Annotated in this window: 99 protein-coding genes (2 of these 99 cut by a window edge); 42 read left to right on the forward strand and 57 right to left on the reverse strand. The window is 34.3% G+C overall.

Translation table 11 applies throughout. The features are described from left to right. From BUR17_RS15595 to BUR17_RS21050, 5 genes are all read right to left on the reverse strand, one after another. A protein-coding gene (locus tag BUR17_RS15595; RefSeq protein WP_074231472.1) for a type I restriction endonuclease subunit R crosses the window boundary here: on the reverse strand, positions 1 to 659 show its start. 2,449 nt of this gene lie to the left of the window's left edge; the window shows 659 of its 3,108 coding nt (coding positions 1–659); the start codon lies at positions 657 to 659; the stop codon falls past the left edge of the window. Then, a complete protein-coding gene (locus tag BUR17_RS15600; RefSeq protein WP_074231474.1) occupies positions 646 to 1,851 on the reverse strand; it encodes an AAA family ATPase in 1,206 nt (401 codons plus the stop codon). The genes BUR17_RS15595 and BUR17_RS15600 overlap by 14 nt, the downstream gene beginning before the upstream one ends. Positions 1,852 to 1,867: 16 nt before the next feature. Then, complete coding sequence (locus BUR17_RS15605) at positions 1,868 to 3,028, reverse strand: restriction endonuclease subunit S (protein WP_074231477.1); 1,161 nt, start codon at positions 3,026 to 3,028, stop codon at positions 1,868 to 1,870. Beyond that, positions 3,025 to 4,572, reverse strand: coding sequence for a type I restriction-modification system subunit M (locus BUR17_RS15610; protein WP_074231478.1), 1,548 nt, complete (start codon positions 4,570 to 4,572; stop codon positions 3,025 to 3,027). The genes BUR17_RS15605 and BUR17_RS15610 overlap by 4 nt, the downstream gene beginning before the upstream one ends. 295 nt (positions 4,573 to 4,867) lie before the next feature. Next, positions 4,868 to 5,089: a helix-turn-helix domain-containing protein gene (locus tag BUR17_RS21050; protein WP_074231480.1), complete on the reverse strand. Its 222-nt coding sequence runs from the start codon at positions 5,087 to 5,089 to the stop codon at positions 4,868 to 4,870. 380 nt (positions 5,090 to 5,469) lie between these two features. On the opposite strand from BUR17_RS21050, the gene BUR17_RS15620 reads away from it, so the two are divergent. Beyond that, complete coding sequence (locus BUR17_RS15620; protein ID WP_074231482.1) at positions 5,470 to 6,285, forward strand: RNA polymerase sigma factor; 816 nt, start codon at positions 5,470 to 5,472, stop codon at positions 6,283 to 6,285. A 1-nt stretch (position 6,286) separates the two neighbouring features. Further along, the gene (locus tag BUR17_RS15625; protein ID WP_074231484.1) at positions 6,287 to 7,381 is read left to right on the forward strand and encodes a hypothetical protein; all 1,095 of its coding nucleotides are present in this window, start codon (positions 6,287 to 6,289) and stop codon (positions 7,379 to 7,381) included. A gap of 287 nt (positions 7,382 to 7,668) precedes the next feature. Here BUR17_RS15625 and BUR17_RS15630 read toward each other — a convergent pair whose 3' ends face one another. From BUR17_RS15630 to BUR17_RS15645, 5 genes are all read right to left on the reverse strand, one after another. After that, positions 7,669 to 8,829 (reverse strand): hypothetical protein, encoded by a 1,161-nt coding sequence (locus BUR17_RS15630; protein WP_074231486.1) that lies wholly within the window; start codon positions 8,827 to 8,829, stop codon positions 7,669 to 7,671. A 298-nt stretch (positions 8,830 to 9,127) separates the two neighbouring features. Next, positions 9,128 to 10,111: a toprim domain-containing protein gene (locus BUR17_RS15635; protein ID WP_074231488.1), complete on the reverse strand. Its 984-nt coding sequence runs from the start codon at positions 10,109 to 10,111 to the stop codon at positions 9,128 to 9,130. A gap of 218 nt (positions 10,112 to 10,329) precedes the next feature. Next, positions 10,330 to 10,710 carry a hypothetical protein gene (locus BUR17_RS21055; RefSeq protein ID WP_228418792.1) on the reverse strand — a complete coding sequence of 127 codons (381 nt, stop codon included), beginning with the start codon at positions 10,708 to 10,710 and terminating at the stop codon, positions 10,330 to 10,332. Further along, on the reverse strand, positions 10,711 to 11,490 hold the full coding sequence (locus BUR17_RS15640) for a virulence-associated E family protein (RefSeq protein ID WP_228418795.1): 780 nt from the start codon (positions 11,488 to 11,490) through the stop codon (positions 10,711 to 10,713). A gap of 102 nt (positions 11,491 to 11,592) precedes the next feature. Beyond that, positions 11,593 to 11,874 (reverse strand): excisionase family DNA-binding protein, encoded by a 282-nt coding sequence (locus BUR17_RS15645; RefSeq protein WP_063968685.1) that lies wholly within the window; start codon positions 11,872 to 11,874, stop codon positions 11,593 to 11,595. A gap of 727 nt (positions 11,875 to 12,601) precedes the next feature. Here BUR17_RS15645 and BUR17_RS15650 point away from each other — a divergent pair. The 6 genes from BUR17_RS15650 (at position 12,602) to BUR17_RS15675 (ending at position 19,690) form a co-directional block, all read left to right on the forward strand. Further along, positions 12,602 to 12,844, forward strand: coding sequence for a hypothetical protein (locus tag BUR17_RS15650; protein WP_074231490.1), 243 nt, complete (start codon positions 12,602 to 12,604; stop codon positions 12,842 to 12,844). 113 nt (positions 12,845 to 12,957) lie between these two features. Then, positions 12,958 to 14,025 carry a hypothetical protein gene (locus BUR17_RS15655; RefSeq protein ID WP_074231492.1) on the forward strand — a complete coding sequence of 356 codons (1,068 nt, stop codon included), beginning with the start codon at positions 12,958 to 12,960 and terminating at the stop codon, positions 14,023 to 14,025. Next, positions 14,025 to 14,948 (forward strand): ATP-grasp domain-containing protein, encoded by a 924-nt coding sequence (locus BUR17_RS15660; protein ID WP_074231494.1) that lies wholly within the window; start codon positions 14,025 to 14,027, stop codon positions 14,946 to 14,948. Before BUR17_RS15655 ends, BUR17_RS15660 begins: the two co-directional genes overlap by 1 nt. Before the next feature lie 160 nt (positions 14,949 to 15,108). Then, complete coding sequence (gene gwsS / locus BUR17_RS15665; protein WP_074231496.1) at positions 15,109 to 16,197, forward strand: grasp-with-spasm system SPASM domain peptide maturase; 1,089 nt, start codon at positions 15,109 to 15,111, stop codon at positions 16,195 to 16,197. A 3-nt stretch (positions 16,198 to 16,200) separates the two neighbouring features. After that, complete coding sequence (locus tag BUR17_RS15670; RefSeq protein WP_074231498.1) at positions 16,201 to 18,396, forward strand: peptidase domain-containing ABC transporter; 2,196 nt, start codon at positions 16,201 to 16,203, stop codon at positions 18,394 to 18,396. Next, the gene (locus BUR17_RS15675; protein WP_074231499.1) at positions 18,386 to 19,690 is read left to right on the forward strand and encodes an HlyD family secretion protein; all 1,305 of its coding nucleotides are present in this window, start codon (positions 18,386 to 18,388) and stop codon (positions 19,688 to 19,690) included. Before BUR17_RS15670 ends, BUR17_RS15675 begins: the two co-directional genes overlap by 11 nt. 283 nt (positions 19,691 to 19,973) lie before the next feature. Here BUR17_RS15675 and BUR17_RS15680 read toward each other — a convergent pair whose 3' ends face one another. The 3 genes from BUR17_RS15680 to BUR17_RS21065 all read right to left on the reverse strand — a co-directional run bounded on the left by BUR17_RS15680 (position 19,974) and on the right by BUR17_RS21065 (position 21,855). Continuing rightward, a complete protein-coding gene (locus BUR17_RS15680) occupies positions 19,974 to 20,306 on the reverse strand; it encodes a hypothetical protein (protein WP_143747606.1) in 333 nt (110 codons plus the stop codon). A 463-nt stretch (positions 20,307 to 20,769) separates the two neighbouring features. Beyond that, the gene (locus tag BUR17_RS21060; RefSeq protein WP_228418798.1) at positions 20,770 to 21,237 is read right to left on the reverse strand and encodes a site-specific integrase; all 468 of its coding nucleotides are present in this window, start codon (positions 21,235 to 21,237) and stop codon (positions 20,770 to 20,772) included. Positions 21,238 to 21,249: 12 nt separating this feature from the next. Then, positions 21,250 to 21,855 (reverse strand): phage integrase SAM-like domain-containing protein, encoded by a 606-nt coding sequence (locus BUR17_RS21065; protein ID WP_228418800.1) that lies wholly within the window; start codon positions 21,853 to 21,855, stop codon positions 21,250 to 21,252. A 693-nt stretch (positions 21,856 to 22,548) separates the two neighbouring features. Between BUR17_RS21065 and BUR17_RS15690 the strand changes: the two genes are divergently transcribed. From BUR17_RS15690 to BUR17_RS15730, 10 genes are all read left to right on the forward strand, one after another. Next, positions 22,549 to 23,622, forward strand: a complete 1,074-nt coding sequence (locus tag BUR17_RS15690) for an acetoacetate decarboxylase (ADC) (RefSeq protein ID WP_084550688.1) — start codon at positions 22,549 to 22,551, stop codon at positions 23,620 to 23,622. A gap of 149 nt (positions 23,623 to 23,771) precedes the next feature. Then, the gene (locus BUR17_RS15695) at positions 23,772 to 24,683 is read left to right on the forward strand and encodes a helix-turn-helix domain-containing protein (RefSeq protein WP_074231503.1); all 912 of its coding nucleotides are present in this window, start codon (positions 23,772 to 23,774) and stop codon (positions 24,681 to 24,683) included. A gap of 213 nt (positions 24,684 to 24,896) precedes the next feature. Then, positions 24,897 to 25,628, forward strand: a complete 732-nt coding sequence (locus BUR17_RS15700) for a type 1 glutamine amidotransferase domain-containing protein (RefSeq protein ID WP_074231505.1) — start codon at positions 24,897 to 24,899, stop codon at positions 25,626 to 25,628. A 190-nt stretch (positions 25,629 to 25,818) separates the two neighbouring features. Next, the gene (locus BUR17_RS21070; RefSeq protein ID WP_228418803.1) at positions 25,819 to 26,358 is read left to right on the forward strand and encodes a hypothetical protein; all 540 of its coding nucleotides are present in this window, start codon (positions 25,819 to 25,821) and stop codon (positions 26,356 to 26,358) included. 41 nt (positions 26,359 to 26,399) lie between these two features. Continuing rightward, the gene (locus BUR17_RS21075) at positions 26,400 to 26,687 is read left to right on the forward strand and encodes a hypothetical protein (protein ID WP_228418806.1); all 288 of its coding nucleotides are present in this window, start codon (positions 26,400 to 26,402) and stop codon (positions 26,685 to 26,687) included. A 26-nt stretch (positions 26,688 to 26,713) separates the two neighbouring features. Beyond that, positions 26,714 to 28,075, forward strand: a complete 1,362-nt coding sequence (locus BUR17_RS15710; RefSeq protein ID WP_074231507.1) for an aldehyde dehydrogenase family protein — start codon at positions 26,714 to 26,716, stop codon at positions 28,073 to 28,075. 90 nt (positions 28,076 to 28,165) lie between these two features. Beyond that, a complete protein-coding gene (locus BUR17_RS15715; protein ID WP_045180182.1) occupies positions 28,166 to 29,107 on the forward strand; it encodes an NAD-dependent epimerase/dehydratase family protein in 942 nt (313 codons plus the stop codon). A gap of 46 nt (positions 29,108 to 29,153) precedes the next feature. Further along, the gene (locus BUR17_RS15720; protein WP_074231509.1) at positions 29,154 to 29,882 is read left to right on the forward strand and encodes a nitroreductase family protein; all 729 of its coding nucleotides are present in this window, start codon (positions 29,154 to 29,156) and stop codon (positions 29,880 to 29,882) included. A gap of 124 nt (positions 29,883 to 30,006) precedes the next feature. Next, positions 30,007 to 30,690 (forward strand): type 1 glutamine amidotransferase domain-containing protein, encoded by a 684-nt coding sequence (locus BUR17_RS15725; RefSeq protein ID WP_074231723.1) that lies wholly within the window; start codon positions 30,007 to 30,009, stop codon positions 30,688 to 30,690. A gap of 59 nt (positions 30,691 to 30,749) precedes the next feature. After that, positions 30,750 to 31,736, forward strand: a complete 987-nt coding sequence (locus tag BUR17_RS15730; protein WP_074231511.1) for an alpha/beta hydrolase — start codon at positions 30,750 to 30,752, stop codon at positions 31,734 to 31,736. Between the two features lie 208 nt (positions 31,737 to 31,944). Here the strand turns inward: BUR17_RS15730 and BUR17_RS15735 are convergent, their stop codons facing one another. From BUR17_RS15735 to BUR17_RS15755, 6 genes are all read right to left on the reverse strand, one after another. After that, positions 31,945 to 33,072 (reverse strand): site-specific integrase, encoded by a 1,128-nt coding sequence (locus BUR17_RS15735; protein WP_074231513.1) that lies wholly within the window; start codon positions 33,070 to 33,072, stop codon positions 31,945 to 31,947. Positions 33,073 to 33,193: 121 nt separating this feature from the next. Beyond that, complete coding sequence (locus BUR17_RS21260; RefSeq protein ID WP_394333828.1) at positions 33,194 to 33,478, reverse strand: helix-turn-helix domain-containing protein; 285 nt, start codon at positions 33,476 to 33,478, stop codon at positions 33,194 to 33,196. Positions 33,479 to 33,893: 415 nt separating this feature from the next. Beyond that, positions 33,894 to 35,279 carry a tRNA uridine-5-carboxymethylaminomethyl(34) synthesis GTPase MnmE gene (gene mnmE / locus BUR17_RS15740; RefSeq protein ID WP_074231516.1) on the reverse strand — a complete coding sequence of 462 codons (1,386 nt, stop codon included), beginning with the start codon at positions 35,277 to 35,279 and terminating at the stop codon, positions 33,894 to 33,896. A gap of 85 nt (positions 35,280 to 35,364) precedes the next feature. After that, complete coding sequence (locus BUR17_RS15745) at positions 35,365 to 35,943, reverse strand: NAD(P)H-dependent oxidoreductase (protein WP_074231518.1); 579 nt, start codon at positions 35,941 to 35,943, stop codon at positions 35,365 to 35,367. Positions 35,944 to 36,020: 77 nt separating this feature from the next. Further along, positions 36,021 to 36,587, reverse strand: coding sequence for a Crp/Fnr family transcriptional regulator (locus tag BUR17_RS15750; protein ID WP_074231519.1), 567 nt, complete (start codon positions 36,585 to 36,587; stop codon positions 36,021 to 36,023). 291 nt (positions 36,588 to 36,878) lie between these two features. Further along, on the reverse strand, positions 36,879 to 38,648 hold the full coding sequence (locus BUR17_RS15755; RefSeq protein WP_074231521.1) for an aminopeptidase P family protein: 1,770 nt from the start codon (positions 38,646 to 38,648) through the stop codon (positions 36,879 to 36,881). A 295-nt stretch (positions 38,649 to 38,943) separates the two neighbouring features. On the opposite strand from BUR17_RS15755, the gene BUR17_RS15760 reads away from it, so the two are divergent. Beyond that, positions 38,944 to 39,381 (forward strand): DUF6526 family protein, encoded by a 438-nt coding sequence (locus BUR17_RS15760; protein ID WP_074231523.1) that lies wholly within the window; start codon positions 38,944 to 38,946, stop codon positions 39,379 to 39,381. A 205-nt stretch (positions 39,382 to 39,586) separates the two neighbouring features. Then, positions 39,587 to 40,690, forward strand: coding sequence for a DNA topoisomerase IB (locus BUR17_RS15770; protein WP_074231527.1), 1,104 nt, complete (start codon positions 39,587 to 39,589; stop codon positions 40,688 to 40,690). 1 nt (position 40,691) lies between these two features. Here the strand turns inward: BUR17_RS15770 and BUR17_RS15775 are convergent, their stop codons facing one another. The 13 genes from BUR17_RS15775 to BUR17_RS15835 form a co-directional block, all read right to left on the reverse strand. Continuing rightward, positions 40,692 to 41,567: a helix-turn-helix domain-containing protein gene (locus BUR17_RS15775; protein ID WP_074231529.1), complete on the reverse strand. Its 876-nt coding sequence runs from the start codon at positions 41,565 to 41,567 to the stop codon at positions 40,692 to 40,694. Between the two features lie 120 nt (positions 41,568 to 41,687). Continuing rightward, on the reverse strand, positions 41,688 to 43,934 hold the full coding sequence (locus BUR17_RS15780; protein WP_074231531.1) for a TonB-dependent receptor: 2,247 nt from the start codon (positions 43,932 to 43,934) through the stop codon (positions 41,688 to 41,690). Positions 43,935 to 43,972: 38 nt separating this feature from the next. Further along, positions 43,973 to 44,926, reverse strand: coding sequence for an urea transporter (locus tag BUR17_RS15785; RefSeq protein ID WP_084550691.1), 954 nt, complete (start codon positions 44,924 to 44,926; stop codon positions 43,973 to 43,975). Between the two features lie 121 nt (positions 44,927 to 45,047). Further along, positions 45,048 to 45,749 (reverse strand): hypothetical protein, encoded by a 702-nt coding sequence (locus BUR17_RS15790; protein WP_074231533.1) that lies wholly within the window; start codon positions 45,747 to 45,749, stop codon positions 45,048 to 45,050. 2 nt (positions 45,750 to 45,751) lie between these two features. Next, complete coding sequence (locus BUR17_RS15795; protein ID WP_074231535.1) at positions 45,752 to 46,549, reverse strand: urease accessory protein UreD; 798 nt, start codon at positions 46,547 to 46,549, stop codon at positions 45,752 to 45,754. Continuing rightward, positions 46,550 to 47,188 carry an urease accessory protein UreG gene (gene ureG / locus BUR17_RS15800; protein ID WP_074231537.1) on the reverse strand — a complete coding sequence of 213 codons (639 nt, stop codon included), beginning with the start codon at positions 47,186 to 47,188 and terminating at the stop codon, positions 46,550 to 46,552. Positions 47,189 to 47,477: 289 nt separating this feature from the next. Continuing rightward, complete coding sequence (locus tag BUR17_RS15805) at positions 47,478 to 48,167, reverse strand: urease accessory protein UreF (RefSeq protein WP_143747607.1); 690 nt, start codon at positions 48,165 to 48,167, stop codon at positions 47,478 to 47,480. A 1-nt stretch (position 48,168) separates the two neighbouring features. Then, positions 48,169 to 48,678, reverse strand: a complete 510-nt coding sequence (gene ureE, locus BUR17_RS15810) for an urease accessory protein UreE (protein ID WP_074231541.1) — start codon at positions 48,676 to 48,678, stop codon at positions 48,169 to 48,171. 2 nt (positions 48,679 to 48,680) lie between these two features. Further along, the gene (locus BUR17_RS15815) at positions 48,681 to 49,319 is read right to left on the reverse strand and encodes a hypothetical protein (RefSeq protein WP_074231543.1); all 639 of its coding nucleotides are present in this window, start codon (positions 49,317 to 49,319) and stop codon (positions 48,681 to 48,683) included. An 85-nt stretch (positions 49,320 to 49,404) separates the two neighbouring features. After that, on the reverse strand, positions 49,405 to 51,126 hold the full coding sequence (ureC, locus tag BUR17_RS15820; protein WP_074231545.1) for an urease subunit alpha: 1,722 nt from the start codon (positions 51,124 to 51,126) through the stop codon (positions 49,405 to 49,407). Continuing rightward, positions 51,107 to 51,496 (reverse strand): urease subunit beta, encoded by a 390-nt coding sequence (gene ureB, locus BUR17_RS15825; RefSeq protein WP_074231547.1) that lies wholly within the window; start codon positions 51,494 to 51,496, stop codon positions 51,107 to 51,109. Before ureB ends, ureC begins: the two co-directional genes overlap by 20 nt. A gap of 12 nt (positions 51,497 to 51,508) precedes the next feature. Further along, positions 51,509 to 51,811 (reverse strand): urease subunit gamma, encoded by a 303-nt coding sequence (gene ureA / locus BUR17_RS15830; RefSeq protein ID WP_074231550.1) that lies wholly within the window; start codon positions 51,809 to 51,811, stop codon positions 51,509 to 51,511. A gap of 149 nt (positions 51,812 to 51,960) precedes the next feature. Continuing rightward, complete coding sequence (locus BUR17_RS15835) at positions 51,961 to 52,323, reverse strand: hypothetical protein (RefSeq protein ID WP_074231552.1); 363 nt, start codon at positions 52,321 to 52,323, stop codon at positions 51,961 to 51,963. A gap of 279 nt (positions 52,324 to 52,602) precedes the next feature. Between BUR17_RS15835 and pruA the strand changes: the two genes are divergently transcribed. Beyond that, positions 52,603 to 54,228, forward strand: a complete 1,626-nt coding sequence (gene pruA / locus BUR17_RS15840; protein WP_074231555.1) for an L-glutamate gamma-semialdehyde dehydrogenase — start codon at positions 52,603 to 52,605, stop codon at positions 54,226 to 54,228. 240 nt (positions 54,229 to 54,468) lie between these two features. Here pruA and BUR17_RS15845 read toward each other — a convergent pair whose 3' ends face one another. Together BUR17_RS15845 and BUR17_RS15850 are read right to left on the reverse strand one after the other, a co-directional pair. After that, the gene (locus BUR17_RS15845; RefSeq protein WP_074231558.1) at positions 54,469 to 55,314 is read right to left on the reverse strand and encodes an ABC transporter permease; all 846 of its coding nucleotides are present in this window, start codon (positions 55,312 to 55,314) and stop codon (positions 54,469 to 54,471) included. Positions 55,315 to 55,316: 2 nt separating this feature from the next. After that, the gene (locus tag BUR17_RS15850; RefSeq protein WP_074231560.1) at positions 55,317 to 56,219 is read right to left on the reverse strand and encodes an ABC transporter ATP-binding protein; all 903 of its coding nucleotides are present in this window, start codon (positions 56,217 to 56,219) and stop codon (positions 55,317 to 55,319) included. 203 nt (positions 56,220 to 56,422) lie between these two features. Between BUR17_RS15850 and BUR17_RS15855 the strand changes: the two genes are divergently transcribed. The 4 genes from BUR17_RS15855 to BUR17_RS15870 all read left to right on the forward strand — a co-directional run bounded on the left by BUR17_RS15855 (position 56,423) and on the right by BUR17_RS15870 (position 61,534). After that, the gene (locus tag BUR17_RS15855) at positions 56,423 to 57,778 is read left to right on the forward strand and encodes an AAA family ATPase (protein ID WP_074231563.1); all 1,356 of its coding nucleotides are present in this window, start codon (positions 56,423 to 56,425) and stop codon (positions 57,776 to 57,778) included. A gap of 419 nt (positions 57,779 to 58,197) precedes the next feature. Then, positions 58,198 to 59,157, forward strand: a complete 960-nt coding sequence (locus BUR17_RS15860; RefSeq protein WP_074231565.1) for a T9SS type A sorting domain-containing protein — start codon at positions 58,198 to 58,200, stop codon at positions 59,155 to 59,157. Positions 59,158 to 59,617: 460 nt separating this feature from the next. After that, the gene (gene prfB / locus BUR17_RS15865; protein WP_074231568.1) at positions 59,618 to 60,730 is read left to right on the forward strand and encodes a peptide chain release factor 2; all 1,113 of its coding nucleotides are present in this window, start codon (positions 59,618 to 59,620) and stop codon (positions 60,728 to 60,730) included. Positions 60,731 to 60,817: 87 nt separating this feature from the next. Then, positions 60,818 to 61,534, forward strand: coding sequence for a DedA family protein (locus BUR17_RS15870; protein WP_074231570.1), 717 nt, complete (start codon positions 60,818 to 60,820; stop codon positions 61,532 to 61,534). A gap of 241 nt (positions 61,535 to 61,775) precedes the next feature. Here BUR17_RS15870 and BUR17_RS15875 read toward each other — a convergent pair whose 3' ends face one another. Then, positions 61,776 to 62,636, reverse strand: coding sequence for an alpha/beta hydrolase (locus tag BUR17_RS15875; RefSeq protein ID WP_074231572.1), 861 nt, complete (start codon positions 62,634 to 62,636; stop codon positions 61,776 to 61,778). A gap of 34 nt (positions 62,637 to 62,670) precedes the next feature. Then, positions 62,671 to 63,222, reverse strand: a complete 552-nt coding sequence (locus tag BUR17_RS15880; protein WP_143747608.1) for a hypothetical protein — start codon at positions 63,220 to 63,222, stop codon at positions 62,671 to 62,673. Between the two features lie 176 nt (positions 63,223 to 63,398). Here BUR17_RS15880 and BUR17_RS15885 point away from each other — a divergent pair, with 176 nt between their 5' ends. Then, positions 63,399 to 64,304 (forward strand): DUF808 family protein, encoded by a 906-nt coding sequence (locus BUR17_RS15885; RefSeq protein ID WP_074231576.1) that lies wholly within the window; start codon positions 63,399 to 63,401, stop codon positions 64,302 to 64,304. 56 nt (positions 64,305 to 64,360) lie between these two features. On the opposite strand, the gene BUR17_RS15890 is transcribed toward BUR17_RS15885, so the two are convergent. After that, positions 64,361 to 65,320 (reverse strand): alpha/beta fold hydrolase, encoded by a 960-nt coding sequence (locus BUR17_RS15890; RefSeq protein ID WP_074231578.1) that lies wholly within the window; start codon positions 65,318 to 65,320, stop codon positions 64,361 to 64,363. A 171-nt stretch (positions 65,321 to 65,491) separates the two neighbouring features. Here BUR17_RS15890 and BUR17_RS15895 point away from each other — a divergent pair, with 171 nt between their 5' ends. Beyond that, entirely contained in the window at positions 65,492 to 66,409 is a 918-nt protein-coding gene (locus tag BUR17_RS15895; protein WP_074231581.1) for an acyltransferase family protein, read from the forward strand. Positions 66,410 to 66,470: 61 nt separating this feature from the next. Here BUR17_RS15895 and BUR17_RS15900 read toward each other — a convergent pair whose 3' ends face one another. The 6 genes from BUR17_RS15900 to proS form a co-directional block, all read right to left on the reverse strand. After that, entirely contained in the window at positions 66,471 to 66,821 is a 351-nt protein-coding gene (locus tag BUR17_RS15900) for a prevent-host-death protein (protein ID WP_074231583.1), read from the reverse strand. 105 nt (positions 66,822 to 66,926) lie between these two features. Further along, on the reverse strand, positions 66,927 to 68,045 hold the full coding sequence (gene dnaJ, locus BUR17_RS15905; protein ID WP_074231585.1) for a molecular chaperone DnaJ: 1,119 nt from the start codon (positions 68,043 to 68,045) through the stop codon (positions 66,927 to 66,929). A 71-nt stretch (positions 68,046 to 68,116) separates the two neighbouring features. Next, complete coding sequence (locus BUR17_RS15910; RefSeq protein ID WP_074231587.1) at positions 68,117 to 68,653, reverse strand: nucleotide exchange factor GrpE; 537 nt, start codon at positions 68,651 to 68,653, stop codon at positions 68,117 to 68,119. A 455-nt stretch (positions 68,654 to 69,108) separates the two neighbouring features. After that, on the reverse strand, positions 69,109 to 70,446 hold the full coding sequence (locus BUR17_RS15920; RefSeq protein WP_074231590.1) for an Nramp family divalent metal transporter: 1,338 nt from the start codon (positions 70,444 to 70,446) through the stop codon (positions 69,109 to 69,111). A 108-nt stretch (positions 70,447 to 70,554) separates the two neighbouring features. Further along, positions 70,555 to 71,850, reverse strand: a complete 1,296-nt coding sequence (locus BUR17_RS15925) for an OmpA family protein (RefSeq protein ID WP_074231591.1) — start codon at positions 71,848 to 71,850, stop codon at positions 70,555 to 70,557. 126 nt (positions 71,851 to 71,976) lie between these two features. Further along, positions 71,977 to 73,452, reverse strand: a complete 1,476-nt coding sequence (proS, locus tag BUR17_RS15930) for a proline--tRNA ligase (protein WP_074231592.1) — start codon at positions 73,450 to 73,452, stop codon at positions 71,977 to 71,979. A 146-nt stretch (positions 73,453 to 73,598) separates the two neighbouring features. Between proS and BUR17_RS21195 the strand changes: the two genes are divergently transcribed. Together BUR17_RS21195 and BUR17_RS15940 are read left to right on the forward strand one after the other, a co-directional pair. Continuing rightward, on the forward strand, positions 73,599 to 74,672 hold the full coding sequence (locus BUR17_RS21195) for a prolyl-tRNA synthetase (RefSeq protein ID WP_074231593.1): 1,074 nt from the start codon (positions 73,599 to 73,601) through the stop codon (positions 74,670 to 74,672). 29 nt (positions 74,673 to 74,701) lie between these two features. Continuing rightward, positions 74,702 to 76,129, forward strand: a complete 1,428-nt coding sequence (locus tag BUR17_RS15940; protein ID WP_074231594.1) for an OmpP1/FadL family transporter — start codon at positions 74,702 to 74,704, stop codon at positions 76,127 to 76,129. 74 nt (positions 76,130 to 76,203) lie between these two features. Here the strand turns inward: BUR17_RS15940 and BUR17_RS15945 are convergent, their stop codons facing one another. Together BUR17_RS15945 and BUR17_RS15950 are read right to left on the reverse strand one after the other, a co-directional pair. Continuing rightward, positions 76,204 to 76,920: a ZIP family metal transporter gene (locus BUR17_RS15945; RefSeq protein WP_074231595.1), complete on the reverse strand. Its 717-nt coding sequence runs from the start codon at positions 76,918 to 76,920 to the stop codon at positions 76,204 to 76,206. A gap of 273 nt (positions 76,921 to 77,193) precedes the next feature. Further along, positions 77,194 to 77,919: a class I SAM-dependent methyltransferase gene (locus BUR17_RS15950; protein WP_074231596.1), complete on the reverse strand. Its 726-nt coding sequence runs from the start codon at positions 77,917 to 77,919 to the stop codon at positions 77,194 to 77,196. 122 nt (positions 77,920 to 78,041) lie between these two features. Between BUR17_RS15950 and BUR17_RS15955 the strand changes: the two genes are divergently transcribed. Beyond that, positions 78,042 to 79,211: a THUMP domain-containing class I SAM-dependent RNA methyltransferase gene (locus BUR17_RS15955; RefSeq protein ID WP_074231597.1), complete on the forward strand. Its 1,170-nt coding sequence runs from the start codon at positions 78,042 to 78,044 to the stop codon at positions 79,209 to 79,211. Positions 79,212 to 79,213: 2 nt separating this feature from the next. Then, positions 79,214 to 79,612, forward strand: coding sequence for a hypothetical protein (locus BUR17_RS15960; protein WP_074231598.1), 399 nt, complete (start codon positions 79,214 to 79,216; stop codon positions 79,610 to 79,612). A gap of 30 nt (positions 79,613 to 79,642) precedes the next feature. Here BUR17_RS15960 and BUR17_RS15965 read toward each other — a convergent pair whose 3' ends face one another. From BUR17_RS15965 to BUR17_RS15975, 3 genes are all read right to left on the reverse strand, one after another. Continuing rightward, the gene (locus BUR17_RS15965) at positions 79,643 to 79,990 is read right to left on the reverse strand and encodes a DUF1622 domain-containing protein (RefSeq protein ID WP_074231599.1); all 348 of its coding nucleotides are present in this window, start codon (positions 79,988 to 79,990) and stop codon (positions 79,643 to 79,645) included. 367 nt (positions 79,991 to 80,357) lie between these two features. Further along, the gene (locus tag BUR17_RS15970; RefSeq protein ID WP_074231600.1) at positions 80,358 to 81,296 is read right to left on the reverse strand and encodes a YeiH family protein; all 939 of its coding nucleotides are present in this window, start codon (positions 81,294 to 81,296) and stop codon (positions 80,358 to 80,360) included. A gap of 71 nt (positions 81,297 to 81,367) precedes the next feature. Then, positions 81,368 to 82,258 carry a LysR family transcriptional regulator gene (locus BUR17_RS15975; RefSeq protein WP_074231601.1) on the reverse strand — a complete coding sequence of 297 codons (891 nt, stop codon included), beginning with the start codon at positions 82,256 to 82,258 and terminating at the stop codon, positions 81,368 to 81,370. Between the two features lie 103 nt (positions 82,259 to 82,361). Between BUR17_RS15975 and BUR17_RS15980 the strand changes: the two genes are divergently transcribed. Then, on the forward strand, positions 82,362 to 83,366 hold the full coding sequence (locus BUR17_RS15980; RefSeq protein WP_074231602.1) for a glycosyltransferase: 1,005 nt from the start codon (positions 82,362 to 82,364) through the stop codon (positions 83,364 to 83,366). 173 nt (positions 83,367 to 83,539) lie between these two features. Here BUR17_RS15980 and BUR17_RS15985 read toward each other — a convergent pair whose 3' ends face one another. Continuing rightward, entirely contained in the window at positions 83,540 to 84,769 is a 1,230-nt protein-coding gene (locus BUR17_RS15985) for an aminotransferase class I/II-fold pyridoxal phosphate-dependent enzyme (RefSeq protein ID WP_074231603.1), read from the reverse strand. Between the two features lie 145 nt (positions 84,770 to 84,914). On the opposite strand from BUR17_RS15985, the gene BUR17_RS15990 reads away from it, so the two are divergent. After that, complete coding sequence (locus BUR17_RS15990) at positions 84,915 to 85,373, forward strand: Lrp/AsnC family transcriptional regulator (protein ID WP_074231604.1); 459 nt, start codon at positions 84,915 to 84,917, stop codon at positions 85,371 to 85,373. Between the two features lie 155 nt (positions 85,374 to 85,528). On the opposite strand, the gene BUR17_RS15995 is transcribed toward BUR17_RS15990, so the two are convergent. The 3 genes from BUR17_RS15995 to BUR17_RS16005 form a co-directional block, all read right to left on the reverse strand. Next, positions 85,529 to 86,560 (reverse strand): bestrophin family protein, encoded by a 1,032-nt coding sequence (locus BUR17_RS15995; RefSeq protein ID WP_074231605.1) that lies wholly within the window; start codon positions 86,558 to 86,560, stop codon positions 85,529 to 85,531. A 95-nt stretch (positions 86,561 to 86,655) separates the two neighbouring features. After that, entirely contained in the window at positions 86,656 to 88,728 is a 2,073-nt protein-coding gene (locus tag BUR17_RS16000; protein ID WP_074231606.1) for an alpha-ketoacid dehydrogenase subunit alpha/beta, read from the reverse strand. 76 nt (positions 88,729 to 88,804) lie between these two features. Further along, entirely contained in the window at positions 88,805 to 90,883 is a 2,079-nt protein-coding gene (locus BUR17_RS16005) for a S8 family peptidase (RefSeq protein ID WP_228418809.1), read from the reverse strand. 286 nt (positions 90,884 to 91,169) lie between these two features. Here BUR17_RS16005 and dnaE point away from each other — a divergent pair, with 286 nt between their 5' ends. The 3 genes from dnaE to BUR17_RS16020 all read left to right on the forward strand — a co-directional run bounded on the left by dnaE (position 91,170) and on the right by BUR17_RS16020 (position 102,392). Further along, positions 91,170 to 95,837, forward strand: coding sequence for a DNA polymerase III subunit alpha (gene dnaE, locus BUR17_RS16010; protein ID WP_074231608.1), 4,668 nt, complete (start codon positions 91,170 to 91,172; stop codon positions 95,835 to 95,837). Positions 95,838 to 96,147: 310 nt separating this feature from the next. Next, positions 96,148 to 99,867 carry an Ig-like domain-containing protein gene (locus BUR17_RS16015; protein WP_084550694.1) on the forward strand — a complete coding sequence of 1,240 codons (3,720 nt, stop codon included), beginning with the start codon at positions 96,148 to 96,150 and terminating at the stop codon, positions 99,865 to 99,867. 284 nt (positions 99,868 to 100,151) lie between these two features. Continuing rightward, on the forward strand, positions 100,152 to 102,392 hold the full coding sequence (locus BUR17_RS16020) for a GEVED domain-containing protein (RefSeq protein ID WP_084550697.1): 2,241 nt from the start codon (positions 100,152 to 100,154) through the stop codon (positions 102,390 to 102,392). Between the two features lie 130 nt (positions 102,393 to 102,522). Here BUR17_RS16020 and BUR17_RS20770 read toward each other — a convergent pair whose 3' ends face one another. Both BUR17_RS20770 and BUR17_RS16030 read right to left on the reverse strand, forming a co-directional pair. Continuing rightward, positions 102,523 to 102,684: a hypothetical protein gene (locus BUR17_RS20770; RefSeq protein WP_159437610.1), complete on the reverse strand. Its 162-nt coding sequence runs from the start codon at positions 102,682 to 102,684 to the stop codon at positions 102,523 to 102,525. Positions 102,685 to 102,728: 44 nt separating this feature from the next. After that, on the reverse strand, positions 102,729 to 103,556 hold the full coding sequence (locus tag BUR17_RS16030) for an ion transporter (protein ID WP_074231612.1): 828 nt from the start codon (positions 103,554 to 103,556) through the stop codon (positions 102,729 to 102,731). Between the two features lie 59 nt (positions 103,557 to 103,615). Between BUR17_RS16030 and BUR17_RS16035 the strand changes: the two genes are divergently transcribed. Continuing rightward, on the forward strand, positions 103,616 to 104,713 hold the full coding sequence (locus BUR17_RS16035) for a Nif3-like dinuclear metal center hexameric protein (protein WP_074231613.1): 1,098 nt from the start codon (positions 103,616 to 103,618) through the stop codon (positions 104,711 to 104,713). 2 nt (positions 104,714 to 104,715) lie between these two features. Continuing rightward, positions 104,716 to 105,492, forward strand: a complete 777-nt coding sequence (locus BUR17_RS16040) for a zinc ribbon domain-containing protein (protein ID WP_074231614.1) — start codon at positions 104,716 to 104,718, stop codon at positions 105,490 to 105,492. A gap of 272 nt (positions 105,493 to 105,764) precedes the next feature. Here the strand turns inward: BUR17_RS16040 and BUR17_RS16045 are convergent, their stop codons facing one another. Next, positions 105,765 to 107,543: an AMP-dependent synthetase/ligase gene (locus BUR17_RS16045; RefSeq protein ID WP_074231615.1), complete on the reverse strand. Its 1,779-nt coding sequence runs from the start codon at positions 107,541 to 107,543 to the stop codon at positions 105,765 to 105,767. Between the two features lie 239 nt (positions 107,544 to 107,782). Between BUR17_RS16045 and BUR17_RS16050 the strand changes: the two genes are divergently transcribed. Both BUR17_RS16050 and BUR17_RS16055 read left to right on the forward strand, forming a co-directional pair. Next, positions 107,783 to 108,922, forward strand: coding sequence for an acyl-CoA dehydrogenase (locus BUR17_RS16050; RefSeq protein WP_074231616.1), 1,140 nt, complete (start codon positions 107,783 to 107,785; stop codon positions 108,920 to 108,922). A 23-nt stretch (positions 108,923 to 108,945) separates the two neighbouring features. Next, the gene (locus BUR17_RS16055; protein WP_074231617.1) at positions 108,946 to 109,311 is read left to right on the forward strand and encodes a hypothetical protein; all 366 of its coding nucleotides are present in this window, start codon (positions 108,946 to 108,948) and stop codon (positions 109,309 to 109,311) included. Between the two features lie 140 nt (positions 109,312 to 109,451). Here the strand turns inward: BUR17_RS16055 and BUR17_RS16060 are convergent, their stop codons facing one another. Beyond that, entirely contained in the window at positions 109,452 to 110,366 is a 915-nt protein-coding gene (locus BUR17_RS16060; protein WP_074231618.1) for a DUF4349 domain-containing protein, read from the reverse strand. Positions 110,367 to 110,854: 488 nt separating this feature from the next. Between BUR17_RS16060 and BUR17_RS16065 the strand changes: the two genes are divergently transcribed. After that, positions 110,855 to 113,191 (forward strand): reprolysin-like metallopeptidase, encoded by a 2,337-nt coding sequence (locus BUR17_RS16065; protein ID WP_084550700.1) that lies wholly within the window; start codon positions 110,855 to 110,857, stop codon positions 113,189 to 113,191. An 86-nt stretch (positions 113,192 to 113,277) separates the two neighbouring features. Here the strand turns inward: BUR17_RS16065 and BUR17_RS16075 are convergent, their stop codons facing one another. Further along, positions 113,278 to 114,873 (reverse strand): peptide chain release factor 3, encoded by a 1,596-nt coding sequence (locus BUR17_RS16075; RefSeq protein WP_074231619.1) that lies wholly within the window; start codon positions 114,871 to 114,873, stop codon positions 113,278 to 113,280. A gap of 325 nt (positions 114,874 to 115,198) precedes the next feature. Between BUR17_RS16075 and BUR17_RS16080 the strand changes: the two genes are divergently transcribed. Next, positions 115,199 to 115,343: the 5' end (the start) of a choice-of-anchor L domain-containing protein gene (locus BUR17_RS16080; protein WP_074231620.1), read on the forward strand. The gene runs 2,204 nt beyond the window's last position; 145 of the gene's 2,349 nt are visible here — the first part of the coding sequence; the start codon lies at positions 115,199 to 115,201; its stop codon lies beyond the right edge, outside the window.

The raw sequence follows: 115,343 nt of genomic DNA on the forward strand, positions 1-115,343 counted from the left end.
TTTACGGTGTTGGCAAAATAACGGCTGTCTGTACCGTTTGAAATCACAAACACCTGCAAATATTTGAAAAGCGAACTCTCGCTGTTAAAACTCTCCTTACTGTAACGGTGAACCTGATTAAACGCTTCTCTTATGGCTAAACCTCGTTTTTTCAGTTCCACCTGAACCATCGGCAAACCATTAACCAAAACGGTTACATCATAACGGTTAGCATGGGTTCCTTTGAGTTCAAATTGAGATATGACCTGTAATTTATTTCTAGTAACATTCTTTTTATCTACCAAATAAATATTCTGGATGTGGCCATCATCAAAGACGAAATCATAAACGTGATTATGATGCAGTTTTTTTGCTTTATCAATAATACCATCGGAAGGTTTATCCAGATACTCCACTACAAAACGTGCCCATTCTGCATCTGTAAAAACCATATTATTCAACTCTTGCAGTTGTACTCGTATATTGGCTAGCATTGCCTGCATAGATGTAATATGCTTAGGGTTTTCGTAACCTTGCTTGATTAGATCCTGAACAAACTCCTTTTCTAATGCAGCCTCTGTCTGATAACCTACAGGTGCTTCATTTACTGATGAATGCTTTTGATACTCGTTTAAAACAATAAAATTGTTTGATTCTGCTATGGTGTTATATTGTGACATTTGGTGCAATTAGATTTGAAAATTTATACTCTGTTTCTAAAAAATCAATTAATTCAATAAATTTGATTTTGTCATTTTCTTGTACTTCTGCTAACTCTTCGCCTGCATGAGCTGAATGACTGGAGAGATTTAAGATGCGATTTGCAAATGGATCAGGAGAATTATCCGCGATCTTGGGAAGCAGCTCTTCCCATTTATCAAATCCTAAAAATGTCGCTGTTTTTTCTAATACATTTCTTAAAAAATTAAAATGATATTTTTCAATTTGATCATTATTCTTAGCTTTCTGAAGTTCTAAAAGTAAATGAAGATGATATGAAAATGGTGTTTTTCTATCTAACTGAATTAGATTATATCTTCCATCATTTTGTTTTTTTAATTTATATTTAATAGATTGATTCTCTTCATAAATCCATCTTTTCATAACACCACTGTTTGTTACTATTTCAGGATTTTTATTAGCTTGTTTATTATTTAATTCATTTGATATTACATTATAAAAGAGAGGATTGTGAGTCGTTATAATAAATTTCAATTTATTTGACTCACTAGTTTTAACTAGTTTTGCTATTGCAACCGCTAATTCAATTAGATTATTATCATCTAAAGAACTTACAGGATCGTCAATAAATATATATTCTAATTCATTAAATTTATCTGTTGAACGATCTTCCTCTTTATCATTTAATAATTTTGTAATCTGCTCAATTAAACTATAAAAAATACACCATATAAAATTGCTTTCTTCACCTTTAGAAATTTTTATATTCGGCTCACTATTATCACCTCCACTAAAGTAACTAAATGTAATTTCAGTGAAATCATCATTAAATATTGGTGTTATGGACGATGTTGCATAATGTTGGAAATTGATAATAATGTTACCATCTTGATTCTCGTCTTTTAAAAATGAAAGTGCTAAATCTGTGTAAGCATTTGGTCGAACTAAAAGTTTTCTATCTACATCACCAGTCAAGTCATTATCCCAATAAAACAAATCTTCGGTAAAAGCATTATAATACATAATCTTGATACCTGTATCTTCTTCTGTTTCTGGGCTTTTAGGAGCAATTAATTCTTTAACTTCTCTTGATAATCGGGTTTTACCTATGCCATTAAAGGCATAGATTAGTTGTACTTTTTTGTTTGTATCAATCAGTTTTTGTGCTATTTCAGTAAGTGTTTGGCTCATGTTAGATGGTAATAGTTTATTTTGGAAAGGTTAATAGGAGATTACGGTAATATTCATACTGTTTTTGTCTCAACTCTATTTCCTTTGGTAAGCCTTCATTTATTGATGTAGTTAGCGTATCAAATTTATCTAAAATGGATACAATTCTTTTCTGCTCATCCAATGCAGGAACTGGTATTTTTATTTTTGCCAAATCATCTGCATTAACTCTTCTAACTTTTGTACCCGTAATAAAAGGTCTTTTTTGTTTTTGAAATTGTTCAGTTTGAAAATAATAGGCAACGTATTTCGGATTTAACTGATGAGCATAAAAACAAGCATCACTGCTTACTGCTATTTTGTCCTTTCCCAACCAAACAACAGCTTTACAAACATCTTCGTCATTTTCACTTGTTGTTGCTATGACTAAATTTCCGTGTTCAGCCATACGTGCTTTCTTTGCAAATTCCTCTGAAACAAATGATTTTGTTTTATCTGCAGATGTTCCATAGTAAGTATAAATTTGACCATAGTGAATGCAACCTATACCTGTTTCAGTGAAGTCTTTTTTCTGTAAACCACTACCTCGAATAAATTTACCAACGTTTTCATCTCCCATCGGTAAATGTTGTACTTCATTTTCATCAAAACGGAACAATCGCTCTCTATAATAACTATATTGCTGTTTTCGAGCTGTAAGCTCGGCTGTAAGCTCGGCTGTAAGCTCGGTAAAGGTATCAAGAATTGCAACTATCTTTTGTTGAATTTCGAGAGATTTTTTAGGGTTTTCTGGGCAAGGGATTGGGATAAGAGTTTCTTTTGCAGAAGACCAATGCCTTTTATAGGTATATTCCTTTATATAGAAATTCACTAACGCATAATAGATATATTTTGTACTATCAATATTTGATTTAAGAATTTTTAATCCATCAGCACCTTGTATAAAAGTAAAATCAACATATTTTATGTGCTCAGAATGATCTCCAAAAATAACATATTCTCCAGCTTTAATCTTAGCAAAATTTTCATCTGTATAACCAGCAATAAAATTAATACCTTGGTCAATAACTGGAATTTTTCCAATTTGACCATAAGTATTTTTATTTAACTTTACAGGAGCAGTAATAGTTGAAACAATTTCCTCTAATGGCTTCCACTCCACCTTAACTGCATCCAATAATTTATCTAAAAATCTCATGCTTCAATTTCTTTAATTATAGAATCTATATCAACACGCAGTCTATTAATCTTTCCTATTGTTTTTTCAATTTCAGAGTTAAGTACAGCAATGTCAATCTTTTGTCTATTGTCTTTAGCTTCAATATAGGAACTTACCGAAAGGTTATAATCTTTTTCAGCAATTTTGGCATTTTCAATAGAAGTTGCAATGTGTTGTATTTCTTCCTTGCTATCAAAAATTGCCATTATTTTCTCAATATGTGCATCAGTCAACATATTGTTGTTGGTTACTTTTGTAAAATAATCTTCTCCCGTTACATCTATAAACTGTGTCTTAGTATCCGATTTATGTTTTGATAGCACAAGAATATTTACCGCAATAGAAGTCCCATAAAATAAGTTGGGAGCTAAAGAAATAACCGCTTCTACATAATTCTGATCTACCAGATATTTCCTGATCTTCTGCTCGGCACCGCCACGATAAAAAATACCGGGAAAGCAGACAATAGCTGCTCTACCTCTCGGAGATAAATAGTGCAAAGCATGGAGTACAAAGGCAAAATCGGCTTTGGATTTCGGGGCTAAAACTCCGGCAGGTGCAAAACGATCGTCATTAATCAGTGTTGGGTCATCACTTCCAACCCAAGGGATAGAATAAGGAGGATTAGAAACAATCGCATCAAACGGCTTTTCATCACCTAACTGCGGATCTCTTAACGTATCGCCCAATACAATATGAAACTTATCATAATTGACATTGTGCAGAAACATATTCATACGGGCAAGGTTATACGTCGTATGATTAATTTCCTGACCGAAAAAACCTTCCTGAATAATATGATTGTCAAAATGTTTCTTCGCCTGCAACAGTAAGGAACCTGAACCTGCAGCAGGATCATAAATCTTGTTAACTACTGATTGTCCGTGCATTGCCAATTGGGCAATTAGTTTAGAAACATGTTGTGGGGTAAAAAATTCACCACCAGATTTTCCAGCATTAGCAGCGTAGTTACCAATAAGAAATTCATAAGCATCACCAAAAAGATCAATTTGACTGTCTTCAAAGTTGCCAAAATTAAGCTGTTCAACACCTTTGATTACAGCTGCTAAACGTTTATTTTTATTTTCTACTGTATTTCCTAATCGCGAACTCGTAGTATCAAAATCTGCAAACAATCCAGAAATATCATCTTCCGAGGGAAAGCCTTTAGCAGAATTTTCAATTGAATCAAAAATAGCTTTTAAATCTGTATTAAGATTATCTTTATTGTTGGCTGTTTTTGCAATATTAACAAAAAGCTGACTTGGATAGATAAAATATCCCTTAGTCTTGATGGCATCAACTTTTATTTCATTAGGTATCTGATCATCTTGAAAAGTGGCGTAATCAAAGCTTTCATCACCGCCTTCGATATAATTGATAAAGTTTTCACTAATAAAGCGATAAAATAGAGTACCTAAAACAAACTGTTTAAAATCCCATCCATCTACTGAACCCCTAACTTCATTGGCTATTTTCCAAATTTGGTTTTGCAACGCTGCTCTTTGTACTGTGCTTGTCATGTTTATTTTTAATTCTTTAATCGATATTTCCGGTTGTTGAATATCTACATCTAAGGAAATATTCTTCTGAAATACCTGTTTGTCCTTTTAACTTTCAAATATAGCCAAATATCACTATTTAATAATTACGGCATCCCATATTCAATCACATTTCTTCACTAAATCAGAAAAAATATCATCCGAACAAACCATAACCAAAAAAGATTGATAGGAGAATGAGAGAAGCTTATGTATTGCATTTTATATAAAAAACAAAAAATACCGACGATTGTCAGTATTTCTTAATATTTTATTTTTAAAGTCCAGCTATTTCAAAGAATTTAGATAACTTTATATTCTTAGCCTCACAAATTCTCATTATAGTAATTAAACTAATTTGATAAGTGTCATCTTCTCTAATTCTCCTTACAGTCTTTTCATCAAGATTAGTCTCGGTTGCAAACTGACTATTATTATTCAGGGGAATAACCCACGTATCCCTTATAAATTCAACAATCTTTCTATTTGTAACTTTCATAGAAACAAATAAAAGTGATATTCTATAAAATAATTCGGACTCAAATCCGAATTATCAAATTTTTTTATTATATTTGTGATATAAGTTACAAGAATGTAACTTTGCGATAGTTCAAAGAAATATAGAAGCTATTGCTTAGATTCTCGCATTAGAAAACTGGTAATTTTATGTGTACGAGAAGATAAGTAAATGTGCTCACGACTTCGGCGTGGGCTCACTTATCGTACACGGGTATACCAGTGCCTCTAATGCTGTAAGTTGAGTTCCACGCTTTTTCTTTTGTTCTAAAATAAAAGAAATAAGGGTTCAAAATATAAGTAGAATTCATCTTATTGATCTAAGCAGTTCCTTCCAGCAAAATTTGCTAAAATACGCTGCTTATGAAAAGAATAGACTCTTTACCCAGAAAGCTGACCAATCTTCAGTTGTACGAACTACTGAAAAATGGCGACCCTGCTGCTCTGGAATACATTCATCTGCGCTATAAAAGACTTCTTTTCTGGGTTGGATGGCAGGTGCTGAAGGATGATTTTGTAGTGGATACTATTGTTCAGGATACCTTCCTCAAACTGTGGCTGCACCGCGACAATATTGAAACGCCTGATCATATAACCGGCTTTTTACGCTTTGTGATGAAGAGGGATTGTATAGCCTATGTGACTGCGCCCAAGAATAAATTCACCCGCCTTATGGCTTCTCTTGACAGTTTTGAGAATTATCAGGAGTATCTTGCAGGTTACGACCCTCTAAAAGATAAAGAGTACTTACATAGCCAGGAATCCGACCAAAACAAATTCGATGAAATCACAAAGGTTTTACCCGTACTGAACCCCAAAAGGAAACACCTGATAGAACTCTGCCTGGAATATGGCTTCCAGTATAAACCTATCGCAGAGGCTATGGGAAGCAGCGTTACAGGCATCAGCATGGAGGTGAGCAAAGCCATAGATGAGCTTCGGAAAATTCTTAAAGTCACCTCGTTTGAGGAGCCGGAGGAAAAAAATGAACTTAAACAAGAGCAGTCAGAACAACTCAGCAGTCAGCAGCTCGAGATCATCAAAAAAAGGTTTAAACAGAAATCCTCTTTTGCAGTTATTGCACAAGAACTGCAACTACCGGAAAAAGAAGTTCATCGGGAATTTCTGTACGCCTATCAACATCTGCAAAATCATAACACTTCCGAAATACCGCTGTGATATGGAAAAGTCTACGATAACCCTGACCCGGAAAATTCAGCTGGTGATTGATGTTCCACCTGAAGATAAAAACCAAATGTGGGAAAAGCTCTACCGGTATCAGAACCGCTGTTTCCGGGCGGCTAATCTGATTGTTTCCCATCTGTATGTACAGGAAATGATCAAGGATTTCTTTTATCTCACCGAAGAAATTCAATATAAATTAGCTGATGAAAAAAAAGAAGAAATGGGAATCTTCGACCGTTCGAAAACAAACACCACAGCACGCCTGGTCTTTGATCGTTTTAAAGGAGAAATCCCCACAGACATTCTGGGATGCCTGAACAATACGATCCAATCTACCTTTTCCAAAAACAAAGCCGACTACTGGCAGGGATCACAATCACTGAGGAACTTTAAAAAAGACATTCCCATTCCGCTTCCGGTCAAGTGCATCAGTAAAATGAAGTATGATGCGGAAAAGAAAGCGTTTAGCTTTAATATGTTTGCGATCCCGGTAAAAACCTATTTAGGGAGAGATTTCTCTGATAAGCATTTGGTCCTGGAACGCCTTTTAAGAGAAGAGATTAAGCTGTGCAACTCACAGGTCCAGCTGAAAGACGGTAAGATCTTTTGGCTGGCCGTCTTTGAATTTCAAAAAGACGACCACCGTTTAAAACCCGAAATAATTGCTGAAGCATCTCTATCATTAGAACATCCTATTGTGGTAAAAGCCAACAATGTGCGAATGAATATTGGCTCAAAAGAAGAATTCCTCTACCGCAGGCTAGCGATCCAGGCTAGTAATAAAAGGATTCGAACCGGAGTTGCTTATTCCCGTTCAGGACATGGAACCAAACGGAAACAGAAGGCACTGCACAAAACAGTGGATCTGGAAAATCGTTTTGTCAGTCATCATCTTCATCTATACAGCCGGATGCTGATTGATTTCTGCATCCGGCAGCAGGCAGGCACACTGATTCTAAAAGATCAGGAGGACAAGATCGGGATTGCAAAAGAACAGGAATTTGTGCTGCGCAACTGGAGCTATTATGAATTGCAGACCAAAATAAAATATAAAGCAGAAAAAGCCGGTATCGAATTGATCATCGGATAGCTAAAAAAATGAGGGTGCTTGTAAACCCGTAGGGTGAGGTTTTGAACACTCACTAAATACTGGAAACTGAGTAATTTTTCCGGTGTATACAACGGCGTAGGTTTCTTTTTTTTCAAAAATGAAGAAAGCATAACCAAAAAGGCAAAGTATAGCAATAGAAATCCTACACTAAAAGGTATCATCAATCAATCTAGCGAGATTGCTTGCCTGATTCCTTGCTTTCCTGACTTCTTGCTTCCTTGATTGCTATCAATCAAAAGAGATTACTCTGCAATATATTGCGGTTATTAGAGTCTTTTTCTCTTTCTTTTATTTTGAATTGGAATATCCTCAGCCTCATAAGTTGAATTGTTATTACCGAATTGCAACAGAGAGAAAAGCTGATTTGTAATCTCATTATCTTTAAAAATCTCATTGAAGACTGAAAATGGAACCGTATTTTCTTGTGAAATTTTTTGTGCTATTTTTTCCATTTCCGATATCAACTTTTGCTTATCTGTTCTATCCAGGTGTGGATTTCTAAATCTTGAAAATTTGATTTCCCTCTCAACAATATTAATAACAGAATCCAAATATTTTTTCTTTTCAGAAGCAAAAACTGTAGGGTTGGTCAATAGTGCAGAGTTTTTGTTTTTGAATAGATGTACATGCTTTTTTAAATCATCAACCTTTGTATTGAGTTCAGTGATTTGTTTTGACTTAGATTCCAACTCAGTTTTATTTTTAAGAATTATGCTTTTGTATGTTCGAAATGCTTTTTCATAATTCTCAATGGTCTTGTCAGTCTTAATTTTTTTAAAACCTAGAAAATCATTTTCCTTTACAATCAGCTCCTCCGATTTCTTCGAACCCATTTCAGACTTCATCAAATCATACCTTTCTTCCAAAACTTTGAGATCTTCTTCTTTCTGCTGAATCTTAAACTCAATCGCTTCCAATCTTCCTCTGGAACCAGAAACCCCTCTTTCCATATTCAGGCATTCTGCTGTCAGATCCTGCATTTTCGAATAGTGGAAAGATTGGTGTTTAAGTGTTTTACCAGTTTTTAAATCCTGCCAGTCAACTACCAAATGAGCGTGATAATTTGGTTTCCATTCTTTCGTGTCTTTATCAGTGTGTCCTTCGTCTTTATGAATGGCGATCTGAAAAACACGGATGTTCAATTCTTCTTCCAGTCTCTTTGCTAAGTTCTGAAGTTCCAGCATCGTTGTATTTTCTTTGATCACCACAACCGCTTCCCGAACAGGCATTGCATTCTTCTGTAATTTCCTTCCGGACTTTTCTTTGCAATACGCTTCGATCTTTTGAATCCTGTCAGCTATTTTCTGCTCCATCCAGTATTCATTCTTTGGTGTAAGGTCTTTACGGATGTAATCAAAAGTTTTCTTCCTGAAATTATGGGTTTCAGAATCGGACTTAACAACTTTGAAATTAATAGAGGTCTTCATTGCTTTTACATCTTTAAAGTTTTACATTTTTATTGTTTTATGCTTTTAAATTTTTACTGAAGATTGCTGTAGTTATATTACGCAGCATTACTTTTTACCTGTGTTTATTTAACACACCTTCGACAAAAATAGATCTGGTGTTTTTTACAAAGGTTCAAGAAGCTAACCTGATATTATTTTACTCAGGTTAAAAGCCTCGCAGAGCGTATTAGAAACTTTGTTGGAAGGCACGACCTTCAAAGTTGCGAATGCGCTCCTAACTTCTGCGGGTAGTTGGTAAAAAATACAGAACGTTTTATCACCGTTTCCTTTTAAAACCATTTGATTTTTTTATTTCCGGCTCCTGATCTCTTGTTTGTTGTTTATCCTGTTCTGGAAATTTATCAGATTGTTTTCCTTGCTTATTTGATAGATTATTTTTCATTCTGTGTCTCAAAAATTCGTTAAGATCTTTATGGTTGGAATAAATTCCTGAATGATCTTTTGCTTCCGGAAAGAATTTTATAATCTCTGATCTGCATTTAATTCCTGCATTATCATTGTCCAGAAAAAGATGGATGTCAGGATAGTTTTTCAGATGCTCTATCGATTTATTTAAAAGAGCAATGGAATTCATCACAAGGATATCTCCTGCAAAAGACTTTTGCAATTCAATAAAAGACAGTGCATCTATAAAACCTTCAAAAACAGCTACACCTCTGACATCTGTATCTTGAATATTTGATTTATTCTGACCATTGACGCTGAGATCTATTAGTGAAACATCCTTTTTTAATAATGAACCTTTGTAAAAAGCATTACGCAATTCAAAACCGCCAGATAAGTTCTCGAAACCAATGGCATAGAGTTTCTTGCTTCTCATGGTAAATCGTACTTCTTTTATATGATCATAGACTTTAGGACTTAATCCACGTCCCTGCAAATATTGTTTCAGGTTTGGATTCTGGAGATCGAGTATTTCATCGATTGTGTAATTTGCTTCTGACTTTATAATCTGTTGTTGCTGATGAAAAGAAGAAAAATTCTGCTTCTCTGCCCATATCAAAACTTCATTGACCGAGGTATTTAAATACTTCTTCATAAAGTCGGTGTTATTGCCACCGACACCTTCTGAATGGAGATACCAGGCATTAATTCTTTTATCCAATTTGAAAGAGGCTTGGGATTCGCTGGCAAAGGGGTTGAGATACCAAGCTTCTTTTTCATTTTGTTTCGTGGGAAGGTGTCCGAGAGAAAGGAGGACTTCTTCCAACGATATGCTGTTGAATTTTTTGCAGTTCATTTTTGCTATGTTTTTTATTAAATATACTTACCTAGTTACCGATCTGTTGATAATCAAATGAATGATTCTCTTTTTGCGACTACCTGGATTTACCTACTTACCCAATGTTATTATATAGTTAACTTAGGTAGGTTTGGATTTCTCTACTTACCTGATTAAAACTTTCACATTGTGTCACTTAAAGCCCTTAGGTAGGATGGTAGATTACTTCTGTTTAATTACTTTATGATCTTCAACCGGATGAGATAACCGTAGATCTGTCTTTGGGGATGTTTGACCCTTGGAAATTTGAAAGATGATAAAGCTCTCCCGATCTTTAAATGATTTAAACGGACACCGTGAGAATTCAGATCGATCATCACTTCTGTCGCGGTCATAAATTCCTCCAGATGATCGGAAGGTTCATAGAACTTGTTCACGATCTCCTGTTCCAAGGTCATTTGCGTAAATCTTTCATTGCGTTTTTCATTCTCCAGAATATCTGTTACAGATAGTTCCGGATTATAATTTTTCCTTTTATAAGCATTGAAATAAGCTTGCGCCCAGACCTTGTCAATATCGATCTCCGACGAATAATTGAAGTTGATCTTCTCGATCACTTAGAAAATGATCCACCTTACACTTCCCGAATCATCGGTTAGAAAATCTGTTTTGTTTGTTGATCCCACAAAGCTGCAGATCCGCTCCAGGTATTCTGATTTCCTTGCATAGGGCAATCTCTCGTTAATATGCGTTTTGGAGATATAGGCCTTTAAAGAATTAATATCTGCTTTAGCAAGAACTGATAATTCATCCAGATTGATGATCAGATTCTTGCACAATTTGATCCTGCTGTCTTTGTCTAAACCAATGTCTTCAGAAATATAATTCATCAGTTTTTCAGGAATAAAAAACCTTAAATAGGTTGATTTCCCGTTATTCTGGATGGCATTCGCAAGAACCAGACAATGTTTGTTTATCTTTTCTTTTTCCAAAGCACATAATACCGCTCTGGTAAACCATTTTTCGGTATGGTAGAAAAATGAAGCGTCATCATTGGTTTTCACATAAGAACAAAGCTTCCTGATATAATCTTCACCATCCCAATCTTCCAGACTTTCAAAATATTCTGAAATAGGATCATACTGTTCTATCAAATGACTTCTGACCAGGATCTCCAGTTTATTGATCGGGATATCAACTCCTGACTGGATAAGTTCGATAAATAGTGAGTTCAAATTTAGATCTGACCATTTTTTATCTGAACTCAATTTGATCTCAAACTCCAGAGATATGGTATTGAATCGAATTGAATATTTAGAATTGAGATAATTCAATGCCCGGTCAAAGATCGTTTTAGTTTCTGTACCGGTTTGATAAAGCGTTTTATTCTCTTCCATAAACATTAGGGATTGTGGAAACGGAACAAATAATTCTTATATCTGAACTCTACTTCCAAGTAAAACAAACATCTAAAACCTAACTGCTGCCACAGTCAGGTTTTATTTTTTGCGTAAAGAAAATTCTATGGCTTCCTGCTGAATTTCATCATTGGATTTATGGCTGTTTTTCAACAACCATTCATCAATTTTTGTACGTTCAAAGAATAGCACTTTCCCATTAGGTTTAGAAAAAGGAAGACTGTTGGTATGAACTAATTTATAGATATAGGATTTTTTGAATCCTGTATAATCTGAAAGTTCTTCAACATTAAGAATAGATTTGAGACCGACAATGTGCTTTTCAATTCGGTTCAGCTTGTGAAGGATAATTTCGTTTTCCATTGCTTTACTATTTTAAAATTTGTGTGGCAAAGGAAAACAAATGACAATGTCATTAAAATACTCGGATAGTCAAAACACCTTTTTACAAAGGGTTTTACAGTATAAAATTTGAATATCAGGAAGTTAATCTAATGACCTCCTCAATTTCGGATACGTTCATTTTACGAATCGAAATGTTTTGATTGACAAATTTTGACTTCTGGTAGAAGCCAGATTCAATTTTTTTAGTTCAAATTAATTTTCCAAGCATATCAGCCCTGCTACTAAGTAAAATATAAGTTTCATTTAGCATTGGCAAGAACAAATATCGAAATCAAAATTCAGTGATCAAGTTGATTTAAATGAGAAATTGAAATTCTTCATAGAAAAATAGAATTGAACTCCGAGAGTCTGACGAAGAAATAGTTGATTGACTATTGAGATAACAGAATAATAATATTTCATAGTAATTAGACCTTTGTTTCATAGTGCTTATTTCAAAAATATTAGATATAAAATATAAAAAAAAATTTTAATATTATTTTATAAGTGACATGAAACAAGTAGTTTAACGAAATAATTTTTTCACATCTAAAAAGAATTAAATGCTAGTATTTATTTTTTTCGAAAAAATTTTTGCTGTTCTCAAATAATTTATATATTTACCTCGATAATATCAAATCAATATTTAGATCAGGAGAAACCCGAAAATCCTTTAAAGAGTAGGGGCATAAATAAAATATTATACATGAAAAATTTAGAAAAATTGGAAGATTTTCAATTGCAAAATGATCAATTGAACACAATTGTTGGACAAGGTGGTCCACTTGAACCTTCTTTTGAAACTGGTTCTGTTACTACTGGAGCAGGACAAGAGCAATTAAATGACTGGCCAGCTCCGGGACAAACAACTTGCGTTAATTATACAGGCGATATATGGGATGGCAGCGATCCTCGAACAATGTTACGTTTAGGTGAAACTTATTCATAGTCTTACTATTAAAATTATCTGGGTACAAAACCGAGATAATCTCTTCAAATAAATAATTACCAAATTAAAACGATAAGAAAAACAACTTGTTTTTCTTATCGTTATTTTATATTATGAAATCTATATTTGTAACATTCTTTTTTTTAAGCGGTATACTTAGTTCTCAGTCAATAGAACTAAGGGACAAAACATTAATTAAATATTATGAATCAATTATTAATGCTGAAAATAATATAGTCGAAAATAATTTATCAAAAGCAAATGAATTTTATAATATTGCTTTTGCCACTCTTAATGAGCCTCAAACCAAAGATATTTTTAATAGTATGCAGGTCTCAATAAAGCTAAAGGACTTCAATGATGCATTTCAAAAGTATAATAGATTAAAGTGTTTAGGATATTCTTTCAATAATGATTTCAGAGAAAAAACCTTTAAAAACTATAATAATAAAGAAAAAGATTGTAGCAAAAAAATAGATATAGCATATAAGAAGACATTAGATTCATTATATGATATAGATCAAAAATATAGAAATTTATCTAATGGTGACTACAGTAAATATAAACAAGAGATAACAATAAGTGATAGTGTGACATCTCTTAAGTTGCTAGATTTATTTCAAAAAAAAGGTTTTCCAAATGAATATGATATAGGGGTTAATACGAATGGAGACATTTCTTTCCAAAAGTTTTATTTTATTATCTGGCATCAATTGGCAACAAACAGATACAGTTCACAAAAAGTAAATTTTTCAGAAGAACTTGACAAAGCTTTAAACAAAGGGAAAATTTCACCAGAAAATGCTGCTTTCCTTTTTGAACTTACTAATAACTCTAATAATTTTTCATCAGTCCATTTTGATATTTTAGAGTTCTTTACAAATAGTGGCTCTACTCCAATGAGAGAGCAAATCATCAATAAAACAGCTGTTGGAGACTGTTGTTATGTGCATGTTTGGTTTTTTCCAGAGAGAAGAAATGAAAAAGCGATCCAGATGGTACAAAAAATTAATGAAAACAGAAAAAAAATTGGATTATCCGATTTGGATACTGAACTAAAAAAGAAAGTTTTCTATTTGAAAAATAAGGAATATCTTTTCCCTCGCTTAGGTGTTATGGGAAAGGAAATTAATGACTTAAGCAAAGTTGAGTTTTTGAAAAAAAGTCTAATTAAATTATAATGATTCTTATTATCAGTGTCGAAAATGATGGTATCACTAATGATATCTGTGCATCTCTGGTACATCAAAAAAAGGAATTTGTCAGAATTAACGAAAGTCAATATATAACTGATGTTTTTTTTGATTTCACTCTTAAGCAATTTGAATTTACAATAAATAATATAGTATACAATCTTAATCAGTTTTCTTCTGTTTATTATCGCAATGGAACTATTGTATATAAAGATATTTCTCTTGAAATTGATTCGCCTATAAAACTTTTTTATGAAACAGAATTGAGTTCAATAACTGAATTTATTTTTCATTATTTACACAAAAATTGCAGACGTATTTATGGAAATATAATTAATAAAAAAGTCAACAAATTAGAGGTTTTGCACTTAGCTGGAACATTAGGTTTTAAAATTCCCCAAACATATGTATTTTCTAATCCAAAATGTTTAGAGTTTTTAACTGATGTAGAAAACAAGCTAATTACTAAATCTATTTCAGAAATGAGTCCTATCCTCTACAAGAATGAACTTTATCTGAATTATACGAGAGAAATTTCTCTTGATGAAATTCTTGGAAAAACACACGAAATTATACCATCTTTAATTCAAGATAGAATTCATGTAGAATATGAATTGAGAGTATTTTTCTTTGAAAATAAAATATGGGCAATTGCCATGTTTGATTTCGAGAATAATGTGGATGTTAGAAATGTCAGAAGTAAAAAATTTATTCCTTACGAACTTCCGTATGACATTCAAGAAAAAATATTCGCCATTGCTTCAAAATTAGAATTAAAAACTGGAACTATAGATTTACTAAAGTCCAACAATGACTTTTATTTTCTTGAAGTAAACCCTTCAGGTCAATTTCAGGATTTAAATTATTGGGGTAATTATAATATAGATCAATATATAGCAGAACAATTATGAAAGATAAATTGCATTTGAAAGGTGTAGAATACACTTTACAAGAATGGTCAAAATGTAACGTGATTTCGAAAGTAAAATTTACTAGTAGAGACGATATAAAAAGTAAAAAAATACTGATAATCAGATCACCAAAAAAATATCCTAATTTATTTTAATAATTATGTATTTGCGATTATTTGATTCTGTACGCATTACTGAGGGTGTTAATAGAGCTATAATTTTTGATACTACCTCTGGCTTTTTAAATTTTATTCCAAAAAGTTTTTCAGCTTTATTATCTGATGAAAATCAAAATTATTCTTTGTTGCTAGAAGAATTAGATAATGAATCAAAAAAAACATTACAACAATATATTGATTTCATTCTCACGAATCATTTAGGATTTATTGTTAAAAGTTTAGGGGAATTAGCATGTTTTAAAAAATCTAAAGATGTTCACTTTAGTTCATCAGAGGTTGATTATCTTATTTTTGATTTATATCCATCAGATTTGACTAGTGATATTGTACAACAGATTGATGATTTAGGAATAAAGTTTGTCCAATTAAGAGTTTTGGAACAATCAACTTACACAGAAATACTAAAACTTTTTTCAAATATAGAGTTATTTAATAATACTTCTGTAAATGAAGTTTCTATCGTATTATCATATAGTTCTGACTTAGAAGAATGTATAATTAGGGGAGATGTAGTAAAGTCAAGCATATTTTTACAATTTATCTTTCATAGTTGTACTATAAATGAAATGAAAGTGTATGGTAATATTCAAATATCAAAGATTAATAATAAAATAAAAATTCCTTTAAGTTGTGGATGTATAAACTTAAATAACTTAAATATCAATCGGTCATTTTATATTGAAGCTCTAAACCACAACTCTTGTCTCCACAAGAAAATATCAATTGATTATGAGGGTAACATCAAAAACTGTCCATCGATGGTTAAAAATTTCGGAAACATAAAACAAACTTCTTTACGCAAAGCATTATTAGACAATGATTTTAAGGAATATTGGGATGTTAACAAAGATGAAATTGAAGTTTGTAAAGATTGTGAGTTTCGATATGTATGTACCGATTGTAGAGCATATACTGAAAAAGGTGAGGATAATCCAGGAACAATAAATCTTTCTAAGCCTTTAAAATGTGGTTATGATCCTTACACAGGAGTTTGGAATGACTGGAGCATTAATCCACTTAAAGAGAAAGCCATCAAGTTTTACGGTTTACAGGAAATATTAAAATACTAAAAATTGGCTAAAAAATTTCCATTTTACATACAACCTGATGCAAAAGACTGTGGTCCCACTTGTCTCAGAATCATCAGCAAATACTACGGAAAAAGCATTTCCTTACAACAGATTCGTAATCTTTCAGAAACCACTAGAGAAGGAAGTAGCATGCTTGGCTTGAGCGATGCTGCTGAAGATTTAGGATTTCGTACTTTAGGTGTTAAAATCGATTTTAATATACTTGCTGAAGATGTGCCTTTTCCATGTATTATACACTGGAACAAAAATCATTTTGTAGTTGTTTACAAAATTGATAAAAAGAATACGGTTTACGTTTCAGATCCAAGTTACGGATTGATTACTTATTCCAGAGAAGAATTTATCAAACGATGGATCGGCGAAAATGCCAACGGAAATACTGTAGAAGGAATCGCTTTAATTCTTGAAACCACACCGGCATTTTTCCAGACTGAGTTTGATGATAAAGAAAGTAAAGCCAGTTTTTCTTTTCTCTCAAAATATCTGCTTAAATATAAATCTTTAATCATCCAATTGGCGGTCGGTTTACTAGCGGGAAGTTTACTTTCGCTCATTATGCCCTTCCTAACACAGAGTATCGTGGATGTGGGAATTCAGAATCAAGATCTGAATTTTATATATCTGGTTCTCTTAGCTCAAGTGATGCTTTTTCTTGGTAGAATGGGAATTGAGGTCATCCGAAGCTGGATTTTACTTCATCTTTCCACCAGAATTAACATTTCAATCATCTCCGATTTCTTTATAAAATTAATGAAACTTCCAATCAGTTTCTTTGATACAAGAATGACAGGAGATATCATGCAGAGAATCAACGACCATCATAGAATTGAACAGCTTCTGACTAATTCTTCTATAAATACGTTATTCTCACTTGTCAATTTAATTATTTTCAGCATCGTTTTGCTGTTTTATGATTACAGATTATTTGTTGTTTATTTGGTCGGAGCGATTTTGTATATCGGATGGATCACTTTTTTTCTCGGAAAACGAAAAGAACTTGATTATAAAAGATTTTCCCAGGTCTCACAGGAACAAAGCAAAGTGATCGAACTCATCAACGGCATGCAGGAAATTAAAATGTTTAACGCCGAAAAGCAAAAACGTTGGGACTGGGAGTTTTTACAGGTAAAACTTTTTAAGCTAAAAATAAAATCGTTGTCATTGGAGCAGTGGCAATCGGTTGGTGGGAATTTCATCAACCAGATGAAAGATATTTTGGTAAGTTTTCTTTCTGCTAAATTGGTTTTGGAAGGAAATCTTACTTTGGGGATGATGCTTTCTGTTCAGTACATTATCGGACAGTTAAACAGTCCATTATTACAATTGATTGACTTTATCAAACAAACTCAGGACGCCAAAATTTCTTTGGAGAGATTAGGCGAAATTCATGATAAAGAAGATGAAGAAAATAAGGATGAGCAGTATGCTACCGAAATTCCCGAAAAAGATATAGAAATTAGTAATATATCTTTCAGGTATATTGGTTCAGATATTCCTGTTTTTGAAAACTTAAGTTTAAATATTCCTCACCAAAAAACCACAGCAATTGTTGGAGCCAGCGGAAGTGGAAAAACAACACTTTTAAAATTGTTGATGAAATTTTATGAACCCAACGAGGGGGAAATAAAAATAGGAAATACCCAAATGAAAAATATTTCACCAAGGTTCTGGAGAGATCAGTGCGGTGTGGTGATGCAGGAAGGATATGTTTTTAATGATACGATTGCCAATAATATCGCTGTAGGTGAAGATTATGTAGATAAAACAAAATTAAGAAAAGCGGTAGAAATTGCTAATATTAAAGAATTTATTGAAGGTTTACCTTTAAGCTATAATACAAAAATAGGAAATGAAGGCGTTGGCGTAAGTGGCGGACAAAAGCAAAGACTTTTCATCGCAAGAGCGGTTTATAAATCTCCGGAATATATCTTTTTCGACGAAGCAACGAGCGCTTTAGATGCGAATAATGAAAAAGTAATCATGGAAAATCTGGAACAGTTCTTTAAAGGAAAGACGGCCATTGTAATCGCTCACAGATTGTCGACAGTAAAGCATGCCGATAAAATTATTGTTTTAGACAAAGGTAAAGTTGTGGAAGAAGGAAATCATGTAGAATTGGTAGCTTTAAAAGGAGAATATTACAGACTCGTTAAAAATCAGTTAGAACTTGGAAACTAAAAAAGACATTTTAGACAACATAGAACTGCGCTCAGAAAGCGTTCAGGATATACTTACAGAGCCGCCACATTGGATGTTCCGATGGGGAAATACAATTATATTACTTATATTATTACTCATTCTTGCGATGAGTTACATCATCAAATATCCGGAATTTGTTCCGGCTCCGATTATTGTGACTTCACAAAATCCACCAGAGAAAATTGAAGCAAGAAGCAGTTCAAAAATTGAAAAAATATTCATTAAAGATCATCAAAAAGTAAAAAAAGGCGATGTAATGATGGTTTTGCAGTCAACCGCAAATTATCAAGATGTTTTAAAATTGAAAAAATTGGTAGACTCTATTGCGTCGGATCAGCTTCTATCTTTCCCTGTGAAAGAGGCTTCTCATTTTAAATTAGGTGAACTTCAGAGTGATTACAACAGTTTTGCGAAAGCTTTTCAGGACGAGAATTTATTTACCCGTTTACAGCCTTATGCGCCAGAAAATATTGCAACGAATCTGAGTATTTCAGAATCCAGAGGCCGAATTGCTAATTTAAGGCAGCAAAAAAATCTGGAAGCAGCAAAGGCCGAGCTTTCCCGTAAAAGCTATCAAAGATCTCGGGAATTATTTAATCAAGGCGTGATTGCAGCGGTAGAACTCGAAACTGAAAAAATAAAATATCTTCAGGCTCAGCAAAACTTAGAAAATTTAAATATTTCTCTGTCTCAATTACAGGAAAGTATTTCTAATTTCAATAAAACAAAAAGCGGAACCGCAATCAACACCGAAAAAGATAAAATTACTTATTCGTCGCAAACTCTTCAATTATTTGAGCAATTGCGGAAATCTTTAAAACAATGGGAACAGAGTTATCTTATTGTTTCTTCTACCAATGGAATGGAAAGTTTTCAGCAGTTTTATGGCGAAAACCAATTTGTAAAAGCAGGTGATCCTATAGTGTCTATCTTACCGGATAATACTGAACAATTGGTGGGTAGAATGTCGGTACCAACAGCCAATTCGGGGAAAATTATTCCCGGAGAAAAGGTGTTGATTAAATTAGATAATTATCGCTTTCAGGAATATGGAATTATCGAAGGGAAAGTACAGAATATCTCATTAATTCCGGATGATAAAGGAAATTATTACGTAGATGTTGTGCTGCCAAAAGGTTTAAAAACATCATACAATAAAACCCTTAAATTCGACAAAGAGCTTAGAGGAAATGCGGAAATCGTGACGCAGGATCTTAGATTGATTGAAAGGTTTTTCTATCAGATAAGAAAATTATTAGGTTATCAAAATTAATTAAAGCTATAAATAATGTCGTTATTTTCAAATTGAAATTTTTAAAATGCACACTTATGTTAAAGGTTATGATTGCTAAATCATGCGTATCTTCCGAGAGATAGTTGTCAGTTGTTTAGGAATGAAGAATCTTATAAATGTTGATTTTTCATACCATTCTGAATGTTATTTGCAAGGACCAAAACAATGTTTGTTTTTTTTCTTTTTTTAACGTGCACAAGACCGCTCCAGTAAACCATTTTTCGGTAAGGTACAGAAATATTTAAATTTGAATATCATTGCTTTACAAAACAAAATTGGTGTAAGCACTATTCAGGCTTCCGTACGGAATTTGAGAAATTTCTTCTTTCTCATACTTTACAAAATGTGCTATTGTAAAGTTCATTAAGCCTTTTCTCTTTGCTCTCTCAAATTTGATGTCGCCACCCTCTAAAATTAAATGTAACAAAGAAAATAATTCGGTATAAGTAATTACATTTTTTCCAGATGTCCCAACCCATTTTATTTTATTCTCAATCTCTTTTCCCTTCAATAAATCTTGAAAATCATTTAATGAACTGTCATCAATATTTTTTGTATTTAATTTAATGACCTCCTCAATTTCGGACACTTTCATTTTTCGAATCGAAATATTTTGATTAACTAAATTTTTGATTTCGGGTAGAAGTGCAGATTCAAATTTTTTAGTCCAAATTAGTTTTCCAAGCATAGCGACTCCTACCAATAAATAAAACATTATTGACAGACGATAGAAGAATAATACATATTGATTGGAGATCGAAATATCTTCAGCATCATCAGTAAAATACCAAAATAAATAATGTAGATGAAAATTCTGGGTCTTTCTATCCGAGCAATCCACCAATCACGATCGAGACAAAAAAAATAATAGAGAATCCATTTTATATTTACTTTACAAAACGGATAAAGAATAAAAATATTTAATACGAATGCAATCACCTTAAATATAGAAATTCTTAAGTTGATTGGAATAAGGTATACTCCCAGCAGAGTTATAAGCGAGATAACAAATGAAACAAGAATTAATAGGGAAGGTCTACTTTCTATATTTATTTTCTTCATATCTCAATATTTAATTCGGGAATAATCTCGGCTGCTTCTTTCATTTTGCTATCAACAATTTTTGCATATATCTGTGTAGTTCTCAATTCTCTATGTCCTAGTCTTTTGGAAACTGTATAAATATCTGCACCATTTTCCAGAAGTAAGACAGCATTCGTATGTCGAGCTGAATGAAAAGTAATATGTTTCGGAACCGCAGCACGATTGCACCAGCGGACAATTTCTGTATTATAGGTCATCCCATATTTTAAACCTTTGAAAACTCTTTCTTGTGGATCTTGTCTTTCGCCCAACAATTCTCTGGCTTGTTTTGAAATATAAAGATATTCTACACCCTCTGTTTTTTCTTGTCGGAAATTGACTCTTGAAATATCGCCTTCATCACGGACTTCTTTCCAAATTAAAGTATTGATATCCGACCAACGTAATCCTGATAAACACGAAAAAAGAAAAGCTTTTTTCAAAACCGGATATTTTCATTCCGCTTTGGCTAAACGTTGTAATTCATCAAAGATCAAATATTCTCGTTGGCTTTCAGCCTGTTCAAATGATTTAATTTTGGCTGCATAATTTATTGTCAAATAGCCATTATCAAAGGCATTTCGCAGTGCAGCTTTAAACTTGTTGAAATAAGAATATTTTGAGTTTTGAGAAAGAGGTAGTTCACTTCTAGTAAGAGCATCTTTCTCAAAATATCTGTAAACTTTTTTGACGAAATTTTCATCAATTTCATCGAAAGTCATGTTTTTAGAAACAATTTTTTTGAGATGTTCTTCAGTGAGTTCAGCGAAAAAATTTAGAAATACTCTTTTGGATTTTGCAGTATTTTTTAACTCGAATCTTCCTTGAGCATATTCAGCTTTACGAATCGCTAATATATTTTCTGCAAATTGCAAAGCTTCTTTATTGTCTTTCTTTTCTTTGGCAGTTTTTGGATTGTCAATTAAGTAAGTATCTAAATTCTCAAAACTTCTAAGATGTTTTCTTTTTCCGTCATTAGTCATTTCAGACCCACGATAAAACTCAAGTGACAGGCTGATCCTCCCGTCTTTTAATTTCCTTTGAATAAGTGATATTTTCATAAATTTGGATTTGTACTACTTCTGTACTACTTTTCACCATTTTGGTGACTTGAAGTTGTACAGAAGTGGTACAAATATACAAACAAACTCCAAAAAAAGGAAAATAATTTTTTGTAAATATCTGATAATCAAATAAAAGAAGGAAAAAGGAATCAAAGAAAAGCTTAATTATTTCCCGATACAAAACTTAGAGTTCAAAACAACCTGTTGTTTATCAGTGTGTTATAATTTATGAGGGACAAATGAGTCACACGTTAATTTTAACGGTAATGAACTGTTTCAAAGATAGTTATAGTTTTGTGTTAAACCAAATTAAATTCAATTTCTGCATTGGTTGAGAAAGGCTACGGGAATTTTATTGCTACCTTTCCATTAACGAGGATACTGAATAAGAAATCCTCAAATAGGCCTTATACAGAATGTTTGTAAATTAAGACATAATAAACAAATGGTGCAATTCTAATTTTTTGCTTTTATATTACTAGGATAACCATGGCGATAGAAGGAAGTATATTTTATGTTGCAAAAATCCTGTAGTTCTTAAAACATTTGTCATAATCTGGAACTACGTAATATAGTTTTAAATTACTAATCCAATTTTATTCAACAGAGATTCTGTTACAACTTACCTTAATTCGGATACACTGTTTGTTTCCAGTCTTTAGAACTTTGTCATACTTAAAACAATATAGTATGAACACATTTAAAATGTTAGTTATAGCTGCCAGTATGGGTATGTATTCCAATGTTATGGCAGCTATCTATGTAAAAGGCACAATTTCTTTTAACTCGCAGATTGCGGACAAAAATGTTTCAATTTCTGAATGGAATAAAAATTATAGTAAAATGGACACGCTCAAATCCAACCAGACAATCATCAATTTAGGGGGACACCAGGTTCCTGTTTTAAAGGGAGGACTTTATGACAGATTCCGTTCAAACCCACCTTTGGCAGTAGTTGAAAAAGAAGCTCCTGAAATTGATCTGAGCTGGTTTAAAACTATTCAAAAACAGAAAAAGGAGGTCGGCTTTACAACATACTCTCCTAATTTCTATTATAGTAATAGTAGTATAACGGCAATATATACTGCTGATATGAAAATGCTGAAAAAGCTAATCCCAGCAGAAGTTCGTGATATTGTGAAACCTATTTCAATTACACCTGGACGTGGCCTGGTTGCAATCACAGCATATGCTTACCATTATTGTGATAATGATTCCTATAATGAGTTATCTATCTCTATTGTAACTACGAAGCCAAACTCCACCAATTGGGGCGTATTTTCCCTTATGAAGGAGCTTAAGAATAAAAATCTTTGGGGGTACGTTCTGAAGCTTCCTGTAGACACAGAACTGGCGAGAGTTCGTGGAGTAGTGGGATATAACCTGCCGAAATGGTTGATTCCAATGAAATATAGTGATCAAGGAGAGATGATGAAGTTCGACTTTTATGATGAGTCCGGGAAAATGGATTTTTCGATGGGAGGAAAAAAACTGGCTATTGGAGATGTTCAACCGGATATTGTCCGTTCAAACTTTATTAACAAGGATAGAAATGGCCAACTGACTCACGGTTATACTGATGTCAGAGCCATTAAGAAAGCAAGTAGTAAAAAGAAAGAAGATCTGCAGCTCAAACTTACCGACGGGCCTTTGTCCACATTTATCAAATCGTTGCACCTTGGTAAAATGATGCGCTACGATTATCAGCCGGAATTCCAGGCAGCCTTATATACACCAGAGTTAACAGACGAATCTAAAAAATAGTACAGAACTATTAACCGTACATGTAATTATCCAAGACAATATCGGGAGCAATGGTCAAGTTGGCGAGGGATTGAACAAATCAGAAATGAACAAACTTCAATTAAAAAAAATCAGTAAATTAGTTATGTATAAAATCAGAAAATCAAAATATGAAAACTCCAGAAAAGGTTTCGTCAATTAATGCCCTGCATCAGTTTCTAGGATTGAAAAAACCGTCGAATCCACTGATTAGTGTGTTCAATTTTGATGATGTCAATCTGGAACCGGAAACGATTCTAAGTGCAATTACTACAGATTTTTATGTTATTGCATTGAAAAAGGAATGTGCGGGAGGTAAGTGCAGATATGGACAACAGTATTATGACTTTGATGAAGGGATCATGTATTTTATTGCCCCTCATCAGGTACTCCAATTTGAAGATGTGCTTCTGAATGGTGTAAAGGGCTTTGTTTTGGTAGTGCATCCTGATTTCTTTCAGGGATATCCTTTAGCATCGCAGGTTAAAGATTATGGTTATTTTTCCTATGCGACCAATGAGGCGTTGCACCTTTCAGAAAAAGAAGAAACCTCTGTTATGGATATCATTCATAACGTTGGAAATGAAATTGAAGGCAATATGGATAATTTTACACAGGATCTGCTGGTTTCCAATATTGAGCTTTTGCTTAAATACTGTGACCGTTTCTATAACCGTCAGTTTTTAACGAGAAAAAAGGCGAATAATGATTTACTTACAAAGTTGGAAAACTTACTGGATGGTTATTTCAAGAATGATAATTTAGTAGTCAATGGAATACCTTCTGTTCACTTAATAGCAAGTGAATTGAATCTAAGTGCCAACTATTTAAGCGATATGCTCAGAGTTCAGACAGGAAAGACAACCCAGCAGCATATTCAGAACCGATTGATAGAGAAAGCCAAAGAATTATTGTCAACAACGGAATTGTCTGTATCAGAAATCGCTTATCATTTAGGGTTTGAGCATCCACAATCATTTCACCGTCTGTTTAAAAACCGTACTACTTTTTCACCTCTGGAATTCAGAGCCTCATTTAATTAATGAAAAAGGTACTCTAATTTAACGAATGCATTAATATTAATAAATATTGAAAAGATGGGTTGTAATTATTACAACCCATCTTTTTTTATTTTTTATTGGGTTTGGTGTTTGAAATAAATCAATAAAACAGAGATTCTGTTACAACTTACCTTATTTAGGTTACAATAACTCATCGGATGTTTTGGACCTTTGTTGTATAAAAATACTTATACAATGAATCTTATTAAAATATTAATTATTGTTACCAATATCAATATGTATGCAAGTGGGAATTATCCTACTGGCCTATGGTTAAGTGAAGTGACCCATATCTATCAGGCAGCAAAAGAAAAAGGCTATGATGTTACCATTGCAAGTCCCAATGGTGGTGATGTTCCTATAGATCCAGAGAGCCTGAAATTTTTTACCCTGGATAAGATATCTAAAAAATATTGGGATGACAATTCCTTCCGTGAATTGTTGAAAAATAGCAGAAGCCTTAAGGAGGTGGAAAATGACAATTTTGATGTGGTTTATCTGGCAGGCGGACATGGAACAATGTATGATTTCCCCGATGATAAAATGCTCCAAAAAATTATTGGTGATCAATATGAAAGTGGAAAAATGGTGGCCGCCATTTGTCATGGAGTCGGTGGTTTGCTTAACGTAAAATTGTCCAATGGAAATTATCTGATCAAAGATAAAAAACTAACTGGTTATAACTGGTTTGAAGAAGGTCTTGCCGGCCGAAAAAAAGAAGTGCCTTTCAATCTTGAAGAGACTTTGAAGAACCAGGGTTCGGATTACAGAAAAGCACTTATCCCGATGACCTCAAAGGTTGTTGTCGATGGAAATTTAATTACTGGACAGAACCCTTTCAGTTCTAAAAAAATGGCAAAAGTCGTAGTACGCGAACTGGATAAACAAATAGCACAGTCTAAAATCATAGATAATAATCAACATTAAAAAACGATTTAAAATGAAAAAATTAAAAATTCTGGCAATTGCAGTAATTATCGCTATAATCCTACTCTTTGCCCCTGGCTTTTTCCTAAGTAAAGCTGTCGTTAATACAGCTTCAAATAAGGAAAGTGTACAACCAAAAACCAATAATCCTACTGATAAGGATACACTCATTGAACTGGCGGGACAGAAGATGCCCGTACTGAAAGGCGGTTTGTTTGACAGATTTCATTCAAATTCGCCTATGGATATCGTTGCAAAGGAAAGACCTGATATTGATCTGAGCTGGTTCAAGACCATTCAAAAACAGAAAAAAGAAGTAGGCTTTACAACCTATTCGCCTAACTTTTATTACAGTAACAGCAGCATTACAGCTATTTACACGGCGGATATGTCAAAAATAAAGGAATTGATTCCGGAAAAGGTTAAAGGTCTGGTAAAACCAATTTCCTATACGCCCGGCAAGGGACTGATAGCTATTACATCTTACGCTTACCATTACTGCGATAACGATTTTTATAACGAATTGTCCATCTCTATTGTAACCACACAACCGGGTAGAAGCAATTGGGGACTGATTTCGCTGATGGGTGAGCTGAATGATAAGAACCTGTGGGGATACGTGTTGAAACTTCCGGTAGATACGGAGTTGGCAAGAGTGAGAGGTGTTTACGGTTACAATTTGCCCAAATGGCTGATTCCTATCAATTACACGAACGAGGGTAATAGTTGACGTTTAATTACTACGATGAAAAAGGGAATTTTGACTTTTCAATGGCAGGGAAAAAACTGGATGTTTCCGCATCAACACCGGAAATTACCCGTTCCAATTTCATCAATCTGAATAAACAAGGTCAGCTAACACATGGTTATACTGATGTTCGCGCCATAAAGAAAGCGAGCAGCAAAAGTGCTGAAGATATTCAATTAAATCTTTCTGATGGTCCTTTGTCAACTTTTATCAGATCATTAGGTTTAAATAAACTGGTTAAGTACGATTACCAGCCGGAGTTTCAGGCAGCATTATATACGCCTGAACTGGTACAGGAAGAGAAAAAATAATTCAATCAACCTTAAAATTTAAAACAATGGATTTTGACAAAATATTTCAATTACAAAAAGCATTTTTCAATACACATCATACAAAAGATATAACCTTTCGTAAGGAAACATTGAAAAAACTGAAAACCATTCTGAAAAAAAATGAAAATCGTATGTACGATGCGATTTATAAAGATTTTCGAAAAGGAAGATTCGATACATTTTTAACGGAACTGAATCTTATTTATAATGAAATCGATTTTTTTCTTAAAAATCTGGATAAGCTCAGTAAACCTAAAAAAGTAAAAACACCATTGAATTTGCAGCCCGGGAACAGTCATATTTATTACGATGCATTGGGCGTAACGTTGGTCATCGGTGCATGGAATTATCCTTTGCAGCTCACCTTGTTGCCCATGGTTACCGCTATCGCGGCGGGAAATACCTGCGTACTGAAACCCAGCGAGCTACCGGAAAATACAATGAATCTGCTAGAGGAGTTAATTAATCATAATTTTCCATCCAATTATCTGTATGTGGTGGCAGGTGGGATTCCTGAAACAACCGAACTTCTGAAACTCCGCTGGGATAAAATTTTCTTTACCGGAAGCCCGAAAGTGGGAAAAATAGTATATGAGGCCGCTGCAAAAAATCTTATTCCGGTTGTCCTTGAATTAGGCGGTAAATCTCCAGCTATCGTTACTAAAACGGCAGATTTGGAAGTCGCTGCAAAGCGTTTGGTTTGGGGCAAGTTTATAAATGGTGGACAGACCTGCATTGCTCCCGATTATCTTCTGGTAGAAGAATCGGTGAAGCCGAAATTATTGCAGCTGATAAAAGAAAAGCTGGAGGAATTCAATTATTCAGATGGTGCGGAGCATTTCACCAGCATCATCAATAAAAGGAATTTCGAACGTGTTTCTTCGCTTATCAATAAAGACAAAATTTTCTATGGTGGCAAAACCAATGAAGAAACTCTATATATCGAACCTACGGTTTTGGATAATGTCACTTGGGACGATGCCGTAATGCAGGAGGAGATTTTTGGGCCTGTTTTTCCGGTCATTGGCTATACCGACTATGATGAGATTTTGCAGAAGATCATTGAAGGAGAAAAACCTTTAGCAGCCTATCTGTTTACAAAAAATGAAGAAGAAAAAACAAGACTTCTCCATCTGGTTTCTTTCGGCGGTGGTGTCATCAACGATACCTTGATGCACATTACCAACCATTATCTCCCTTTTGGCGGCATTGGTAATTCCGGAATCGGAAGTTATCACGGCGAATACGGTTTCCTTGCATTTTCTCACCAAAAATCAGTTATAGACAAAGCTACCTGGGGCGAGCCGGATTTGAAATATCCGCCCTATACCGATAAAAAAATGCACTGGATAAAAAAAGTGATGTAACAGAGATTATGTTACAATCTCCATGGATTGGGATACTTTTTTGTGGCTGATATGGCCGAATTTTGTACTATAAATTTAAAAGAGAAAAAAATGCAAACAATATTAGGTGCCAATGGACAGATTGGTGAGGAACTGGCAAAAGAGTTAAAAAGAAATTTTACCTCTGAAATCAGGATCGTGAGTCGTGAAGCTACCAAAGTGAATGATACCGACGAGGTTTTTTCAGCTGATCTATCCATAAAAGAGAAGGCCATTGAAGCTGTAAAGGGGAGTGAAATTGCGTATTTTACACTTGGATTGCCAATCAGTTCAGATCTATGGGAGCAACAGTTTCCATTGATTCTCAGAAATGTGATTGATGCCTGTAAAATCAATGGAACTAAACTGGTATTCTTTGATAATACTTATATGTATCCACAGGATGATAGGAACCTTACTGAAAATACTCCTTTTAGTCCGCTTGGAAGAAAAGCAAAGGTAAGAAGAAAGATGGCAGATATGGTGTTGAAAGAAATTGAGTCAGGAGCACTTGAAGCGGTGATTTGTAGAGCACCTGAGTTTTATGGTCCAGGTAAAACTCAGAGTATTACCAACACCTTAGTATTTAATAACATAAAAGAAGGGAAAACCTTAAAAGTTCCTCTAAGTGACAGTAAAAAACGAAGCCTGATCTGGACACCGGATGCAAGCCGTGCCACAGCGCTAATTGGAAATACCCCTGATGCTTACGGTCAGACATGGCACCTGCCGGTTGACAAAAGTCATCCGACATATAAAGAGTTTATAGAAATAGCATCCGGGATTTATGGCAAGAAGCTTAAACATAACGTAGTTCCAAAGTTTCTTTTCAAGATAGGTTCGTGGTTCAATCCTAAGGTTAAAGAACTATTGGAATTGCTTCCGAGATATTCGTATGATAATCTTTTTGATGATACAAAATTCAAAAAACGTTTTCCTGAATTTCAGGTCACTACCTATAGAGAAGGAATAGCACAAATTAAGAAGGAGCAGTTTAGAGACAAGAAACTTTAATTTCTTGTCAGGATATTTTGATCATATTGTAAAAACTATAATTGATATGAATTTATCAGAAGTAATGGACTTTAGGCGATCTGTACGTGTCTATGATCGGGAAAAAGCTCTAGAGGATGAAAAAATCAGAGCATGCCTTCAATTGGCAGCTTTAGCTCCAAGTAGTTCCAATATGCAGCTTTGGGAGTTTCATCACATCACAGATACTGATTTGTTATCTAAGGTTTCCAGAGCTTGTCTGGATCAGACTGCCACTTCAACAGCAGCGCAGATCGTGGTTTTTGTCACAAGGCGTGATCTGTTTCGCAAAAGGGCAAAATTTGTACTGAATTTTGAAAAAGGAAACATCAGACGCAATAGTCCTGTTGAGCGGCAGGAAAAACGGATCAAGGACAGAGAATTATATTATGGGAAGATAATGCCCTTATTATATGGACGTTTCTTTGGCTTATTGGGAAGTTTTAGAAAATTATTGACAGGAACTATAGGGGTGTTCAGAACCATTACAAGAGAGGTGTCTGAGAATGATATGCGAGTGGTGGTTCATAAATCCTGTGCTCTGGCAGCTCAGACTTTTATGATCGCCATGGCAAATGAAGGATATGATACCTGTCCATTGGAAGGTTTTGATAGCAAGGTATTAAAAAAAGTATTGGGCCTACCTAGCGGAGCAGAAGTTAATATGGTCGTCTCCTGTGGAATAAGAAAAGGGAATGAAGGAATTTGGGGTGAACGCTGTAGGGTTCCGTTTAACGAAATATATATAAAGAGATAACTAAGGAATGCGGTTCTACATCCATCATTTTTTCTAGCAGAGATTCGGTTACAATCTTCCATGATTTGGTTACTGATGTCCATTCGTTTATTACTAACTTTAGATGACAAAAAAAGATATAAAAATGAAAAAAATCCTTCTGGTTGTAACCAATACCGGACATTATAAAAGTGGTTTAGAAACCGGTCTATGGTTGAGTGAGCTTACCCATATCTACCACACAGCAAAAGAAAAAGGATGGGTGGTCACCATAGCAAGTCCTAAAGGAGGACATGTTCCCATTGACCCCGAGAGCTTAAAACCTCTTGTATTGGACAAGATTTCAAGATCATATTACGAAAACACTGCTTTTATGAACGACCTCAATCAATCAAAGAATTTGCTGGAAGTTCAAAATGAAGATTTTGATTGTGTATATCTCGCAGGTGGTCATGCGACAATGTATGATTTCCCCGATGATATTATTATACAAAATATAATCAGAAAGCAGTACGAAAGTGGAAAAATGGTTGCTGCTATTTGCCACGGAGTGGGAGGATTGATTAATGTAAAGCTTTCAGACGGAACTTATCTGATTACGGGAAAATCAATGACTGGATTTGATTGGTTCGAGGAGACCATCGCCAGAAGAAAAAGGGAGGTTCCTTTTAATCTTGAAGCTTCAATTGTTGAGCGTGGTGCAGATCTGAAAAAAGCATGTATTCCCATGACGTCCAATGTTATAGTGGATGGGAACCTGATTACGGGACAAAACCCCTTCAGTTCAAAAGAAATGGCAAAAGTTGTTGCTAAAGAACTGGATAAATAATGTACTTTCAGGCTTGTATAAGCCAAATAAATTTATAATTAATCATTAAAATTTTAATTATGGCATCAAACATTAAAGCGGAAAACGATCCGCAAATCCTTTCGGGGATCAGAGAATTTCTAAATGCATTGAATAACAGTGGGGGGAGTCCCTTGGAAACCTTGACACCCCAGCAGGCAAGACAGGTGTTAGTGGATGCCCAAAAATCTGTAGAGGTTGATTACTCAGGGATCATTGAGACAGAAAGAGAAATTACACAGGATGGTATTACGGTAAATATTCATATTGTTAAACCTGCAAACGCAGCTTCTGAAAACCTTCCGGTATTTATGTTTACGCATGGTGGAGGTTGGATATTGGGTGATTATCCTACTCATAGAAGGCTGGTTAGAGATTTGGTTGTGAATAGCGGAGCTGCTGCTGTTTTTACTGACTATACACCATCTCCGGAAGCACAATATCCAGTAGCCATCAATCAGATTTATGCTGCTACCAAATGGGTATCCGAAAATGGTGCTGAAATCGGAGTTGACGGTAAAAATATGGCTGCTGCCGGAAATAGTGTAGGTGGGAATATGACGGCGGTACTTTGTCATATGGCTAAGGATAAAGGTGGCCCAGAGATAAAATTTCAATTATTATTGTGGCCTGTAGCGGATGCTGATTTTACTCGTGAATCTTGGCAAAAATATGGTGAAGGAAGATTCCTGACTGCTCCATTGATGAAATGGATGTGGGATAATTATTTACCCGATCTCGAAAAAAGAAAAGAGTATTATGCAACACCTTTCAACGCTTCTTTAGAGCAGTTAAAAGGACTACCACCAGCATTAGTACAATTGGCGGAGAATGACATCCTTTTTGACGAAGGATTAGCATATGCCAGAAAATTAGATGAAGCAGGTGTACCAACAACTATTCAGACTTATAACGGATTTATCCATGACTATGGATTATTAAACCCGTTGGATCATATAGAAGCAATAAAGTTTTCTTCTGAACAGGGTGCATTAGCACTTAAAAAAGCTTTATTTGGAAAAGCTTAATTAGTCAGCTTTTTTTAATATTATTTTCTTAGACTTATATTTCGAAGGCGGATGAGTAATTACATTCGCCTTCTTTATCTTTATATAAAATTTAAAAGAGCTGGTGCATTTAAGTATGTGTAATAGCAACTTGCTGATATTTATTATATTAAAAATGATGATAAACGAAGTAATTAAAAAATTAATCTTATCGAAGGATCTACTTATTTTAGTTTAATAAGTTTTTTCCATTCAAATCTAATTTAATTTTTTCTGAAGCCTCTTTTGTTAAAGCATCAACAATCCTTACGTAAACCTCTGTGGTTTTAACATTCTTATGCCCTAATAATTTTGATACCGTGTAGATATCCGTGCCGGATGTCAGCTGCAACGTTGCAAATGTATGACGAAAGCCGTGGAATGTAAAATGTTTTTTTATTCCAGCATTTTTAAGCCATCCGGGGAGGAATTTGGTTACATCAGAATATGTTAGGTCTTCGAAAATTTTTGTATCATATTCACCGTGAGGACTCAGTAGCGAAAGGGTATCATCTGAAATAGGGTAGTATTCTGCCTTTCCAGTTTTATTCTGCTTATAAAGTATATAATAATTACCAGAAGTTCCCTGTATATCGCCCCATTTTAGGCTTTGAATATCACAAAAACGAAGCCCTGTTAATGCAGAAAACAATCCTGCTTTCTTAACAATTGGGGAGCTACATTCAGAATCGGCCATTTTTTGTAATTCATCCTTAAAAAGGTAAGGTCTATGGGTATCATTTATTTTAATATTATAAATGGCATTTCCGAGATCTGTTGAAATGTATTTATTCCTATAGGCTTTTTTAAGGACGGATCTAAATCTTGAAAAATAAGTTGATGCCGTATTCTTTTGAATTTTTCTTCTTGAGCGCCCAAGTGCAGGGGAAGATAATAGATAATTTTTATAGGCCTCACAGAGTGTTTCATTAAGATGTTTAAATAGAAAGACTTTACCCACGAATTTTTTAAAGTAGGCAACTGCCATACCCCAATGCACTGATCCTGGTCTTCTGTCAGCTTCTGTTTGAAAAAACACTATAAAATCAGCATTAAATTTTTTTTTATTTAAAAATCCATAGTCTTGGTTATCAAGATCAATTTGTCGCTGGGCACGTATATGCTCAGCCAATGAAATGGTTTGTTTATTATGGAGCTTTTCAGCCTCAGATCTCGGCCGATTGTAAATGTATAGTTTAAGATAGAATTTTCTACGAAGCTTGCCGGTTGTTTCACTTTGGATAGGGGGATAAATGTCTAAATACAGACTTTTTCTTCCCTTGCCTATGGGTTTATGGCGTAGGGTTACGTTTGCCATGATCTTGGTATTAGGGGTTGGACTAATAGTTGGTCTTTGTCAAATTGACTTATAGCAAAGGCTATTGAAGTCCTCAAAAATATTATGAAGTCAATTTTGCTCTATTTGAACGTTATTGATTCTAATAAATTAGTGCTAGGTCTACTACATTAATTCTTGTTTTTCTCACGGATAGGTTGATGGCTTTTAAACGGCCTGTAGTGATTAAGAAATACACCATTTTTGTATTGCATTTTAATATTGCAGAAGTTTCCTTTACCGTAAGGTATATCGGAGGGCCTATGGATTGATACTTTGGTTCTTCAATATTTCGAACCGCATACCTGGTGTAATCTATTTTTTTATTTCTTTGTTCGAGTTTATAGGCTTCAATAATGGCATTAGGGATGTCATTATACTCCCTTATTCAGGGCAATGCAATTAAATGAATACAAAATTCAGCCCAAAGATTAGGTTAATCTGTGAAAATTTTTTAGTTCATCCAGATGGAATTGGACGTTTTTAAATTGATTGCAATTTTTAAAAATAGTCAAGCGATGGAGTTTATAAAAACATAATTTCTCCAAATTAAGGGTAGATAGAATCCATTAGCCGTCCTCAAGGATCATTTAATAACCATTGGATTATTTTAGACCAAGGAATTCTATAGCCATTCCAATTTATTTTGCCGAGATTTTTGTGATTTTTTGCCAAAGGGACAAGAAAAGGGACAAAAATTGTAGCATTAGAAACTTCAAAATTACATAAGTTGCATAAAATCAATAGGTTATATAAATGATATTAAAACTTGCAACTGTTTGTTTATCAGTTGTTTATGCATTCTATTTCCCGATACAAAACTTAGAAAAAATATTCCCCAACACTTCATCATTCGTCACTTCCCCTGAAATTTCTCCAAGATGTTCTAAAGCATTTCTTAGTTCGTAAGCTAAAAGCTCTGTTGAAATTTGAAAAGTAATGGCTTCTTTCACTTTATTCACTGCATCCAAAGATTTTCCTAAAGCTTCAAAGTGACGTTGGTTGGTAATGACCACGTTGCTTTCTTCAGATTTTAAATGCTCTACGTAAGAAGATAATTCGTCTTTTAAATCTTGCATATTTTGATTTTCAACTGCAGAAATAGTGATAAAATCAAAATCTTGTGAGATTTCTTTTCTGAAAATATTTTCCACCAATTCGTATTGGCTAGGAGAAACTTCATCTATTTTTGTTGCGCAGATAATCAATTTTAAATCATCTCTTTGCAAAGATTTTATCATCTCGATGTCTTCAGAAAAGTTTTCTGTGGCTGCATCAGCGAGGTAAACAAGAATGTTGGCATTTTCAACTTTTTCTTTGGCCTTTTTTACACCGATTGCTTCGATTTCATCGGCAGTTTCACGTAAACCGGCAGTATCAATTAATCTGAATGCATGACCTTTTATGTGAAGTATTTCTTCGATGGTGTCTCTTGTCGTTCCGGCAATATTGCTTACAATTGCTCTTTCTTCTTTTAATAAAGCATTTAGAAGGGTTGATTTTCCGGCATTTGGTTTTCCAATAATGGCAACTGCAGTTCCATTTTTAATGGCGTTTCCGTATTGAAAACTTTCAATAAGAGAATTTAATTTAGTTTCAATTTTATCAAGTAACTGATTTAGGGCGCTTCTGTCTGCAAATTCTACATCTTCTTCAGCAAAATCAAGTTCTAATTCAATTAAAGAAACAAAATTTAATAGATCGGTTCTTAGAAAAGAAATTTCGTTAGTAATTCCGCCTTTTAGCTGATTTAATGCTACTTTTCTTGAAGCTTCATTTTCCGAAGCAATCAAATCGGCAATCGATTCAGCCTGGCTTAGATCAATTCTTCCGTTCATGAAAGCCCGCATCGTAAATTCACCAGCTTTTGCCATTCTTGCTCCGTTTTTAATAAGAACTTCCAGAATTTTCTTGGCGATATGTGGCGAACCGTGAAAAGAAATTTCTACAGAATCTTCAGCGGTAAAGGTTTTCGGAGCTTTAAAAACAGAGATCATTACTTCGTCAATTACCTCATCGCCATCTTTTATAAATCCGTAATGAACGGTGTGCGACTGCACTTTTTCAAGATTTTTACCGTCAAAGATTTTAGCTGAAACAGGAATTGCATCATCCCCGGAAATTCTTATAATTCCGATGGCTCCGATTCCGTTGGCTGTGGCAAGTGCGCAGATAGTGTCATGATTCATTTTGCAAATTTACGGTTTTAAATGAAAATTTTTTATGCTCATTTGCAAACATATTTTTTCGGATTAAATTTTACCTAAAACTATTTTATTTAAGCTTTTCACCCAGTGAATAGACTTTTTCAATCCATTTTTTGCGTTGCTCTTCTTTTGCGTTTTTAATAATTCCTATATAAGTAACTTTCACAGGCTTTATTCCGCAAAACTCTAAGGTTGATTTTTTGAGCTGGTTGATACTTGGTCTTCCATAAAATATCCTGTAATACAAACTTGGTTGATCTAAAGTTGTAATGATATGTGCGGTTTTTCCGGTAAGAAGCTTATCCCACCAAACTGAATTTTCACGATATTTAAATGCTAAACCGGGAAGAAAAAGGCGGTCGATAAAACCTTTTGTAACCGCAGGAAGTCCGCCCCACCAAACCGGATGTATCCAAACCAAATGATCTGCCCATTGTATAATTTCCCAAGCTTTTATTAAATCAGGTTCTAATTCCATTCTTTTTTGATAACCAAACTCTAAATTGGGATTAAAATCAAGATTTCGGATAATAATTTCCTTTATCTCAACTCCTGATTTTTCAGCTCCTTTTTTATAAGCTTCAGCTAGGGTGAAATTAAATGATTCTTGATTGGGATGCCCGTTGATTAATGCGATTTTTTTCATGATTTATTTTATTTGAATACCTTGGATTCTGTATTGCAAAATTAGATGTCACGAATATCAATGAGTAGGACAAATGTCTAAAAAGAAATTTCTTTCCTGATGCGGCTCAAATGTCTTTGGGTAATTCCTAAATAAGATGCTAAATATTGCAAAGGGATTTTTTGGATATAGTTAGGTTGATTTTCAATTAGAAAGGCATATCTCTGAGCGGCATCATCCCGTTGAAGTTGGAAAAAACGTTTTTCAAGTTCAAGATATTCCTGTTCGGCAATTATTCTTAGAAATTCGCTCCATTTCGGATTTTCAGATACAAGTTCTTGAATTTTTTCTTTTTTAATGACCAATAAAGTAGCTTCCGAAATAGCCTGCAGATTTTCTATGCTTGGTTTGTCGGAAATAAATGAAGAATAAGAAGCCATCAAATCATTAGGGAATCTAAAGCAATACGTATTATCTTTTCCTTCATTCGAAGTATAATAAGATCTGAAGATTCCTGATTGTATAAAAGCAATTTCTTTACATCTTTCGTTTTCTTTCACAAAGAAATCATTTTTGGCAAGTGTTCTTTCTTTAAAAAAAGTCAAAAGGTGATCTATTTCATTTTTAGAAAAAAGGTTGAAACTTTGAAAGAACTGCTGAATCATTGAGTAAATAAATTGTGCTGTTAATAGTAACAAATTTAAGTAAAGATTTTCCAGTAATAAAAAAAACACCACCACTATTAAATAGAGATGATGTTAAAGGATATTAGTTTTTTAGTATATAACTGTGATCGGTTTTGTTAGGACAAAAATAGTTGATAAGAATTTACTTTTCATCAGGGTATATCTCATAAATAATACCGTAAAAATACGGTTGCGTAAAATAAAAAAATCGTCCTGCAAAGAAATTTACAGGACGATTAGTATAATTTGTATCAGAATAATTGCATTCTTTTAAAGCGGGCTCACAAGTGATAAAAACCACTCTTTTACTTCGCCCTCCAAATGTGGAGCCAGTTTTTCTTCACACGTTTTATGATAAGAATTTAACCAGTTGATTTCATCCTCAGAAAGAATTTCTTTTACAATATCATTTTTAAAGAACGGGCAGAAAGTTAATGTTTCAAACTCGTAAAATGTACCGTGAATTGTAGTTTCAGATTCTTTTACGGCAATCAGATTTTCATGACGGATTCCATAATCGCCTTCCAAATAATATCCTGGTTCATTTGAAACAACCATTCCAACCAAAAGTTCCTGCGGATTCATATCTTTTCTGATATTTTGAGGCCCTTCGTGAACGTTCATAAAACTTCCAACTCCATGACCTGTTCCGTGATTGTAGTCTTTTCCGTGCATCCACAAAGGAAGTCTTGCAATCGCGTCAAGCTGAACTCCTCTTGTTCCTTTTGGAAATTTTACCATCGATAAACGGATCATTCCTTGTAAAACCAGAGTAGAATTGGTTTTAAATTCTTCAGAAACAGCTCCCAAAGCTAAAGTTCTTGTAATATCTGTAGTTCCTTCTAAGTATTGACCTCCAGAATCAACCAAAATACTTGCGTCATTGGTCACTTCTTTGCTTCCTTCGCTTTTTGCAGAATAATGCATCATGGCACCGTTATCTTTATATCCAATGATACTTCCGAAACTTTCACCTACAAAATTTTCGCCTGCAGCACGGAATTCTCTCAGCTTTTTACCGATAGAATATTCGTTCATGGTTTCTTTTCCTGCGTTGTGCGTTAACCAGTAAAGGAATTTTACCATTGCAACACCGTCTCTTACCATTACTTTTCTGAAACCTTCCAATTCAGTTTCATTTTTCTGAGCTTTCATCAGATTTCCCGGAACAGCAGCTTTCACAAATTTATTGTCAATTTTTAAAGCTTCAAAAATCGATTGGTTGCTGTTTGGTGAGACTAAAACGTTTTCGTTTTTAATCGTTCTAAGGTGATTGTAGAATTCTTCGTAAGGCATCATTTTTACGAATGATTCATCCATTTGTTTTCTTGCCTCAACCTCCATTTTTTCAAGGTCTGTAAACAAGATTGCATCATTTTTAGTAATTAAAATATATCCTAAAAATACAGGATTGCTTTCTACATCACTTCCTCTTAAATTCAAGGTCCATGCAACATCATCAAGACTTGAGATCACATGAACGGTAACTTCCTGCTCTTCCATTTTCTGACGGATTGCAGAAATTTTATCAGTTACAGACTTTCCTGCTCTGTCAAGCGGATGTACAAAAATTGGATTTTTTGAAGGTGTTCCTCTTTCTTTCCAGACTTCTTTTAATAAAGGAGAATCTACTAAAGTTAAATTTTTTGCGTTCAGTTTTTGGTATAGAAGTTCCCAGTTTGAATGTGAAGTTGCCAAAGCGTTGACTGCTACTTTTCCGTTGGCAGGAATTTCAGAAATAATCCAATCGATATAATTGGGTGTTCCTTCCATTCCGTCTTTGAAAAGGTCGATTCCTGAACCAGCCAATTCAATTGGGGCTTGGGTGAAATATCTTCCGTCCGTCCAAAGTCCGGCTTTATCTTTAGTAATTACCACAAAACCTGCAGAACCAAGAAAGCCTGAAAGCCAAGCTCTTTCTTGCCATTCTTCAGGTAAATATTCGCTCATGTGAGGATCTGCAGAATATACTATAAATGCATCAACATTATTTTTCTGCATTTCTTCACGAAGCGCAGCTACTTTTTCCTTTGAAGTCATTTTTTTATCAATTTTAAAGATGGGAAGTTACGAATTAATGCTGATTTTAAGATCAAAAACTGTACAAATTTTGGGTGGATTTGTTGGATGTAGGAAGCTGGGAGAGGGAAGTTAATAAGGAATATAGGTTTATATTTTAATTTTTCAGAAATTTTTTGATTTAAAGGCTATTTGGAATAGTAAAACGAATTACGTCCAGCTTCCCTCATCAAACATCCATCCTTTTTATATACCACATCATAATCTTCATTACGGAAAATTTATTTTTTGGAAAGATTATTGCAGTATCGGCAATATGGGAACGCAAAACTATAATAACCACCGAAAATTTTATCCGCCGCATCATTTTATTTACCTACCGTTGTTGCTCATCGCAGAGATCTTTGGAGTTTATAAAATCTTTGCAGATTCAGAAAACCAGCTTTTGTGGTTGTTGTTTTCGATCGTCATATTTTTAATTCTTTATTTAGGAATTATGGTGCGTCAACATTACGCATTGGGACTGCAAAACCGTTTGGTAAGACTTGAATTTAAGCAAAGATATTTTGAACTGTTCAACAAAAGATCAGATGAGGTGGAAGAAAAGCTGAGTTTCGGTCAGATTGCAGCTTTAAGATTCGCTTATGATGAAGAATTTAAAGAGCTTTTATATAAAGCTTTAAAAGAAAATATTTCAGGAGATCAGATCAAAAAATCTATTAAAAAATGGAAACCAGATCACCATCGAATTTAAAATAATTAACAACCTAAATTATATTACTATGAAAAAGTGGACTTTATACAGCATGACTATCCTTAGTTTAATGTTACTTACGAGCTGCGAAGCAGTGGAAACAATCTTTAAAGCAGGAATGTGGTGGGGAATCATTCTGGTTGTAGGAGTGGTGGGAATTTTAGTATGGCTTTTTTCTCGGGGTAAAAACTCATAACCAATTTTTATGGAACAATCAGACTTAGAGATTATTTCTCATCTTAAGCCATCGAAGATTGTGAAAATTATGAAAGATCCGGTAGCTTCTGCAAAGGCAGTGAATCTTATTTACACTTCCGATGCAGAAACTTCCGGAATTATTCGCAGGAAAAGAGGTAAAAAGTTTCAGTATTTTAAAGAAGGCGAAAAGATTAAGGATAAGGAAGAGATCAAGCGTATTAATGGTTTGGTAATTCCTCCGGCTTGGGAAAATGTTTGGATTTGCGCTTTAGATAATGGGCATCTTCAGGCGACAGGATTTGATGTTAAAAAAAGAAAACAATATCGTTATCATTCCTTGTGGAGCGCTCTGAGAAATCACACCAAATTTTACAGAATGCTGCAGTTTGGTTATGCTTTACCAGAAATTCGTCTGCAGCTTGAGAAAGATTTAGCTTTAAGAAATTTTGAAAAGCGAAAAATTCTGGCTTTGATTGTCAGTTTAATGCAACGAACCAACATTCGTATTGGTAATAATATTTATGAAAAACTCTACGGTTCTTTTGGTTTGACCACTTTAAAGGGAAAACATGTAAAAGTAGAAGGACAAAAAATTAATTTCTCATTTAAAGGTAAAAAAGGAGTGATGCATAATGTTAATCTTAAAAGTAAAAGATTGGCAAAACTAATTATGAAATGCAAAGAAATTCCAGGAAAAGAACTGTTTCAATATGTTGATGACGAAGGAAAAAGACATTCTGTAGATTCTGGAATGGTGAATGATTATATTAAAGAAATTAGCGGCGAAGATTTTACGGCGAAAGATTTCAGAACGTGGTCTGGAACGGTGAATGCTTTAATTGCCTTTAAAGAAATCGGCTACGCCGAAAATAATTCTCAGTATAAAAAGAAAGTAAAAGCTGCATTAGATATTGTTGCGGAACATCTTGGAAATACAAGTACGGTTTGCCGAAAATATTACGTTCATCCTTTGGTGATTAATTTGTACGAGAATAATTCCATCAAAAAATATCTTGATCAGCTTGAAATTATTGAAGAAAATGATGGCAAAGCAGATTTAACACAGGAAGAAAAATTGGTTTTAAAAATTCTTGAAACCGAGAAAATGTGACTTATTTAATCAAAAACTGATTCCTGTACGCAGTCGGAGTAATTCCTGTAATTCTCTTAAAAAGCTGTGCAAAATGTGATGCCGTATGAAAATTGAGTTCATAAGCAATCTCGGAAATATCTTTACTCGACTGAAGTAATGCTTTGCTGTAATTAATATCAATTTCATTAATCCATTGTTTGGGCGATTTTTTAGTAACATTTTTCACACATTTATTAAGATAGCTTTCGGTAACCGATAATTTATCTGCAAAAAAGGCGACACGCTTTTCGTTAATGTGATATTTAAACAACAAATCTCTGAATTGTAGCGATACTTCCATTGCTCGGGTAACAGATCTGTGATGTGAATTTGAGTCTGAATTCAGCATTTTTATCAGAATTAGGTGCAGCATTGTAATCGTCACATCATTTACATTCAGATTATTAAGCCATAATTCCTGTTCCATAATAGAAAGAAGCTGGGTAATGGTTTCGTAGGTTAAAGCATCCTGTTTTAGGAAAGGATTCATAAAGAAAATGCTTGTCGAGTGTTTTGGAAGTTCTTGCTCAGACAGAATATTGTTTTCGTAGGCCAGAAAAAAACCTTCAATATCATCGGAAAGTTCTAAAGTGGCGGTAATAGTTCCCTGTTTAATAAAAATAACACCTCCTTTTTCGGCTGCGTATTCTTTATTTTCAAGATATTGCTTTAGGTGTCCGTTTGTCACGAAAATAATAAAATTAAAAGTCGTGCGATAGGGAATCACCGGCATTAAAATCCCTTTCAGATAATCTTCCAGACGGTAAAGTTGTATATCTGCGTTGTTGGCTAATATTTTTTCCGTAATGTTGGGAAGGAAAAGCTTTTTGTACTGAAAATTGGATAATATTTCCATCTAACGAAAATTTTTATTCTTTGTATTTTGATTAACTAAGATATAAAAAGTACAATAAATAAGTTCTGTTTTAAAGTAAATCAACTGCTTAGAATATTGTACTTTTTACTTGATTATATATTAAAATTTATAGTATAAACCTACTCTTACTCCAAACGGATTTCCCGGTGTATAGGTAAGATCTGTGATAGATTCTGTTTCACCTTTCAGCTGGGTTTCTGTAGCAAACTGCGCTTCATTCCATTTTACATTGAAGAGATTATTAACCTGAATATTGGCTCCCCATTTTTGGCGATTGTAAGAAAGCATCAAATCATTCACAAAATAAGCTTTTGTTCGGATACTATTGTCTTCAACGGCAGGTCGTTCTCCCAAATAACGGTATTGCAAACCAAGCGAAAAACCGTGCATAAAATCCCAGTTTACAGAACCGGTACTTGTTACAACCGGAGCTAACGGAACATAATCCTGACCATTTTCTTCTTCAATAAATCTTGCATGGGAATAATTAATATCTGCATTTAGGTAAAAATTTTCCAGAGGCTGAAAACGAATTCCCAAATCTGCACCAAAACGTCTTGATTTACCTGAAGGTTCTACCACGGCTTCATCACCAACATACACAAACTCCTGTTGCAGATACATATACCATAAAGTTGGCGTAATAATTAATGATTTAAAAGGATGCAGCCTTACTCCAAAATCTCCGCCCAACGAGTAGGGTAGGGTATTATCATTTTTATTGGCTACGACTACGCGAATATCATTAGAATGGAAACCCATTCCGGTTTTTAAAAACCACATGATGTTATCATTCTGAGCATAAGAAAAATTCAGTTTTGGACTGAGTCTTGTTTCTTCTTTCGATTGTCCGGAAGGCAATTGCTCGACATTTAACAAATCATGCAGATTAAAAATAAAATGATCTACCCTCAATGCCGGATTGATGGTGAATTTTCCTGTTTTCCAAACAAGACCTGAAAAAGCATGAAGGTTGGTTTCGGTTCCCTGAACATCCGCCAGTCGATCCAACAATAAATCTCTGTGATAAACATGATTCAGCTGTAAGGTATTGATATCATCATTCCGAAATCCTACACCGCTGATCCAATTTAATGAGCTGTTATCAAACAAAAAATTCTTAGTATGTTTTACTTCCATACCATACATATTTCTTCCGTCTGTCTGCTGAATTTCGTCTCCGTAATCTTTATCTTTCAGATAAAATGTAAAATCTGAATAAAGATTAAAATTATATTTAGAATAAAAAGCCATTGCCTCAATATTCTCGGAAGGCGAAATGATATGTTTGTAATTCATCTCAACATTGGTTCGTGAAGTTTCTCCGCCTTCTGTCGGGTCGATGCTTTGCCATCTGTCGATAATGCCATTATTCACGGTACGTTCCGGAATTTGCCCTGAAGCGTTCCACGAAGAATTAAAATTTGAAAACTGCAGATTAAAATAATCGTTATCTGTGATCCACTGGTTGTATTTTCCGAAAATATTGATGCGGTTAAAATTTTGTTTCACATCAAAAGCTCCGTCTGTATAATTGTATTCTGCAGCCAGATAAGCACTTTTTCTTTCTTTTGTATCGTTAAGAATATTAAACATTCCCAATATTCTTTTTGAGTTGAATGAGCCACCTTCAAGCTTGATCATGCTGTTTTGTAAATGATCGTAAGTTTTAAAATCGACGTAACCGGCGGTATTAAAATCACCACGATCCATATAATAAGCACCTTTTCCGAAGTCGATATTGTTTACCGTTTCCGGAATTACAAAATGCAGATCAGAATAACCTTGTCCGTGCGCATGAGATACTACGTTTACAGGCATTCCGTCTACGTTTACACTTACGTCAGTTCCGTGATCGGCATCAAATCCTCTTAAAAATAATTGTTCGGCTTTTCCGCCTCCTGCATGTTGGGCGATAAATAATCCCGGAACTTTCCTTAATAAATCCTGAGCAGAATTTACCGGAAATTTATTAAGATCAACCTTTGTAATCGCAGTTAAAAACGAATGATGATTGATGGAAACTTCAGAAATCTGAAACGGTTTGTGCTGTAGAAAAACAACTTTGTTTTTATCCTCATCATTGGTAATTGCCCATTTTACCTCATCATATCCTTTGTGAGTGATAACAAGTGTATCTGGAAAAGATTTAATAGTAAATTTTACTGTTCCGTCTTCTCCGGAATGAGCATGGCTGTTACCGTGATCATATTGCACCAAAACATCTGCAATTGGGAATTTATCATCGGCATCTTTTATTAATAATTTCTTTTCTGTATCCTGTGCCAAAACTTTAGGGTTAAAGTTTAGAGCAAGAAAAGCAACTATTATTTTAGTGGTTTTCATTATTTAAGATTCTTTTTTATTATTAATCTTGATTGAGATTATTTAGACTTTAAGAAATTTTTTAAAGCAGACTTAATTTTTAAATTTTGATTGAATGGTTTAAATTCAGATTTTGTTTTTGCAAATACTTTTTGAATTAAAAGTGTTACCCAGGTTCCTGCTACAAAAGGGAAAGTAAGTACCCCGCCAACTTCGCTTAGAATATTGTTGTCTACTAAAACATCATCGATAACTACGGTAACCGCAACTGCCAAAAGCACCCAAAAACCATCGATTTTTTTGAAGCCCGAAAAAACAATTGCAGAAAGTACGGCATTGAACCCGAAGAGCCCCAAATGAATCTGATCAATTGGTTCACCATTGAGATGTGCAATATATCCGCCTAAAATAGACGCCACAAATCCGTAAAGAGCCGCAATCGGAGAGCTTATAAAAACCGCAATGAAAAAGATAATCCCCGAAAGAACTCCACCTTGGAAAATCACTTCACCAAAAGCATTGGTAGAATAAAGAAATTCATCATTATTGGTAGGTAATATAGTTTCTGTAATAAATTTTGATGGCGGAATCTCTGTAAAATGATGCAGTAAAAAAATAAAAACCCAGGCGATTAAAATAAAAGGTAACGTAAAAACCGGAATTTTTCTTTTTATAAAAAAATGCTGAATAATACTTGCTAACGATCCTCCAACTACAACCAAAACCCAAATCAGCAATGTATTTTTGAATACAAAAGAAAGCGCAACGCCAACAAGAGCAGCACTGAAACCATATAAACCAGAATTGATTTCAGATTTGTCATATTTAAGAAATTGGGCAGTAAGAGTTCCTGCTGCAGTTGCCATTATGGCAGACAAACCCTGTTCCCAGCTTCCCATAAAAATCCCAATGAGAAACAGAAGACCTGTCCATCGGTTTTCCTGAAGCATGATCTGCCCGGTTCCTTTCAAAATATTGTCTACAAAAGGTATTTTTTCAAAGAATTTATCCATAAGTTTAATTATCAAAGTTTAAAATTGTGAGGAAAAAGTGACTGATTAATTTGTTTGTGAGTTTTCAGACATTCGAATTGGCTATTGATTTGCAACGCAAAAATTGAAGATTCACCTGCAATCACCATCCCAAAAAGACCATTCCTATTCCGCAAATGGTAACCACAGCTCCGCTGATGACTCCCATATATCTTTCAATTTTTTCGGTATTGAATAATGTGGAATATCCGTATCGTCCTAAAAGAACCATTCCGAGCATGGTGAGCACTGTTGTTATGGTAAAGGAAGTAACCAAAATCAAAATCTCCGACATAGAATGCTTTACTCCCGAATAAAAAAGGAGCGGAATAAGCGGTTCACTCGGTCCCATTACAAAAATCATAAAAAGTACAAGCGGGGTTACTTTTATTCTTTTCTGTGGCATTACGATTTCGCTGTGGCTGTGTTCATAAACGTAAACATCATCTCCCAATACGTCAAAATGTTTGTGAGGCTTGTTTCTAATCGCCTGAATCAACCCGTAAATCAAATAAATTCCACCAAAAGTAAGCAAAGCCCATCCTGAAAAATTGCCTCTTAAATCCTGAAACCATGAAATTTTATTCAATTGCCATCCAAGAAAAACTCCGATAAACCCTAAAGCTAAAGAACTTAAAACATGTCCGAATCCACAAACAACGGTTAAGATTGATGTTTTGGTGACGCTCCATTTTTTTGATTTTGAAATCACAATAAACGGCAGGTAATGATCCGGTCCGGAAGCTGTATGAATAAAACTTATTGAAACTGCACTTAGCAAAAGCGCCCAAACGGTAGTGTCCATTTTTAATTGTTTTTATCTAAATCCCACAAAATCTCCTGAACGTACAGGAAAAAATTAAACATCACTTCACCGCCGTGCCCTAAAGCTCGTACTACAAATCCGTTTTCTTCCATTGCTGAAATGCCTATTTCCATTTCGTCTTTAAACTGTTCGGAATGATCAATAATGGTTTGTATCAGATGATCTTTTTCAACATTTTCTTTGGTGCTGTAAAAAATCAAAGTTCCCTGATGTGTATATTGTTCAAGATTTCCGATGGTGTTTATCGGGATCAGATCAGGTTGAATGAGAACATTGTCTTTGATGATCAGTTTATTATCATGACAAATTTCCATCAGATTTTGGAAGCGTTTTAGCTTAAAAACTTCTCCGTAATGTTTTCTTCCACAAGTGATAATTTCGCTGATGATGATCTGGCTGTTTTTCCCGATATTGATTTTCGCCTTACTTTTGAAATTAGAATCTTCATGCGGAACCACAGGATGCGGAACGTATGCAAAAGATGTTTCATCCTCCATTACAATATTGATCTCCTGAAGAGCTTCATCCTTCATATTGAAAAGCCTTTGATAAGACTGCGACTGCAGTTGCATTGAAGCACCTTTTTCCAAACTGATATCCAAATGATAATGATCTCCGTCTAAAATTCCGGGCGAAGAACTCATTATCATCTGATACAGCTTGTTGTCATCTTTACGCTGTCCCACAGAAACACATCTGAACGGAAGTGAGACATACAGGTCTTTTATATAAGATTTTCCACTTTTGAAGCCTGCGATTATATTTAAATGACTATCCATTTATCTCACAAGATTCGGTTCTTCCACATCCTCCAAAAGTGCATATTTCTTGATCCAGCCAATTACTTTTTCAAGACCTTCTTCTGTTTTAAGGTTGGTAAACACAAAAGGATTTCCGTTTCTCATTCTTCGTGCATCATTTTCCATTACTTCAAGACTGGCTCCAACGTGGGGCGCAAGATCGATTTTGTTGATGATTAATAAATCTGAACGTGTAATTCCGGGGCCACCTTTTCTTGGAATTTTTTCACCTTCCGCAACGTCAATAATAAAGATCGTAACATCTGCAAGATCCGGACTGAAAGTTGCCGATAAATTGTCGCCGCCGCTTTCAATCATAATCAATTCTATTTCCGGAAAACGTGCAGCAAGTTCGTCTACTGCTTCCAAATTCATACTTGCATCTTCACGAATGGCAGTGTGGGGACAACCTCCCGTTTCTACACCGATAATTCTATCATGAGGAAGAAGACTGTTTTTAGCCATAAATTCTGCATCTTCTTTGGTGTAAATATCATTTGTAATTACGCCAAGATCATATTTTCCGAACATTTTTCTGCTCAAACGTTCTAATAAAGCTGTTTTTCCTGAACCTACAGGTCCTGCTACACCAAGTTTTATATATTTTCTATTTTCCATTTTATTTAAATTTTAATTATTGTATTTTTTATTTTTATCTCAAAATTCACATGCTTATTTTTCGCTTGTAAAAGTGTTTTAATTAAAGGACAGTTTTTTGTCATTCTGACGAAGGCAGAATCTCTTATTTATATTAACTGAGATAATTAACTATTTACACGTAAACCACCCCGTCAAAAATTCTTTGAATTTTCGCCACCCCTCCAAAGGAGGGGAATTTTTACATTGTTATTTAATTGACAATGAAATGAATTCACTATCAACAATCAACCATTTACCATCAACCAAATCACGACATATAAAGCCTTGAATAAAGTCTTTCGTGCTGCATACATCTTATATCGAAAGCGGTGTTGCAAAGACCAACCAGATCCCGGTCGATTTCAATGGTTTCTAATGCTACTTTTTCCATAACCGGATAGAGTGAAAACAAAATATCCTGACCATCGAGCTGCCCAAGTGGAACGAGCTTCACTGCATTGGTAATCATTCCGGCGACCGAAGTGTAATAAAATCCTAAAAGTGCTTCTCGCAAAGGAATTTTCATCAGAGCAGCATACATTCCGAAAACGATGCAGTAATGTGAGTTTGCCTTTCGGTTTTGAATTGCCTTTTCATAATCTTCCATTAAAGAAAAACTTTCTCTTCTTTTAAATATTTTGATTAAACGCAATCCTAATTTCTGACTTGCCTGACGAATTTCTTTGGGACATTTCAAAGAATTACATTCATTATCAAGATTTAATAATAATTCTAAGTCTCCGTTTTGTGTGGCTTCATAAGACATTTTTACAAAAGCTCCGTCATTATATTTAAGGTTGTACTTAAGCATATTTTCAACAAATTCTTTTGCAGTTTGTCTGTCGTGAACAATTCTTTGCTGTACAAAAGTTTCCAATCCGTTAGAATGGGTGTAACCTCCGATGGGTAAAGTAGGGTCTGAAAGATGCAGTAATCCCGACAAAAAGTTTAAATTCAAATTATTCATCTTTTGGAGCTGCCATTTTTAAGATTTTATTAAAAATTGAAGATCCTAAACTTCCATGTCCGTGCGGTTCTACATTAGATTTTAGAAGATTTAAGAGTTTCACGTGTTTTCTTTCGGGATTAAATCCGCTTGCTTCCAGCCATCTGAACATCGGCATTTCAAAAGGAATTAAAACTTTATCTTCCTGAATAAAAAGTGGAATATGCTTGTTCCCGATTTCGTAGCAGACTGTTCCCATTTCCAGTAAAGAAACCGGAGACATAATGATGGCTTCCGTTTCCAAAACATTGATGGCAACTACTTTTTCATCATCTTCAAAAAGGATATCACCTTCTCTCAGACGTTGTCCTTCTCTGAGGAATTTGATGGCGATATCTGTTCCGCCTCTTGTTTTTTTTCGCTGAATTCTTTTTGTGGTTTCAAACCATTCCAGATCCAGATAATCAACAAGTTTTGTTGTTGGGTTTTGGGCAAGATTGCCTGTTGTTTCGTTAATAATCATTTTTACTGTGATTTTTTTCTGAAGTCAATGTTCTTAGATACTCCGACTCCAAAGGTTGATCCGTTGATTCCGGCTACAGAAGTTTTCGTCCAGCCATCTTGTTTTGTTTTGGTCTGTAACATTGAAAGTTCAGCGAACTTAAATTTCAAAGCCCATCCTCCTCCTAAGAATATAGCGACTAAAGGATAAGCGCGAAGACGGTATCCGTTAAAATTCTGCATCGATGAGGTGGTTTCAGATATTTGCTGTCCCCAAACGTAATGAGCATCTATCTGTGCAATCAGGGCAAAATATTTTCCTAAAGTTACCGAAGGGCTGTACCAAAAACCGGCTTCGTTCTGCTTGTAAACAACATTTTTATTTTCTACATTTTGCGCATAGGCATAATTAACTCCGATCACATCGTTGTTGTTGATGAAATATCCAACTCCAACAGGTGCGCTGGAAACAGAGCTGTTGCTGCCCGACGGTGTATTGGTTTTGGAATAATCTAATGAACCGTAAATCATGAACTGACCTTTTGGACCTTCTTCATCGCTCTTCAGTCTCATTCCACCTAAAAACTGTCCGTTCATTTTCCCCGAAAACATTAATATTCCGGTAAAAGCGAGGGCAAATGCTGCTTTATTAAAGTTTTTCATTGTTAAACTTAAATCTGTTATTATTTAAAATTATTCTTTGAAGAAACCTTATAGATTGTGAAAACCTATAAGGTTTGCTTTGTTTTTAGAATAAATAATACAACTGTGTTAACGGCAGTTTTTCTGCAGGCTCGCAAGTGATATATTCACCATCTACTGTTACTTTGTAGTTTTCAGGATTCACTTCGATTAATGGAGTTTTATCGTTGTGAATAAGGTCTTTTTTAGAAATGTTTCTACAGTTTTTTACAGGAAGAATCATTTTTTCCAGATTGTATTCTGCAATGGTTCCATTGTCGATAGAAATCTGAGAAACAAAATTGGCGCAGGTCTTGAATTTTGCTTTTCCGTGTGCACCAAACATATTTCTGTAAATAACCGGTTGCGGTGTTGGGATAGAAGCATTAGGATCACCCATTTTAGCGGCAATTACAAATCCGCCTTTTACAACCATTTCTGGTTTTACACCAAATAATGCAGGTTTCCAGATGACTAAATCGGCTATTTTCCCTTTTTCCACAGAACCTACATATTCTGAAATTCCGTGTGCTATTGCAGGATTGATCGTATATTTTGCGATATATCTTTTTGTACGGTAATTGTCGTTTCCTGCTCCTTCATCTTCATTCAGACTACCTCTCTGGTCTTTCATTTTGCTGGCGGTTTGCCATGTTCTGGTAATTACTTCACCCACTCTTCCCATCGCCTGAGAATCTGAACTCATAATACTGAAAACACCCATATCGTGAAGAATGTCTTCTGCTGCAATCGTTTCGGGACGAATTCTGGAATCTGCAAAAGCTACATCTTCCGGAATATCTTTGCTTAAATGGTGACAAACCATCAACATATCCAAATGTTCGTCGATTGTATTTATCGTGTAAGGACGGGTAGGGTTTGTAGAAGCCGGAAGAACGTTTGGGTACATAGCTGCTTTGATGATATCGGGAGCGTGACCACCACCTGCACCTTCTGTGTGGAATGTGTGAATTACTCTTCCTTTAATAGCTTCCATTGTATCTTCTAAAAATCCTGCTTCATTTAAAGTATCGGTATGAATGGCTACTTGAACGTCATATTTATCGGCAACTTTCAAAGATGCATCGATTGTTGCAGGTGTCGCTCCCCAATCTTCGTGAATTTTTACACCCAATGCTCCGGCTTCCACCTGTTCTTCAATAGGTTCTTCGGCTGCACAATTTCCTTTTCCGAAAAAGCCTAGATTCATAGGATATTCTTCTGCTGCTTCCAACATTTTACGAATGTTGAATTTTCCTGGAGTAACGGTTGTAGCATTTGTTCCGTCGTTGGGCCCGGTTCCGCCGCCAATCATGGTTGTAATACCGCTGTATAGAGCTGTTTCAATTTGTTGCGGACAAATGAAGTGTATGTGTGTATCGATTCCACCTGCGGTTACAATATATCCTTTTCCTCCGTGTACTTCTGTAGAAGCTCCGATAATCATATTGGGGGAAACTCCATCCATTGTGTCAGGATTTCCTGCTTTTCCTATACCTATGATTTTTCCGTCTTTGATTCCTATATCTGCCTTTATAATTCCCCAATGATCAATGATAATGGCACCTGTAATGCAAAGATCTAAAACTCCTTCATCTCTTTTTGAAGTAACGTTTTGACCCATTCCGTCACGGACAGTTTTACCACCACCAAAAACGGCTTCGTCGCCATAATGTGTAAAATCTTTTTCGATTTCGATAATAATTTCGGTATCGCCCAACCGGATTTTGTCGCCCGTGGTAGGACCTAATATATTGGTATATTGTTTTCTATCTACATGTAAGCTCATAACTATTGGTTTTAAAGTTTAATTTTCCTGCTTTTGCAAGGCTGATTTCTTTTTGCTCTTCTGAAGTCACGGAAGCATCTACAAGATTATTAAAACCCCTTGCGATTTTATTTCCTCCGATTTCTACCAATTCCACTTCTTTTTCTTCGCCCGGCTCAAAACGTACGGCGGTGCTTGCTACTATATTGAGTCTTTTTCCGAATGCTTTTTCACGTTCGAAGCTCATCGCTTTATTAACTTCAAAAAAATGAAAATGAGAACCCACCTGAATGGGTCTGTCTCCTGTATTTGTAACTTTTATTTTTACGGTTTCTCTGCCTTCATTGCAGATAATTATGCCGTTTTTTACAAAGATTTCTCCTGGTATCATAATAATTTTGTTTTAACGGATTGGGTTGTGTACGGTTACGAGCTTAGTTCCATCAGGAAAAGTTGCTTCGATTTGAACATCATGAATCATGTCTGCAACTCCGGGCATTACGTCATCTGTGGTTAGGAGATTTGCACCTTCCTGCATGAGTGTTGCTACTTTTTTTCCGTCTCTTGCACCTTCTAGAAGGAAGTGACTGATTAATGCAACAGATTCTGGATAATTGAGTTTCAAGCCTCTTTCCTTTCTTTTAAGGGCAAGCTCTCCTGCTAGGAAAAGCATGAGCTTTTCCGTTTCTCTTGGTGTTAAATGCATAATGTTATTTTTTTAAATTGAACATGACTTCTTTATCTGCCTTATTCTTTAAAAGGCAAACAGAAGTATTTGAAAATTGAATAAATGATAGACTCCGTTAATCTGTATTTAGGATACAGATCATCGAGTATATAAGATGTGAAAATGATTTAGCAGCCGGCAATCTGCAGAGATTGATACAAAATGTATCTGGGTGCCGAAAGGTAAATACGGTTTTGGATGACCGCAATAGGTGTGTAAGTAAAAGATTGAGCAAATAAACAGCTCAGCCATTTTTGGCTTAAAATTGAATAATCAAATTTTACTTTTTCAATTGTATTAGAATCAGTATCATCCTGATCAGACCAACTGTATAGATCTGTCTGTTCGGTATTATCTGATTTTTGTAAAAAATGATTTTTTAAAGATTGGTCATGAGATAACTTATTATTTTGCTCTTTCTGCACCAGAATACTAGTACAAAAAGCTGCAAAAAACAGTATCAACGAAAATAAAAAAAATCTTTTTTTCATGACCATGAAATGATGGCATAAAAGTATAACAATATGAAAGGTCTGCCTATCAAAAAGATGATTTAATATATTCAAAATCGCAACAAAAATAATTGAATGAAAATTTCTGTTTTACTATTAATGATTGATTTTTAACTAATTACTAAAATTTGAAGATGTGATAAATATTTAACTATTAATAATCAACCAGCTTTATCTTACCAAAAGATTTTGAATTTTTTTCTTTCCTTATAAATGTTGTAAATTTGTAAAAAGCAAAAATTAAACAATACAACTCATATGTCAAAAGCAATTTCGCAAGTACCATTTGCAGTAAATGAGCCGGTAACTTCTTACGAACCGGGATCAGCAGAAGTAAAATCTCTTCTTGCAACTTACAAAAAAATGTGGGCAGAAAAGATAGAAATCCCAATGGTGATCAATGGTAAAGAAGTAAAAACAGGTGATACCGTAAAACTTCAGTCTCCACAAGATCATGCACATGATTTCGGTTTTTATCACAAAGGAACTATGCAGCATGTAGATGATGCAATCAATACTGCTTTAGCGGCAAAAAAAGCGTGGAATGACCTAGGTTGGGAGCACCGTGCTGCAATTTTCTTAAAAGCAGCTGATCTTTTAGCTGGACCTTACAGAGACGTAATCAATGCAGCAACAATGATCGGACAGTCTAAGAATGTTCATCAGACTGAAATTGATGCAGCTTGTGAATTCATCGATTTCTTGAGATTCAACGTAGAATTTATGACAGAAATGTATTCTGAGCAGCCGGTTTCTGATGCAGGAATCTGGAACAGAGTAGAGTACAGACCATTAGAAGGATTCTGTTTTGCGGTAACTCCGTTCAACTTTACAGCAATTTCAGGGAACTTGCCAACTTGTATGGCAATGCTTGGAAACGTTGTGGTTTGGAAGCCTTCAGACAAACAAATCTATTCTGCAAAAGTAATTATGGATGTTTTAATCGAAGCGGGTCTTCCTGCAGGGGTTATTAACATGATCTTTACAGACGGAAAAGAAACTGCTGAGAAAGTAATGGCTCACAGAGATTTTGCAGGACTTCATTTTACAGGTTCTACAAAAGTTTTCCAGGGAATGTGGAAAATGATTGGTGACAATATTCACAACTACAGAACGTACCCAAGAATCGTTGGTGAAACTGGTGGAAAAGACTTTGTAATTGCGCATCCTTCTGCAAACGTAGAAGCTGTAGCAACAGGTTTGGTAAGAGGTTCTTTCGAATATCAAGGACAAAAATGTTCAGCAGCTTCAAGAGCTTATATTCCTAAATCTCTTTGGGCTGATGTGAAAAAAGTAATGGAAACTCAAATTGCTTCAATTAAAGTAGGTTCTCCGGAAGATCCTTCAAACTTTGTGAATGCAGTGATCGATAAAAATTCTTTCGAAAAGTGTAAAGGTTATATCGACAGAGCGAATGCTTCAAACGTAGCAAACGTAGTAATTGGAGGAAAAACTGATGATTCTAAAGGATGGTTTGTATATCCGACAGTTATCGAAACTACAGATTCTCAGTACGAAAGTATGGTTGAAGAAATCTTTGGCCCTATCTTATCTGTTTTCGTTTATGAAGATGCAGACTGGTCTGAAACTTTAAAAGTTGTTGATTCTTCTTCTCCTTATTCATTGACGGGTTCTGTATTTGCACAAGATAGATATGCTGTAAATGAAGCTTTCAAAGCATTAGAAAATGCTTCAGGAAACTTCTATATCAACGACAAACCAACCGGTGCAGTTGTTGGTCAGCAACCTTTCGGCGGAGGTAGAGCTTCAGGAACAAACGATAAAGCTGGTTCTAAAATGAACTTGTTAAGATGGACTTCTGTAAGATCTATCAAAGAAACTTTCGTTTCTCCTAAAGATTATAAATACCCATATCTTGGTTAATAAGTAATGAGTAATTGGCAATGAGTAATTTATTGCCTCTATACATATAGCTTCGGAACTTTGTGTTTCGGAGCTTTTTTATTTTAAGGCATCAGATATAAAATTAAATAATTTGAATGAAAGAGTCCTGAAAGGACGATTTATCAAAGCATCGGGTAAAGCCCGATTAAATAATTAAGTAAAACAAAAAAAGTGACTCATTTGAATCACTTTTAATTTTGAATAATATGTAAAATAAGTTTACCAGTCTCTTTTCTTTAAAATCAAATAAGATCCTAAAATAAATAAAGCACACCAAACTAAACAAGCAATAAGGCTTTCTGTAGGGTAAGTAAACTCATATTTTAAACCGAGCGCTTTTGCCATGTCAAGCCTTAATATTGGATTTGGGATTAAATTAGACATGCTTTCTAAAGGGAAGAGCTTGCTAATGAAAAAGTCGTTTTGAAGTACCTCATTTCTCTGTGGTCCTTTTAATCCGTTTATCTTTGAGAAAGTTTCAATCATTCCTAAAATCCATTCTCCAATCCACAATACAAAGAAAGCAAGAAAAACAAAAATCGATTTTCTTAACAGAATTGATAAAAACATTAAAAAGCAAAAGAATGCAAAGAGTTTTAAAAAATAATTTCCAATGAAAAAGATTTCTTTATAAACCAGTGATGACTCTGTGGTTTTTGAATATTGAAAACCCAAAAACAGAGTAATTACAAATACAAGCAAAGTAGAAATAAATGTAAAAATACCTATGGTTAACAATTTAGAACCAATAAATTCTTCTCTGCTTAAACCATCGATTGTATTTTGTTTGAACATTCTATTGCTGAATTCTTGGCAAATTGAAAAGACAATGATTAACCCAAGAAAAATTTTCAGCAAAGCAACCGTCCATGTTGTAAAATTCCAGATTGCAGGGAAATTATACATTCCTTGTTCTTTTAAATCAATTGGACTTCCGAAAAGCTCGAAATTAAGCAAACCTATACAAAGAAGTATAACTAAAATAGCAAAATACATAATGGTAAAAACCTTGAATGGTGTATAATTCAGATTTTTATAATATTCTAATTTTAATAATTTCATCATGATTAATTAGTGTTTTTTACAAGTTCAAGGAATTGGTTTTCAAGCGATTGTTTTTTCTTGGCTAGGTGCGACAAGAAAATACCTTTTTCAGCAAGTTTCTGGTTTAATGTTGATGCAGAAATTGAGGCATCATCACGAACCTGTGCTTTTACGAGTTCACCTTCTGTAGAAACTGAAGTAAACCATTGAAGTTCTTCCAAAGCGTGCAAAAGCGCAGAATTATTATCTGCTTTCAATTCAAAAAAGCCTTGGTTGCTGGTTATTTCATCCACTCTTCCCGAATAAATGGCATTACCTTCTTTTAAAACAATTACATGACTGCAAATCTTTTCGATTTCATCTAAAAGGTGACTCGCAATAATGATGGTAATACCTTGTTTTGCAATAGTCCCGATAATTTCTCTGATCTGAATAATTCCTTCAGGATCTAAACCATTTGTAGGTTCATCCAAAATCAAAACTTCAGGATTGTTGAGCAAAGCAGAAGCAATTGCCAAACGTTGCTTCATCCCCAATGAAAAGGTTTTAAACGCATCTTTTTTTCTTTCTAAAAGTTTAACCGTGTTTAAAACTTCATCAATTCTAGAAAAAGGAGTTCCTTTGATTTCGGCAACAATTTTAAGGTTGGTTTCCGCACTTAAGTAAGGGTAGAAGTTAGGTTGCTCAATAATAGCTCCGATTTTTTTTAGCGTTTCAGGAGTTGTTCCTTTTTGCCCAAACCAAAACCAGTCGCCACTTGTGGGATTAATGGTTGAAAGAAGCATCCCGAAAGTTGTCGATTTTCCACTTCCGTTGGGACCGAGAAGACCGTAAACATTACCTCTTTCTACATCAAAAGAAATATTGTTGACTACGACTCTTTTGAATTTTTTCGTCAGATTCTTTACTGATAAAATTTTTTCCATGTAGTATATTGTATGTACTATGAGTTTCTCTTTTTTGTGAAATGTTACAAAGAAGATTAATTTTAATATAAATGATGAATGATGAATGATGAATGATGAATGATGAATGATGAATGATGAATGATGAATACTTTTAGCTAACAACCAATAACTAACAACCAACAACCAATTTTTTTCATTAAATTTGATTTAAAGATGTTTGTATGAAGTTAATTGAACTTGCAAAAGAATTAAAGGTTTCTGCAGAAGCCATCAAACAGTTTATTCAGGATTTTGATCTTGATTTGATAGACTGTATTTCTACTCAATTTGAAGTGAAAGAAGATTTTGAAAAATTTGCCCGTGAAAATGTAGATTTTTTAAAATTATATGAAAAGGATTTGGATGAAAATAAAACCGTTGAGCAAATTGCAGAAACCATCAATCAGCCTAAAGAAAAAATAGAAAAAGCCATTGAAGAAAATCCGTCAAATATTTTTGATAACGGATTGTTTCGCTCTTCGATTTCTAGTTATGGAATTGATCAGAAATTAGGCGGAAATTATAAGTTTGTCTACAATTATTTTGGAAATAAAACCAAGCTTCAGCAAAGAGATTTTATAGGTTACAGAGATCTTTTCTTTTATATTTCAGATGTTTTGGAGCCGTTTTTAAATCCTCAACAAACCAAAGACTGGGGAATTCATAAGCCTGCAGGAATTATTTTGTATGGACCTCCCGGAAGCGGAAAAATATTTTGGGCGAATAAAATTGCCGAAATCATTAATTATAAATTTAAAGAAGTTAAAAAACATTACCTCGGTACTTCATTTATTGACGGAAATCAAACCAATTTCAATGATTTTTTGGTATCGATGATGAACGAAGATAGAGTGTTGCTATTCCTTGATGATTTTGATGAAATTATGATGGAAAGAAATGCTGAAAATAATGTGGCTTCCTGCAATCTCGAAACTCAGGAAATCATTCTTCATCACGTTTCAAAATTTGAAAGTGAAGGGGTTTTGATGGTGGGTTCTGCCAATTCTGTTGTTGATATTAATGAAGAAATTCTTGCACCCGGAAGATTTGATGTTTTAGTTCCGATATTTCCACCAAATGCAGCGGAAAGGTCAGAAATCATTCTCTATTCAATGACCAAAAATCTGGATAAAGATTCTCTGCTTTTCAAAATTCTTAAAAATAATAAAGCAGATAAAATTCCTTTCTGGACAGAAACGGTTGCAAAAATGAAGGTTTTCAGCAATACAATGCTTATCGATTTTACTCAAAGTTTAAAGAAGAGAATTAAAAACCGTTATCAGAGAACAAAAGATGAAAAACTAAAAATTGATGAAACTCTTCTCAACGGTGCTTTACGTGATGCTGCAGCAAAATTAACGGAAGAATATCTCAATCAGATTGCCCAGTTTTTAAATGATGTGATTATCAATAATCTTGATGATTTCCAGATGAGAATTCACTCGCTAAAAGCTGAACTGGAAACCTATCAAACGGTGGAAGAACCAAGAAGAGAAATTGGTTTTATGCATAATGATGAAGATAAAAAAGAAAAGTAATTTTAATTTAGTAAAATTTATAAACTTCCATCACTGTTTGATTTCGAAAAAATAGTGATGGATTTTTTGCTTTAAATGTGAATATTTTTTGAGTTCAGTTTTTTTCATTTTCAATTGGTTTTTTTGAGAGTGTAAATATTTTTAAATCATTACTTTTTAGGTTTATAAATTATTCATAGTGTTTGTTTAATTAATGAGATTGTCATTTTTATTTTTGTGTTTTGTTGTTATAAATAATTAAAATTATTTGAAATATTAGTTTTTAAGCAATTCTATAAGCGGTGAGTATGTGTTGAGTATGTACTTTCAGTGCATAGAGTAGCACTTTTCAAAGGTCATCTAATATATTTGTTGAGGTTTTGATTCTAACGAAAACTTAGATCTATCAAAAAAGTTAATCAACATTAAATATAAAAACTATGAAAAGAAAACTACTTTCTCTTGGTGTAATTCTAACTTTGGCTCAGTTAAATGCACAGACTTATCAAACATTAGCGGTTTCAGGATTTAATGCAGATGTGATTGCAAACGGAGTTGGCCCGTCTTTGAATTCTACAACGATGAGCTTAGATAAAGACACCGATAATTTTGCTTATATGTCGAGAGATTTTAAAGTAAATTCTTCGGCTTCGGCTTTAACGTATGGCTTGCCGGAAAGTGGTTTGATTACTTCCGCAGTTTCTACAACCAGCGGATTAACTTATCAACTCGCTTCTTACTCTGCAAATAATTCTTTAAGACTTCCCAATGCAAATGATATTGGTACGCTCACTTTAGCAACGCCAAAAGCTGCGAATATTCTGTATGTTCTTGCTGTAAGTGGAAGTGGTCCTTCAACAGGAGAGATAACAATAAACTTCCAGGATGCTACAACCCAGGTTTTCTCGGCGGTTAATTTTCAGGATTGGTATGACGGGACAAGTGCTGCAATTCAGGGAATCGGGAGAATTAACAGAGCTTCCAATGCTTTAGATGCAGGTGGTGGAACGAACCCCAGAATTTATCAGATTCCTTTAGCAATTAATGTTGCCAATCAATCTAAAATAATAACATCTGTTACTTTCAAAAAAACTTCTACAGCGGTAACGGTCATTAATGTATTTGGGATTTCCGCACAGGTTGCACAGCTTTCTGTTTCTGATGTTAAAAAAGCTAAAGACAAATCAGTTTATCCAAATCCTTTTTCGAATGAATTAAATTTAGCAGATATTTCAGATTTAGTTTCCATCGACGTTTTAGATTTTTCAGGTAAGACTGTAAAAAGAAATATTCAGCCAGAATTAAAATTAGACCTTTCATTTTTAGATAAAGGAAACTACATTCTTGTTCTTAAAAATAAGAATGGAACTTCAACTTCTCAGAAAGTTGTTAAACATTAATTTGGAGTTTTTTTCACTTTGATTATTATATAATTTACACGAAAATCATTGTGGAACAAGCCGGTTTTAATTAATCGGCTTGTTTTTGCTTTTATAAATTAATAGTTATATTAAGTCGGTTTAAAATAATTTTAACTTTAACCACAAAAGAAACAAAAGACAATTATTGAGCTATTATTAGATAATCAAAGTTCTCAAAAGAATAAAAAATCAAAGATTTTTTTAAGGTTTTTGTGCGCTTTTTTCTTTATACTCATTAACTTTAAATAGAAATATCTAAATCTTTTGTTCCTTTTGTGGTTAAATAAAAAGTCTAAACAAGTTTTTCAATGAAAATTTTTTGAATTTTATATTAAATCTTAATGCCTTTCAAGCTCAATTTTCAAACTTTTAATTACTTTTTTAACATTACCAAAACTCGTGATTTTATCCGTAAATTTGCTTTTCAAATTTTTTAGTTTTGATTAATAACGACCAGATAAAAGAAATTCAATCTAGAATTGAAGACCTTCATAAATATCTTCAAATTGATAAAAAGAAGATAGAGATTTCTAATGATGACGAAAAAACGGCAGCTCCGGAATTTTGGGATAACCCCAAAACTGCTGAGGTTTTCCTGAAGCAGCTTCGTTCCAAGAAAAAGTGGGTAGAAGAATATGAAGAGATCAATACTCAGTTTGAGGATCTTCAGGTTTTGCTTGAGTTTGCTAAAGAAGACCCTGATTCTGAAAAAGAATTAGATGAATCTTTCCCTCAATTATTAGAGAAAATAGAAAATCTGGAGTTTAAAAACATGCTTTCTAACGAAGGTGATGAGCTTTCTGCTGTTCTTCAAATTACTGCAGGAGCGGGTGGAACCGAAAGTTGCGACTGGGCTGCAATGTTGATGAGGATGTATAATATGTGGGCGGAAAAACAGGGCTATAAAATAAAAGAACTGAACTTTCAGGAAGGTGAAGTTGCTGGTGTGAAAACCGTAACCTTGGAAATCGACGGAGAATATGCTTTTGGTTATCTTAAAGGTGAAAATGGTGTTCACAGACTGGTAAGAATTTCTCCTTTTGATTCTAATGCTAAACGTCATACAAGTTTTGTTTCTGTTTATGTTTATCCGTTGGTGGATGATACGATTGAAATCAATATCAATCCTGCAGATATTTCATTTGAAACGATGCGAAGCTCAGGAGCGGGTGGACAAAACGTAAACAAAGTAGAAACTGCGGTTCGTCTTCGTCATGCACCGACAGGAATTATCATCGAAAACTCAGAATCTCGGTCTCAGCTTCAGAATAAAGAAAAAGCAATGCAGCTTTTGAAATCAAGACTTTATGAAATGGAATTGGAGGAACGTCTGAAAGCTCGAAACGAAATTGAAGCCAACAAAATGAAAATCGAGTGGGGAAGTCAGATCCGAAATTATGTGATGCATCCTTATAAATTGGTGAAAGATGTACGCTCCGGTCATGAGACTTCAGATGTTGATGCCGTGATGAACGGAAATCTAACGCCATTCCTTAAAGCGTTTCTGATGGCCGATGGAACGGCGGTTTCAGACGACGATTTAGACCTATAAAAAATCATGTTTACATTTTTGTTAAAATATGCTAATATATTTTCAGCATAATTTTATTAAGCTTATTTTTGTTCATCATCATTACATATGGAAGAATTCAATAGCTGGAGAGATTTATTAAACCCCGAGTTTTATATCAACATGGGTGGGTTTTGGGTAATATTGTTTATCATATTTGCCGAAACAGGTTTATTTGTAGGGTTTTTCCTTCCGGGAGATTCACTGCTTTTTGTTTCAGGGATTTATGCGGTAGACATTATTTCTAAAACATTTGGTTCTACAGGAAGTGACTTTTTAGATACCACCATTTTGGCAAGTGCAGTCGCTTTTGCTGCGATTGTGGGTAATCAGGTAGGGTATTGGTTCGGAAGCAAAACCGGTCCTGCTTTATACAAGAAAAAAGACACGATGCTTTTCAAGAAAAAGTATCTTTATCAGGCACACGATTTTTTTGAAAAAAACGGAGCTTTAGCAATTATCATGGCAAGATTTTTACCGGTAGTAAGAACTTTTATGCCAATTGTAGCAGGAATTGTGAAGATGGATAAGAAAGCTTTCCTTCGTGATAATATTATCGGAGGTATTCTTTGGTCTTTCAGTTTAATTTTTGCAGGACATTACTTGGATAAGTTATTCCTTGATCAGTTTGGTATCAACCTGAAAGAAAAACTAGAGTTTATTATTATTGTAATTGTTTTGATTACAACTGTTCCTGTGGTTCTGAAATTTATGTTTGGAGCACCAAAAGGAAATCCGAAACTGGAAGATGAAGTTTTGGAAGATTTGATTGATAAAGAAAAATAATCAATTTAAAAATATAGAAATAACCTGCAACAAAATTGTAGGTTATTTTTTTGCTTCTAAAAAGCTTAGTATCATTTTTTAGCGTAAAGATTCTACAAATTAGGCAGATTTTCAACACAAATTATCATCGAAACCTGCATAATCAGCGAGATAAAAAGAAATAATTATATAAGATTTTGGTACATGATATTTATTTTAGCCACAAAAGAATCAAAAGAAATGATTAAAAAAGAATTGAATTTTAATTCCTAATCCATTCCAGAATATTAGGATAAATAATGCTGTCTCTTTTTTTCTTGTTAAAAAATCTCGGTGCGTGACCGGTTTTATCCATAAAAACCAGTTTATGCGGAATATCCATTTTCGTTAATACAGAATCTAAAGCTAAACCTTGTTTCTGATTCACCAAAAAATCCTGATTTCCCTGAAATAAAAGCGTCGGAACATTTGTCACATTCGCTATCGGACTTGCTTTTTGAAAATCTTCAGACAAGTTTTTACGGTTAAATTTAGTTCCCACTACTTTTTGAATACTTCCTGAAGTATATTTTGAATAAAATGATTTTAAATAATCATGAGAATAAAAATCTGTCGGTCCGCTGAGAGAAATAATTTTCTTGATTTTATCAGGATTTTGATAACCATAAAGCAGTGCTAAATGTCCTCCTGCACTTTCTCCCAAAAGAATATAATTGTTCGGACGAAGTTCTGCTTTTTCTGAAAGCGCATTGAATTTTTCGATCACAGAATTAATATCTTCCAGCTGCTCTCTGTAGGTGAGATGTTTTGAAACCAGGCGGTAATTCATATTAATGCTTGGAATATTATTTTCAAAAAGCATTTTCTGAATTTGAATCATGTGTTCTTTTCTGCCGTATTTCCATGCACCGCCGTGAACAATTAAAATGACGGGAGAATCTTGCGGATAATCTGCGGGAAGAAAAACATCCATTTTCTGGCGTTTGTGTTCACCATATTTCAGATTATAAATTTTCTGACTGTCTTTTCCCACCCAAACTCTGAATTTAGAATTGCATGAATTTAATATCAAAGCAATTAATCCTAAAACAAAGAAATGGTAATTGAGAATCAGCTTTTTCATAGAGTAAAATTAATGAAATAATTTTTTAATAAACTTAATGATTAGCATTCTTCTTATTAATTTCATCAATTGCATTTTTTATTTGTATTTTTTCTTCACTATGCTTGTCGGCATTAAAAATTCTGTTTTGTGCAAAATAAATAATATCATTATGATCACAAATTAATACCCAATTTAATGTCTTGTCCCAAATTATTTCATCACTTGAAAAAAATAAATTTTCAGAAAATTTAATGACCATTTTCCAAGTTAAAATGAATGCAGTGTCAGGTTGATGCGACCAAAATACTTTCTGATTAAATGGAATATCTTTGTGATAGAGCCAATTTTTAACTTTCTTATTTTCATTTTCTTTGAAAGATAGTTCGTTGTATTGATTAAAGTGTTTTTCTAAATCCTGTAGTGAATGCAGATATCTTTGTGTAGATTCAAAGTTCCATAAAAATTTTGATGCTTCAGAATTTAAAGCAATAATTTGATCTTCAAATTCATTAAATAATTCATCAGTATCTTCGCTTTCAAATTTCCATTTTAGAGGGTGGTCTGAAAGTGGAATTGAAAATTTACTTAAGTTCTCTAAAGTCATTTTAGTTTTCATCTGAGAGTTAAAAATTATATTGTATTTTAAATATATGAATTTAAAATCAGAAGTATTTCAATTAATAATCCTATTGATTAATCTTTATTAAAAGCGGTAATAATCCCAATTAAAATCTATATTTTTGTAAGACTTAACACTTATTAAAAAAATATTAAAATACTATGGCGTCTGGTTTTTTTGCGATTTTAGATGATATCGCTGCTTTGATGGATGATGTTGCTGTAACAAGTAAAATTGCAACCCAAAAAACAGCAGGTATCTTGGGCGACGATTTGGCGGTAAACGCAGAAAAAGCCACAGGTTTCCTTTCTTCAAGGGAAATTCCTGTATTGATGAAAATTATGAAAGGCTCATTTATCAATAAACTGATTATTGTTCCTTTTGTTTTCCTTCTTGAATGGCTGTATTCGCCCGCAATTAAAATTATCTTAATTATTGGTGGATTTTATTTAGCCTATGAAGGTGTCGAAAAAATTGTAGAATTTTTATTTCACAGAGAGAAAAAAGGACACGAAGTAATCGAAGAAGCCCAGGATGTTGAAGAAGACGGTGAGGCGGTAGAAAAAGCTAAAGTGAAATCTGCAGTTACCACTGATTTTATTTTGTCTCTTGAGATTGTTATTATAGCATTAGCCGCTGCAAAAGATGGTTATCATGCACTTAAATCGCAATTTGATCCGTTTCTTGTAGAAATTGTTACGGTTTCTATCGTTTCGATTATTGCAACTGTTGGTGTTTACGGAATTGTGGCTTTGATCGTAAGAATGGATGATGCTGGTTTCAAATTAATTAAAAAAAGTAATGACAAAGGTTTTTTTGGTAAACTAGGACATTTGCTTGTAAAAGCACTTCCTTGGGTTATCAAAGCTTTAGGAATCATCGGAACTATCGCATTGATCTTGGTTGCAGGCGGAATTTTTGATCATAATATTGATTATTTGCATCATGCATTACCAACTTGGAGCGAAATGTTAAAACAGGTACTTTTCGGTTTAGCAGGCGGATTGATTGCCCTGTTTTTAATTACCGGAGGAAAGAAAATTTATACATTAGCAACAAAGAAATAATTGTTAGATCTTAATAAAAAAATCCTGCTTCAATTTTTTTGAGCAGGATTTTTATTTTATCTAAAGTTTACTTCCTTCAACCATTTTTCTATTTCAGAAAAACTTTGCGAAGCGTTTTCTACCCAAGGAAAATGCCCTGCTTTTTCTACGAAAACCAATTTAGAATTGGGTAATGTTTTGTGTAGCTGTTCAGCAAATTCGGGTAAATTATTGGTGTCTGCTTTGCCATTGAGAATTAAAATTTTTGTTTTGATCTGCGAGAATTTTTTCTGTTGATTATAGTAATATTCGAGCATTTTTTCAGTTTGTGGCATTTGCCCGTTCACTGGTTTTCTTCTTCCTGCTTTTGAGATTTCTTTCATAATCGGAATTACTTTTTGTGAAGATTCTTCATCATAACACCACCATTTTAGGGAAGCTTCTGATAAATCTCTTCCGTCCGGAGCTTTTTCAGTTTTGTTGGTATACATATAATCCCAGTCTTTTACGACTTGCGAAAACCATTCAGATTCTTTTATTCTTTTGTTTTCCGATTCTTTTCTTCGGTTGTAAACATCTTCCGGAGATGCAACTAAAGAAGTTCCTGTTAAGATCATTCCTTCAACATGGTTTGGATATTTTAAACTATAAAGCATGGCAATTCCGCTTTGATCAGAATGGGCAAAAAACCAAATCTTATCGGTATTGAGTTTCTTTCTTAATTCTTCAATTTCCACAACACTTTTTTCAAGACTGTAATCTTCTATTTTAGTTGGAGCATCAGATTTTCCGGTTCCGCGTGAATCATAAGAAACCAAAGTGAATTGTTTTTCTAATGGTTGTAAAGTTAATTCATAACCTATTTTCCCTGAATTCGGATGTCCAACAAGCATTACCGGACCGTTTCCTTTAATAGTATAATTGATGTTGATACCATCAATTTTTTCTGTGAAATTTCCGTTTTTAAGCTGTTGAGCGTGTGTGAAAATTATAAAAAGTGTGTTGAAAACGAGTAGGGCTTTATATTTAAATTTCATAATTATTTACAAATAAAATACTTTCAAATATATCTGAATAATATGAATTGTTATGCTTTTTTCTATTTATTGCTAAAATGAGCAGAAGAATTATTTGCCTTAATAATCAATTTTAAATATTTACTTTTGCAAAAATATGAATCTTCAAAAACGGTTTGATTTTATTTAATTATGGGTAGAAATTTATCAATTGATGTTTTAAAAATCATACTGGCATTTTTTGTCGTGTTTCTGCACATGAATTTTTTGAAAGAAACCTATCCTTTGCTGAGCTATATTTTAGTAAACGGACTTTTTAGAATTGCAGTTCCCGTTTTTTTAGTCATTACCGGATTTTATTTCTTTCATATCGACACTACAAAAAAACTCAGGAAATGGCTTTTCAGAACGTTTCTGCTCTATGCAATCTGGATGTTGATTTATATTTCTTACTGGAAAGATAATGATGAAATTTTACTGACAATCGTTTTCGGATATCATCATTTATGGTATTTGATAGGAACCTGTTTTTCAGGACTGATTCTTTATTCTCTTAGGAACCAAAACTCACGAATACTGATTGCTTTGGCGATGTTTTTATTCTTTCTCGGCTATATTGTTCAGGTTTTAGGAAATCTACATTATTTAAACGCTGAATCAGATTCACTTTTGAATGATTATCTGCTTTACCGGAATTTTCTTTTTGTATGCTTCCCGTTTTTAACGGTTGGTTTTTTGATTAACAAACATCAAATTGATCTTTCAACATATAAAAACTCGTCTCTGTTGGTTATTTTATCAATTTTATGTGTAATTGCTGAATCTTTTTTCAATTATAAATATATCAGTAGCGAAAGCACAGATATATTATTTTCATTGATTTTTGCAAGCCCGTTGCTGTTTTTGTATTGTCAGAAAATATATATTAAAACTACCTCAAAAATTTTAGCCAGTTTTTCTACAGCAATATATGTTGTACATCCGCTAATCATGAAATCTGATTTTTATAAAGAGATTGAGTCTTTTAAAATCTTGATTTTTTTAGCAATTTTAATTCCTGTAAGCCTTGGTTTGGTCTATCTTAATAAGAAATTGAAGTATTTACTTTAAGCTTTATCCCAAGTATTAAAATAAAAAAAGACAACGAAATATATCGTTGTCTTCGTATAAATTAGTTCATTTCGTAATTGATAATAACCATTCTCAAAATGAAATGTACGAAATCTTGTTCGGCATCTCTTCTGCTGATGAGTCGGTTTTTATAATCGTAAGATTTAAAAACTTTTATTAATCTCAGATACGTTTCAAGCTCTTCATCTTTAATTCTGATTTTTACGTGCCCGTCTTTTCTTTTGATAATCTGATCATCTAGAGTTCTTACTCTGAATAAAACATCGCATAATATTGGTTTTACGCCACCATATCTCTCCACAATATTTACTTTGAATGCATCAAAAGTAATAGCATGGAAAATTAGTTTAGGTTGAGAATCTGGTGTGCGAAGTTCAAGCTTGTAGTTCATGAGAGGTTTTTTACAATATCCTTTTTACAAGGAATATATCAAATTAAATATTGATGTAAATTTAAAAATAAAAGAGACTTTAAAAAGCCCCTTTTTAAATTTTTTTTAGTTGAATAAATCTTTTACTTTATCGAAGAAAGTTTTTTCTTTTCCAGACGGCTCTGCTACCATTTCTCCGCTGCTCATCTGTTTCTCGAAAAAGTCTTTTTGGTCTTTGGTCAATTTTTGCGGTGTCCAGACATTGATGTGAATAAACATATCTCCTTTACCATAACTGTCGATACTCGGTAAACCTTTTCCGGCTAATCTTAAAATTTTTCCAGATTGTGTTCCAGGATCAACGGTAATTTTTACTTTTCCACCAACGGTAGGGATTTCTTTTTTAGTTCCCAAAGCAGCTTCTGCAAAAGAAACATATAATTCCTGGTGAAGATTGTCACCTTCTCTTTTGATTGTGTTGTCTACTTCTTCTTCTACAATTACCAAAAGATCTCCAGGAATACCGCCAAATGGCGCATCATTTCCTTTCCCTCTTACATTCAGCTGGATGCCGTCTCTTGCTCCTGCAGGAATGTTGATGGTAATTTCTTCTTCATCTTTTATTAAACCTTGTGCATTGGCTCCTGCAGGAATTTTATCGGCAACTTTACCGATTCCCTGACAAGTTCCACAAGTGGTTTGCGTTTGCATTTGCCCGAACATCGTGTTCATCACCTTCATCTGAACTCCGGCTCCGTTACAAGTAGGACAGGTTTTTGAAGTGGCTCCTTCTGCCATCTTCATTTTTTTTACTTTAAGAGTTTTTTGGGTTCCGTTCACCATCTCTTCAAGATTCAGCTTGATTCTGATTCTTAAATTAGAACCTTTAACCTGTTGACGACCACCGCCGCCACCAAATCCTCCGAAACCGCCGCCACCAAAAATATCTCCAAACTGGCTGAAAATATCTTCCATGTTCATACCGCCACCGAAGCCACCTCCGCCAAAACCACCGGCACCACCTACTCCGGCGTGTCCGTATTGGTCGTAGCGCGCTTTTTTGTTATCGTCGCTTAAAACTTCGTAAGCTTCTGCAGCTTCTTTAAATTTATCTTCAGCATCTTTATCACCTGGATTTTTATCTGGGTGATATTTAATGGCCATTTTTCGGTATGCTTTCTTTATTTCGTCGGCACTCGCAGATTTGCTGACCTCAAGAACCTCGTAATAATCTCTTTTTGACATCTTTTAATATGAGTAATTAGTAATAAGTAATTGATAATATTGCTTATTACCAATTACTTATCGCTTATGTTTTAGTTTCCTGTTACAACTTTTGCAAAACGAATCACTTTATCTCCTAAAGTATATCCTGTTTCGATAACGTCTACAATTTTACCTTTCAAATCTTCAGAAGGCGCAGGGATTTGAGTAATTGCCTCGTGGAAATCTACATTAAAGCTGTCTCCGGCTCTTACTTCCATTACCTTTAAACCTTTTTCGGTAAGCTTGTTTTTAAACTTGTTGTAAATCAATTCAACACCCTGAAGATCTGCTTCATTACCATTTTTGGCAATTTCTTTTAAAGCTCTTTCAAAATCATCCAAAATACCCAACATAGAAACCATCATTTCTTGGTTGGCGTAAGTGAAAAATTCCATTTTCTCTTTTGATGTTCTTTTTTTATAGTTTTCAAACTCAGCGTACAGTCTGATGTAACGGTCTTTTTCTACTGCCAAAAGTTCTTCTGCAGTAGGCATTTCTGTCACATTTTCTTCAACTGTTTCTTCAGTCTGCGTGATATTTTCTTCGTGATTATTGATATTTTCTTCGTTGATATCCTGATTTTCCATATTTCAATAACTTTTTACATTGTTGTTTCACAAACATTCTGCCAAAGAAAAAAGAATGACATTTAGGCAGAGTTTAGTTGGTGTTTGATAGTTGTTGGTTATTAGTTATTAATGGATGGTTGATTATTGTGTTATTGAATATTCTTTTTTAGTTCTAATGCTGGTCTGTTAATTCCCCTCCTTTGGAGGGGTGGCGAAAATTTCAAAGAAATTTTTGTCGGGGTGGTTAAATAAAGTGAGTTTTAAAATAATTCTATGATTGAAATGCTGTATTTTAAATGTTTACAACCCTATTTCCTAGCCCCGATTACAGCAATTGTTTGAGCTCGTTTTTTTGTTTTTGGTTGCGGCGGCAAAGCCGCCGCAACCAAAAACAAAAAAACAGCGAGTGCGGAAAGCGGAAATTGCTTCAAAAACAATCGACGAGAGTCAAACAATTTCTAAAAAATTAATAACTATTCTCCGAAAAATGTTTGATACAAAAGATAAAGATTCAGAATAATAATAACAACAGAAATAAACCAGACACAGATTTTTAAGAATGGTTTATTAACAAATTCGCCCATTTTTGCTTTATCATTGGTGAAAATCACCAAAGGAACCACCGCAAAACTTAACTGCATCGACAAAATAACCTGGCTTAAAACCAAAAGATCTGTTGTTCCGTGTTCTCCATAAATAATGGTTACAATTAATGCCGGAATTACTGCGATCAGTCGTGTAATTAATCTTCTCAACCAAGGTTTTAATCTGATATTTAAAAATCCTTCCATTACAATTTGTCCGGCAAGAGTTCCGGTTAATGTTGAATTTTGTCCGGAAGCTAAAAGTGCAATTGCAAAAGCAATACTTGCCATAGAAGCACCTAAAATAGGAGTTAACATTTTATAGGCATCATGAATATCGGCAACATGTTCATTTCCTGTGGTATGAAAAGTTGCTGCAGCTAAAATTAAAATGGCTGCGTTTATGAAAAAAGCGAGCAGTAAAGAAACTGTACTGTCTAAAGTTGCAAATTTTATTGCTTCTTTTTTTCCTTCCCTGTCTCTTGTATAATCGCGAGTTTGTACAATACTGCTGTGTAAATACAAATTGTGGGGCATTACGGTTGCACCCAAAATTCCTATTCCGATGTATAGCATTGCCGGATTGGTGATGATTTCTTTTTGTGGAACTAATCCTCCTAAAATCGCATTTATTTCAGGTTTCGAAATAATAATTTCATACCCGAAACAAACCAGAATAATAAACATTAAACCCGCAACAATACTTTCTATCCAACGGAAACCTTTTGCCTGAAGCAGCAAAATAATTAACACATCAATTGTGGTAATCACAATTCCCCAAGTCAGAGGAATTCCAAATAATAAATTTAAGGCAATTGCTGAACCGATAACTTCAGCTAAATCACAGGCGGCGATGGCAATTTCACAAAATACCCAAAGAATGAAATTGGTAGTCGGTTTAAAATGATCCCTACAAGCCTGTGCTAAATCTCTTTCGGCAACAACTCCTAGTTTTACCGACAAATGCTGCAAAATCATCGCGAAAATATTAGAAATAAGAATTACAGAAAGTAGAGTGTACCCAAACTGTGATCCACCTGCAATGTCGGTTGCCCAGTTTCCCGGATCCATATATCCTACTGCAACCATCAATCCAGGACCTGCAAAGGCAAGATATTTCCTCCAAAACCCTGATTTTTTAGGAATAGAAATAGAAGAGAATACCTCTGGTAATGAATGGGATGTTTTATCTTTTCGCCAAGCGTTTTTCATATTGAATTCAGTCATTGTTAGAAATGACTAACAAATTTAATTAAATAAATGAAATGAACATAAAGTTCTCATAAAAAAATCCCGAAAAAAACTTTCGGGATTCATTTTATATTTAAAAAGAAATTATTTTGCAAATCTTACAGACATTTTTCTGTCAACTGCTCTTTCTTCGTTTGAAGCTGATGCATCAACTTTTGCGAATTCACTTCCGTATCCATCAGCAGCAATAACCTGTGCTCCTACACCTTGTTTTCCTAACCAATCTTTAATGAAATGAGCTCTGTCTGAAGAAAGCTTTTTGTTCTTAGCTTCATCTCCGGTTTTATCGGTATAACCGCCAATTTTTATTTTTGCATCGGGATATGCTTTTAAAATCGCTACTAAATTTTGTAATTGTCCTTCAGATCCTGCTTCTAAAGCATTCGCACTTCCTATTTTGAAATTCACATGGTCAAAATCATACCATTTTTTATTTAATGCATCATCGTTTGCAGCGTTTTTGTAGCCATCAGATTTTAAGAAGGTGATCATTTGATCTTCCAGTCCGCCTTTGTAACCCTTCAATGCCATTCCGTTTAAATCGATATCTTCATCAACTTTGGTGGTCGTCATTGTAGTTGTGTCGTTTTGTGTCGACATCGTATCATTTACAGTATTTAAGCTGTCACCTGAAACAGTTGTTGTAGTTGTAGTTTCTTTTTTCTCACACTGTTTCCATAAGAAATATCCTGCTGCGATTAAAAGTAACAATGGAAGAAGCCATTTCCAGATAGAACCACCTTCGGAAGGAGTCGGGTTGTTTGGGAAAGTACCGCCATCCGCAACGCTTCTGGTAACTTCTACTTTCGGTTCTTCGTGTGGAGTTGATGCAATGGTGTCGTTATCATTGTCAAACTTATAACCTTTTGCCCAATCACCAACATTTAAAGATGCTAACGAAAGTCCGGCTGGTAAAAGTGTAGAAACAACTCCTTTCTGATCATTTAATAATGATGAAATACCAGATTTGTCTAGATTATTTTCTGCAGCATATTTTCCTACGGAACCTACTGTTGCACCGGTAACTAGATTTAATAACGAAGATGAAGAATTGTTGCTGATTCCAGCATAGGTTGCAATGGTATTGATAATTCCACTAAGTTTATCACCGAAAATTGATGACAATAGTCCAGAAACCATAGAATTGTTAGACGCGGTGTCTAATAAATTCCCCAAAATACCTTGCGAAGAAGCATTGGAAATAGAATCCAATACTGCAGGATTGTCAGAATTGTTGGCTAATCCGCCTACAATCACCGGAAGTAAACCCGAAACGGCTTTAGAAATCCCGGCTTCACTTTCTCCAAGTTGCGATGCAGCCTGAGAAACAAGTGCAGAACCTAGCTGCCCTTTGATAAGATCAATGATGTTTAATGACATATTAATTTATTTTGAAGTTAATGTGAGATAAATTTAATCAAAAATCTATCCAAATCATAGGTTTCAAGAAAAATCTGCAAAAATTCTTAAAATTTTTGCAGATTTAATAATTATTATGTTAAAGTCTTAGTAAGCTTTAGCAAATAAAACTCTTCTTTTTGATGGTTTCCCAGAGATCAAAGAAACACCTTCTTCAATATCATCGTCTAGAGGAATACATCTAATGGTTGCTTTAGTTTCTTCTTTAATCTGCTCTTCCTCTTCAGCAGTTCCGTCCCAATGTGCGTAGATGAATCCTGGCTTTTCTTCTAAAACTTTTTTAAATTCATCATAAGAATCTACTTTCGTGAAATTGTTTTTTCTAAACTCAAAAGCTTTAGTGTACATATCCTGCTGAATGGTTTTCAATAAATCTTCGATATAAGAATCTAAACCTTCCAATGGACGCGTTTCTTTCGTAAGATTATCTCTTCTTGCGATTTCTACAGATTTGTTTTCTAAATCTCTAGGACCCATTGCAATTCTCAACGGAACACCTTTCAATTCGTATTCTGCAAATTTCCAACCTGGTTTGTTTTGAGTATCATTATCAAATTTAACTGAGATACCTTTCAGTTTTAATTTATTTTGAATTTCTAAAGCTACCTCACTAATCTGATTTAGTTGCTCTTCTCCTTTAAAGATAGGAACAATTACCACTTGGATCGGTGCCAAAGTTGGAGGAAGTACTAAACCAAGATCATCAGAATGCGTCATAATTAAAGCACCCATCAAACGCGTAGAAGTTCCCCAAGAAGTTGCCCAAGCGTGTTCGATTTTTCCTTCTTTGTTAGTGAATTTTACGTCGAATGCTTTTGCGAAATTTTGTCCAAGGAAGTGAGAAGTTCCTGCCTGAAGCGCTTTTCCATCCTGCATTAATGCTTCAATACAATACGTTTCATCTGCACCTGCAAATCTCTCTGAAGGTGTTTTTAAACCTTGTACAACAGGCATTGCCATAAAGTTTTCTGCAAAATCTGCATATACTTTATTCATTTTTTCTGCTTCTTCTACCGCTTCATCTTTGGTAGCATGAGCGGTGTGACCTTCCTGCCATAAAAACTCTGAAGTTCTTAAGAATAGACGGGTTCTCATTTCCCAACGCACAACATTTGCCCATTGGTTGATAAGAATTGGTAAATCTCTGTATGACTGAATCCAGCCTTTATAAGTATTCCAGATGATTGCTTCAGAAGTTGGTCTTACGATAAGCTCTTCTTCTAATTTAGCTTCCGGGTCAACAATTAATTTCCCTGGATTATCTGGATCATTTTTTAGTCTGTAATGCGTTACTACAGCACATTCTTTAGCAAAACCTTCAGCGTTTTTTTCTTCAGCTTCAAACAAGCTTTTGGGCACAAAAAGCGGGAAGTAAGCATTAACGTGACCCGTTTCTTTGAACTTTTTGTCCATCTCATCACGCATTTTTTCCCAGATTGCATACCCGTATGGTTTTATAACCATAGAGCCTCTCACGCCTGAGTTTTCAGCCAAATCAGCTTTCACAACCAATTCATTATACCATTTGCTGTAATCTTCGCTTCTTGAAGTTAATTTTGCCATTAATTTTTTTTTAATATTTTAACTTTTCTAAAATTATGTAATCTAAAAATAAAGATCTATTTTTGATAGATTTTTGTTACCAATAAGTTGGTATATTTTTGGTACAGAATGCAAATATAATTTAAATTAAAAATTTTTACATTATCATGAAAAGAAATATACATAAAAATTTACTTGGAATGCTAAAATCGAAAAGTATTTTAGCCGTTGCAAGTGGATTGTTGTTAATGTCTTGTGGTGCACAGATGGGTGGATATAGCGAGACTGATGGGGTGTATTACGACCCAAATAAAGATACGTTGCCGGAAGGTGTCATCATCAATGGTAATGAAGGAAACAGAGTAGGAGAATATTATGATTATTATCAGGATGACTCTAATCTGGTTCAAAACGCTCAAATAAATGCTGCTCAACAAGATAATCGTTACAGCAACTGGAATAACTCCAATTGGAATGGTAATGCTACCGATTCTGACTGGGGTAATTTTGCAGGAAACGAAACCAACTACTACGACAATTCGTGGGGAATGATGGGTTGGGGTTCACCTTGGGGTTGGGGCGGAGGCTTCGGTTCTTATTGGGGATCTGGTTGGGGCATGGGAATGTCTTTTGGCTGGGGTAATTCTTGGGGATGGGGAGGCTACAATCCTTATTGGGGAATGGGCTGGAACTATGGTTGGAATAATTATTGGGGATATAATCCTTTCTGGGGTGGTTATTACGGAAATCCTTATTGGGGATGGGGTGGTTACTATAACAGAATTCCTTACGCAAGAAGTGGAGCAAACGGAAGATTTGGTACTTCTGGACCTGGAGCTTACAGAACGAATAATTCTGCTTTAAAGAGCGCTTATAATAACGGAGCTGGTTTCCGAAATAATAATTCAAGTATGAGAGCTGGTTCTTACAGACAGCCTACCAATATGAATAATGGAGGGTATAGAACTAACAACGGAGGTTATCGTAATCCTAATAATGGTATGAGACCTAATATGAATAACGGTGTAAGATCTACAAGACCAAATTATAACTACAATCAGCAACAACAATCTCAGCCAAGATACAGAAATGAAAGTACAAGACCGAGTGATAATGGAGGTTTCAGATCAGGAGGTTTTAATTCTGGAAGTAGCAGTGGCGGCTTCAGAGGTGGTTCTTCCGGAGGTGGAGGAGGTATGAGATCCGGCGGAGGCGGCGGTTTCAGATCAGGTGGTAGATAATATTCAACTTAATAACTATTAAAAAAATAATGTTAAAAAAATCTCTAGTATTAATAGGTGTGACTGCAGCATTCTATTTGCAGGCTCAGGATATATCAACGATAAGAAATTCAATTGATGTTTATTCAAACACCCCAATGGTTGGATCATCAAAGTTCAATGCAATGGTAGGATCTAACGGAGCTTTGGGAGGTGATGCTACATCGCTTCTTACCAACCCGGCAGGTTTGGGTGTTGCAATTGCAGGTGATGTTTCCGCAACTTTATCCGTTACAGGTAATAAAAATACAAGCACTTTAGCAGGATCTTCAGTTAATTATAATATTACTAAAGGAAATCTTGGAAATGCAAGTGGTGTTGCTACTTTTCAGTTGATGACAGAAACTCCTTGGAAGTTTATTAATTTGGGAGCAAGTATTTCTACACAGTCACTTGAAAATTATGTAGAAACTGGCGGGAATACCAATATTTCAATTCCAAAAAATCTTGTTGACGGTTCAGGAAATGCTGTGGTAGGTAATCTTGCTTATTTGGGGCATGCTTATAACAGATACGGAACTCAGACTAAATTTAATCTTGGAGTAGGTGCCAATTACAACAACTCTTTATATCTTGGTGCAAGTATTAATATGCATTATGCAGATTTGGAGCAGTATGACAGCGCCAATTTTGGGTTAGATTTAGACAATACGATCTACTCATTTGATAAACAATACACTCCTTTTTCTGAAAAATCAAACGGTTTTTCTGCAACTTTGGGGGTAATTGGTAAGATTACTAATCAGTTTAGATTGGGAGCTTCAATTGAAACTCCAACATGGTGGAGCATCGACAGGATCTACTCAGATTATTATACAGGATCTGATGGATTAATTTACTTTGATAATTTTGTAGAAGACAGATCTTTCAGATCACCGATGAAAGCTACTTTAAGTGGTGCTTTTGTTCCTACAAAGAATTTTGCAATTAACGTAGATTATACTTTGGGATTAACGAAACCTAAATATAAAGTTCAGGGTGCTGCAGAAACTGAATTGAATTCTTTCTTTAGCGATTCATACAAAAATTTATCAGAAGTAAAAGTTGGGGCTGAATATAGAATCAAAGCTTTCAGATTGAGAGGTGGTTATTCTTACGCTTCAAGCCCGTTTGACGCAATGACAATTAGTGCTTATTCTAATAATGGTCAGGCTGGAGATACTAATTACAGCGATTTGATTTTAGGAGCTAGAAACACGATTGGTGCAGGTATCGGATATGATTTCGGTAAATTCTATGTTGATGCAGCGTATCAAAACATCAGTTCTAAGTATAAAAATCCTTTCTTAAGCGGAAACGAAAGCTTCGGAACAGGATATTATTCAGGTGATTTTGATGTAGCTACGCCAAATTCAGTAGTTTCAGACGTTAAGAATATAAGAAATAATTTCTTCCTAACAGTAGGTTGGAAATTCTAAAATACTATTTCTAAAACATAAAAAAGGCTTCGGGAAAATTTCTCGAAGCCTTTTTATTTATCTTAAAATTAAATTTAATGATGATGGCCTACATGAGAATGATCATGGAATAAATGCATCATTAAAGCCAATGAAACTCCCAAAATAACCAATCCTATTTTAGACCAATCAATATTGTGGTTTTTATTACTTTCAAATATAATAACAGAAGAGATATGCAGGAAGATTCCGCCTACAATGGCTAAAAAGTAAGGTTGCCAAGCTGGATTAAAATAGTTTCCTAAAAGCATTCCAAACGGTGAAGCTAAAGCAAATAACGCAACAATTAATATTGAAGGATAAGATATTTTTGAATTTGTTCTGTTAAATAAAAATGCTCCCAAAATAAAAGAAATAGGCAAGTTATGAAACAAAATTCCCAACAGATAAGGTGAAAACGGGTTCGTTTCATTAGCTAAAGGAATTCCTTCAATAAAAGCATGAATAAAAAGCCCGACCATTAATGCCATCGGAAGAATATTGCTTTCTCCATGATGATGAAAATGTCCGTGCTCAAAACCTTTAGTCAAGGCTTCAAGAATCATCTGTAGCAAAACTCCACCAATAACGAAAATCCCAAGATTACCAATGTCTGAAGTATAAACCTGTGGAAAAACTTCATTTAAACAAATGGTAATTAAAAATCCGGCACTTAAAATCAATAAATTTTTGGAAAATTTTTCTTTTTGTCCAAAATATTTACCGAGTAAAACTCCGGCAACGACACTTAAAATAAGGAGAATGAAAATCATATTAATTAAAAATGGGTGATAAACAAAATAAAACAATGACCAGATTCACACCTATTATCATAAGATGTATACCAAAGTTAGTTTTATTTTGAAATAAAATTTTCTTGAAAAAGATTACAAATATTCCAATGATTACTAATAAACTTGAAATAACAAATGGAAGTGGAGGTGTATGACTATGAAAATATCCGAACTTAATTCCACCAAATATTGAAATTAATGTTAATATTGTAAATAATATATTGGTCACCATTCAAAGTGCAATTTTTTGATTTATTTTTTCTTAAATAAATTGATACAACGTGGTGAAATATCTTTATTGAAATCATTCAATTGATAATCTCCCCAGATTTTAACTCTCTCAAAACCGCTTTCTTCAGCATAATTTTTAATGGTTTCCAAAGTATGAAGCTTTACTTTTTCGAAAAAGTGATGAGATTTTCCGTCTGCTTCAAATCTTATATTTTTAATAATATGTCTGTCTTCGATTTTTTTAGAAATTTTAAAATCAATTCCTTCTCTGCTGATAACTGTTTCAGGAACCAAAGTGTTTCGTACGAATTCTTCATTCAGATAATCTAAAACAAAATAACCGTCTTTTTTCAAAGCATTGTAAACCGATTGAAAAACTTTTTTATCATCTTCTACATTATCAAAATATCCGAAGCTTGTAAAAAGATTAAAAACCGCATCTACAGGATCGTAATCAATAGGATTTCGCATATCGTGAACATCGAAAATCAACGTTTGGTTCTCAAACTGTTTATTATGCTCAATACTTTGGCGGGAAAGATCTAATCCCAATACATCGTAACCCAATTTATTAAGAAAAACCGAGTGTCTTCCCTTTCCACAAGCAAGATCAATGATTTTTGCCGATTGAGGAAGCTCTAACTCTGAAGTAAGCTTAGTGATAAAGTTTTCAGCTTCTGTATAATTTCTGTTGCTGTATAATAAGTGATAATAAGGGGTATCAAACCAAGATTCAAACCATTCCATGATGCAAAAATAGTGTTTTTGATTGATGGTACATCGTTGTTGGTTGATGGTTTTTATAAGATAGAGCGATTTCTATCAACTATAAACTGACAACCAACAACTAAAATGACTATTTTTGCAAAATGGATACAGAAAATCTAAAAATTCAGATAAAAACATTCTTCGGATTAGAACCTATTCTTGCTGAGGAAGTTAAAAAATTAGGTGGAAGAAATGTGGAACTTAAAAACCGTGCAGTAAACTGTGAAGGTGATTTAGGTTTTTTATATAAAGTTAATTACGCTGCAAGAACTGCATTGAAAGTTTTGGTGCCGATTGAAGAGTTTAAAGCTTATAATGAAAGCAAATATTACGATAAACTTTTCAAATTTGAATGGGACGAATTTATGGATGTCAATCAGACTTTTGCCATCGATTCTACCGTAAACTCAGAAAGATTCAGTCATTCTCAGTTTATGACTTTTAAGATGAAAGATGCCATCGTAGATTATTTCCAAAATAAATACGGGAAAAGACCAAGTATTGAAACAAAATCTCCGGATATCAAATTTCATTTGCACATCGACAGAGAATTGGTCACGATTTCATTAGATTCTTCAGGTGATGCTTTGTTTAAAAGAGGCTACAGAAAAGAGCAGGGTGAAGCGCCAATCAATGAAGTTTTGGCAAGCGGGATGTTGCAATTGGCAGGTTGGGACGGGAAAGGAAATTTCCTTGATCCGATGTGCGGTTCTGGAACACTTTTAATTGAAGCGGCAATGATTGCTTTGGATCTTCCGGCACAGACTTTTAGAAAAAGGTTTGGTTTCCAAAACTGGAAAAACTATGATGCGGATTTATTTTCAAAAATAAAAGAAGTAAGAATTAATCGTGTGAAAGAATTTACAGGTAAAATTGTAGGATACGATATTGATGGCAGAATGTTGAATGCTGCAGAAGCAAACATAGAATCTGCAGAAATGGAAGATTTGATTGAGGTAAGAAGACAAGATTTCTTCGAATCTAAAAAAGATTTATTCCCGTTATTAATGGTTTTCAACCCGCCTTATGATGAACGAATTTCTATTAATGATGATGATTTTTACAAAAAAATAGGAGATACTTTCAAAACACATTATCCAAATACTTTGGCTTGGCTGATTTCTTCAGATCTGGAAGCAGTAAAGAAAATCGGACTTCGACCTTCAAGAAAAATAAAACTTTTCAACGGAAAACTGGAAACCAGATTTTTACAGTATGAAATGTATGAGGGAACGAAAAAAGTTCATAAATTAGATGAAAATAAAAAATAAATATGCCTTTTGATTTTCTTGATGGTTTGTCAGTTCTTGCAGAATTTTTAAGTTTTGGATCTTCTTCAAAATCATCTTCGGATTCTGAAAAAAATACAAAACCTTCAAAAAAATCAAAATACACAACAGAATTATGGAGTGGAAGCTTTCTTGTGATCGCTTCCATTCTTTATTTTATTGTTTTCAAAGATCCTTTTCCGGAAGAAAATTATATACAAAGTGTACTAATTTGTACTCTTATCGGTTTTGCTATTTATTTCATTCTATTTTTCTCGCTTTATCATCTCGGACTTTTTTATTTTAAAAGTCTTTTTAAACTTATTTTTTTTAGTAGTTCGGTGATTTTGCTGGCGATTTCTTTTGTACTATTCATTTATTACCAATCAGGAATTTTCTTTTAGAAAATACTTTTATTTCTTTTACAAAACAGTTTAAATTTCTTCTTTTTTCTGCCAAGGAAATTTACCCTCTACTTCAACCTGAATAGAAATGCTCAGAAAAGTACGGATGAGCACAATTAATCCTAAAGCTAAAAGCCGGTCAATCGTCGGTTCAGTAACAACTGTTGCGATAATATCTCCAGCAACAAGAATCTCAAGACCTAATAAAATTGCTTTTCCTAATTCCTGCTTTAGTATTTTATAAGATCTGGGATTGGTACTTTGAATAGAAAATAAATACTTTATTAAAGCGATTACTGCTCCGGCGAAAATCGTAAGTACCCCGATAACTTCAATAATTCTGGCAATATAATCTATATAAATTTTAATTTCTTCCATTTTGGCGTAAACATTTTAAGAGAAAATTAAGATACTAATTTTAATTAATTTTTGACCTCCAATAAGTTTTAAAGATTTGAAATTGCAAAAATAAATCTGCGTAATCAGCAAAATCAGCGTAATGGAATTTTATAAATCAAATTACTAATTTAGAATGTTCTTTAAAAAAATTTAAATAAGAAATTATTATTGTGCACTTTTTGTCATATTAGAAAAGTCTTTGTATGCTTAGTTAAGTGAAATTGAAGATTAGACGAAGTCAAACGCCTTTGTGAGCTTAAAAACAGTGAATTGTTTAAAGAAATCTTTGCGCTCTTTGCGTCAAAATTTTTATTATGATCAAAAATGATAGACATATAAGAAATATTTAAATCCACAAAATAACCAACAAACTTCCCACAGAAATAAGCGCCCAAAGCAAGACACCCTGAATTAATGGTTTAATTCCAACAGCTTTTAAAGCAGTGATGCTCATGTTTGAACCAATAAGAAATAAAGTAAAGGTTAAACCTTTTTTAGCAAGAAAAACGATGTGTTCTGAAATAGCTTCCACAGCTGGAATATAAGAGCTTGCTACAATTGCTAACACAAACAGAAAAATAAAATAGGGGATTTTTATTTTACCGGTTCCATTCTTTTTATTGATAAATGCAAAAAGCAAACTTATAGGAATAATCCAAAGTGCCCGTTCTAATTTTACCGTCGTTGCAATTTTAAGAGCTTCATTTCCAAATTTTGAAGAAGCACCAACAACCGAACTCGTATCATGTATCGCCACAGCGCACCAAAGTCCGAATTGATGCTGATCCATGCTTAAAAGATGTCCTAAAACAGGAAATAGAAATAATGCAATCGAATTGAGCGCAAAAATAGTTGCCAAAGAAACTGAAGTTTCATTTTCATCAGCGTTTATAACCGGAGCAATAGCAGCAATTGCACTTCCGCCACAAATTGCAGTACCTGCAGAAATTAGGGTAGAGGTATTTTTACGTATTTTCAAAAAATTTCCGATCAGAATTCCTGCAGTTAATGTGAGAAATATGGATGCTACTGTAAATACGAATCCTTCTTTCCCGGCTTTCATTGCTTCGTGGATATTCATTCCGAATCCTAAACCAACCACAGAAAATTGCAATAGAAAATGAGTGAGTTTCCCTTGATATTTTTTAAATGAATCCGGAACAATTGACGAAACCAAAAATCCTAATACCAATGCTAAAGGCGCATCTATAAATGGAAGTAAGCAAATAAATAAAGCAAAAAAGAAAATAAATTTTCTGAGCGAAGGTGAAATGTTTTGTATCATAACGATGAATTTCTTTCTACAAAATTCAGAAAACTAAATCACATTCAGTTATGATAAAATATTATCTATTATTACTTTATGTTATTGTTTAAAAAGCTTAAAAATAATTTTGGAATATTTTTTAAAGAACCATGAAGTTCTACAGAATAGAAGGAGCGCAACATTTCTAAGTTGTCGATATCTAAAATTTTTAGTTTTCCGGCAATAATTTCGTCTGTTATAGAATAAACGGAAACAAAACCAATGCACTCTGATACTTTTAAATACGATTTTATGCTTTCGGTACTTCCAAGATAGGCTTCTGTTTGAATGTCTTTTCTTAGAATTCCAATTTGTTTTAAATAAACATTCAAAACATCTAAACTTCCGGAACCTTGCTCCCGAAACACCCATGGAAACTGCAAAATATCATAAACAGAACAACTGTTTCTTTTGGCTAAAGGATGATTTGCATTTACAGTACACACCAATTCATCTTTTCCAATTTCGGCATATTTCAGCTGAGATTTTCCGGAAATACCTTCAATAAATCCTAAATCAATTTTTTTCTGAATCAGTAAATTTTCAATTTCTTCTGTATTATTGTTGAATAAAGTAATCTCGATTCCTTGATGTTGAGAAGTAAATTGTGCAAGAATTTTTGGAAGAATATATTGTGCAATGGTTGTACTTGCTCCAATTTTGAGGGTTCCGTCATATTTATTTTTAACCTGATTCATGACGAACTTTCCTTCTTCGTAAAGATTCATAATCTCTTCTGCAAAAGTCGAATACTTTTCGCCTTCCAAAGTTAACTTCACACCTTGTTTGGTTCGTTCAAAAAGCTGAACTCCCAACTCATCTTCCAAAGTTTTGATGTGTTTACTCACTGCAGGTTGCGTGATAAATAAAGCTTCGGAAGCTTTAGAGAAATTCAGATGTTTTTTTACTTCCAGAAAAACTTTTAGTCGGAAATCTGACATGAAATTTTTTTATAAAAGTAACTATTTTTTATTTTTAACAAACAATTCAATTCTACATTTGCAAACTGTCTCGCAAAATGGTTAATTTTGAAAAATTTTCAATTTGAAACCTACTATTTCCATCGTTGTTGCTATTTTTAACCGAAAAGATGAACTTTTCGAGCTATTAAATTCACTCAATTCTCAGACTGATAAAGACTTTGAGGTGATTATCGTTGATGATGGTTCTTTGATTGATTTACAACCGACAATCCATCAATTCGAAGAAATTTTAAATATAAAATATTTCAAAAAAACCAATTCAGGACCTGGTTTATCGAGAAATTACGGTGCAAAAAGAGCTTCAAATGATTGGTTGGTTTTTGTAGACAGTGATGTGATTGTAGAGAAAGATTATATTGAAAATATTAAAAACGATATTCTTACCATTCCTTGCGATGCTTTTGGTGGAGCCGATAAAGCGCATAAAGGTTTTAATCTGATGCAGAAAGCGATTTCCTATTCTATGACTTCCGTTTTTACAACAGGCGGAATCAGAGGAAATAAAAAAGCGGTTTCAAAATTTCAGCCGAGGAGTTTTAATATGGGCGTGAAAAAAGAAGTTTTTGAGAAGGTAGGTGGTTTTTCTGAAATGAGAATTGGTGAAGATCCTGATCTTTCGATGACGCTTTGGGAAAATGGTTTTACCACTGCTTTTTTTGATACTATTGCAGTGTATCACAAACGAAGAGTAGACTTTGGAAAGTTTTCAAAACAGGTCTATCAGTTCGGTTGTGCAAGACCGATTCTTAATCAAAGACATCCTAATTACGTGAAAATTTCTTTCGCATTTCCAACTTTGTTTTTGTTAGGTTACGTTTTAGGATTTATTGAATATTTTATTTTGGGAAAAGGTTTTATCCTTTCTCTTTTCGGATTGTACACTTTCATGGTTTTAATTCATGCTACCATTGTTACTAAAAATATTGCAATTGGCGCAATGGCGGTGATTTCAACGTATATTCAAATGTTTTCTTATGGATATGGTTTTTTAAAATCGTGGACTTTATTAAATGTTTTAAAGATGAAACCTGAAGATGCATTTCCTAAACATTTTCATAAAGTTTAAATTATAGTTTGTCATTGGCTACGCCGAACCTTTGATTTCTGACGAAGGAAGAATCTCAGCTTATAAAAAGATTCTTCACTTCACTTCGTTACGTTCAGAATGACATTAAGAATCCAAAATTTTTCAAAAAAATAATAAAAGCTGTCAAAATTTTGACAGCTTTTATACAATAATTAAAATATGGATGATATGGTTTCATGGTTTAGAACACCTGTTTTGAGCATGCATTCTTTCATCTTTTCGTAAGTACGTTCGATATCGTGATCGAGACCGATTGAGAATCTTATTAATCCGTCAGAAATTCCCATTGCTTCACGTTCCTCTTCAGGAATTTCTGATGAAGTTGAGCTTCCAGAGCATGAGAATAATGTTTTATAAAAGCCTAAACTTACCGCTAAATAACCTAGGTTTTCCTGCTGCATCATTTCCATCAATTCGTTGGCTTTGTCTGTTGTTCCTGCATCTAAAGTCAGTAATCCGCCAAATCCGTATTCTTCATGCATCATGCTTTTCATTAATTCATGATTTTTATGAGACTTTAAACCCGGATATGAAACTTTTAAACCATCTTCCTCAAATCTTTCAGCTAAAAATAAAGCGTTGTGACTGTGCTGTTTCATTCTGATATGAAGCGTTCTTAAATTTTTAAGAATACTTGCCGAGCGGAAACTGTCCATTGTAGGACCCAAAAGCATACACGCTCCGTTGTTTACATTTTTGGTGTCATTTATGAATTCCTGACTTGCACAATAAACTCCACCCACAGTATCACTGCTTCCGTTGATGAATTTGGTTAAACTGTGAATCACAATATCTGCTCCCAAAAGAGTAGGAGAGATGGTAAGTGGAGAAAAAGTATTGTCTACAATAAGTTTTAGGTTATGTCTTTTGCAGATCTCTGAAAGTTTTCTAAGGTCGGCAACTTCCAAAAGAGGGTTGCTTACACTTTCGCAATATATAATCTTTGTGTTTTCGTTAATAGCATTTTCTATAGATTCAAAATTATTGATATCTACAAATGAAGTTTCGATCTGGAAAGGTGGCAGAAAATTTTTCATAAAAGCATACGTTCCGCCGTAAATTGTTCTGCTTGAAATAATATGATCACCCGATTTGCAAACCTGCATCAAAACAGAAGTAATGGCGCCCATTCCTGAAGCGGTAACATTGGCAGCTTCAGTATTTTCCATTTTTGCCAAAGCCTCAGAAAGGTAAAGATTCATCGGGGAAGAATGTCTTGAATATAGATAGCAACCTTCCGCATTACCTTCGAAAGTATCAAACATTGTTTTCGCTGAAAGAAAAGTATACGTTGAACTGTCAGAAATTGAAGGATTTACCCCTCCGAATTCTCCGAAATACTGAAGATCCTGTATTTCATTAGCCGCATTGAAATGGTTCATATTTTTTTGTTTTAAAAATGAATATTTCTGATAATTATTACAACTATAATTTAAATATTTAGAAAATAAAACTGTCAGATTTTGTTTTTGTAGAATATAAGTTGGTTATATTTGTTTTATTCTAAATTTTAGTAAAATATTATCTATGACTTTTGATGAAACTGATAAAAAACTGCTGCAATATTTACAGGAAGACTGCAAACAAACCACCAAAGAACTGTCTTACAAGCTTGGTCTTTCAGTAACTGCGGTCTATGAACGCATCAGAAAACTCGAAAATTCAGGTGTAATTTCCAAATATGTAGCTTTGGTTGACAAGACAAAAATTGACAGAAAATTTTTGATCTTATGTCATGTGAAACTTACGCAGCACAAAAAAGAATATGTGATGCAGTTTGAAAAAGAAGTAATGAATCTACAGGAAGTCACCGAATGTTTTCATGTAAGCGGCGATTACGATTATATTTTAAAAATCTGCCTGAAAGATATGGATGATTACAGAAATTTTATGGTGACCAAACTCACGACTTTGCAGCATATTGCAAGTACACACAGCTCTTTCACGATCTCTGAAGTGAAAAATACAACCAAAATTATTTTATAGTATACCATCGAACGTGGTTATTATGTTTTTGGCAGCTTTTTCCGCCTTCCGCTCCCAATCTTTTTTGTTGGTTTCGACAAGCTCAACCAACAAAAAAGGATTTCCGCTCAAGTCGGGCTGCAAAGTAGTTCGTATTTTAGAATTTAGCTTTAAAATTAAACTAAAACTCCGTTTTTAGAAGTGATTGCATCTGGTAAATCTTTGTCACCTCCCATTTGTAAAAGGTCAACCTCTATACTTCGGCAAATTGCAAGCATAGGAATATCAAACATCAAACCTTCGAAGGGGTTTTCAGAATAATCACCCACCAATTCCATAATAATATAAATCCAGCCAATCGTAATACAGAAAGGAATAGAAGCCCAAATTCCCCAATCTCCAAGCTTGGCAAATTCGCTCACCAAACCTAAAGGAAGCAGCATAATAAAGATGACGTTAAAAACAAAAGCGGTACTCGCAAACTGTCTAGGTAAAGGGAATTTTTTAATTCTCTCGGCTTGTCCCTGCAAAGTATAAAATTCATTAAGGCAATCTTGTAACTGTATTTGGTTGAATTCTGAAATGGCTTCCCTATTTTTCAGCTCATTCACATCTTTCGATTGCTGAGCAATAAGGTAAGTTGCAAAGTTTTTATAATGATTTTGTAGCTCAGCTTCTTCTTCAGATAAATATTTATTGAGGAAAATAGGAGTTCTTCCATAGTCCGGAAAACCTGCTTTTATCAAACGATTTCGTTTGTGATCGATATTTTTAAAATGCTCTTCTTCTACTTTAATATGCTCCCATTCAGCTGGAACCAAAAGCTGTTCACGAAAAGCATACAGCCATGCAATATGACGGTGAACAATTTTTTTCTTGCGGTCTTCTATATCAAACTTTCCTAAATTTTCATTGTTGGTATCAAAAGCATAAACCATAGAAGCAAACGAACGGCTTGAATTGACAATTCCGCCCCAAATTTTTCGGGCTTCCCACAACCTGTCGTATGCCTGATTATTTTTAAAACCGACCAAAAACGCTTCTGCTGTACCAATCAAAGCAACCGGAACCCAGGGAATAATCATCCAGTCCCAATGAAAAACGTGAAAAAGTACAGCAATCAAAGTACACCAAACAGCAATTAAAATTAAGTGGAATCCTGATAAGTTAAGAACCTGCCTGTAATTGACGTATTTTGTAGTGATCATTTAAATGTAAAATTTTTGTATAACCAAGTTAGCAAAAAGTGTACAAAAAAACCTCTAAAAATTTTAGAGGTCTTATTATTTATTTTTTGTCTGAATTAATATTTCAGCATTTCTTCGATTTTTGCACTTAGCTTTTCAGCATTTGGAAGCATTTCTTTTTCCAAAACTAAATTGATTGGAACTGCAGGAGTATCAAGCGATCCCATCGTTTCTACAGGCGCATCAAGATATTTGAAGCAGTTTTTAGAAATACGGTGTGCAAAGGCTTCAGCGAAAGAGTTGTTCAGCTGTTCTTCCGTTAAAACGATACATTTTCCGTGTGCTTTTACTCTTTCAAAAACCAGTTCTTCATCCAAAGGAATAAGGGTTCTTAAGTCAATTACTTCCACTTTTTCACCAAAATTCTTTACGGCTTCTTTAGCCCAATAAACTCCCATTCCGTAAGTGATTACCACTACAGTATTTCCTTTTTTGATTTGATTTTCATCAGCTTCGATTACGATTTTTCCTTTTCCAAAAGGTAAAATATAGTCTTCCGCAGGCTCAATCGTTTTTGCATCTTCAGTTCCTGGAACTTTGCTCCAATATAATCCTTTATGCTCTAACATTACAACAGGATTCGGGTCGTAATAAGCTGCTTTTAATAAACCTTTGAAATCAGCTGCGTTGCTTGGATAAGCGATTTTAATTCCTTTAATATTTGCTAAAATACTTTCTACACTTCCGCTATGGTAAGGTCCGCCACCGCCGTAAGCTCCGATCGGAACACGGATGATATTGCTCACAGGGAATTTACCCTGACTTAAATAACTAGATTTTGAAATTTCCGTGATCAACTGATTGATTCCCGGATAAATATAATCAGCAAACTGTACTTCAACAATCGGTTTCAAACCAACTGCGCTCATTCCGGTTGTAGAACCAATGATGTAAGCTTCCTGAATTGCTGTATTGAAAACTCTTTTGCTTCCGAATTTCTTTCCTAAAGTTACTGTTTCACGGAAAACTCCACCAATTCTTTCACCAACATCCTGTCCGTACAACAATGCTTCCGGATGTTTCCACATAATTTCCTGAATGGCATGAATAGCTGCATCTACCATCACGATTTTTTCTCCGCCTTCAGGTTCACGAGTTCCAACTTCTTCTGTAATAGGAGTCGGAGCGAAAATATGTTGCATCACTGTTTCAGGCTTCGGATCTTCGGCTTTTTGAGCTTTTTCGAATGCTTCTTCAGCTTCAAGACGAGCTTTTTTAGTGATTTGTTTTAATAATTCTTCATCAACACCAGATTCCAGCAATTGATTTCTCAGGATTTCTCCCGGATCTTTTGCTCTGTGCTTCGTTAAATCTTCTTCATCTCTATAGAATTCTCTTCTCACTCCGGAAGTGTGATGACCAATCAAAACTGTTTTTGCACAAACAACCAAAGGTTTTCTTTCTGCTCTTACAAAATCTACAGCTTTTTTCATTACTTCGAAGCTTTCAACGAAATTGGTTCCGTCAACACGCATTCTTCCCAAACCTTCAAACCCCGCTACGAAATCATAGGCATCACAAGTTCTTGCTTCTTCTTTGGTAACCGAAATTCCCCATTCATTATCCTGAACCAAGAAAATAATAGGAAGCTGGTGTAAAGCTGCAAATTGCAACGCTTCACTTACTTCACCTTCAGTCACAGAATTATCTCCAAGACTACAAACAACCACGGGATTGTTTTCAAATTGCTGTAAATTAAAATCCTGAATATATTTTATTCCTTGAGCAACTCCCGCTGTAGGAATTGTCTGCATTCCGGTTGCTGAACTTTGGTGAATAATTTTTGGTTTGTCTTCATCTCTGCTAGAAGGATGAGAATAGTAAGATCTACCACCAGAGAAAGGATCATCTGCTTTCGCTAATAATTGTAACATTAATTGGTAAGGCTGAAAACCTATTCCCAAAAGAATGCTTTCGTCTCTGTAATAAGGAGAAACCCAGTCTTCTTTTTTTAATTGGTAAGCCGTTGCCAACTGAATAGCCTCATGACCTCTTGATGTGCTATGAACATATTTGGTAACATTTCTGTTCTCTTCATAAATATCTGCCATTGCTTTTGCAAGCATCATGTGATTGTACGCTTTAAGCAAAATATCTTTTGAAACTTTCTCGTGAAGTGTATTTTCCATAGGAAGCAAATATACATAAAAAAACAAAACACTAACAAGTGTTAGTGTTTTGCGTAAAATTATATCTGAATTATAATTATTCTTTGATAACTTTCTTAGAAATAACGTCTTTATCAGTTTTTACTTCAATGATATAGATACCATTGGTGTAAGAAGATAAACTAATTGTTTCTTGAGCGCTATTGATTACTCCATTTTGTAATTTCTTGCCAGATAAATCATATACTGTGTAACTAGATTTTTTAGGTGCTTTTAAGATGTTTACAACATCTTTTGTAAGAGTTGGTGCAATAACAATTCCGTTTGTTGAATTTGCAACATCTTTTGTTCCTAAAACCTCATTGAATCCTGTAACGATTATAGAATAGTTTTGAGGAGCAGCTGTACCCGCACTATTCACCAATGTTCCTTTATTAGTTACTTCTATTCTATAAGTTCTACCCGCAACTGGATTATCTAAAACTACTTGTTCTACGTTATCTACAGTATTATCAGCTTTTGTTGCTGGTGTCATTGGGCTGTTTGCATCTAATTTCCAAGGTTGATATACAGTATTAGTTGTAGTATCAATAATTCTTACATCTAAATCGTTTATTAGCCTTGAAGATCTGTTGTTGTAAGCTTGTGCCCATGTTAGGTTAGCAGGTAAAACAAATGCAGGATCAATCCAAGAAACAGTTACTTTAAGAGGTTCTGTTCCGGATGCTTTAATTGTCTTGCTGTTAGCAACCCCACTTGCTAATGTTTCATCAGTGAAAATTACAGTATTGTTTGATTTTCCGACTAATAGCTCTGCTCCTTTTTTGCTATCAATGAATCCCCATCCAAATAATGGATCTGGTCCTACATTCCCAGCTTCAGCTGCAGAATGTATCATTAATGTTTTTGCTGAAGCAGCATTTAATTCATTATTGTTAAATAATTGTTTGTTGATTTGTGTCCATAAACCAATAATACCAGTAACTACAGGTGCTGAATATGATGTACCATCACCAACAGTTAAGCTGTTACTTCCTACTGTATCTTCTGCTGTTGATGCACTTCCAACTGAAGTTCCAACTGCAGTTATATCTGGCTTTATACCACCGTCATCTCTAGGACCAGCACTACTGTAATCAGAATGGATAACATTGCTTGCAGTAACATACCTTCCGTTGTTTGCTGTTATAATATCTGTAGCACCTACAACAATTATATTTTTGGCTAATGATCCATTACTAATACAGTCGTATCCGAAAGAGCAATTTGTAAGAGGTAAAGTATCAGTAGCAGCAAATGCAACTAAGTTATTATTAGCATCAGAGTAATATTTTGGCGCGTTATTTCCCCCAGGTAAATCAGGGCCGGTACCAAAATAGTTTCCAGATGATTTTACGATAATGTAGGAAGGGTTACTATAAACAATCTGGTCATAATTTTGATCACTAGAAAAATATGTTCCCTGAAGGTCAGCTGATTGATTAGGGCTTGTAAAAGCTCCATTCCATACCAATGCAGCAGCACCAGAAACAGTTTCTATGCTCCATCCTGTATTTGTTCCGTAAGAGTGGTTAGAAATTTTCGGTTGTGCAGCAATAATTTTTTGGAAAACTGTACTTGTAGCAGTATTTCCAGGTAAAACACTATTTCTAAATGCATAAGAATCCATAGTAGAGTTTTTAGCAATACCCTGGAAGTTTATACTTCTCGGTGAACCATTAATTGTTAATGTTTGTGTATGCGCTCTTGCTCCAATAAATCCAGCTACTGAAGTTGCGTGCCCACTATAATTCATTGTGGTAGCTTCTTTACTCGTGATTCTGCCAGGAAGGTTGTCAAAAAATGCATGTCCTCCAAATACTCTACCTCCGTCAAAAATTGTAAACTTGATGTTTTCACCATTAAATGAACCGGTTAATCCAGTAATTGTTCCGTTTTGAAGAAAATCAGAATTAGAATTTTTAATTTGATCCATATCTTCGGCTTGTAGAAAATATGGTTTTCCACTTGGATCAAAACCAGATAAAGTACTTCTTTGTTCTTCTATTTCTTTTAAAATTTCTGGAGATTTATCTGCTCCATAACGTTTTGCAACATAAGAGTCAAATTTAGCATTGTTCTCTCTATTCTGTCTTTCAAAATCCCTCTTTAGCGCATCGTTACTTTGCGCGCTCATAAGAGAAATTGCCAATGTACTTACTAAAAGTAAATGTTTTTTCATGATAGATTATAAAAAATTATTACACGATTATGAGTGACAAATATATGAATTAATAACTTTCTTCGAGTAAAATTATTAAATTAGTAAAAAAATATTTAGTTCTTTTATTAAAATTGTTGTTTTTGATATACTTCTTATGATGTTAAAAAAGAGAGTTGTTTTTATAAAGTTATCGAAAAAAATTATAAAAATTGAAGTAACTTTACATTCTCTTTATTTTAATAAAAGCTAGAAAAAATACATGTATTTAGTTTTTGACACAGAAACCACAGGTTTACCAAAAAATTTCAATGCTCCACTATCAGATTCAGACAACTGGCCAAGAATGGTGCAGATTGCTTGGCAATTACATGATGATGAGGGTAATTTACTTGAAAATCAAGATTATATAATAAAACCGGAAGGGTATGATATTCCCTTTAATGCTGCTAGAATTCACGGTATTACTACTAAAATTGCCAATGAAGAAGGTCGTGATCTGCAAGAGATTTTAGAAGAGTTTTCTAAAGTTTTGGAGCGCGTAAGAGTAGTTTCCGGACATAATGTTGAGTTTGATTACAATATTGTCGGCGCCGAATTTTTCAGAAAAAATATTCAGGATAATCTTCGGGAAAAACCCAAAGCCGATACTATGATTCTGGGTACAAATTATTGTCAGCTAGGTGGTGGAAGAGGTGGAAAGTATAAATCTCCAAAACTAGAAGAATTATACGAAAAATTATACGGCCATAAATTTGATGAAGCACACAACGCAGCGGCCGATGTGAATGCTACAGCTCAGGTATTCTTCGAAATGATGCGTATCGGGATTATTCCTGCTGAGGTTTTGAAAACTTCGGAAGACCAATTGGCTTATTTCAAAACTTTGCATCCAAATCCAATAAAACCTTTTGGAATAATTATCAGAAGGCAGGTTGCGGATTTCAATAATAAGAAAAAGCAGTCTGATGTAGGAAGCATCGATGATATTGATTTAGGAAGATATTTCAACTTCGATAATAAAAGTGTTTTTTCAACATTAACGGCGACTTCAGGGATTAATGATTTAATAAAGAAAGCTTCAGAAGAAAATTTTCCAGCAGTCGGAATGGTTGATTTGGGGAATATGATGGGAGCTTTCAAATTTGTTTCAGCAGTTGAATCTACCAATTCTGACCGTTCAAAAAAGCATAAAGAATTTTTAGCAAAAAAACAGGAAGCTGAAGAAAACGGAACGGAATTCAATGAAGAAGAGCCTGTTTCTGAGCCTTTGATTTCTGTTGTTGGTTGTGAATTTTATATTTCAGACCGTTATGAGCAGAAACAATTTACTAAAGACGATCCCGACAGAAGAACGCAGGTGGTTTTGTTGGCGAAAGATTTTAATGGATATAAGAATTTAGCAAAACTTTCGAGTATTGGTTTTCTTAAAGGATTTTATTTTGGAGTTCCAAGAATTAGCAGAGAATTAATTGCTGAATATAAAGAAGGCTTAATTGCTTTGACTTCAGGAATTCATGGAGATATTCCTGATGCGATTCTAAATACGGGTGAGCAAAAAGGGGAGGAGCTTTTCAAATGGTGGAAAGATACATTTGAAGATGATTTTTATGTTCAGATTCAAAATCATAAACTGCCTGAAGAAGAGCATTTGAATGATGTTTTATTGCATTTTGCTGATAAATATAATGTTAAAATATTGGCACAGAATCAAACTTATTATACCAATAAAGATGATTCTAATATTCAGGATATTGTAAGCTGCATTAAGGATGGCGAAAAGTTAACAACTCCTGTTGGAAAAGGCTTTGGAAAAAGAAGAGGTTTGGCGACCGGAGAATATTATATTAAAAATTCTCATGAAATAAAAGAAGCTTTTCTCAATTATCCCGATGCATTTGATGCGTATGAAGAATTTACGGCAAAATTCAGTCCTTATACTTTAAAAAGAGACGTACTGCTTCCAAAATTTGATATTCCGGATGAATTCATTCATGCTGAGGATGATGTTGATGGAGGAAAACGCGGGGAAATGGCTTATTTAACGCATCTGACTTATGAAGGTGCAAAAATTAGATATAAAGATACAGGAATTACTCCTGAAATTAAAGAACGTCTTGATTTTGAGCTTGAAGTTGTTGCTAATACAGGGTATCCCGGTTACTTTTTGATTGTACAGGATTTTTGTAATGAAGCTAGAAAAATGGGTGTTTGGGTTGGTCCTGGTCGTGGTTCTGCAGCTGGTTCAGCCGTTGCTTACTGTACAGGAATTACCAATGTTGACCCCATAAAATATGATTTGCTATTCGAGAGATTTTTGAATCCAGAAAGGATTTCAATGCCCGATATTGATATCGACTTTGATGATGAAGGTCGTGATAAAATTATAAAATGGGTTGTAGAAAAATATGGTAAAAATCAGGTAGCACAGATTATTACTTACTCGGTTTTGGGTGGGAAATCAGCGATTAAAGATGCGGGAAGGGTTTTAGATTTACCAATTCCTGATACTAATAATATTGCAAAACTAATTCCGCCAAGTCCGGGGATGAACATTGCAAAAGCTTTATCGAAATACGATAAATTAAAGCCTGAAGAACAAATGCTTGTCGATGAGATGAAGTATGTTCTTAATACTCCCGGTGATGCGCGTCATGATGTTTTGGCAAGCGCAAAAAAGATGGAGGGTTGTATTCGAAACACGGGAATTCACGCTTGTGGAGTTATCATTACACCAGAAGATGTAAGTAATCTGGTTCCGGTTACAATTGCTGCGAAAGATGCCGATATTTTAGTTTCTCAGTTTGATAACTCTGTAGCAGAAAGTGCCGGACTTCTGAAGATGGACTTTTTGGGTCTCCGAACTTTAACGATTATTAAAGATGCTTTAAAAATAGTTAAAGCAAGACACGGAGTTGATATTGATCCGGATTTGATTCCTTTAGATGATGCTAAAACATATCAGTTATTTAAGGAAGGAAGAACGGTTGGGATTTTCCAGTATGAAAGTCCAGGGATGCAAAAATATATGCGTGAGCTGAAACCGACAGTTTTTGCGGATTTGATTGCTATGAATGCTCTTTACAGACCGGGTCCGATTAAATATATTCCGAGTTTTATTAACAGAAAACACGGAATAGAAGAAGTGGTCTATGACTTGGATGAAACTGAAGAATATTTAAAAGAAACCTACGGAATTACTGTTTATCAGGAGCAGGTAATGCTTTTATCTCAAAAATTAGCCAATTTTACAAAAGGTGAAGCCGATACTTTGAGAAAGGCGATGGGTAAAAAGCAGATCGAGGTTCTGAACAAGATGTATCCAAAATTCATTGAAGGAGGAAGAAAAAACAATTTGAATGAAGAAAGATTAGAAAAAATTTGGAATGACTGGAAAGCTTTTGCAGAATATGCTTTCAACAAATCTCACTCTACTTGTTATGCTTTAATTGCTTATCAGACTGCGTATTTGAAAGCGAATTTTCCTGCAGAGTATATGGCGAGTGTAATGAGTAATAACATTAATAATACCGAATCGATTACCATGTTTATGGAAGATTGTAAAAGTATGGGTGTTGATGTTTTGGGACCTGATGTAAATGAATCACAATATAAATTTTCGGTAAACGAAAAAGGTCAGATTCGTTTTGGTTTGGGTGCGATCAAAGGAATCGGGGAGGGTCCAAGTGAAGGGATTACCAGAGAAAGAGCCAACGGAAGGTTTAAAAATGTTTATGATTTCTTCGAAAGAATTTTACCTTCTCAGATGAATAAAAGAGTGGCGGAAAGTTTGGTTGTTGCAGGCGCGTTCGATGAATTGGGTTCTTTCCATAGAGGTCAGTATTTTGATATTGATATGTCGGGAAAAACTAATTTGGAACGTTTAATAAGATACGGGCAAAGTTTTCAGGAAAGTAAAAATGAGATGGAACATTCACTTTTTGCTGATTTTGCTGATGAAGTTCAGATTGAACAACCCAAATTAGCGCCTTGTCCGGAGTGGCCAAATATGCATAAGTTGAATAAAGAAAAAGAAACGATTGGTTTTTATCTTTCGGCGCATCCGCTGGATGAGTTTAAATTTCAGTATCAGTTTATGCAGGGAAGTCTTTCTAAAAAATCTGTTTTGGAAAAAGAGGAAGAAGCGAAAGTGGTAACTGAAGAAGTTCCAATTCTTGAAAAAGATTCTGTGGATGAGGTTGCAGATTTAATTGAAATTGTATCTGATGAATTATCAACAGGCGAAGAAGAGATTATAGAAGAAGTAATCAAAAAAGCTGAACCAAAAGGAGTTTTTGGATTTTTAAATCTCGATGAAGTTGATGCTTATAAAGAACAGGCTTTTGCAAATAAGCAGGAAGAACTGTTTGAAGAAAAGAAGAAAGACTGGAAAACACTACAGAAAGAAAGAGAAAATGGTGGTGGCGGAAAAGAATATACAGTTGCCGGTTTAATTACAGAATATGTTGTAAAAGATGGTTTTAGAAGTGGTGAAAAAGTGGCTTTTGTAACATTGGAAGATTATTCTGGATCATATTCTTTCAGGTTAGGAGACCGTGATTATATGAAATTGAAGGAGAAACTGGAAGTGCAACGTTTTGTGATTTTAAAAATAAAATTTGCCCAGGTAAAAGATGGAAGAGTATTCGTTAATGTAAATGAAGTGATTGAATTACAGGAAGCTTTTGAAAAATTTGCAAAAAGTATTTCGTTGGTAATGGATGTGATGGATTTCAGACCGGAAGATCTCAGTTTCTTTAGAAATGTTTTGAATGAAAACCAAGGGAATCAAAAGTTTAAATTTTACATTAAAAATATTGAGGATGATTCTCATATTGAAGTTCAGTCAATGAAACATTCGGTAAACCTTAATGGAGATTTAATTAAAAATATACAACTTCTTAATAAATATGAATTTTATCTGAACTAATATTTATTAAGAAATTAATAAAAAGTCGCAATCAAAATCAGATTGCGACTTTTTTATGTTTTATAGTTAACGAAATTTTAAAATAATTATTGTTAAATAGATCGAATACTCTATTAGTTTAATAGGTTAATAATTAATTGTTTACAAATAGTTTTAGCTCTGAATATTAATTTATAATTAAATGTTTGTTTAAAAATATTTCATTGATTTTAATGTATTGTTAGTGTATTTTTAAAATATTAACATTTTTTTTTGAATTGTAATGTTAATATTTATTAATTTAGCTCCCTAATTTTTAATTTAACTGAGTATGAAAAAATTTTTACTAACGTGCATGTTGGCTCTAACCGCTGGAGCTTATGCACAGGTAGGACCTCCTTCAGCTGTAAACCCAAATGCCAATAATGGTTATGGTTTTGCACAATCTTCAGGAACCTACACACCACTTTCGGCAGGCCGAACTATTTGGCAATCTGGATCGGCTCTTTCAACCGATGGTATTTCCAGTTTGGTGACAATACCATCTTTTAAGTATAACGGGAAGACGTATAATTCTGTTTTTATTAGTAATAATGGGTTTATCACTTTTGGTACAACGCCTAGCTTAGCAACCACCACTACAGGTCTATCAGCTGATACGTCTGCTCCAAATACTATAGAAGGTGCAATTGCTGGTTTTTCGGCCAATTTAGTGAATGCGAATACAACAACTTCTGAAATTGCTTATGAGACGGTAGGTTCTAAATTTGTAGTACAATTTACTGATCTAAAATTAAGCGGAGGTTCTGCTGCTCAACTACTTAATTTTCAAATTCAATTGAATTCATCAAATAATTCAATTGCTATTGTTTATGGAACTTGTGCTTCGGGAAGCGCAAATGCAACAGGGCAGATTGGATTAAAAGGTGCAGAGGCTTCTGATGTTAACAATAGAGTAGGAACTGATTGGACCTCAACAGCCGTTGGTACAGCAGCTACATCAATTGTAACATTAGGGACTACCGGTGGAACAACAATACCAGCATCTGGACTAACGTTTACCTATAGCCCAGGAACGTGGATTGCTGCTCCAACTACATATGCAACAATTCCTTTTACTGAAAATTTTTCTACTTGGGCAAATGGAAATTCAACACTAGATTTACCTAACGCATCATATTGGAGAACTTGGCCATCTAGAGGTGATAACTCTTGGAGGCAAAGTGATATTTCTTTAAGTGGATTTACTTCAGCTTCGGGTTGGAACTCAGTCGGTGGAACCGCAACAGTAGCTTCTCCGGCTACAGAGCCTACGGCACGATTTCATTCTTATAACTGTTTATATGTTTCTGGATATATGGATTTATACGTAAATCTTTCTGGAAGTTCTGGTGATAGGCTTTTAACATTTAATTATATTAACCCTACAGGCTCGGATGTTTTACAAATTCAATTATCTACAGATGGTGGAAGTACTTTTACTAATATTGGTTCTCCTTTAGGAGTTCAGGCTGCATGGGCTACAAAAGATTTTGTTTTACCTTCAACAAGTAGTACAGCAATTTTAAGATTTTTAGCAACCGGAGATAATGGTAGTGATGATATCTATGTAGATAATGTAAATATAACAATTAATACTACTCCTCCTGCTTGTACAACTATCACGGCTCCTCTTAATAATGCTACTGGAGTTGTTATTACTCCCACAATAACTTGGGCTTCATCTGTGGGTACATCTTCGTATAAAATAAATTTAGGAACAATTCCTGGAGGTACTGATATTCTTAATGGTTTTAATGTAGGGAATGTGCTTACTTATACTATACCTACCGCAACTCCACTATTGTATGGTAAATTGTACTATGTAACAATTTTACCTACAAATGCAAACGGTACAGCTACAGGATGTACGGAATTTTCTTTTACAACCAAAAACTTAAATTGTCCTTCTGTGACTGCTCCTGCATCAGCTGCGACGGGGGTCTCAACTACTCCTACATTTACATGGAGTACTGTAACAGATGCTACTGGATATAAACTTACCATAGGTACTACTGCCGGTGGTAATAATGTACTGAATGCTTTTGATCTTGGAAATGTTACAACGTATACATTGCCAACACCATTAGCAATCGGGACAAAATATTTTTATACAATAAATGCTTATAATTCTTACAACTCTTCCTTAAGCTGTACTGAAAGAAACTTTACTACTGCTGGTTGTGCAACTGTGAGTGCACCTGCTGCTGCTGCGACGGGGGTTTCCGTTACACCTACATTTACTTGGGCTACTGCTGCGGGAGTTACTGGTTATAAATTAACTATTGGAACAACTGTAGGTGGTAATAATATTTTAAATGCATTTGATGTAGGCAATGTGACTACTTATACATTGCCAACGTCTTTGGCATTAGGAACAAAGTATTATTATACATTGAATAGTTATGATGCTTCAAACACTACTGCAGGATGTACTGAGAGAAACTTTACTACTATTACTGCATGCCCTACTGTGAGTGCACCAGCTTCTGCTGCTACGGGAGTTTCTGTTACACCTACCTTCACTTGGGCTACAAATGCAAATGCAACAGGATATAAGATTACAATTGGAACAACTTCGGGTGGAAATGATGTATTAAATGCCTTTGATGTAGGTAATGTTCTTACCTATACTTTACCGACTCCTCTGAACAATGGTGTAAAATATTTTTATACTATCAGTGGATATAATGCGACAAGTACATCTTTAGGATGTTCTGAAAGAAATTTTACAACTGTAGTTACTTGTTTTACACCTACTGCTTTGGCAATAACTGGTTCAGGTATTACAACATCTGGAGCTACGGCAACTTGGACTGCTCCTTCTACAGTTCCATCTAACGGTTATGAGGTATATTATAGTGCTTCGAGTACAGCTCCTACATTTACAACTCCTTTAAATGCTACAAACTCTGTAACGTCTTCAACAACTTCTGCGTCAATAAGTGGATTATCTCCTTCTACATCATATTATGTATGGGTAAGATCAGTTTGTAGTGGTCCAGACAGAAGTTCGTGGACATCTTTGGTATCATTTGTTACATTGTGTCAACCACCAGCTTTACTTTCTACTACAGGAGCAACAGTTTGTCCTAATACTTCAGCTACCCTTTCCGCAACAGCAGATGCGGGAGCAATAATTAATTGGTATAATGGAATGAGTGGTGGTGCTTCTGTGGGAACAGGTACTAGTTTTACTACACCAGTTTTATCGACAACTACAACTTATTATGCAGATGCATCATATGTAAATAATTCAGCAGGGCAAGCAAGAGCAACATATGCGACAGTAAGTGCTACTGATGCTTATGATTATGGATTAGTGTTTGATGCTACTAGAGCATTTAGGCTTAACTCTGTTAAAGTTTTCTTAGAGAGAAATGCTACGACTAACTTAGTTGTTAATTTAACTAATAGTACAGGAACTGTACTTCAAACTATAACTATTCCTGCAGCAAACTTACCTACTGGTGGAACAACAACTACTCCTGTGAGCTATACAATTGTTTTAGGATGGGATATTAATGTTGGTACTGGCTATAGATTGATGGCAAATTCTGGTCCTTATATGATAAGAGAGAGTTCTTTGGGAGGGTTTCCTTATTCTCTTGGAACTGCTGGAAATATTACTTCAGGGTATATTTCAGGTATTAGCACTTCATATTATTACTTCTATAGTTGGGATGTAACCACTACATGTACTTCTTCGCCAAGACAATCAATTGTAGCAACGGTTGATGCTACTGGGTGTCCTAGTTTAGCTACCGGTGAAGTTATTGCAAATAAAAATAATGTTAAAGCTTATCCAAATCCATTTACAGATGTTCTGAATATTTCAGACGTATCAAATGTGAAATCTATCTCAGTAATAGATATCTCTGGTAAATTGGTTAAAACTTTTGATAAACCAGAATCTACACTTCATTTAGGAGGATTAAATTCAGGAATGTATTTAGTTGTTCTGAATATGAAAGATGGTTCTAAGCAAACGATTAAAGCAATTAAAAAATAAAAATTTTAATTATTAATATTTAGATAGCGGCTTCAATGGCCGCTATTTTTTTTGAATAATAAATTAACTAAACTAAAAATAATATATCATTATTTAATTTATTAGTATTTCTAAATTATGGATGTTTATGTATTAAGGTAATTGTACTTTTTTTTGTTAATTCAATAAATTAATTTGAAATAAATGCTATTTTTTTTATTTATTTTAAAACAAAAAGCGGTGAAAATTATTGATTTTACATTGGTATGTTGTAATTTTATGAGTAATTAATAAATTATGTTATTATGAAAAAAGTTTTATTTACATGTATGATGGTATTTGGTATATTGTCATCAGCACAAATTTCTTACACTTACGGATGGGAACCTACTGGGGATGGGTCTTGGACTTCTAGTGGTTCTTCTGGATGGTTTGATAGATCAGAAACGACACCATGTAGTGGAACAGCAAGTATGAGGGCAAATAATTATTACAATGCCTCTTCTTACTTGGTGTCTCCTGCGTTAACAGGAACAAATGGCGGGGATTTAAATGTTAGTTTTGCTTATAAAGTTACCGAATATTCTAGTAATGGTACAGGTGCTTCGCTAGCTGATTTAGGAGTCATAAAATTAGATTGGGCAACTTCGACAACAGGGCCGTGGACAACGGCTTATACGATAGATAATACAAACCATGTCGTATCTGCATCTTGTGCTACTAAAACAGCTACTATTACTGGTCTACCGGCTTCTGGAAATTTGTTTATTAGGTTTGAAGCAAAATCAGGGCTCGATACATCAGATAACTATGTCTATTTTGATGATATTAATATAACTCAAGGTGCTGCACCATCTTGCCCAAGTCCGGGTTCTGTAGTTTTATCTTCATTTACGGCAAACTCAGCTTCTGTTTCGTGGACAGCTCCGGCTACAGCTCCCGCAAGTGGCTATCAGGTTTATTATAGCACTACAAATACTGCACCTACAGCTTCCACAGTTTTGAATGCTACCAACTCTGTGTCTTCAGCTACAGCCTCTGCTAATATTCCTGGTTTATCTGCTAATACAGCATATTATGTCTGGGTAAGATCATCTTGTTCTACTACGGATAAAAGTATTTGGATAGGGCCTGTAAATGTGTATACGGGTTATTGTTTGCCATCTACTACAAATCAGGATTCTTGGATTTCAGATTTTACTTCTACGGGAGCTACTACCAATATGGCATATTCTTCTACAGCTGGAGGAGCAGGAGGTTATCAGAATTTAACGGCTACCAATAAGATATCAAACTATGCAGGAAGTGTAACTCCTATTTCATTAACCGCAGGTGGTCCAACTGTTGGTTTTGCGGTTTGGGTTGATTGGAATAATAACTTAACTTTTGAATCATCAGAAAGTGTATATGCTACGACTTCTTATGTTACAAGTACCTCTGGTGCAACCATTACAGTTCCCGCTGGAACTGCACTCGGGAATTATAGAATGAGAGTGGTTGTAAATTATAACAATAGCGTGCCGTCTGATCCTTGTGAAGCATTTGCAAGAGGTGAATATATCGACTTTACATTTGAAGTGACAGCAGTTCCGTCATGTTTAGTTCCTGCTGCAGTAGCATCTTCTGCCGTAACAAGTAACTCTGCTACGATTTCTTGGACAGCTCCTACACCAGCTCCAGCAAATGGATATGAGTATTATTATTCTACAACTAACTCAACTCCTAATTCAGGAACTGTGATTACAGGTACTTCACAACCTTTAACACTTCTTGCTCCGCTTACTACTTATTATTATTGGGTAAGATCGGTATGTTCTTCAAGTTCAGTGAGCACTTGGGCTACAGGTTCGTTTACTACACTCGCTACGCCTCCGGCTAATGATGCTTGTTCTTCAGCAATTGCCTTAACTCCAGGATTGAACTTTGCTCAGAATCCTTTAATGGGTACAACTGCTGGTTCTACAAACATACCTGCTTTAACGGCTAGTTGTTTATTCACACCAACTAACGTGGGTGGAAACGTGTGGTATACCGTTGTGGTGCCTGCATCAGGAAGTTTGACTATTGAAACGGCTGCTGTTACCGGTTCTCCATTAACTGATACTGTACTTTCTGTGTTTACTGGTTGTTCTTCTACAACATCAATTGCTTGTGATGACGATAGTGGTACCGATTCTTTCTCGAAAATTATGTTAACAGGACAAACTCCAGGAGCTACATTGTATGTAAGTGTATGGAAATACTCAACAGCTACAGATGGAGCTTTCCAGATTTCTGCTTATGATGCAAGTTTATCAACATCAGAAAGTGTTAAGGCTAAAAATGATATCAAAGTTTATCCAAATCCATTCGCTGATGTATTGAATATTTCAGATGTTAGTAATGTGAAATCTATTTCTGTAATGGATATTGCAGGTAGATTAGTGAAATCTTTTGATAAACCGGAATCTACACTTCATTTAAGAGGGTTAAATTCAGGAATGTATTTAGTTGTTCTGAATATGAAAGATGGTTCTAAGCAAACGATTAAAGCAATTAAAAAATAATTTATATTAAATTTATTTATAAGAATAGGCCTGTCAATTGTCAGGTCTATTTTTTGTGTAAAATAATCTTAAAGATTAATCAGAAAAAAGCTTCCCTTTTTTGGAAAGCTTTTTATTATTCTGTAAAATTTTATTTATCAGGTGTTACTGGTTTAATGTCTCCCGTATTCATAAGGTCAAAAACTGTCGGGAAAAACAAAACGAGAATAAAATAAATAATAATCATCAATACAACTAAAGCAAATAGAATAAGTACTAAACTATTGGGCTTATTTTTTTTTTGTGGTTCCATGATTTTGTCGATTTTGGTTAATAGGTCAATTTGTATAAAATCTATTATGCCAATTTCTTGCCACACTGTTTACAATACCGTGCATCATCGTCAATATCTTCATTTCCGCATCGGTCGCAGACTAATTCCAAGTTTTGTCTTTTATTCCTCATTTCTGCCGTTACAATTCCTGTAGGAACCGCAATAATAGAATAACCGGCAAGCATCAAAATAACCGCAAAAAATTTCCCCATCGGAGTAATTGGCGAAACATCACCATAGCCCACCGTTGTTACCGTTACTACAGCCCAATAAATAGATTGCGGGATCGTTTCAAAACCAGGTCTTCCACCTTCCACCATAAACATCAGAGAACCAACGATCACGGAAAAAATAATTAAGAATAAAAGGAAAATATATATTTTTCTTGAACTGTTCCTTAAAGCTCGTACAATAACAGATCCATCATTCATAAAATCTAACAGGTTGAAAACCCTGAAAACACGCAGCATTCTGAGCATTCTGAAGATCAGAAAATATTTGGTGACAGGAAAAAAGAAACTCAGAAAAAACGGAACTAAAGAAAGAAAATCAATTATACCAAAAAAGCTGAAAATGTAATGTTTCTTATTTTTTAAAACAGCAATTCTTGCCCAATATTCTGCTGTAAAAAATACAGAGATCACCCATTCAGAAATGATGAAATAAACGTGGTATTTTTTATCAAGTTTAGGTACGCTTTCCATCATAATAATGAAAGTGCTCACCAAAATAAGCGATAAAAGCGTAATATCAAACAGTTTTCCGAGTTTTGTATCTGCTCGGTAAATGATCCTAAACAAAAATCTTTTCCAAAGTTTATCTCCAGGAACAAGATTGTGCTCTCTTTCCATGATGTGTTTTTTATTTTAACTAAATTATAACTAATTTCGTCACAAACATACAGAATAAAATGACAATTAAAGAAGTAATTTCTATTATAGAAAAACAGATTGCAATGCCACAGGCGGAAGATTTTGATAATGTAGGACTTCTGTGCGGATTACCTAACCGTATTGTAAGCGGAGTTTTAGTTTGTCATGATGCTTTAGAAAGTGTGATTGATGAGGCGATTGCCAAAAATTGTAATCTTGTGGTGTGTTTTCATCCTATCATTTTTTCAGGTTTAAAATCTCTTACCGGCAAAAATTATGTTGAAAGAGCGGTTTTAAAAGCAATTGAAAATAAAGTTGCCATTTATGCTATTCACACCGCTTTTGATAATGATTATTCTGGAGTAAATGCAGGAATTTGCAATGCTTTAGGGTTAAAAAATTTAAAAATACTTCAACCGAAGAAAAATAATTTAAAGCAGTTAAATGTTTATGTTCCCAGTGATTATTCTGAACAGTTGAAAGAAGCTCTTTTTTCGGCAGGAGCCGGAAACATCGGTTTTTATGATGAATGTAGTTTTAAAACCAAAGGAAACGGAACTTTCAGACCAATTGAAGGTTCAAACCCTTTTTCAGGACAGCAGAATGTGAGAGAAAATGCAGATGAAAATATGATTTCTGTAATTTTTGAAGCGTATAAACAACATCAGATTATTGCGGCAATGAAAGAAGTGCATCCTTATGAAGAAGTGGTGCACCAGATTTATTCTTTAGATAATGAAAACCAATATTCAGGGTTGGGAATGTATGGTGAATTTGATCAGGAGATGGATGAAAAAGATTTTCTGAGATTTATTAAAGATAAATTTAATGTTGAGGTGATTAAGCATTCAGAGTTTACAGGTAAAAAAATAAAAAGAGTAGGGGTTTTGGGAGGTTCCGGAGCAAGCGGAATAAAGTCTGCTCTCGCAAAAAAATGTGATGCATATATCACGGGCGATCTCAAATATCATGATTATTTTCAGGCAGAATCTAAAATATTGCTTTGTGATGTAGGACATTATGAATCAGAACAATGGGTTGCTCAACAATTATTTGAAATTTTATCACAAAAAATTAGTACATTTGCAATCTTAAATTCTAGCGAAAAAACAAACCCAGTAAATTATTTCCTTTAGATATGGCAAATTTAACAGATATTTCAGTTGAAGAAAAATTAAGAGCTTTATATGATTTACAGATCATAGATTCAAGATTAGACGAGATTCGTAACACAAGAGGAGAATTGCCAATCGAAGTTGAAGATCTTGAAATTGAAATTGAGGGTCTTGAGACAAGAGCTGAAAAATTTCATGCAGATATTAAAGAGCAGAATGATCAAATCAATACTAAAAATGAGGTGATCAATCATGCAAAAACACTTATTGATAAATACAAATCTCAACAGGATAGCGTAAGAAACAATAAAGAGTTTGAAGCTTTAGGAAAGGAGATAGAATATCAGGAACTTGAAATTCAGCTTTCTGAAAAAAGAATCAAAGAATATGGAGCTAAAATAGCTCATAAAGAAGAAACTTTGAATGAGCTGACTACAAAAATCAACGATTTGAAGAATCACCTTAAATTCAAAAAAGAAGAATTGGAAGGTCTTGTTTCTGAAACTCAGAAAGAAGAAGAATACCTTCTTGAAAAGTCTAAAGAATTTGCTGCTAAAATCGACGAAAGATTGTTGGCTTCTTATCACAGAATCAGAACAAGCTCTTCTACAGGTTTAGCGGTTGTAGGTCTTGAAAGAGGTGCACCGAAAGGATCATTCTTTACAATCCCTCCTCAAAAGCAAATGGAAATTGCTCAGAGAAAGAAAATCATTATTGATGAGCATTCAGGGAAAATCCTTGTAGATGACGAATTGGTAATGGAAGAAAACGAAAAAATGAAATCAGTAATTAAATTCTAATTACTCGTTTTTTAAAAATATTAATAAGACCGAAATTTTTCGGTCTTATTTTTTTTGATTTGTAATCATTGCGATAAGCATATCGACAAAGCAATCTCATAAATCCACCCATTTGATTTTAAATTCCCCTCCTTTGGAGGGGTGGCGAAAATTTCAAAGAAATTTTTGACGGGGTGGTTCTATGAATATATTAGTTTAAAAACTACCAAAATTTAAAAAGATTGTCCAAAGGATAAAAAAAGCCGCTTCCAAAAGAAGCGGCTTCATATTATTTAGTCATGATGCTCATACATCTTATTGTAAAGATCAATAAACTTTTCTTTAATCGCTTTACGTTTAAGCTTTAAAGTCGGCGTAAGAAGTCCCGCCTCAATTCCCCAAACTTCTGGCGTCAGTTCAATTTTCTTGATTCTTTCCCAGTTTCCTAGATGTTCGTTGATGTCATCAATCTCTTTTTCTATTCTTGCTTTTAGTTCAGTACTTTTAGCAATTTCTTGTGGAGTTGTACCGATATTTAGATTATTTCTCATTGCCCAGTTTTTTGCGAATTCAAAATCGGGTTGTACCAAAGCGGTTGGCATTTTTTCGCCGTCACCAACAACCATAATCTGTTCGATAAATTTCGAGGCTTTTGCTAAATTTTCAATCGTTTGTGGGGCAATATATTTTCCTCCGGAAGTTTTAAACATTTCCTTCTTACGGTCGGTAATCTGCAGGAAACCATCACTGTCGATGTGACCGATGTCTCCGGTTTTGAAATATCCGTCTTCTGTAAATGCCTCTTTGGTTTGCTCGTCATTTTTAAAATAACTTTTAAAAACTGAAGGTCCTTTTACGGTAATCTCTCCATCCTGTTGAATTTTTACCGTTAAATTATCCAATGGATGTCCTACAGTTCCCACTTTCATTTTTCCAAAAGAGTTTACCGAAATTACGGGGGAAGTTTCAGTCAAACCATAACCTTCCAAAATAGGAATTCCTGCGTTTTGGAACATTAAATTGAGTCGGGAAGACAAAGCCGCCGATCCTGAAACTAAAGTGATGATTTCACCGCCCAAACCTTCTCTCCATTTTTTGAAAACCAGTTTGTCGGCTATAATTTCCTGTAATCCTGAAGGTTTTGAAACCTCTTTCTTTTTTTGGATTAATTGTAAAGCCCAGAAGAAAATTTTCTGTTTTAAACCACCTGCATTAGAACCGGTATTATAAATTTTATCGTATACTTTTTCTACCAAACGAGGAACAACACTCATGTAATGAGGTTTTACTTCTTTTACATTTTCGCCCATTTTTTCGATACTTTCAGCAAAATAAATTGAAAAACCGTTATATTGAAAAAGGTAAAACAGCATTCTCTCAAAAATATGACAGATAGGTAAAAAGCTTAATACTCGTGTATCTTTGTAATCCAGACTTTTCTTTTTTGGAATTCTCGGAATTGAGCCTAAAACATTAGAAACAATATTTTCGTGAGTCAACATTACTCCTTTTGGTTTTCCTGTAGTTCCGGAAGTATAGATTAAAGTTGCCAAATCTTCGGTATTGATTGCCTTAGAAAGATCTTCCACTTCAATTTGTGTAGAATCATCTTCACCCAGATCAAGAATTTCTTTCCAGTTGGCTGCTCCGCTCACGTTATCAAAAGTAAAAACACCTTGTAAGCTTGATACATTATGTTTAATCTTCATTACTTTGGCAAGTAATTCTTTATCGGAGACAAAACAGTACTTAATTTCGGCATTATTAAAGATAAATTCGTAGTCTTCCGGCGAAATACTTGGGTAAACTGGTACAGAAACCACACCAATTTGCGAAAGTCCAAGATCCATCACTGCCCATTCTGTACGTGAGTTTGTTGTGATCAATGCAATCTTATCACCAGGTTTGATGCCCAGTTTTAAAAGACCTCTCGAAATCTTATTTCCCTGATTGATAAATTCCTGTGTAGAAGTTTTTTTCCATTCACCATGGTATTTGGTGACAAACATATCGCTTTTAGGAAGATGCTCTAAAGCATAATGAGGTATATCGAATAATCTTTTGATTGACATAATTTTCAAATAATAGTTAGGATTTTAAATATAAGAATTTTTTTTAACTATGGAAATAAGTTATAATTGTTTAGAATTTAATAAAATGTATGTCATAATACTTTTAATAATTCAAAGTAAAATAATATCTTCTGAATAATTACAAATCTGGCTGAAACCTTCATTAACTCTCAATTAATGTATCTATTTTCAGATTTACTTAAAAAGTGTAAATTAGCCACCATATAATAGAAAATTTTATGGACTTTAATTTATCAGAAGAACAGCTGATGATTCAGCAGGCAGCAAGAGATTTTGCACAAACCGAACTTTTACCTGAAGTAATTGAAAGAGATCGTGACCAGAAGTTTCCGGCTGAGCAAGTGAAGAAAATGGGGGAGATGGGACTTTTAGGAATGATGGTTGACCCAAAATACGGTGGAGCAGGAATGGACAGCGTTTCTTACGTTTTGGCAATGGAAGAAATCGCAAAAGTTGATGCTTCTGCTGCTGTGGTAATGTCTGTAAACAACTCTTTGGTGTGTGCAGGTCTTGAAAAATTTGCTTCTGAAGAGCAAAAAGTGAAATATCTTACTCCTCTTGCAAGCGGACAGGTAATCGGAGCTTTTGCTTTATCTGAGCCTGAAGCGGGTTCTGATGCGACATCTCAACAAACTACTGCTGAAGATAAAGGAGACTACTATTTATTAAATGGTATTAAAAACTGGATCACAAACGGCGGAACTGCATCTTATTATATCGTAATTGCACAAACTAATCCTGAGAAAAAACATAAAGGAATCAACGCTTTCATCGTTGAAAGAGGTTGGGAAGGTTTCGAAATCGGAACGAAAGAAGATAAATTAGGAATCAGAGGAAGTGATACGCATTCTTTGCTTTTCAATAACGTAAAAGTACCAAAAGAAAACAGAATTGGTGAAGACGGTTTCGGATTCAATTTCGCAATGGCTGTTTTGAACGGTGGTAGAATCGGTATTGCTTCTCAGGCTTTAGGTATTGCTTCAGGAGCTTACGAATTGGCTTTGAAGTATGCTAAAACAAGAAAGGCTTTCAAAACTGAAATCATCAATCACCAGGCGATTGCTTTCAAATTAGCAGATATGGCAACTCAGATCACCGCTGCAAGAATGCTTTGCTTTAAAGCGGCTTGTGAAAAAGATGCCGGAAAAGATATTTCTGAAAGTGGAGCAATGGCAAAATTATACGCTTCTCAGGTTGCAATGGATACAACCATTGAAGCTGTGCAAATTCACGGTGGATATGGATATGTGAAAGAATATCACGTAGAAAGAATGATGCGTGATGCAAAAATCACCCAGATTTATGAAGGAACTTCTGAAATCCAAAAAATTGTGATTTCTAGAAGTATTTCTAAATAATTAAAAACATCAAACACTATCTTATGAAAAAATCTTTGTGGATTACTTTAGGAGTCGTTTTACTTCTTGTTGGAGTTTTCGTCTGGTATAAGTTTTTCTTCGTTTTCGGAGAAGGCGTAAAGTCAGGTTATCTCAATTACGCCATCAAGAAAGGATATGTTTTTAAAACTTACGAAGGCAAATTAATTCAGGAAGGTTTTGGAAGAGGTAAGACAGGAACCATTACAAGCTATGAGTTTGAATTTTCTGTATCTGATCCCGAAGTTTTCAAACAACTGGAACTCAACAGTGGTAAAACCTTTGATCTTCATTATAAAGAATACAAAGGATCGCTTCCCTGGAGAGGAAACACAAGATATGTTGTAGATAAGATAGTAAATATGAAATAACGGAAAAGGCTCTCAATTGAGAGCCTTTTCTTTTACACCAAATCACAAAATTAATAAAATTATGAAGTGATAAATTTAAAAGGAAAAACTTAAACTTTATCATTTCTATTCTTAAAATTTGCTTAAAATTTAATAGTAATTTAGTTTGATTGATTTTCAGACTGTTTATTGTTTTTCTTTTTGTAGAAATAATAACCAATTCCGGCCATTACAAAAAGTGGCCAAAGCGGAAGAATAAATAAGAAAATCGAGGTAATCACTTCCCATCCGGAAGATATTGCTGCTAAAGATTTTCCGCCAAATGTTTCAGGTTTACTATTTACTAATGCGGCTTCTGAAGTTCCGTAAAGTGTAATTTCCATGTCGCATAATGTGTTGTTTACAAAATCCTGTCCGTTCACATCGATTCCTTTATTTTCTACATCTCCGATATTAAAACTAAGGTCGTCCATCAGATAATCAAATTTCTGAATCGGAACTTTTACTTTTAGATAAGCAATTTTGGTGTCGTTGTTATTCAGAGATGTATTTTCACTTTTTACAAAACCGTCATATTTTTTCACCAATTCTTTTACAGTTTCTTTAGCTGTTTCGGCATCGGTTACATTCAGCTCCAAAACTCCGGTTTTCTGCATAATATTCTGTGAAACTTTTTCTACAGGTTTTGGTCTGTCTTTGTAGACGATTTTAGTTTCTTTAATTACTTTCGGAGCCGGAACATTCACCACAATTTTATGAAGAGAATCTTTCTTTTCAGATTTTGATTCCAGTTTCATACTACCTATTTTTTCAGATAAAGAGTCAATGCTTTTTGAGGTTGCCTCCATTTTTTGAACGGCTTCGCTTTTTGTTTTTTCGAAATCTTTAATTTTAATACTTGCAGAGTCGAATACTGCTTCTGCCTCATTATTAATTGAATTGATTTTCTCACTAACATTTGCAACAGTACTATCTGCACTGCTAATTGCGTTTTCTAACTGAGGCTGTGTCGCTTCACCTTTTTTACACATTACAAATACGCTTGATACTGCAACTAATACGATGAACTTTTTCATAAGATTATTTTTTTGTTGAAGTAAAATTAAGAGTGAAGTTTTTGTAATGCTTGTAAAAGAAATGTATGATTTTAGTAAAATTTCATTCTGTTGAAAATCAATGAATTGTAAATTGATTGTAAGTGTTTTACAAAAAATTTAGTTAAATGTTAAAAATGTTAAAAGAAAATATTCATTAGAAATATAATAATATTTACCTTTGCTTTTTAAGACTTTCATAATGAAAGACCCATGCTTTGTGATATTGTCGTTTTTTATAGCTTATAATAGCGCAATAACAAACAATTTTTGATGATAAATTGTATATTATAAAACTAAAATTAAAGAGAAAATCATACAGTAATAGTGAATTATTAAAAGAAAAAGAAAATAATTTATAAATTAGATAGCGAAGAATACCAAATAAAATTTGATTCTGAGATTAAAATAAAATATTCTTTCAAATCTAATGGATACATTTTAATGTTTAAAAAAAAGAGAAAAACTATATGAAAAAACAACTACTTGTGATGGGAATATTTCTTATTTCCAATGTTTTTTTAGCACAAACAAGCCGACTTTGGAAGGAAGTGTCTCAAAAAACCAATTCGGAAATATTTGAAAATAAGACCAGCATTCTTCACCCAAGAATTTATAATCTTGATTTTGATAATTTAAAGAATGCTTTAGCGAAAGCGCCTAAAAGGTTTGCTGTTAGAGGAAAATCAGATATTATCGTTTCTTTTCCAAATTCTAATGGTAACATGGAAGATTTTAAAGTAAGAGAAAACTCAAACTTTGATCCTGAATTAGCAGCAAAATATCCGGACATTAAATCTTATGTTGGGGTAGGTGTTGAAGACGCTAGTTCTACTGTTTACTTCAGTATTTCTCCATTAGGGTTGTCTTCAATGGAAATTTATGGAGATAAGTCTGCGGTTTTTATCGAGCCATATACTAAAGACCTTTCAACCTATGTTGTTTATAAAAGATCAGACAAGAAAGCGAATTTAGATAAATTTGAATGTACAGTACTTGACGTTGCGCAAAAAGGCGTTAATAACTCAAGTCTTACTGCAAGACCAAATGCAGATGACGGAAAATTGAGAACTTTCAGACTGGCTTTATCTTGTACCGGTGAATATACAACGTATTTTGGTGGAACAGTTGCAGGTGCTTTAGCTGCGATGAATAATACAATGACCCGTGTAAATGGAGTTTTTGAAAAAGATTTCTCAGCGAGAATGGTTATCATTGCGAATAATAATACTGTTATTTACACAAATGCAGCTACAGACCCTTATTCTCCTTCAGCGCAGATGAATAACTGGAATGCTCAGTTACAAAATACTTTAACTGCGACGATTGGCGAAGCAAATTACGATATCGGTCACTTGTTTGGAGCTACTGGAGGGGGTGGAAATGCTGGTTGTATCGGTTGTGTTTGTACAAATGGTACTAAAGGAAGCGGATATACTTCTCCGGCAAATGGGATTCCGTCTGGTGATGCTTTCGATATCGATTATGTAGCTCATGAAATGGGACATCAGTTTGGAGGAAATCATACATTTTCTATGAATCTTGAAGGAACTGGGGTAAATATGGAAACAGGTTCAGGATCTACAATTATGGGATATGCAGGTATTACAGCTCAAAACGTACAAATGAACTCGGATCCGTTTTTCCATGCAGTAAGTATTCAGCAGATTACAAATAATATTAAAACTAAAACCTGCCCAGTCAGTACCAATACAGGAAATACAATTCCTACAGCCGATGCAGGATTAGATTATATTATTCCGAAAGGCACTCCATTTAAGCTTACAGGAACGGGTACTGATGGAGACGGTGATGCTTTGACATATATTTGGGAACAAATGGATAATGCTGTTACTGGTCAAACAGGAGCAAACTCTGCAGCAACTGCAACGAAAGCATCGGGTCCTACTTTCAGATCATTCACTCCACAAACAGTTCCGTTCAGATATTTTCCATCATTAGATAGAACACTTGTAGGAGCAACTACCACCTCAAGTCCTGTCGGTACAGCTTCACCTATTGTTGTAGAAGCTTTGTCGAATGTTGCTAGAACATATAACTTTAGATTTACAACTCGTGACAACAGAGCAGGAGGTTCCGGAAATAATTCCGATGATATGGTCGTTACAGTGAATGCTGCTTCAGGTCCGTTTACCGTAACTTCACAAAATACCGCAGGTGTTGTTTGGACTGAAGGACAGTCTTATGCAATCACTTGGAATGTTGCCAATACTACTGCAGCTCCTGTAAGTACACCAAATGTAACTATTCTTTTATCAAAAGATGGCGGTCTTACATGGCCAACTGTTTTGGTTGCAAGTACACCAAACAACGGAACATATAACTATACCGTTCCAGGTGGACTTGGTAACACCGCTAATAATGCAAGAATTATGGTAAAAGGGTTAAATAATATCTTTTTCAATGTTAATTTACAAAACTTTACGATTAATTCTTCTGCTGTTGTAATACCACCTAATCCAGGAACGCCTGGAACTCCAGGAACACCAGGAGCTGCACCATCTCCTATCTATGATGGTTTGATGATTTATCCTATTCCTTCAAACGACGGATATGTTTACATTAAGTTAGATTTCCCTAGACTTATACCACAAGCTCCATATCCATTCTCATATACCATTTATTCAATGGATGGAAAACTTGTTGTTCCTAAGAAAAACCGCCTTTTCTTTTCTGAGCATTTAGAGAAAATTAATTTAACAGGCATACCTTCTGGAACTTACATGATTGAAGTTGAATTGATGGGTGAGAAAATTGTTAAAAAATTGCTCATGCTGAATAAATAATCAATAGAAGTATTTAAAATAAGAAACCCGTTAAGCAATTAAACTTAACGGGTTTTATTTTTTATAAAACGAACTTAAATAAATTTTTAAGCATTCTTAAATTCACTGATGAAATGTAATTTCACATTCGGGAATTTTTCTTGTGTCATATGAATTGTAAAAGAAGAGTCTGCCAAGAAAACCAATTGGTTATATTTATCTCTTGCCAAAAATCTCTGCTTTAATCTTGCAAATTCTTTGAATTCTTCAGATTTTTCATCTGCTTCTACCCAACAAGCTTTGTGCATAGAAAGTGGTTCATACGTACATTTTGCACCATATTCGTGCTCCAAACGATATTGAATAACTTCGTACTGAAGCGCACCAACCGTTCCGATGATCTTTCTGTTGTTCATTTCAAGTGTAAATAACTGAGCAACACCTTCGTCCATCAACTGATCAATACCTTTTGCCAATTGTTTTGCTTTTAAAGGATCGTTGTTATTAATATATCTGAAATGTTCTGGTGAGAAACTAGGAATTCCTTTGAAGCTCAGCTTTTCGCCGCCCGTTAAAGTATCTCCAATTCTGAAACTTCCTGTATCATGAAGTCCGACGATATCTCCAGGGAAACTTTCATCAACTACTTCTTTTTTATCTGCAAAAAATGCGTTCGGAGAAGAGAATTTCATTTTTTTACCTTCTCTTACCAACAAATAATTTTCGTTTCTTTTGAAAGTTCCTGAAACAATTTTCACGAAAGCGAGTCTGTCTCTATGTTTAGGATCCATGTTTGCGTGAATCTTGAAAACAAATCCTGTAAAGTTACTTTCTTCAGGCTTTACCAAACGGGTATCACTTTCTTTCGGCTGTGGCATTGGTGCAATGTCGATAAAAGCATCCAACAATTCACGAACACCAAAATTATTTAAAGCTGAACCAAAGAAAACCGGTTGTAAATCTCCTTTCATATAATCTTCACGATTGAATTCAGGATAAACAGATTGTATCAAATCGAGTTCTTCTCTTAAATTTTGTGCTGGTTTTTCGCCAATAACTTCATCAATTTTAGGATCATTAATGTCATCAAACTTAATTGCATCACCTACTTTCTGTTTTTTCTCTTCTAAGAATAACTGAATATTGTTTTCCCAGATATTATAAATTCCCTGAAAATCTGCACCCATACCAATCGGTAAAGAAAGTGGGCAAACGGTTAATCCCAATTTTTGTTCAACTTCATCCAGCAAATCGAAAGCATCTTTCCCTTCACGGTCAAGCTTATTGATGAAAACCAACATTGGGATGTTTCTCATTCTGCAAACTTTAACGAGTTTTTCGGTCTGTTCCTCAACCCCTTTTGCAACGTCGATTACAACGATTACAGAATCTACAGCAGTTAAGGTTCTATAAGTATCTTCAGCAAAATCTTTGTGACCCGGAGTATCCAGAATATTGATTTTATGATCTCTGTATTCAAAAGCCAACACGGAAGTTGCTACCGAGATTCCTCTCTGCCTTTCAATTTCCATGAAATCGGAAGTGGCTCCTTTTTTTATTTTATTGGATTTTACCGCACCTGCTTCCTGAATTGCTCCTCCGAAAAGTAGTAACTTCTCAGTAAGAGTGGTTTTTCCGGCATCGGGGTGAGAGATAATTCCGAAGGTTTTTCTTTTTTCTATTTCTTTGATTAAGTCTGACATATCGTATTTTGAATTTGCAAAAATCGTGAAATTAATCGAATTCTGAAAGTCACATTTTTTTGAATGTTTGAAATAAATTTTAAGAGATGATTTTTATCTTTTTTAATAACTTTTTATTTTTTAACACAAAATATTTCTGATTTTCCCCCTGGAATTTTCTTAAAAGCTGATTTTAGATTTAATCTGCGATTTTCGAATTGACTGTTTTGTATAAATAAAGTATTTATACAAAAATTAAATAAAGCTTCTTAATGATGTAAAAAAGTAGAGTTATTTGTGGGGTAACTGTAAAAAACTATTAAATTTGTTGAAACAAAATTTTATTATGAAGAGATATATACTGCGGTTTTCTTTATTTTTATTAGCCTTAGGAAATGTTACTTATGCTCAGACAGCAAGACCTCCAGCAAAAAAAATCATCCCTGCAACAGCGAAAGCGGGAGATTACATAGATGTAAATGTTACTCCTT

Source organism: Chryseobacterium scophthalmum (assembly GCF_900143185.1).
Lineage (GTDB): Bacteria > Bacteroidota > Bacteroidia > Flavobacteriales > Weeksellaceae > Chryseobacterium > Chryseobacterium scophthalmum.

Excerpts from the sequence above, each read along its gene's own strand:
- BUR17_RS21065 (WP_228418800.1), bottom strand. The coding sequence starts at position 21,855 with ATGAAAATATCACTTATTCAAAGGAAATTAAAAGACGGGAGGATCAGC.
- BUR17_RS15780 (WP_074231531.1), bottom strand. The coding sequence starts at position 43,934 with ATGAAAACCACTAAAATAATAGTTGCTTTTCTTGCTCTAAACTTTAAC.
- BUR17_RS15985 (WP_074231603.1), bottom strand. The coding sequence starts at position 84,769 with ATGAACCATTTCAATGCGGCTAATGAAATACAGGATCTTCAGTATTTC.
- BUR17_RS15995 (WP_074231605.1), bottom strand. The coding sequence starts at position 86,560 with ATGATCACTACAAAATACGTCAATTACAGGCAGGTTCTTAACTTATCA.
- BUR17_RS15650 (WP_074231490.1), top strand. The coding sequence starts at position 12,602 with ATGAAAAATTTAGAAAAATTGGAAGATTTTCAATTGCAAAATGATCAA.
- BUR17_RS15920 (WP_074231590.1), bottom strand. The coding sequence starts at position 70,446 with ATGACTGAATTCAATATGAAAAACGCTTGGCGAAAAGATAAAACATCC.
- BUR17_RS15860 (WP_074231565.1), top strand. The coding sequence starts at position 58,198 with ATGAAAAGAAAACTACTTTCTCTTGGTGTAATTCTAACTTTGGCTCAG.
- dnaE (WP_074231608.1), top strand. The coding sequence starts at position 91,170 with ATGTATTTAGTTTTTGACACAGAAACCACAGGTTTACCAAAAAATTTC.
- BUR17_RS15655 (WP_074231492.1), top strand. The coding sequence starts at position 12,958 with ATGAAATCTATATTTGTAACATTCTTTTTTTTAAGCGGTATACTTAGT.
- BUR17_RS15730 (WP_074231511.1), top strand. The coding sequence starts at position 30,750 with ATGGCATCAAACATTAAAGCGGAAAACGATCCGCAAATCCTTTCGGGG.
- BUR17_RS15755 (WP_074231521.1), bottom strand. The coding sequence starts at position 38,648 with ATGACTTCAAAGGAAAAAGTAGCTGCGCTTCGTGAAGAAATGCAGAAA.
- BUR17_RS15725 (WP_074231723.1), top strand. The coding sequence starts at position 30,007 with ATGAAAAAAATCCTTCTGGTTGTAACCAATACCGGACATTATAAAAGT.
- BUR17_RS15875 (WP_074231572.1), bottom strand. The coding sequence starts at position 62,636 with ATGAAAAAGCTGATTCTCAATTACCATTTCTTTGTTTTAGGATTAATT.
- BUR17_RS16000 (WP_074231606.1), bottom strand. The coding sequence starts at position 88,728 with ATGGAAAATACACTTCACGAGAAAGTTTCAAAAGATATTTTGCTTAAA.
- ureG (WP_074231537.1), bottom strand. The coding sequence starts at position 47,188 with ATGGAAAATAGAAAATATATAAAACTTGGTGTAGCAGGACCTGTAGGT.
- BUR17_RS15710 (WP_074231507.1), top strand. The coding sequence starts at position 26,714 with ATGGATTTTGACAAAATATTTCAATTACAAAAAGCATTTTTCAATACA.
- BUR17_RS15940 (WP_074231594.1), top strand. The coding sequence starts at position 74,702 with ATGTTAAAAAAATCTCTAGTATTAATAGGTGTGACTGCAGCATTCTAT.
- BUR17_RS16030 (WP_074231612.1), bottom strand. The coding sequence starts at position 103,556 with ATGGAAAGAGAGCACAATCTTGTTCCTGGAGATAAACTTTGGAAAAGA.
- BUR17_RS16015 (WP_084550694.1), top strand. The coding sequence starts at position 96,148 with ATGAAAAAATTTTTACTAACGTGCATGTTGGCTCTAACCGCTGGAGCT.
- BUR17_RS15775 (WP_074231529.1), bottom strand. The coding sequence starts at position 41,567 with ATGGAAATATTATCCAATTTTCAGTACAAAAAGCTTTTCCTTCCCAAC.
- BUR17_RS15630 (WP_074231486.1), bottom strand. The coding sequence starts at position 8,829 with ATGAAGACCTCTATTAATTTCAAAGTTGTTAAGTCCGATTCTGAAACC.
- BUR17_RS15950 (WP_074231596.1), bottom strand. The coding sequence starts at position 77,919 with ATGGAATGGTTTGAATCTTGGTTTGATACCCCTTATTATCACTTATTA.
- BUR17_RS21075 (WP_228418806.1), top strand. The coding sequence starts at position 26,400 with ATGGCAGGGAAAAAACTGGATGTTTCCGCATCAACACCGGAAATTACC.
- ureE (WP_074231541.1), bottom strand. The coding sequence starts at position 48,678 with ATGATTATTAACGAAACAACAGGCAATCTTGCCCAAAACCCAACAACA.
- BUR17_RS15895 (WP_074231581.1), top strand. The coding sequence starts at position 65,492 with ATGGGTAGAAATTTATCAATTGATGTTTTAAAAATCATACTGGCATTT.
- BUR17_RS15975 (WP_074231601.1), bottom strand. The coding sequence starts at position 82,258 with ATGTCAGATTTCCGACTAAAAGTTTTTCTGGAAGTAAAAAAACATCTG.
- BUR17_RS15845 (WP_074231558.1), bottom strand. The coding sequence starts at position 55,314 with ATGATGAAATTATTAAAATTAGAATATTATAAAAATCTGAATTATACA.
- BUR17_RS15760 (WP_074231523.1), top strand. The coding sequence starts at position 38,944 with ATGGGAACGCAAAACTATAATAACCACCGAAAATTTTATCCGCCGCAT.
- BUR17_RS21070 (WP_228418803.1), top strand. The coding sequence starts at position 25,819 with ATGCCCGTACTGAAAGGCGGTTTGTTTGACAGATTTCATTCAAATTCG.
- BUR17_RS15745 (WP_074231518.1), bottom strand. The coding sequence starts at position 35,943 with ATGAAAAAAATCGCATTAATCAACGGGCATCCCAATCAAGAATCATTT.
- BUR17_RS15620 (WP_074231482.1), top strand. The coding sequence starts at position 5,470 with ATGAAAAGAATAGACTCTTTACCCAGAAAGCTGACCAATCTTCAGTTG.
- BUR17_RS15715 (WP_045180182.1), top strand. The coding sequence starts at position 28,166 with ATGCAAACAATATTAGGTGCCAATGGACAGATTGGTGAGGAACTGGCA.
- BUR17_RS21195 (WP_074231593.1), top strand. The coding sequence starts at position 73,599 with ATGAAAAGAAATATACATAAAAATTTACTTGGAATGCTAAAATCGAAA.
- BUR17_RS16020 (WP_084550697.1), top strand. The coding sequence starts at position 100,152 with ATGAAAAAAGTTTTATTTACATGTATGATGGTATTTGGTATATTGTCA.
- BUR17_RS15700 (WP_074231505.1), top strand. The coding sequence starts at position 24,897 with ATGAATCTTATTAAAATATTAATTATTGTTACCAATATCAATATGTAT.
- BUR17_RS15735 (WP_074231513.1), bottom strand. The coding sequence starts at position 33,072 with ATGGCAAACGTAACCCTACGCCATAAACCCATAGGCAAGGGAAGAAAA.
- ureA (WP_074231550.1), bottom strand. The coding sequence starts at position 51,811 with ATGCATTTAACACCAAGAGAAACGGAAAAGCTCATGCTTTTCCTAGCA.
- BUR17_RS15925 (WP_074231591.1), bottom strand. The coding sequence starts at position 71,850 with ATGTCATTAAACATCATTGATCTTATCAAAGGGCAGCTAGGTTCTGCA.
- BUR17_RS16040 (WP_074231614.1), top strand. The coding sequence starts at position 104,716 with ATGGCAAATTTAACAGATATTTCAGTTGAAGAAAAATTAAGAGCTTTA.
- pruA (WP_074231555.1), top strand. The coding sequence starts at position 52,603 with ATGTCAAAAGCAATTTCGCAAGTACCATTTGCAGTAAATGAGCCGGTA.
- BUR17_RS15910 (WP_074231587.1), bottom strand. The coding sequence starts at position 68,653 with ATGGAAAATCAGGATATCAACGAAGAAAATATCAATAATCACGAAGAA.
- BUR17_RS15885 (WP_074231576.1), top strand. The coding sequence starts at position 63,399 with ATGGCGTCTGGTTTTTTTGCGATTTTAGATGATATCGCTGCTTTGATG.
- BUR17_RS15635 (WP_074231488.1), bottom strand. The coding sequence starts at position 10,111 with ATGAACTGCAAAAAATTCAACAGCATATCGTTGGAAGAAGTCCTCCTT.
- BUR17_RS15835 (WP_074231552.1), bottom strand. The coding sequence starts at position 52,323 with ATGAAAAAAAGATTTTTTTTATTTTCGTTGATACTGTTTTTTGCAGCT.
- BUR17_RS16055 (WP_074231617.1), top strand. The coding sequence starts at position 108,946 with ATGAAAAAATCTTTGTGGATTACTTTAGGAGTCGTTTTACTTCTTGTT.
- BUR17_RS15970 (WP_074231600.1), bottom strand. The coding sequence starts at position 81,296 with ATGATACAAAACATTTCACCTTCGCTCAGAAAATTTATTTTCTTTTTT.
- BUR17_RS15815 (WP_074231543.1), bottom strand. The coding sequence starts at position 49,319 with ATGAAAAACTTTAATAAAGCAGCATTTGCCCTCGCTTTTACCGGAATA.
- BUR17_RS15850 (WP_074231560.1), bottom strand. The coding sequence starts at position 56,219 with ATGGAAAAAATTTTATCAGTAAAGAATCTGACGAAAAAATTCAAAAGA.
- BUR17_RS15695 (WP_074231503.1), top strand. The coding sequence starts at position 23,772 with ATGAAAACTCCAGAAAAGGTTTCGTCAATTAATGCCCTGCATCAGTTT.
- BUR17_RS15640 (WP_228418795.1), bottom strand. The coding sequence starts at position 11,490 with ATGGAAGAGAATAAAACGCTTTATCAAACCGGTACAGAAACTAAAACG.
- BUR17_RS15945 (WP_074231595.1), bottom strand. The coding sequence starts at position 76,920 with ATGATTTTCATTCTCCTTATTTTAAGTGTCGTTGCCGGAGTTTTACTC.
- BUR17_RS16060 (WP_074231618.1), bottom strand. The coding sequence starts at position 110,366 with ATGAAAAAGTTCATCGTATTAGTTGCAGTATCAAGCGTATTTGTAATG.
- dnaJ (WP_074231585.1), bottom strand. The coding sequence starts at position 68,045 with ATGTCAAAAAGAGATTATTACGAGGTTCTTGAGGTCAGCAAATCTGCG.
- BUR17_RS16035 (WP_074231613.1), top strand. The coding sequence starts at position 103,616 with ATGACAATTAAAGAAGTAATTTCTATTATAGAAAAACAGATTGCAATG.
- BUR17_RS15680 (WP_143747606.1), bottom strand. The coding sequence starts at position 20,306 with ATGAAAGTGTCCGAAATTGAGGAGGTCATTAAATTAAATACAAAAAAT.
- BUR17_RS15605 (WP_074231477.1), bottom strand. The coding sequence starts at position 3,028 with ATGAGATTTTTAGATAAATTATTGGATGCAGTTAAGGTGGAGTGGAAG.
- BUR17_RS15750 (WP_074231519.1), bottom strand. The coding sequence starts at position 36,587 with ATGATTCAGCAGTTCTTTCAAAGTTTCAACCTTTTTTCTAAAAATGAA.
- BUR17_RS15880 (WP_143747608.1), bottom strand. The coding sequence starts at position 63,222 with ATGACTTTAGAGAACTTAAGTAAATTTTCAATTCCACTTTCAGACCAC.
- BUR17_RS15770 (WP_074231527.1), top strand. The coding sequence starts at position 39,587 with ATGGAACAATCAGACTTAGAGATTATTTCTCATCTTAAGCCATCGAAG.
- BUR17_RS16050 (WP_074231616.1), top strand. The coding sequence starts at position 107,783 with ATGGACTTTAATTTATCAGAAGAACAGCTGATGATTCAGCAGGCAGCA.
- BUR17_RS15795 (WP_074231535.1), bottom strand. The coding sequence starts at position 46,549 with ATGGATAGTCATTTAAATATAATCGCAGGCTTCAAAAGTGGAAAATCT.
- BUR17_RS16045 (WP_074231615.1), bottom strand. The coding sequence starts at position 107,543 with ATGTCAATCAAAAGATTATTCGATATACCTCATTATGCTTTAGAGCAT.
- BUR17_RS15720 (WP_074231509.1), top strand. The coding sequence starts at position 29,154 with ATGAATTTATCAGAAGTAATGGACTTTAGGCGATCTGTACGTGTCTAT.
- BUR17_RS15625 (WP_074231484.1), top strand. The coding sequence starts at position 6,287 with ATGGAAAAGTCTACGATAACCCTGACCCGGAAAATTCAGCTGGTGATT.
- ureB (WP_074231547.1), bottom strand. The coding sequence starts at position 51,496 with ATGATACCAGGAGAAATCTTTGTAAAAAACGGCATAATTATCTGCAAT.
- BUR17_RS15645 (WP_063968685.1), bottom strand. The coding sequence starts at position 11,874 with ATGGAAAACGAAATTATCCTTCACAAGCTGAACCGAATTGAAAAGCAC.
- BUR17_RS15965 (WP_074231599.1), bottom strand. The coding sequence starts at position 79,990 with ATGGAAGAAATTAAAATTTATATAGATTATATTGCCAGAATTATTGAA.
- BUR17_RS15955 (WP_074231597.1), top strand. The coding sequence starts at position 78,042 with ATGGATACAGAAAATCTAAAAATTCAGATAAAAACATTCTTCGGATTA.
- BUR17_RS16005 (WP_228418809.1), bottom strand. The coding sequence starts at position 90,883 with ATGAGCGCGCAAAGTAACGATGCGCTAAAGAGGGATTTTGAAAGACAG.
- BUR17_RS15960 (WP_074231598.1), top strand. The coding sequence starts at position 79,214 with ATGCCTTTTGATTTTCTTGATGGTTTGTCAGTTCTTGCAGAATTTTTA.
- BUR17_RS21050 (WP_074231480.1), bottom strand. The coding sequence starts at position 5,089 with ATGAAAGTTACAAATAGAAAGATTGTTGAATTTATAAGGGATACGTGG.
- BUR17_RS20770 (WP_159437610.1), bottom strand. The coding sequence starts at position 102,684 with ATGGAACCACAAAAAAAAAATAAGCCCAATAGTTTAGTACTTATTCTA.
- BUR17_RS15900 (WP_074231583.1), bottom strand. The coding sequence starts at position 66,821 with ATGAACTACAAGCTTGAACTTCGCACACCAGATTCTCAACCTAAACTA.
- mnmE (WP_074231516.1), bottom strand. The coding sequence starts at position 35,279 with ATGAATCATGACACTATCTGCGCACTTGCCACAGCCAACGGAATCGGA.
- BUR17_RS15790 (WP_074231533.1), bottom strand. The coding sequence starts at position 45,749 with ATGGACACTACCGTTTGGGCGCTTTTGCTAAGTGCAGTTTCAATAAGT.
- proS (WP_074231592.1), bottom strand. The coding sequence starts at position 73,452 with ATGGCAAAATTAACTTCAAGAAGCGAAGATTACAGCAAATGGTATAAT.
- BUR17_RS15855 (WP_074231563.1), top strand. The coding sequence starts at position 56,423 with ATGAAGTTAATTGAACTTGCAAAAGAATTAAAGGTTTCTGCAGAAGCC.
- BUR17_RS15870 (WP_074231570.1), top strand. The coding sequence starts at position 60,818 with ATGGAAGAATTCAATAGCTGGAGAGATTTATTAAACCCCGAGTTTTAT.
- BUR17_RS15600 (WP_074231474.1), bottom strand. The coding sequence starts at position 1,851 with ATGAGCCAAACACTTACTGAAATAGCACAAAAACTGATTGATACAAAC.
- gwsS (WP_074231496.1), top strand. The coding sequence starts at position 15,109 with ATGTATTTGCGATTATTTGATTCTGTACGCATTACTGAGGGTGTTAAT.
- BUR17_RS16065 (WP_084550700.1), top strand. The coding sequence starts at position 110,855 with ATGAAAAAACAACTACTTGTGATGGGAATATTTCTTATTTCCAATGTT.
- BUR17_RS15610 (WP_074231478.1), bottom strand. The coding sequence starts at position 4,572 with ATGACAAGCACAGTACAAAGAGCAGCGTTGCAAAACCAAATTTGGAAA.
- BUR17_RS15990 (WP_074231604.1), top strand. The coding sequence starts at position 84,915 with ATGACTTTTGATGAAACTGATAAAAAACTGCTGCAATATTTACAGGAA.
- BUR17_RS16075 (WP_074231619.1), bottom strand. The coding sequence starts at position 114,873 with ATGTCAGACTTAATCAAAGAAATAGAAAAAAGAAAAACCTTCGGAATT.
- BUR17_RS15890 (WP_074231578.1), bottom strand. The coding sequence starts at position 65,320 with ATGAAATTTAAATATAAAGCCCTACTCGTTTTCAACACACTTTTTATA.
- ureC (WP_074231545.1), bottom strand. The coding sequence starts at position 51,126 with ATGAGCTTACATGTAGATAGAAAACAATATACCAATATATTAGGTCCT.
- BUR17_RS15785 (WP_084550691.1), bottom strand. The coding sequence starts at position 44,926 with ATGGATAAATTCTTTGAAAAAATACCTTTTGTAGACAATATTTTGAAA.
- BUR17_RS15660 (WP_074231494.1), top strand. The coding sequence starts at position 14,025 with ATGATTCTTATTATCAGTGTCGAAAATGATGGTATCACTAATGATATC.
- BUR17_RS15690 (WP_084550688.1), top strand. The coding sequence starts at position 22,549 with ATGAACACATTTAAAATGTTAGTTATAGCTGCCAGTATGGGTATGTAT.